110 protein-coding genes (2 of these 110 running past the window's edge) are annotated in these 112,299 nt (G+C 66.0%); 39 read left to right on the top strand and 71 right to left on the bottom strand.

Annotated features, from left to right (window positions below; genetic code table 11):
• Nucleotides 1–723, bottom strand: the 5' portion of a protein-coding gene (locus IB268_RS05740) for an iron-containing alcohol dehydrogenase family protein (protein WP_192353949.1). Its footprint begins 471 nt before the window's first position; 723 of the gene's 1,194 nt are visible here — the first part of the coding sequence; it begins with the start codon at nucleotides 721–723; its stop codon lies off the left edge, out of view.
• A gap of 80 nt (nucleotides 724–803) precedes the next feature.
• On the opposite strand from IB268_RS05740, the gene IB268_RS05735 reads away from it, so the two are divergent.
• The 4 genes from IB268_RS05735 to IB268_RS05720 all read left to right on the top strand — a co-directional run bounded on the left by IB268_RS05735 (nucleotide 804) and on the right by IB268_RS05720 (nucleotide 5,026).
• Complete coding sequence (locus IB268_RS05735) at nucleotides 804–1,625, top strand: IclR family transcriptional regulator (protein ID WP_054451842.1); 822 nt, start codon at nucleotides 804–806, stop codon at nucleotides 1,623–1,625.
• The gene (locus tag IB268_RS05730; RefSeq protein ID WP_082400790.1) at nucleotides 1,622–2,641 is read left to right on the top strand and encodes a nitronate monooxygenase family protein; all 1,020 of its coding nucleotides are present in this window, start codon (nucleotides 1,622–1,624) and stop codon (nucleotides 2,639–2,641) included. The genes IB268_RS05735 and IB268_RS05730 overlap by 4 nt, the downstream gene beginning before the upstream one ends.
• 257 nt (nucleotides 2,642–2,898) lie before the next feature.
• Entirely contained in the window at nucleotides 2,899–3,870 is a 972-nt protein-coding gene (locus IB268_RS05725) for a tripartite tricarboxylate transporter substrate binding protein (RefSeq protein ID WP_054451843.1), read from the top strand.
• A 4-nt stretch (nucleotides 3,871–3,874) separates the two neighbouring features.
• A complete protein-coding gene (locus tag IB268_RS05720; protein WP_054451844.1) occupies nucleotides 3,875–5,026 on the top strand; it encodes an acyl-CoA dehydrogenase family protein in 1,152 nt (383 codons plus the stop codon).
• Between the two features lie 18 nt (nucleotides 5,027–5,044).
• On the opposite strand, the gene IB268_RS05715 is transcribed toward IB268_RS05720, so the two are convergent.
• The 4 genes from IB268_RS05715 to IB268_RS05700 all read right to left on the bottom strand — a co-directional run bounded on the left by IB268_RS05715 (nucleotide 5,045) and on the right by IB268_RS05700 (nucleotide 9,043).
• Nucleotides 5,045–5,983 (bottom strand): VOC family protein, encoded by a 939-nt coding sequence (locus IB268_RS05715; RefSeq protein ID WP_192352736.1) that lies wholly within the window; start codon nucleotides 5,981–5,983, stop codon nucleotides 5,045–5,047.
• 47 nt (nucleotides 5,984–6,030) lie between these two features.
• Nucleotides 6,031–7,017, bottom strand: coding sequence for a tripartite tricarboxylate transporter substrate binding protein (locus IB268_RS05710; protein ID WP_192352737.1), 987 nt, complete (start codon nucleotides 7,015–7,017; stop codon nucleotides 6,031–6,033).
• 69 nt (nucleotides 7,018–7,086) lie between these two features.
• The gene (locus IB268_RS05705) at nucleotides 7,087–8,106 is read right to left on the bottom strand and encodes a tripartite tricarboxylate transporter substrate binding protein (RefSeq protein WP_119451885.1); all 1,020 of its coding nucleotides are present in this window, start codon (nucleotides 8,104–8,106) and stop codon (nucleotides 7,087–7,089) included.
• Nucleotides 8,107–8,188: 82 nt separating this feature from the next.
• A complete protein-coding gene (locus IB268_RS05700) occupies nucleotides 8,189–9,043 on the bottom strand; it encodes a fumarylacetoacetate hydrolase family protein (RefSeq protein ID WP_192353948.1) in 855 nt (284 codons plus the stop codon).
• A 114-nt stretch (nucleotides 9,044–9,157) separates the two neighbouring features.
• Here IB268_RS05700 and IB268_RS05695 point away from each other — a divergent pair, with 114 nt between their 5' ends.
• The 3 genes from IB268_RS05695 (at nucleotide 9,158) to IB268_RS05685 (ending at nucleotide 11,226) form a co-directional block, all read left to right on the top strand.
• Entirely contained in the window at nucleotides 9,158–9,865 is a 708-nt protein-coding gene (locus tag IB268_RS05695; protein ID WP_054451849.1) for a GntR family transcriptional regulator, read from the top strand.
• 129 nt (nucleotides 9,866–9,994) lie between these two features.
• Nucleotides 9,995–10,618, top strand: a complete 624-nt coding sequence (locus IB268_RS05690; protein ID WP_192353947.1) for an NAD(P)H-dependent oxidoreductase — start codon at nucleotides 9,995–9,997, stop codon at nucleotides 10,616–10,618.
• Complete coding sequence (locus tag IB268_RS05685) at nucleotides 10,615–11,226, top strand: TetR/AcrR family transcriptional regulator (RefSeq protein WP_192353946.1); 612 nt, start codon at nucleotides 10,615–10,617, stop codon at nucleotides 11,224–11,226. The genes IB268_RS05690 and IB268_RS05685 overlap by 4 nt, the downstream gene beginning before the upstream one ends.
• Before the next feature lies 1 nt (nucleotide 11,227).
• Here IB268_RS05685 and IB268_RS05680 read toward each other — a convergent pair whose 3' ends face one another.
• The 4 genes from IB268_RS05680 to IB268_RS05665 form a co-directional block, all read right to left on the bottom strand.
• Nucleotides 11,228–12,241 (bottom strand): cyclase family protein, encoded by a 1,014-nt coding sequence (locus IB268_RS05680; protein WP_192353945.1) that lies wholly within the window; start codon nucleotides 12,239–12,241, stop codon nucleotides 11,228–11,230.
• Nucleotides 12,242–12,326: 85 nt separating this feature from the next.
• Nucleotides 12,327–13,007, bottom strand: coding sequence for a DsbA family protein (locus IB268_RS05675; RefSeq protein WP_225588896.1), 681 nt, complete (start codon nucleotides 13,005–13,007; stop codon nucleotides 12,327–12,329).
• Between the two features lie 80 nt (nucleotides 13,008–13,087).
• Complete coding sequence (locus IB268_RS05670) at nucleotides 13,088–13,996, bottom strand: LysR family transcriptional regulator (RefSeq protein ID WP_054451853.1); 909 nt, start codon at nucleotides 13,994–13,996, stop codon at nucleotides 13,088–13,090.
• 6 nt (nucleotides 13,997–14,002) lie between these two features.
• Nucleotides 14,003–14,467 (bottom strand): MarR family winged helix-turn-helix transcriptional regulator, encoded by a 465-nt coding sequence (locus tag IB268_RS05665; protein WP_054451854.1) that lies wholly within the window; start codon nucleotides 14,465–14,467, stop codon nucleotides 14,003–14,005.
• Nucleotides 14,468–14,656: 189 nt separating this feature from the next.
• Here IB268_RS05665 and IB268_RS05660 point away from each other — a divergent pair, with 189 nt between their 5' ends.
• Genes IB268_RS05660 through IB268_RS05655 form a run of 3 tightly spaced genes read left to right on the top strand, consistent with a single transcriptional unit; the run spans nucleotide 14,657 to nucleotide 17,005 of the window.
• Complete coding sequence (locus IB268_RS05660; RefSeq protein ID WP_175212561.1) at nucleotides 14,657–15,109, top strand: Ohr family peroxiredoxin; 453 nt, start codon at nucleotides 14,657–14,659, stop codon at nucleotides 15,107–15,109.
• 12 nt (nucleotides 15,110–15,121) lie between these two features.
• Nucleotides 15,122–15,253, top strand: a complete 132-nt coding sequence (locus IB268_RS31170) for a hypothetical protein (protein ID WP_255423697.1) — start codon at nucleotides 15,122–15,124, stop codon at nucleotides 15,251–15,253.
• A gap of 39 nt (nucleotides 15,254–15,292) precedes the next feature.
• Entirely contained in the window at nucleotides 15,293–17,005 is a 1,713-nt protein-coding gene (locus tag IB268_RS05655) for a redoxin domain-containing protein (RefSeq protein ID WP_192353943.1), read from the top strand.
• Here IB268_RS05655 and IB268_RS05650 read toward each other — a convergent pair.
• Both IB268_RS05650 and IB268_RS05645 read right to left on the bottom strand, forming a co-directional pair.
• Nucleotides 16,992–17,912 carry a LysR family transcriptional regulator gene (locus IB268_RS05650; protein ID WP_175212563.1) on the bottom strand — a complete coding sequence of 307 codons (921 nt, stop codon included), beginning with the start codon at nucleotides 17,910–17,912 and terminating at the stop codon, nucleotides 16,992–16,994. The genes IB268_RS05655 and IB268_RS05650 overlap by 14 nt on opposite strands.
• Before the next feature lie 92 nt (nucleotides 17,913–18,004).
• A complete protein-coding gene (locus IB268_RS05645; protein ID WP_054451858.1) occupies nucleotides 18,005–18,754 on the bottom strand; it encodes an SDR family oxidoreductase in 750 nt (249 codons plus the stop codon).
• Between the two features lie 179 nt (nucleotides 18,755–18,933).
• On the opposite strand from IB268_RS05645, the gene IB268_RS05640 reads away from it, so the two are divergent.
• A complete protein-coding gene (locus tag IB268_RS05640; protein WP_192353942.1) occupies nucleotides 18,934–20,541 on the top strand; it encodes a winged helix-turn-helix domain-containing tetratricopeptide repeat protein in 1,608 nt (535 codons plus the stop codon).
• Between the two features lie 24 nt (nucleotides 20,542–20,565).
• On the opposite strand, the gene IB268_RS05635 is transcribed toward IB268_RS05640, so the two are convergent.
• The 3 genes from IB268_RS05635 to IB268_RS05625 are packed head-to-tail and all read right to left on the bottom strand — an operon-like array spanning nucleotide 20,566 to nucleotide 24,626.
• Nucleotides 20,566–21,600, bottom strand: a complete 1,035-nt coding sequence (locus IB268_RS05635) for an HlyD family secretion protein (protein ID WP_119451879.1) — start codon at nucleotides 21,598–21,600, stop codon at nucleotides 20,566–20,568.
• 6 nt (nucleotides 21,601–21,606) lie between these two features.
• The gene (locus IB268_RS05630) at nucleotides 21,607–23,169 is read right to left on the bottom strand and encodes an MFS transporter (protein WP_225591298.1); all 1,563 of its coding nucleotides are present in this window, start codon (nucleotides 23,167–23,169) and stop codon (nucleotides 21,607–21,609) included.
• Nucleotides 23,166–24,626 (bottom strand): efflux transporter outer membrane subunit, encoded by a 1,461-nt coding sequence (locus IB268_RS05625; RefSeq protein WP_192353941.1) that lies wholly within the window; start codon nucleotides 24,624–24,626, stop codon nucleotides 23,166–23,168. Before IB268_RS05625 ends, IB268_RS05630 begins: the two co-directional genes overlap by 4 nt.
• 368 nt (nucleotides 24,627–24,994) lie before the next feature.
• On the opposite strand from IB268_RS05625, the gene IB268_RS05620 reads away from it, so the two are divergent.
• Genes IB268_RS05620 through IB268_RS05605 form a run of 4 tightly spaced genes read left to right on the top strand, consistent with a single transcriptional unit; the run spans nucleotide 24,995 to nucleotide 29,534 of the window.
• Nucleotides 24,995–25,516 (top strand): spore coat U domain-containing protein, encoded by a 522-nt coding sequence (locus tag IB268_RS05620; RefSeq protein WP_054451863.1) that lies wholly within the window; start codon nucleotides 24,995–24,997, stop codon nucleotides 25,514–25,516.
• Between the two features lie 12 nt (nucleotides 25,517–25,528).
• Complete coding sequence (locus IB268_RS05615) at nucleotides 25,529–26,257, top strand: molecular chaperone (RefSeq protein ID WP_054451864.1); 729 nt, start codon at nucleotides 25,529–25,531, stop codon at nucleotides 26,255–26,257.
• 32 nt (nucleotides 26,258–26,289) lie between these two features.
• Entirely contained in the window at nucleotides 26,290–28,569 is a 2,280-nt protein-coding gene (locus IB268_RS05610) for a fimbria/pilus outer membrane usher protein (protein WP_192354079.1), read from the top strand.
• A complete protein-coding gene (locus tag IB268_RS05605; protein ID WP_192353940.1) occupies nucleotides 28,566–29,534 on the top strand; it encodes a spore coat U domain-containing protein in 969 nt (322 codons plus the stop codon). The genes IB268_RS05610 and IB268_RS05605 overlap by 4 nt, the downstream gene beginning before the upstream one ends.
• A gap of 3 nt (nucleotides 29,535–29,537) precedes the next feature.
• Here IB268_RS05605 and IB268_RS05600 read toward each other — a convergent pair whose 3' ends face one another.
• Nucleotides 29,538–29,771 carry a hypothetical protein gene (locus IB268_RS05600; protein WP_054451866.1) on the bottom strand — a complete coding sequence of 78 codons (234 nt, stop codon included), beginning with the start codon at nucleotides 29,769–29,771 and terminating at the stop codon, nucleotides 29,538–29,540.
• Between the two features lie 230 nt (nucleotides 29,772–30,001).
• Here IB268_RS05600 and IB268_RS05595 point away from each other — a divergent pair, with 230 nt between their 5' ends.
• Nucleotides 30,002–32,365: a mechanosensitive ion channel domain-containing protein gene (locus IB268_RS05595; protein ID WP_192352742.1), complete on the top strand. Its 2,364-nt coding sequence runs from the start codon at nucleotides 30,002–30,004 to the stop codon at nucleotides 32,363–32,365.
• A 209-nt stretch (nucleotides 32,366–32,574) separates the two neighbouring features.
• On the top strand, nucleotides 32,575–33,219 hold the full coding sequence (locus IB268_RS05590) for a response regulator transcription factor (protein WP_175180647.1): 645 nt from the start codon (nucleotides 32,575–32,577) through the stop codon (nucleotides 33,217–33,219).
• Between the two features lie 8 nt (nucleotides 33,220–33,227).
• Here IB268_RS05590 and tssA read toward each other — a convergent pair whose 3' ends face one another.
• The 22 genes from tssA to IB268_RS05480 form a co-directional block, all read right to left on the bottom strand.
• On the bottom strand, nucleotides 33,228–34,382 hold the full coding sequence (tssA, locus tag IB268_RS05585; RefSeq protein WP_225590379.1) for a type VI secretion system protein TssA: 1,155 nt from the start codon (nucleotides 34,380–34,382) through the stop codon (nucleotides 33,228–33,230).
• On the bottom strand, nucleotides 34,379–38,509 hold the full coding sequence (locus IB268_RS05580; protein ID WP_119451872.1) for a type VI secretion system protein: 4,131 nt from the start codon (nucleotides 38,507–38,509) through the stop codon (nucleotides 34,379–34,381). The genes tssA and IB268_RS05580 overlap by 4 nt, the downstream gene beginning before the upstream one ends.
• Before the next feature lie 42 nt (nucleotides 38,510–38,551).
• The gene (locus tag IB268_RS05575; RefSeq protein WP_054452301.1) at nucleotides 38,552–39,295 is read right to left on the bottom strand and encodes a DotU family type IV/VI secretion system protein; all 744 of its coding nucleotides are present in this window, start codon (nucleotides 39,293–39,295) and stop codon (nucleotides 38,552–38,554) included.
• Between the two features lie 22 nt (nucleotides 39,296–39,317).
• Nucleotides 39,318–40,649 (bottom strand): type VI secretion system baseplate subunit TssK, encoded by a 1,332-nt coding sequence (gene tssK, locus IB268_RS05570; RefSeq protein ID WP_192353939.1) that lies wholly within the window; start codon nucleotides 40,647–40,649, stop codon nucleotides 39,318–39,320.
• Between the two features lie 58 nt (nucleotides 40,650–40,707).
• Complete coding sequence (locus IB268_RS05565; RefSeq protein ID WP_125472444.1) at nucleotides 40,708–41,148, bottom strand: hypothetical protein; 441 nt, start codon at nucleotides 41,146–41,148, stop codon at nucleotides 40,708–40,710.
• Between the two features lie 47 nt (nucleotides 41,149–41,195).
• Nucleotides 41,196–42,623: a dicarboxylate/amino acid:cation symporter gene (locus IB268_RS05560; protein ID WP_054451873.1), complete on the bottom strand. Its 1,428-nt coding sequence runs from the start codon at nucleotides 42,621–42,623 to the stop codon at nucleotides 41,196–41,198.
• Complete coding sequence (locus tag IB268_RS05555; protein ID WP_192353938.1) at nucleotides 42,620–43,318, bottom strand: aspartate/glutamate racemase family protein; 699 nt, start codon at nucleotides 43,316–43,318, stop codon at nucleotides 42,620–42,622. The genes IB268_RS05560 and IB268_RS05555 overlap by 4 nt, the downstream gene beginning before the upstream one ends.
• 9 nt (nucleotides 43,319–43,327) lie before the next feature.
• Nucleotides 43,328–44,602 carry a dicarboxylate/amino acid:cation symporter gene (locus IB268_RS05550; protein WP_054451875.1) on the bottom strand — a complete coding sequence of 425 codons (1,275 nt, stop codon included), beginning with the start codon at nucleotides 44,600–44,602 and terminating at the stop codon, nucleotides 43,328–43,330.
• A gap of 22 nt (nucleotides 44,603–44,624) precedes the next feature.
• Nucleotides 44,625–45,497: an ABC transporter substrate-binding protein gene (locus IB268_RS05545; protein WP_225591296.1), complete on the bottom strand. Its 873-nt coding sequence runs from the start codon at nucleotides 45,495–45,497 to the stop codon at nucleotides 44,625–44,627.
• 45 nt (nucleotides 45,498–45,542) lie between these two features.
• On the bottom strand, nucleotides 45,543–45,743 hold the full coding sequence (locus IB268_RS05540) for a hypothetical protein (protein WP_125472446.1): 201 nt from the start codon (nucleotides 45,741–45,743) through the stop codon (nucleotides 45,543–45,545).
• A 12-nt stretch (nucleotides 45,744–45,755) separates the two neighbouring features.
• Nucleotides 45,756–46,142: a DUF4280 domain-containing protein gene (locus IB268_RS05535; RefSeq protein ID WP_054451876.1), complete on the bottom strand. Its 387-nt coding sequence runs from the start codon at nucleotides 46,140–46,142 to the stop codon at nucleotides 45,756–45,758.
• A 2-nt stretch (nucleotides 46,143–46,144) separates the two neighbouring features.
• Nucleotides 46,145–46,834 (bottom strand): toxin-antitoxin system YwqK family antitoxin, encoded by a 690-nt coding sequence (locus tag IB268_RS05530; RefSeq protein ID WP_119451865.1) that lies wholly within the window; start codon nucleotides 46,832–46,834, stop codon nucleotides 46,145–46,147.
• Between the two features lie 8 nt (nucleotides 46,835–46,842).
• Complete coding sequence (locus IB268_RS05525) at nucleotides 46,843–48,717, bottom strand: type VI secretion system Vgr family protein (protein ID WP_192352747.1); 1,875 nt, start codon at nucleotides 48,715–48,717, stop codon at nucleotides 46,843–46,845.
• A 4-nt stretch (nucleotides 48,718–48,721) separates the two neighbouring features.
• Nucleotides 48,722–51,418, bottom strand: coding sequence for a type VI secretion system ATPase TssH (gene tssH, locus IB268_RS05520; RefSeq protein WP_054451879.1), 2,697 nt, complete (start codon nucleotides 51,416–51,418; stop codon nucleotides 48,722–48,724).
• A 12-nt stretch (nucleotides 51,419–51,430) separates the two neighbouring features.
• A complete protein-coding gene (tssG, locus tag IB268_RS05515) occupies nucleotides 51,431–52,456 on the bottom strand; it encodes a type VI secretion system baseplate subunit TssG (RefSeq protein ID WP_225588891.1) in 1,026 nt (341 codons plus the stop codon).
• Nucleotides 52,453–54,216, bottom strand: a complete 1,764-nt coding sequence (gene tssF / locus IB268_RS05510) for a type VI secretion system baseplate subunit TssF (protein WP_225590381.1) — start codon at nucleotides 54,214–54,216, stop codon at nucleotides 52,453–52,455. The genes tssG and tssF overlap by 4 nt, the downstream gene beginning before the upstream one ends.
• Nucleotides 54,213–54,656, bottom strand: a complete 444-nt coding sequence (gene tssE / locus IB268_RS05505; RefSeq protein WP_054451881.1) for a type VI secretion system baseplate subunit TssE — start codon at nucleotides 54,654–54,656, stop codon at nucleotides 54,213–54,215. The genes tssF and tssE overlap by 4 nt, the downstream gene beginning before the upstream one ends.
• A 63-nt stretch (nucleotides 54,657–54,719) precedes the next feature.
• Nucleotides 54,720–55,214, bottom strand: a complete 495-nt coding sequence (locus tag IB268_RS05500) for a type VI secretion system tube protein Hcp (RefSeq protein WP_054451882.1) — start codon at nucleotides 55,212–55,214, stop codon at nucleotides 54,720–54,722.
• Nucleotides 55,215–55,281: 67 nt separating this feature from the next.
• Nucleotides 55,282–56,793: a type VI secretion system contractile sheath large subunit gene (gene tssC, locus IB268_RS05495; protein ID WP_192353937.1), complete on the bottom strand. Its 1,512-nt coding sequence runs from the start codon at nucleotides 56,791–56,793 to the stop codon at nucleotides 55,282–55,284.
• 83 nt (nucleotides 56,794–56,876) lie between these two features.
• Nucleotides 56,877–57,419, bottom strand: coding sequence for a type VI secretion system contractile sheath small subunit (gene tssB, locus IB268_RS05490; protein WP_054451884.1), 543 nt, complete (start codon nucleotides 57,417–57,419; stop codon nucleotides 56,877–56,879).
• Between the two features lie 190 nt (nucleotides 57,420–57,609).
• Complete coding sequence (locus IB268_RS05485) at nucleotides 57,610–58,239, bottom strand: hypothetical protein (RefSeq protein ID WP_192353936.1); 630 nt, start codon at nucleotides 58,237–58,239, stop codon at nucleotides 57,610–57,612.
• A 162-nt stretch (nucleotides 58,240–58,401) separates the two neighbouring features.
• Complete coding sequence (locus IB268_RS05480) at nucleotides 58,402–59,106, bottom strand: glutathione S-transferase family protein (RefSeq protein WP_054451886.1); 705 nt, start codon at nucleotides 59,104–59,106, stop codon at nucleotides 58,402–58,404.
• Nucleotides 59,107–59,210: 104 nt separating this feature from the next.
• Here IB268_RS05480 and IB268_RS05475 point away from each other — a divergent pair, with 104 nt between their 5' ends.
• Nucleotides 59,211–59,540 (top strand): helix-turn-helix domain-containing protein, encoded by a 330-nt coding sequence (locus IB268_RS05475; protein WP_054451887.1) that lies wholly within the window; start codon nucleotides 59,211–59,213, stop codon nucleotides 59,538–59,540.
• 27 nt (nucleotides 59,541–59,567) lie between these two features.
• Here IB268_RS05475 and fes read toward each other — a convergent pair whose 3' ends face one another.
• From fes to IB268_RS05450, 5 genes are all read right to left on the bottom strand, one after another.
• The gene (fes, locus tag IB268_RS05470; protein ID WP_225591295.1) at nucleotides 59,568–61,163 is read right to left on the bottom strand and encodes an enterochelin esterase; all 1,596 of its coding nucleotides are present in this window, start codon (nucleotides 61,161–61,163) and stop codon (nucleotides 59,568–59,570) included.
• Between the two features lie 42 nt (nucleotides 61,164–61,205).
• Nucleotides 61,206–62,834 (bottom strand): PepSY domain-containing protein, encoded by a 1,629-nt coding sequence (locus tag IB268_RS05465; RefSeq protein WP_192353935.1) that lies wholly within the window; start codon nucleotides 62,832–62,834, stop codon nucleotides 61,206–61,208.
• A gap of 15 nt (nucleotides 62,835–62,849) precedes the next feature.
• Nucleotides 62,850–63,140 (bottom strand): hypothetical protein, encoded by a 291-nt coding sequence (locus IB268_RS05460; RefSeq protein WP_054451890.1) that lies wholly within the window; start codon nucleotides 63,138–63,140, stop codon nucleotides 62,850–62,852.
• On the bottom strand, nucleotides 63,127–63,414 hold the full coding sequence (locus IB268_RS05455; protein WP_054451891.1) for a hypothetical protein: 288 nt from the start codon (nucleotides 63,412–63,414) through the stop codon (nucleotides 63,127–63,129). The genes IB268_RS05460 and IB268_RS05455 overlap by 14 nt, the downstream gene beginning before the upstream one ends.
• Before the next feature lie 91 nt (nucleotides 63,415–63,505).
• The gene (locus IB268_RS05450; protein ID WP_192353934.1) at nucleotides 63,506–65,680 is read right to left on the bottom strand and encodes a TonB-dependent receptor; all 2,175 of its coding nucleotides are present in this window, start codon (nucleotides 65,678–65,680) and stop codon (nucleotides 63,506–63,508) included.
• Between the two features lie 333 nt (nucleotides 65,681–66,013).
• Between IB268_RS05450 and IB268_RS05445 the strand changes: the two genes are divergently transcribed.
• On the top strand, nucleotides 66,014–66,685 hold the full coding sequence (locus tag IB268_RS05445) for a lysozyme inhibitor LprI family protein (protein ID WP_119452018.1): 672 nt from the start codon (nucleotides 66,014–66,016) through the stop codon (nucleotides 66,683–66,685).
• A 61-nt stretch (nucleotides 66,686–66,746) separates the two neighbouring features.
• Here the strand turns inward: IB268_RS05445 and IB268_RS05440 are convergent, their stop codons facing one another.
• Together IB268_RS05440 and IB268_RS05435 are read right to left on the bottom strand one after the other, a co-directional pair.
• Complete coding sequence (locus IB268_RS05440) at nucleotides 66,747–67,646, bottom strand: arginase family protein (protein WP_192353933.1); 900 nt, start codon at nucleotides 67,644–67,646, stop codon at nucleotides 66,747–66,749.
• 147 nt (nucleotides 67,647–67,793) lie between these two features.
• Nucleotides 67,794–68,975, bottom strand: coding sequence for an MFS transporter (locus IB268_RS05435; RefSeq protein WP_119452017.1), 1,182 nt, complete (start codon nucleotides 68,973–68,975; stop codon nucleotides 67,794–67,796).
• Nucleotides 68,976–69,306: 331 nt separating this feature from the next.
• Between IB268_RS05435 and IB268_RS05430 the strand changes: the two genes are divergently transcribed.
• A complete protein-coding gene (locus tag IB268_RS05430) occupies nucleotides 69,307–70,515 on the top strand; it encodes a GGDEF domain-containing protein (RefSeq protein ID WP_175212577.1) in 1,209 nt (402 codons plus the stop codon).
• Between the two features lie 71 nt (nucleotides 70,516–70,586).
• Here the strand turns inward: IB268_RS05430 and IB268_RS05425 are convergent, their stop codons facing one another.
• From IB268_RS05425 to IB268_RS05400, 6 genes are all read right to left on the bottom strand, one after another.
• Nucleotides 70,587–71,603 (bottom strand): hypothetical protein, encoded by a 1,017-nt coding sequence (locus IB268_RS05425; protein ID WP_192353932.1) that lies wholly within the window; start codon nucleotides 71,601–71,603, stop codon nucleotides 70,587–70,589.
• Nucleotide 71,604: 1 nt separating this feature from the next.
• Nucleotides 71,605–72,186, bottom strand: a complete 582-nt coding sequence (locus IB268_RS05420; RefSeq protein WP_192353931.1) for an SMI1/KNR4 family protein — start codon at nucleotides 72,184–72,186, stop codon at nucleotides 71,605–71,607.
• A 142-nt stretch (nucleotides 72,187–72,328) separates the two neighbouring features.
• Nucleotides 72,329–72,937, bottom strand: a complete 609-nt coding sequence (locus tag IB268_RS05415) for a hypothetical protein (protein WP_192329320.1) — start codon at nucleotides 72,935–72,937, stop codon at nucleotides 72,329–72,331.
• A 137-nt stretch (nucleotides 72,938–73,074) separates the two neighbouring features.
• Nucleotides 73,075–73,473 (bottom strand): hypothetical protein, encoded by a 399-nt coding sequence (locus IB268_RS05410; protein ID WP_192353930.1) that lies wholly within the window; start codon nucleotides 73,471–73,473, stop codon nucleotides 73,075–73,077.
• Nucleotides 73,474–73,484: 11 nt separating this feature from the next.
• Nucleotides 73,485–74,414: a DMT family transporter gene (locus IB268_RS05405; protein ID WP_054451900.1), complete on the bottom strand. Its 930-nt coding sequence runs from the start codon at nucleotides 74,412–74,414 to the stop codon at nucleotides 73,485–73,487.
• Nucleotides 74,415–74,566: 152 nt separating this feature from the next.
• Nucleotides 74,567–75,544, bottom strand: coding sequence for an alpha/beta fold hydrolase (locus tag IB268_RS05400; RefSeq protein ID WP_192353929.1), 978 nt, complete (start codon nucleotides 75,542–75,544; stop codon nucleotides 74,567–74,569).
• A gap of 71 nt (nucleotides 75,545–75,615) precedes the next feature.
• Between IB268_RS05400 and IB268_RS05395 the strand changes: the two genes are divergently transcribed.
• Nucleotides 75,616–76,041: an Rrf2 family transcriptional regulator gene (locus IB268_RS05395; RefSeq protein ID WP_054451902.1), complete on the top strand. Its 426-nt coding sequence runs from the start codon at nucleotides 75,616–75,618 to the stop codon at nucleotides 76,039–76,041.
• 51 nt (nucleotides 76,042–76,092) lie between these two features.
• Here IB268_RS05395 and IB268_RS05390 read toward each other — a convergent pair whose 3' ends face one another.
• Nucleotides 76,093–77,076: a tripartite tricarboxylate transporter substrate binding protein gene (locus IB268_RS05390; protein WP_175180628.1), complete on the bottom strand. Its 984-nt coding sequence runs from the start codon at nucleotides 77,074–77,076 to the stop codon at nucleotides 76,093–76,095.
• Nucleotides 77,077–77,257: 181 nt separating this feature from the next.
• The gene (locus tag IB268_RS05385) at nucleotides 77,258–77,608 is read right to left on the bottom strand and encodes a hypothetical protein (RefSeq protein WP_119452007.1); all 351 of its coding nucleotides are present in this window, start codon (nucleotides 77,606–77,608) and stop codon (nucleotides 77,258–77,260) included.
• 369 nt (nucleotides 77,609–77,977) lie between these two features.
• Here IB268_RS05385 and groES point away from each other — a divergent pair, with 369 nt between their 5' ends.
• From groES to IB268_RS05370, 3 genes are all read left to right on the top strand, one after another.
• Entirely contained in the window at nucleotides 77,978–78,265 is a 288-nt protein-coding gene (gene groES / locus IB268_RS05380; RefSeq protein WP_006221616.1) for a co-chaperone GroES, read from the top strand.
• A gap of 37 nt (nucleotides 78,266–78,302) precedes the next feature.
• The gene (gene groL, locus IB268_RS05375; RefSeq protein WP_054451905.1) at nucleotides 78,303–79,943 is read left to right on the top strand and encodes a chaperonin GroEL; all 1,641 of its coding nucleotides are present in this window, start codon (nucleotides 78,303–78,305) and stop codon (nucleotides 79,941–79,943) included.
• Nucleotides 79,944–80,142: 199 nt separating this feature from the next.
• Nucleotides 80,143–81,069 carry a YihY/virulence factor BrkB family protein gene (locus IB268_RS05370; protein WP_192353928.1) on the top strand — a complete coding sequence of 309 codons (927 nt, stop codon included), beginning with the start codon at nucleotides 80,143–80,145 and terminating at the stop codon, nucleotides 81,067–81,069.
• Nucleotides 81,070–81,080: 11 nt separating this feature from the next.
• Here IB268_RS05370 and IB268_RS05365 read toward each other — a convergent pair whose 3' ends face one another.
• Nucleotides 81,081–81,578: a MarR family winged helix-turn-helix transcriptional regulator gene (locus IB268_RS05365; RefSeq protein WP_175212583.1), complete on the bottom strand. Its 498-nt coding sequence runs from the start codon at nucleotides 81,576–81,578 to the stop codon at nucleotides 81,081–81,083.
• 82 nt (nucleotides 81,579–81,660) lie between these two features.
• Nucleotides 81,661–82,497, bottom strand: a complete 837-nt coding sequence (locus IB268_RS05360) for an AraC family transcriptional regulator (RefSeq protein WP_175212584.1) — start codon at nucleotides 82,495–82,497, stop codon at nucleotides 81,661–81,663.
• 148 nt (nucleotides 82,498–82,645) lie between these two features.
• Between IB268_RS05360 and IB268_RS05355 the strand changes: the two genes are divergently transcribed.
• From IB268_RS05355 to IB268_RS05330, 6 genes are all read left to right on the top strand, one after another.
• Entirely contained in the window at nucleotides 82,646–83,200 is a 555-nt protein-coding gene (locus IB268_RS05355) for a GNAT family N-acetyltransferase (RefSeq protein WP_225588886.1), read from the top strand.
• 78 nt (nucleotides 83,201–83,278) lie between these two features.
• Nucleotides 83,279–84,736 (top strand): 2-hydroxymuconic semialdehyde dehydrogenase, encoded by a 1,458-nt coding sequence (locus IB268_RS05350; protein WP_192353927.1) that lies wholly within the window; start codon nucleotides 83,279–83,281, stop codon nucleotides 84,734–84,736.
• Nucleotides 84,737–84,760: 24 nt separating this feature from the next.
• Nucleotides 84,761–85,198 carry a RidA family protein gene (locus IB268_RS05345; RefSeq protein WP_054451909.1) on the top strand — a complete coding sequence of 146 codons (438 nt, stop codon included), beginning with the start codon at nucleotides 84,761–84,763 and terminating at the stop codon, nucleotides 85,196–85,198.
• A gap of 6 nt (nucleotides 85,199–85,204) precedes the next feature.
• Nucleotides 85,205–86,173, top strand: a complete 969-nt coding sequence (locus IB268_RS05340; protein ID WP_054451910.1) for a LysR substrate-binding domain-containing protein — start codon at nucleotides 85,205–85,207, stop codon at nucleotides 86,171–86,173.
• Nucleotides 86,174–86,312: 139 nt separating this feature from the next.
• Nucleotides 86,313–86,864 (top strand): 3-hydroxyanthranilate 3,4-dioxygenase, encoded by a 552-nt coding sequence (locus IB268_RS05335; RefSeq protein WP_119452003.1) that lies wholly within the window; start codon nucleotides 86,313–86,315, stop codon nucleotides 86,862–86,864.
• Nucleotides 86,865–86,932: 68 nt separating this feature from the next.
• Nucleotides 86,933–87,934: an amidohydrolase family protein gene (locus tag IB268_RS05330; RefSeq protein ID WP_119452002.1), complete on the top strand. Its 1,002-nt coding sequence runs from the start codon at nucleotides 86,933–86,935 to the stop codon at nucleotides 87,932–87,934.
• A gap of 28 nt (nucleotides 87,935–87,962) precedes the next feature.
• On the opposite strand, the gene IB268_RS05325 is transcribed toward IB268_RS05330, so the two are convergent.
• The 11 genes from IB268_RS05325 to IB268_RS05275 all read right to left on the bottom strand — a co-directional run bounded on the left by IB268_RS05325 (nucleotide 87,963) and on the right by IB268_RS05275 (nucleotide 100,112).
• Complete coding sequence (locus IB268_RS05325; protein WP_192353926.1) at nucleotides 87,963–89,027, bottom strand: Ldh family oxidoreductase; 1,065 nt, start codon at nucleotides 89,025–89,027, stop codon at nucleotides 87,963–87,965.
• Nucleotides 89,028–89,069: 42 nt separating this feature from the next.
• Nucleotides 89,070–90,632, bottom strand: a complete 1,563-nt coding sequence (locus IB268_RS05320; protein ID WP_192329332.1) for a mannitol dehydrogenase family protein — start codon at nucleotides 90,630–90,632, stop codon at nucleotides 89,070–89,072.
• Nucleotides 90,633–90,635: 3 nt separating this feature from the next.
• The gene (manD, locus tag IB268_RS05315; protein ID WP_192353925.1) at nucleotides 90,636–91,847 is read right to left on the bottom strand and encodes a D-mannonate dehydratase ManD; all 1,212 of its coding nucleotides are present in this window, start codon (nucleotides 91,845–91,847) and stop codon (nucleotides 90,636–90,638) included.
• A gap of 46 nt (nucleotides 91,848–91,893) precedes the next feature.
• Nucleotides 91,894–93,429: a UxaA family hydrolase gene (locus IB268_RS05310; RefSeq protein ID WP_119451998.1), complete on the bottom strand. Its 1,536-nt coding sequence runs from the start codon at nucleotides 93,427–93,429 to the stop codon at nucleotides 91,894–91,896.
• Between the two features lie 26 nt (nucleotides 93,430–93,455).
• Nucleotides 93,456–94,322: a fumarylacetoacetate hydrolase family protein gene (locus IB268_RS05305; RefSeq protein WP_192353924.1), complete on the bottom strand. Its 867-nt coding sequence runs from the start codon at nucleotides 94,320–94,322 to the stop codon at nucleotides 93,456–93,458.
• A gap of 29 nt (nucleotides 94,323–94,351) precedes the next feature.
• Nucleotides 94,352–95,098 (bottom strand): SDR family oxidoreductase, encoded by a 747-nt coding sequence (locus tag IB268_RS05300; protein ID WP_192353923.1) that lies wholly within the window; start codon nucleotides 95,096–95,098, stop codon nucleotides 94,352–94,354.
• Nucleotides 95,099–95,111: 13 nt separating this feature from the next.
• A complete protein-coding gene (locus tag IB268_RS05295) occupies nucleotides 95,112–96,518 on the bottom strand; it encodes a TRAP transporter large permease (protein WP_125472474.1) in 1,407 nt (468 codons plus the stop codon).
• A gap of 44 nt (nucleotides 96,519–96,562) precedes the next feature.
• Complete coding sequence (locus tag IB268_RS05290) at nucleotides 96,563–97,189, bottom strand: TRAP transporter small permease (protein ID WP_119451997.1); 627 nt, start codon at nucleotides 97,187–97,189, stop codon at nucleotides 96,563–96,565.
• Nucleotides 97,190–97,253: 64 nt separating this feature from the next.
• Nucleotides 97,254–98,228: a sialic acid TRAP transporter substrate-binding protein SiaP gene (locus IB268_RS05285; protein ID WP_054451920.1), complete on the bottom strand. Its 975-nt coding sequence runs from the start codon at nucleotides 98,226–98,228 to the stop codon at nucleotides 97,254–97,256.
• A 62-nt stretch (nucleotides 98,229–98,290) separates the two neighbouring features.
• The gene (locus tag IB268_RS05280) at nucleotides 98,291–99,361 is read right to left on the bottom strand and encodes an L-idonate 5-dehydrogenase (RefSeq protein WP_342357251.1); all 1,071 of its coding nucleotides are present in this window, start codon (nucleotides 99,359–99,361) and stop codon (nucleotides 98,291–98,293) included.
• A gap of 13 nt (nucleotides 99,362–99,374) precedes the next feature.
• Nucleotides 99,375–100,112 (bottom strand): FadR/GntR family transcriptional regulator, encoded by a 738-nt coding sequence (locus IB268_RS05275; protein ID WP_175160383.1) that lies wholly within the window; start codon nucleotides 100,110–100,112, stop codon nucleotides 99,375–99,377.
• Between the two features lie 182 nt (nucleotides 100,113–100,294).
• Here IB268_RS05275 and IB268_RS05270 point away from each other — a divergent pair, with 182 nt between their 5' ends.
• Genes IB268_RS05270 through pyrF form a run of 3 tightly spaced genes read left to right on the top strand, consistent with a single transcriptional unit; the run spans nucleotide 100,295 to nucleotide 102,887 of the window.
• Complete coding sequence (locus IB268_RS05270; protein ID WP_054451923.1) at nucleotides 100,295–100,693, top strand: diacylglycerol kinase; 399 nt, start codon at nucleotides 100,295–100,297, stop codon at nucleotides 100,691–100,693.
• 49 nt (nucleotides 100,694–100,742) lie between these two features.
• Nucleotides 100,743–102,062, top strand: a complete 1,320-nt coding sequence (locus tag IB268_RS05265) for an NAD(P)/FAD-dependent oxidoreductase (RefSeq protein ID WP_054451924.1) — start codon at nucleotides 100,743–100,745, stop codon at nucleotides 102,060–102,062.
• Nucleotides 102,063–102,068: 6 nt separating this feature from the next.
• Nucleotides 102,069–102,887 (top strand): orotidine-5'-phosphate decarboxylase, encoded by an 819-nt coding sequence (pyrF, locus tag IB268_RS05260; protein WP_054451925.1) that lies wholly within the window; start codon nucleotides 102,069–102,071, stop codon nucleotides 102,885–102,887.
• 45 nt (nucleotides 102,888–102,932) lie between these two features.
• Here pyrF and IB268_RS05255 read toward each other — a convergent pair whose 3' ends face one another.
• From IB268_RS05255 to ribBA, 6 genes are all read right to left on the bottom strand, one after another.
• Nucleotides 102,933–103,499 (bottom strand): CinA family protein, encoded by a 567-nt coding sequence (locus tag IB268_RS05255; RefSeq protein ID WP_054451926.1) that lies wholly within the window; start codon nucleotides 103,497–103,499, stop codon nucleotides 102,933–102,935.
• Nucleotides 103,496–104,002, bottom strand: coding sequence for a phosphatidylglycerophosphatase A (locus IB268_RS05250; RefSeq protein ID WP_054452311.1), 507 nt, complete (start codon nucleotides 104,000–104,002; stop codon nucleotides 103,496–103,498). Before IB268_RS05250 ends, IB268_RS05255 begins: the two co-directional genes overlap by 4 nt.
• Nucleotides 104,003–104,058: 56 nt before the next feature.
• Nucleotides 104,059–105,024 carry a thiamine-phosphate kinase gene (thiL, locus tag IB268_RS05245; protein WP_119451993.1) on the bottom strand — a complete coding sequence of 322 codons (966 nt, stop codon included), beginning with the start codon at nucleotides 105,022–105,024 and terminating at the stop codon, nucleotides 104,059–104,061.
• 231 nt (nucleotides 105,025–105,255) lie between these two features.
• Complete coding sequence (nusB, locus tag IB268_RS05240; protein ID WP_054451928.1) at nucleotides 105,256–105,750, bottom strand: transcription antitermination factor NusB; 495 nt, start codon at nucleotides 105,748–105,750, stop codon at nucleotides 105,256–105,258.
• Complete coding sequence (ribH, locus tag IB268_RS05235) at nucleotides 105,719–106,249, bottom strand: 6,7-dimethyl-8-ribityllumazine synthase (protein ID WP_006391339.1); 531 nt, start codon at nucleotides 106,247–106,249, stop codon at nucleotides 105,719–105,721. Before ribH ends, nusB begins: the two co-directional genes overlap by 32 nt.
• 10 nt (nucleotides 106,250–106,259) lie before the next feature.
• A complete protein-coding gene (ribBA, locus tag IB268_RS05230; RefSeq protein WP_054451929.1) occupies nucleotides 106,260–107,435 on the bottom strand; it encodes a bifunctional 3,4-dihydroxy-2-butanone-4-phosphate synthase/GTP cyclohydrolase II in 1,176 nt (391 codons plus the stop codon).
• Nucleotides 107,436–107,586: 151 nt separating this feature from the next.
• Between ribBA and IB268_RS05225 the strand changes: the two genes are divergently transcribed.
• From IB268_RS05225 to phnE (IB268_RS05200), 6 genes are all read left to right on the top strand, one after another.
• Nucleotides 107,587–108,402 carry an HAD-IIB family hydrolase gene (locus IB268_RS05225; protein WP_054451930.1) on the top strand — a complete coding sequence of 272 codons (816 nt, stop codon included), beginning with the start codon at nucleotides 107,587–107,589 and terminating at the stop codon, nucleotides 108,400–108,402.
• A gap of 12 nt (nucleotides 108,403–108,414) precedes the next feature.
• The gene (locus IB268_RS05220; protein ID WP_054451931.1) at nucleotides 108,415–109,233 is read left to right on the top strand and encodes an IclR family transcriptional regulator; all 819 of its coding nucleotides are present in this window, start codon (nucleotides 108,415–108,417) and stop codon (nucleotides 109,231–109,233) included.
• Between the two features lie 165 nt (nucleotides 109,234–109,398).
• Nucleotides 109,399–110,397 carry a phosphate/phosphite/phosphonate ABC transporter substrate-binding protein gene (phnD, locus tag IB268_RS05215; RefSeq protein WP_054451932.1) on the top strand — a complete coding sequence of 333 codons (999 nt, stop codon included), beginning with the start codon at nucleotides 109,399–109,401 and terminating at the stop codon, nucleotides 110,395–110,397.
• 6 nt (nucleotides 110,398–110,403) lie between these two features.
• On the top strand, nucleotides 110,404–111,174 hold the full coding sequence (gene phnC, locus IB268_RS05210) for a phosphonate ABC transporter ATP-binding protein (RefSeq protein WP_054451933.1): 771 nt from the start codon (nucleotides 110,404–110,406) through the stop codon (nucleotides 111,172–111,174).
• Nucleotides 111,171–112,055, top strand: a complete 885-nt coding sequence (gene phnE, locus IB268_RS05205) for a phosphonate ABC transporter, permease protein PhnE (RefSeq protein WP_054451934.1) — start codon at nucleotides 111,171–111,173, stop codon at nucleotides 112,053–112,055. The genes phnC and phnE (IB268_RS05205) overlap by 4 nt, the downstream gene beginning before the upstream one ends.
• Nucleotides 112,052–112,299: the start of a phosphonate ABC transporter, permease protein PhnE gene (gene phnE / locus IB268_RS05200; RefSeq protein WP_119449618.1), read on the top strand. Its footprint extends 577 nt past the window's final position; 248 of the gene's 825 nt are visible here — the first part of the coding sequence; its start codon is at nucleotides 112,052–112,054; its stop codon lies off the right edge, out of view. The genes phnE (IB268_RS05205) and phnE (IB268_RS05200) overlap by 4 nt, the downstream gene beginning before the upstream one ends.

Here is a 112,299-nt window from a genome sequence, read left to right as displayed (position 1 = left end):
CAGCGCCCGCATGCACAGGCGCAGGGCCTGCAAGGCCATGGCCTTGCCGACAGGGGAAGGATCGGTATTGATCCAGGCGCCCAGCGCATGCAGCACGGCGTCGAAGCCGCCCTGCGCGGTGGGGCGCGGCGGCAGGCTGAGCGTAAGCTCGGGCTGCAGCGCCACCAGCGCCGGACGGGCGCGCAAGGAACGGTACAGGCGCTTGCGCCCGTCGTCGCCCTGGATCAGCGCGGCCGAGCTGCTTTCGCTGCCGGTGCCCGAAGTCGTGGGCACGGCGATGAAGAGCGGATCGGCGGGATCGGCGGCGGCGTTCAGCCAGGCTTGCCCACACGGCGCCTGCAATTCGTCGGCATCGAACCCGCCCGCCAGGCAGGCGTAGACCGCCTTGGCCACGTCGATGGCGCTGCCCCCGCCCACCGCCAGCACGCTGGCGCAGCCCTGCTCGCGCGCCACGTGCAGCGCGGCCCGCACCTGGTCCATGGCGGGATTGGGCACCACGCCGTCATAGACATGCCATTGCAGTCCCGGCATGGCGGCAAGCGCCGCTTCGACCGCGGCGCCCGTTGCGCCCCAGGTGCCGGCATCGGTCACCACCAGCGGCAGGCGCAGGCGCGCGCCCGCGGCCGCCAAGGTTCTGGCCAGGGCCTTCCCGCCCCAATGGCAAACGCCAGGCCAGGACATCACGCCCTGGGCCTGTGGCGCACAATCCTGCTGACCGCTCATTCGTCCTCCTGATCTTGCATAATTTGCTAGGCAAATTTATAATTCATTTAGTGAATTGATCATAAAAAAGGAGCTTGCCCATGTCAAGAGCCTCGCCTCGCGCGCCCAAGAACGACGCCACCGAAGATTCCGCGGAACCCGACCGCCAATTCGTCACCGCGCTGGCCCGCGGGCTGGACATCCTGCGCTGCTTCAGCGCCGAACGGCGCATGCTGGGCACGACGGAACTGGCCCATCTGACCGGCCTGGCCCAGCCCACGGTCTGGCGGCTGTGCCATACCCTGCAAAAGACGGGATTCCTGGCCGCCGTGCCAGGCAAGGACAAGCTGCAACTGGGCATCGCCGCCATCGCGCTGGGCGGCGCGGCGCTGGCGGGGCAGGAAGCGCTGGACATCATCCGGCCCATGTTGCAGGCGCTGGCCGACCGCTATCAGGTCGCGGTGGCGCTGGGACGGCGCGACGGCGACAGCATCGTCTACCTGCTGCGCTGCCAGGGAAATTCGCCGCTGCTGATGAATCTGCGCGTGGGTTCGCGCATACCGCTGTTCCATAGCGCGATCGGCTGGGCCTACCTGGCCTGCTGCTCGCCCGAGGAACGCGAGGCCCTGCTGCAAGAGGCCCGCGCATCCGGCAAGGCCGGCGATGCCACGGAGCAACAGGCCATTGCCGACGCCATCGCCCGGTATCCGGAGCGCGGCTTCGTCTATCACGAGCGCCCCGCCTATCAGATCAACACCGTCGCCGCCGCCATCGAGCTGCCCGCCGGCGAACGCTACGTGGTCAGCTGCGGCGGCCCGGCGGCGCTGCTGCCCCGGCAACTGATGCTCGATGAAGCCGGGCCCACGCTACGGCAGTTGGCGCATGAACTGCAGCCCATCCTGCTGATGGGGAGGCACGTGTGACCCAGCCTCTTGCTCCGGCCATTCCGCAACGCTGGCCCACCCGCATCACCGAACTGATGGGCATACGCTGGCCGTTGCTGCTGGGCGGCATGATGTGGCTGTCGGATGCGCGGCTGGTCGCCGCCATGGTGCGCGCAGGCGGCATGGGTTTCATGACCGCGCGCAGCTCACGCACGGACCAGGACTTCCGGCAGGCGCTGCGCGATTGCGGCGAACTGACGGGCGGCCTGCCGTTCGGCGTCAACCTCACGCTGTCGCGCCGCGCGGCCAATAACGAGTCCATGCTGACGCGGCTGCGCATCGCGCTCGACGCGGGCGTGCGCCTGTTCGAAACGGCGGGCCTGCCGCCCACGCCGCTGCTGCCCGCGCTGCGCGAGGCTGGCGCCATCGTCATCCACAAGTGCGCGCATGTGCGCCATGCCGTCGCGGCGCAGAACATGGGCGTGGACGCAGTCACGCTGGTCGGCATGGAAGAAGGCGGCCACCCCGGCAGCAACCAGCTGCCCACCTTCCTCAACGGCGCCTATGCCCTGGAACAGCTGCGCATTCCGCTGGCGCTGGGCGGCGGCATCGGCCACGGCCGGCAGATCGCCGCGGCGCTGGCCCTGGGCGCCGACGCCGTGGTGATGGGCAGCGTCTTCACGCCAGCGCAGGAGACCCCGGCGCACGCCGCGTACAAGCAGCGCGTGGTCGACACCAGCGAGCACGGCACCCGCGCCGTGCTCGGCAGCCTGGGCGACACCTGGCGCATTCTCGACAACGAAAACGCCCGCAAGGTCGCCGCGCTGGAACAGGCGGGCGCCAGCAGCTACGCGGACTTCGGCGAACTGATCAGCGGCGAACGCACCCAGGCCCTCGCCTATCAGGCGGGCCAGCATGAAGAAGGCATGCTGTCCATGGGCCCGGCGGTGGGCTTTGCCCGCGGCATAGAACCCGTGGAAAGCATCGTCCTGCGGCTGCAGCGGGAATGCGTGCAGGCCAGCGCGCGCTTCATGCGCATGGTCGATTCCGCCTGATTTCCCGCCCGTGCCAACGGGCCGTTCCACACCCCTCGCATCCCTGCCCCGCCCTGCGCGCGGCAGGGATTTTTCATGCGCCTGCGCGAACAGATCTGGCATCGGGCCGCAAGCCCGTTATTGCGGCGCTCCCGAGGCCGCAGTATCATCAATTCATTAAACGAATTATTAATTCGCAATGCGAATAACAAACGGATCACCCAAGAATCCGTCCGCGCAACGCAAGCGCGCTCAACCCAGAAAAACAGGAGACAGGAATGAAGTTCAGCAAGATGGTTGCGGCAGCCCTGCTGGCCGCGGGATTCGCGACGGCGGCCTCGGCCGCGGAATGGCCGGACAAGCCGATACGCGCGGTGATCGGTTTTGCGCCCGGGGGACCTTCCGACATCGCGTTCAAGATGATGCAGGACGAGCTGAGCAAGAAGCTCGGCCAGCCCGTCATCCCGGAATACAAGCCTGGCGCCAACGGCAATCTCTCGCTGCTGGCCGCGGCCAGCGCGCCCGCCGACGGCTACACCATCCTCTGGACCAATGCGGCCACCATCGCCGTCAACCAGTACCTGTACAAGGACCTGAAGATCGACCCGGCCCAGGCCTTCGCGCCCGTCGCGCAACTGACCGATTCGCCGCTGGTGGTGGTGGTGCCCAAGGATTCGCCCTACCAGACCATGGCGGACCTGATCAAGGCGATCAAGGCGGACAAGCAGGCGACGATCACCTACGGATCGCCGGGCTACGGCAGTTCGGCGCACACCGCGGCGTCCTCGCTCGCGCTGGCCTTGAACACCAAGCTCACGCACGTGCCGTACAAGGGCAGCGCGCCCGCGCTGCAGGACCTGGTCGCCGGACGGTTGACCTTCATGATCGACAGCCGCTCCAGTTCCCTGCCCTACATCAAGGACGGCATGCTGCGCCCCCTGGCGGTCAGCGGCGCCACCCGCGTCAAGGATCTGCCGGACCTGCCCACCATCGCCGAGTCCGGCGTCCCGGGCTTCAAGGTCACCACCTGGCAGGCCGTGGTCGTCCCCGCCGGCACGCCCAAGCCCATCATCGACAAGCTGGCCCGGGCGCTGGAAGAAACCGCCGCCATGCCCATCGTGCAGGAACGCTTCGAACGCATCGCCACCCCGCTGGTCAGCAGTTCGCCCGAAGCGTTCGCCAAATTCTGGGCGGAGCACCGCGAGGTCACCCGCGACCTGGTGGAACGCGCCAACCTGAAGCTGGAGTAAACGCATGAGCAACATCGACCTGACGCCCGAACAACAGGAGCTGCAGCACAGCATCCGCCGCTTCATGCTGGCGGAAGTGGCGCCCATCGTCGCGCAGCACGAAAAGGCGCGGACCTTTCCGTTCGAACTCATGCCCAAGCTGGCGGAGCTGGGCTACCTGGGCGGCAACCTGCCCGAAGACCAGGGCGGACACGGCATCGACATGCCCACCTGGGCCATGATGATGGAAGAGCTGGGCTACCACTGGCTGTCGCTGCGCACCATCGTCAACATCACCAACGGCTCCATCAAGCGCCTGGCCGCCCACGGTTCACCGGCGCAGAAAGAGAAGTACCTCAAGCCGCTGATGGCCGGCCGCCTCAAGGCCTGCACAGGCCTGACGGAGCCGAACACCGGCTCCAACATCGCCGGCATCCAGACGCGGGCCGACCTGGTCGGCGACGAGTGGGTGCTGAACGGCCGCAAGCTGTGGATCACCAACGGCTGCGACGCCGACTTCGCCATGGTGGTGGCGCGCACCTACAGCCCCACCTGCGAGGGCAAGCTGTCGACCTTCATCGTCGAACGCGCCCTGGCCAACTATGACGTGCGCAAGCTCGACACCATGGTGCTGCGCTGCACCGGCACGGCCGAACTGGGCTTCGCCGACGTGCGCATCCCCAAGGAAAACCTGGTCGGCGTCGAAGGCGCGGCCCTCGCCGGCACGCTCAAGGGCCTGGATGCCGCGCGCCTGAACATCGCCATGGGCGCCGTCGGCGCCGCGCAGGCGGCCCTGGACATGTCCATCGACTACGCGAAACAGCGCGAACAGTTCGGCCGCCCCATCGGCAGCTTCCAGCTGGTGCAGAAGCACATCGTAGACATGACGGTCCGCGTCGAAGCGGCGCGCGCCCTGGGCATGCGCGCGGCCCATGCGCTGGAAGCGGGCAAGGACGTGCGCCAGGCCTGCTCCATCGCCAAGCTCTACGCCACCGAGGCCGCCCACGAAGTGGCCAACATGGCGCTGCAAGTGCATGGCGGGCTGGGCTACTCGGAGGAATATCCGATCGAGCGCATCTTCCGGGATACGCGCGGCGGCATGATTCCCGAAGGCACGACGGAGATCCAGACGCTGATCGCGGGGCGGGAGATCCTGGGGATGAACGCGATAGCCTGACGGGCGGAGCGCCAGCCCTCAGCCATCCCGCTCATGATTGGTGATGAAGTCCGGCGGCAACGCCGGGCCCCACACATAAAGCGAATCCTCCGGCGGATAATCCCCCGACGGCCACTTCTGTCCTTCGGCGATGAAGTCGATGTCGTACGAATACTCGGCGTAGCTGCCCCAGGGATCGCGCACGTAGCGGAAATAGTTTGAACCCAGCACGTGCCGGCCCACGCCCCAGCCGTCCCCATACCCCGCCGCGCCCATCTGCTCCATGCCTTGCCCCACCGCATCGATGGACGGCACGCACCAGCTGCTGTGATGCAGGCCCAGGCCATGCGACTTGGCCAATGCGATCAGGTGATGGTCGCTGCCGTGCGGACTGTGGATGAAGGCGATGGCATCGCCCGAGGTATCCGACACGCGCAGTCCAAGCGCATCCACGTAGAAGCGCGTGGCCCGAACCACGTCGGCGCTGAACAACAGGATGTGCGACAGATACAGCGGCCGCACCTGCCGCACCTGGCTGCGCGCGGGCGCGCGGCCGGCGCCGCCGCTGGCCTGTGGCGGCTCTTGCGGCGCGGGGGCCGACGGTGAAGACTTGGCTGCAATCCGCAATTGCAGAGCCAGCCCGTCGGGCGCCTCAATCCAGAGCCCTGCGGGGTCGGCGTCCTGCGGCGCGTCGCGGCGGGCGATACCCAGGCGGTCCAGATGCACGGCGAACCGTTCCAGGTCGTCCGCGTGGATCCCCATGCTCACCCACAGCAGACGCTTGCGTACGCCCTTCAAGATGCGCGCCCAGCGGTGCGGATGGCCATGGGTGTACAACGCCAGGCAGCCGTTCTCATCCCGCACGTCCAGGCCGAAACTCGAATAAAAGCGCCTGGCCTCTTCGAGATCGGGAACGCTGAACACGAACTCGTCCACCGAGTGCACGGCGAGCGGCGCTGTCTGCGCATTGGATTGCATGTCTGTCTCCAAGAATCTTGTTCTGGTTGCGGCAGGCTGCCCTGCGCTCATTGCTCGACGGCGACCTTCTGCGCCAGACCCTGGTACAGCGCCGTCTCCGTCTGGTAAAAGTCCCGCATGTCCGCCACCGAGTTCTGCGCCACCAGCTCCATACCCGTGGAAACAACATACTCGCGAAACGCGGCGTCTTCCATGGCCTGGACGATCGCGCGGTTCAGGCTGGCAACGGTCGCGTCCGGCGTATTGGCCGGCACCAGAAAGGCGATCCACGTGCCGTACACGAAATCCCGCAACTTTTCGCTGGATGCGGACAAGGGCGGCACTTGGGGCAGCTTGGGACTAGGTGCGGCGCCGGTCGTCGCGTAGGCCCGTATGCGGCCGGACTCGATCAGGTCCAGCGTCGACCCGCCCAGCGGCAGGAAGCTCAGTTCTATCTGACCGCCCATCAGGTCCTGCGTGACGGGCGGAACGCCCCGGTAGACGACGTGGTTGAGCTTGAACTGGCTTTGCCGCGCCCATTGCTCGCCCAATAGGTGGATCATCGAGCCCGGACCGATATGTCCGAAGTTCAGTCCCTTGTCTCCCTGGGCCTGCGCCAGTTGGGTCAGTTCGCCCAGGTTCTTGGCCGCGACCGCGTTGCCGCCGGTCAGGATGTAGGGCAGCCGCGCCACCACCGCCACCGCGCGCAGGTTCTCCGCCCGGTACTTCACATGCTGCATCGTGGCCGGGGTCAGGATGGGTTCGGTCTGGGACGCGATCAACAGCATGCGTCCGTCCGCTGGCGCATTCAGCACCCGTTGCGTGCCGATGGAACCGCCCGCCCCGGGTTGGTTCTCGACGATGATGGTCCTGCCCAGCGCGGCCTGCAGCAGCGGCTGCAGCTTGCGCGCCACGCCGTCGGTGGGATTGCCCACCGGCTGCGGAACGACGATGGAGACGGGCGGCGCGTCGGCCTGGGCTTGCGCGTTCGCGCACGCCAGGATGCCGATCAGGAACTGCAGACTCGCGGCCACGCCGCTACGCAGTGCTTTCATTGCAGGCCTTTCTGGTTGGACTCGTTGGAAAGCCAAAGCTGCCGGGGATCTGGAATCCCCGCCACGGCATCACTCAAGTTGCAGGCGCGACACCATGGGGCCGAACTGGACGAACTGACTTTTCAGCAAAGCGCTCATCTGCTCGGGACTGGAACCGCTGGCCTCGGCGCCCAGTTCGGCAAGGCGCTGGCGGATGGCGGGCTGCTGAACGGCCTTGGACACCGCCTGGCCGATACGCGCCACGACGGCGTCGGGCGTCTGCGCCGGGGCGAGCAAGCCGTTCCAGCCCTCGGTATCGATGCCGGTAAAACCCAGTTCGCTGACAGTGGGCGTGTCCGGCAGGGACGGCGAGCGTTGCGGCGAGGTGACCGCCAGCGCGGTCAAGGATCCGGCCCGGATGTCGCTCAGCGACGAAGACAATTGGTCGCCGCCCATCTGGATGCGGCCCGCCAGCATTTCGCCCTTCAAGGGCGCAGCACCCTTGAAGGGCACGTGCGTCATCGACGCGCCCGTCTGTTCCTGGAACCACATGCCGAACACGTGAATGTACGAACCGGGTCCCGTGGAACCGTAGGCGTAGTGGGTCGAAGGATTCTTTTTGAGCAGTTCCGCGAATTCCTTCAGGTTGCGGGCCGGCACCGAAGGCGTGGAAGTGATGACCAGCGGCACGTTGGCCACCACGCTCACGCTGCGCAGGTCGGCCAAGGGATCGAAGTTCAGCCGCTTCGCGCCCTGCGCCACCAGGGCGGCCAACGGATAGGAGATGTTGGCCATCAATACGGTATAGCCGTCGGGCGCCGCCTTGGCGACGGCATCGGCGCCCAGCAGCCCGCCCACGCCCGGACGGTTCTCGACCACCACCGGCTGCCCCAGCTCTTGCGACATGGGCGTTGCGATCAGCCGCGCGATCAGGTCGGTGGTTCCTCCGGCGGCAAACGGCACCACGATCTTCACCGGCCGCGCCGGCCAATCCGCCGCGCTGGCCACGCCCAGGCTGGACGCCAGGCCTGCGGCCAGCAACAGCCTGGCCCAACGGCGCCGGGCGGGATTGCTCACGGACGACTTCACAAAAGCAGTTGCGATTCGCATGTCTGGAGTTCCAAGAGTAGATCGTGGCCGTGCGCCCCGGCGCGCGGATGGCGCCGGGGCCGCTGGATGCGTGGTGAGAAACCTAGGCGGACGGCGCCTCGTCGCGGATGCGGTTGCGCAGCGTACCGATGCGCTCGATGTCCACCTCTACCGTGTCGCCGTCCTTCATGTAGAGCTTGGGCGTGCGCCCGAAGCCTACGCCGGCGGGGGTGCCGGAGAAAATGATGTCGCCGGCCTGCAAGGTAATGGCCTCGCTGACGGTCGAGATCACGGTAGCCACATCGAACAGCATGTCGCTGGTGTTGGACGATTGCATGGTTTCGCCATTGAGGCGGGTCTCGATCCGCAACCCGCTACCGCCCGCCGGCAGTTCGTCAGCCGTGACCACGTATGGCCCCCAGGTGCCCGTGCCGTCGAAGTTCTTGCCCACGGTCCACTGCGGCGACTTGAACTGGTATTCGCGCAGCGAGATTTCGTTGCCCACGGCGTAGCCGAACACGTGGTCCAGCGCCTGTTCCTTGGCGATCCGGCGTCCGCCCTTGCCCAGCACCACGACCATTTCGCCCTCGTAGTCCAGCGTATCGCTGATGGCCGGACGCTCCACCACCGCGTCATGCGCGCCCAGGCTGGTCGACACGCGCAGGAACAGCGTCGGGTAATCGGGCTGGTCGTACGGGCTTTCCTTGGTGTGGTCGGCATAGTTCAGGCCGACGCACAGGATCTTGGGAGGTTCGATCGACGGCGACAGAAAGGTCGCGGCAGCCGGATCGATGAACTGCGTGGCCGCGGCTGCCATGCGCTCCAGATCGGCCAGCGTCTTGCCCTGGCGCAGCAGCGTACCCAGATCGACGCCTGGAGCGGACAGCAGCGCCAGGCGGCCCTGCACGAGTGCGGCGGCGCGAGGCGCGCCGTCGATTTGTAGGGTGGCCAGTTTCACGTGATCTCCTGATGGATGAGGGTTGAACGAAGAATATGTAATTCATAAAAATATATATATTCTGGTTTTCCCTGGATAACTTGAGCTTCATAGATAAAAACCTTATCGTTTCGCATGACCTCCGTTTCCACACCTTTCCGGACTGCGGCATCGGCCCTGGCCAATGACATCCGCGCAGACATCATCACGGGCAGCCTGCCCCCGGGGGCACGCCTGCGCATCAAGGATCTCTGCGAACGCTACGACAGCGGCGCGATCCCGCTGCGTGAGGCGCTTTCGCGCCTGGCCACCAGCGGATTCGTGGTCGCGGAAGACCAGCGCGGCTTCCGCGTGGCGGACGTGTCGGCGGAAGAACTGCTGGACATCACCGAAACCCGGATCCACATCGAATGCGAAGCGCTGCGCCGCGCTATCGCGCTCGGCAGTCTGGACTGGGAAGAGCGGCTGGCCGGCGCGCACTACCGTCTGAGCCGCCTGCCCCTGCACGCTACGGACGGCTCCGGCTTGTCGGCTGAATGGGAACAAGCGCATTCCGCTTTCCATTCGGCGCTGATCAGCGGCAGCGATTCAAAGTCGCTCATCGCCATCGCCGAGCTGCTGCGCGACCAGACCGCGCGCTACCGCTACCTGTCGGTGCAGCTGAATTCCGGGACCAAAGCCGCCTCCGGCTCGAAAAAGGGCAAGGAACGCAACGTCGCCGACGAACACCGCAAGCTGCTGGAAGCCGCGCTTGCCCGCGACGCCGATACCGCCGCCAAGTTGCTGGCCCAGCACCTGCGCCAGACCACGCAGCTGGTGCTGGCCCAAATCCCCAGCCATTAGAAAGCTCCCCGCCTTGCGCCGGGCTCTCGGCCTTCCCAGGGAGCCGCCTCGCTACTCACGTCAAAATCACAACCTGCCAAAAGTAAGTTACTATCGGTAGGTTAATTATTTTGATGGAGTGTAGACGCCATGCATGCGCTAATCGTTGTTGCACATCCCGATCCCGCGTCGCTGACCCACGCGGTGGCGCGACAGGTCGCTGAAGGAATTTCCGCTGCCGATGCCGGGCATAAGTTCGAAGTCGCAGACCTGGCCGCCGAAGGTTTTGACCCTAGGTTCACCCAGCCGGACGTCGCGCTGGCCATGGGCAAGGGGGAGCCCCTGCCGGAAGTCGCCGCGGAACATGCGCGGCTTGAACGCGCCGATGCTCTGGTGCTGGTCTACCCCGTGTACTGGTGGTCCTTCCCGGGCTTGCTCAAGGGCTGGATCGACCGGGTGTTCACCCAAGGCTGGGCCTACGAAGATGCGGACGGCAAGCTGGTCAAGAAGCTGCAACGCCTCAACGTGCATCTGGTCGCTCTGGGCGGCGCCAACCAGCGCACCTATGCGCGGCACGGCTACTTCGGCGCCATGAAGACGCAGATCGACCACGGCATCTTCGGCTACTGCGGCGCCAACGTCGCCACCTCGGAATTGCTGCTGCCCTCCGACGCGGGCTTTCCCGCCGCCCATCTCGACGCAGCCCGGACGATAGGCCAGAAGATTTTCTTCTCGCGTGCTGTAATCCACGAGGAGGAAGTCCAACAATCATGACCGCAAAGATGCCAAACCCCGCCAGAGCCAACCCGCAGCGCCGCCTGTCGCGCGACGAGCGCCAACGCCAGTTGCTGGACGTCGCCTGGAAGCTGATCAGCGACGAAGGCACGGACGCCCTGACCCTGGGACGGCTGGCCACGGAAGCCGGCATCACCAAGCCCGTGGCCTATGACCACTTCGGCACGCGCAACGGGCTGCTGGTGGCGCTGTACCAGGACTTCGACGTCCGCCAGACCGCGCTCATCGACGCCGCGATCGCCGCCAGCAAGCCGGCCTTGAAGGAAAAGGCCCGGGTCATCGCAGCGGGCTACATCGAATGCGTCATGACGCAGGGCCGCGAGATTCCCGGCGTGCTGGCCGCGCTGGGCGGCTCCCCGGAACTGACTGCAGTAAAGCACCAATACCAGCAGGCCTTCATCAAGAAATGCCAATCCATACTTGCGCCTTACGCCGGACCCACGGGAATATCGCCGGCCAGCATGTGGGCGATGCTGGGCGCGGCTGACGGCCTGGCGCACGCGGCCGTGGCTCAGGACATCAGCGTGGATCAGGCGCGCGACGAGTTGATGGATACCATCATGGCGATGGTCAAACGCAGCAAGTGAATCAGCGCAGCGGCATCGCCACCGGACGCAGCGGCGCCGCATCGCCGCCGCGGATCTTCAGCGGCCCGCCGATGAAGGCGAATTCATAGACCTGGTCGCGCGACAGCTCGTCCAGCGCCGCCAGCTCGATGATGGGCACGCCCTTCTGCGCCAGCAGATAGGTATGCAACGGCACATAGTCGTCGGACACCTCTGAAGGGAAGGTCTCGAAACTGAGGTTGTCCGCCCCCAGAATCATGGCGCCGCCCTCCTCGACCAGATAACGCGCCGCGTCCAGGCCCATGCCCGGCGGCTTGGCCATGTAGGCCGCCGGATCGTTGTACAGCTTCATGCGGCCAGTGCGGATCAGGACGATGTCGCCTTCGTGCAGCTCGGTCTTCTGGCGCGCCAGCGCGGCTTTCAAGTCCTGCCGGGTAATGCGGTACTGATCGGGAAGCATCTCCACGCCCTTGAGCGCGGCCACGTCGATCAGCACGCCACGCGCCACCAGCGGCGGGAATTTCTCGATGCCCGTGCGCTTCCAGCCGCGGTCGCCCAGATGCTCGTCGGCCCGGAAGCCGTTCCAGATCTTGCCATGGATGCCGAAGTGGTTGAGCGCATCGATATGCGTGCCGGTGTGGCTGTACATCGAGAACGCCGTGCCGGTATAGCTGCGCATGGCGTTCATGTCGCGGCCCACGCCCATGGGATCGTCGACTTCGGTGCCGCGCGGCGTGTGCGTCATCCAGAACTGGTAGTGCGGATCGCCCGCGTCCTGCCAGCTGGGCATGCCCACGTAGTATTCCGTGGCCAGGTCATAGACCTTGCCGCCAGCCACGCGCGACATTACCGCGGCGCGCGATTCGGGCGTGATCAGGTTGAGGCGGCCGATCTCATCGTCCGGTCCCCAGGGGCTGATGCCCACCTCCTGTCCGGAGGCCGGCGCCCGGGCGGGCGCGCCGTGCGCGAGCACGTTGAAGCTGAGGGCGGCGCCCAGCGCCAGGCCGAGCAATTTTTGGGTGTAACGGGTAGTCATGATGCACCTTGTGCGTTTGGCTTCCGTCCCGCGGACGGAAAAATGGAAAGAAGGAAGACGTGGGCGACGCGCCGATACCCGGCGATCAGGCCTCGACCGCGGCGGGCATCAGCGCCCGCAGCCTGTCCCGCAGATCGGCCGTGGACATGGTGTGCAGACGGGCCCGGTGCGGCCCGGCTATCAACGTGGGTATGGAGTCGATGGCCAGCCGCGCGGCGGCGGCGCGATCGGCCTGCACGCGTAGCAGGGCTTCGTCGCCCTGCATGAGGGCGGCGAATTCGGCCCGGTCATGGCCCAGCCCTGCTGCGATGTCCAACAGCACGGCGTGATCGCCGACATTACGATGCTCGCTCAGGTGGGCATGCTGAATCGCGTCGAACATGTCCCAATGGCCCGCGTCGCCGGCCAGCAGATGCGCGGCCTGGCAAGCCAGCGCGCCGGCCATCCCGCTGGGGTAATCGAATGATTCGGCGCGCATGCCCTCGACGTCGATGCGGGGTTGGTCCTCATGGCGGGCGCAGGCTTCCCAATGGCCCAGGATCACCTGCTTGGCGCGCGGCATCGAGCCGAACACCTGGCACATCTGTTCAGGCGATTCCTGCAGCACGAAGCTGCGCTGGCGCACGGCAATGCCCAGTTCGGCCGCGACCTGGCGCAGGCGGGGAGACATGACATAGCACCAGCCGCAAACCACGTCATGGAAGAAGTCCACGGTCAGCGGCGCGGCGGGTGCGTAATTGGAGGTCGAAGTCATGATGGCGTCCATCTCGTTTCAATGGACGCCAGCTTAAGGACGGGCCGGCGCGGGAGTAAGGTGTCCGCCGGCAGGACTTTATTAGCTGCGCGTCAACAATCGCCGCGCATGGCCGCCGGCAGATGGTCCGCCATGAAATCCACAAAGGCCTTGACCTTGGGCTGCAAGTGGCGGCTGGTCGGATAGACCGCGTAGACATGGCGAGGCGCGGCGGGCTGTTGGGGTAAAACGCGCACCAGCCTGCCGCTGGCGATGGCGGGCGCGGCCAGGAACGACGGCAAGGCGCCTATGCCCAGCCCCTCTTCCAGCAGGTCCCGCAGCATCAGGCTGTTGTTGACCTGCACCAGCGCGGGTCCGGCCAACGGATCCGCCTGCTGGCCTGCATCCTCGTCCGCAACCGCGCCAGGGCTTTCGGCCAAGGTATAGCTGAGGATGTCATGCCCGCGCAGCGCGTCCACGCTTTCCGGAGTGCCGCGGCTGTCGAGGTAGGACGGCGCCGCGCACAGCACCTGCGTCAGCGACGCCAGCCGGCGCGCAATCAGCGAAGAATCGTCCAGTTGCGCGCGCAGCCGTATGGACACGTCAAAGCCCTGTCCCACCGCATCGACCAGCCGGTCTTCCATCGCCAGGTCCAGGCGCAGTTCCGGATATTGGCGCAGAAAGCGCGCCAGCAGCGGCGTCAGCACGCTCAAGGCAAACGAGACCGGCGCGTTCACGCGCAGCCGCCCCGACACCAGGCGGGACTCGCGCCTGACGGATTTTTCCAAGGCGTCCAGTTCGTCCAGCAGCCGGCAGCATTCGGCGTAATAGGCCGCGCCCGTGTCGGTCAGGCTCATCTTGCGGGTGGTCCGCTGGATGAGCACGGCCCCCAGGTGGGCTTCCAGCGCCCGCAACTGCTTGCTGAGCCCGGCGGACGACATATCCAGCGCCTCGGCCGCCTTGGCCAGGCTGCCCAGTTCGACGATGCGCCGGAAGGCGCGCATGTAGTTGAAGGTGTCCACCTGCGTTCAACCGCCGTCCGGCCGCGCCGCCTCGACCAGGTTGTCGCGCAGCGCGACAACCTGCTCCCTCAACGCCGCGAACTGATCGCCCGTGAGACCGCAAGCATCGCTCAGGTTGATGCTTGCGGTCTTCTCGCGCAAGCGCCGCCCTTCGTCGGTCACGCGCACCCGGACCAGCCGCTCGTCCACCGAGTCGCGCACGCGTTCCAGATAGCCCATGCCTTCGAGCTTCTTGAGTATCGGCGTGAGGGTGTTGGATTCAAGAAAGAGCTTTTCGCCCAGGCTGCCGACCGTCTGATCGTCCTCTTCGAAGAGGGCAATCATCGTCACGTACTGCGTGTAGGTGAGCCCGAGCGCGTCGAGGATGGGGCGGTACACGCGGCCGAACGCCAGGTTGGTCGAATAAACCGCGAAACAGAGGAATTCCGCCAGCTTTCTCTGGGATGGATCGTTTGGGGTCTTGGGCTTCATGTGCACCTCGGTATCTGGTCTGCCTGATGGCGCCACTTTACATCGCATGCGATGCAGTCGTAAACGATTTGATACGAATTTCCTCGCTTCAGCCTCTTGACGCCGGGACTCGCGCTTCTTACCATGCGTTTCAATCGCATTCGATTTAATCGAATCCGATTTAAATTCCAACTGACAAGGAAGTTCCCCATGCCCGCCCGTATCCAGAAAGTCCTTTTGACCGGCAAGACCCATACGACCCTCTCTCGCAACTATGTCTCGCAGGGCGGCGAGGAACGGCTCGATATCCGTCTTTCGACTCCCAACAACCCGGGCCTGGTCCAGGCTTTCGAAGACATCCAGCCGCATCCGACCGCCGAGCAGCTTTTCGCGGGCGCCTGGTCCGCCTGCTACACCAGTGCGCTGGACGTCATTGCCAAACAGATGAAGGTGCAACTGCCGAACGATCGCGCGGTGGACGTGGAAGTGGATCTGGGCATGGCGGGCAGCGCCTACCTGCTCCAAGCCCGCTTCAACGTGTTCCTGCCCGGATTGGGCCAGGCGCTGGCCGAGCAGATTGCCCACGCGGCCGATGAAATCTGCCCGTACTCGAAAGCCACGCGGGGCAACATCGATGTGACCCTCAACGTCCATGCGGCCTGAAGGGGAACCGACATGCGCAAGCTCCTGCTCGTACTCATCCTGTTTGCCGGCGGACTGGCGCATGAGCTGCGCAACCCGCTGAGCTGCCAGACCATCACGGCGCGCAACGACAGCGGCGCGCGCCGGCAAAAGCGCGAGTCCTGACTCTCGCGCCCCTCTCTCCTTGCGTCGCGGTGCCTACCCATGCTGATCATTCTTGTAGCTTTTCTTGGCGGCGTTCTCACCATCGTGAGCCCCTGCATCCTGCCCATCCTGCCCTTCGTGTTCGCACGCGGATCAGGTTCATTCCGGACCCATGCCTTGCCGCTGCTCGCGAGCATGGCCGTCGCGTTCGCGGCGGTCGCCAGCCTGGCGGCGTTCGGCGGCGCCTGGGTCGTGACGCTCAATGAGGGCGCGCGCTACGCCGCGATGGCACTGTTGGCGCTCTTCGGACTTGCGTTGCTGCTGCCCGCCGTGGGCGACTGGATGAGCCGGCCGCTGGTTGCGCTGGGCAATCGCCTGGCAGGAGCGCCTCCCGGCTCGCCGCGCGCGGCCGGGCTGCTTTCCATCGGGCTGGGCCTGGGCACCGGCCTGCTGTGGGCGCCGTGCGCCGGCCCCATCCTGGGACTGCTGCTTACCAGCGCGGCGCTCAACGGCGCGAACATCCCGACTTCCTTGCTGCTGCTGTCATTCGCCTGCGGCGCGGCGGTGGCGCTGGCCGCGGCGCTCTGGCTCGGACGCGGCATGGCCGCGACGTTGCACCGCTTCCTGCCTGCGGCCCAAGGCCTGCGCAGGGTGGCCGGCGCCGCCGTCATGGCCGCGGTTGCCGTGTCCGCGCTCGGATGGAACCCGGCGCTTCTCTCCAGCGCCTCTGCCTCGGGCGCAGCGCGGCTGGAGCAGCAATTGGTCGAACAGCTACGCCCGAACAATCCGGCCAAAACGTTCGCAGCCGCGAACGGTCCGCTGGCATCCCTGCAGGATGCCAACGGCTGGCTGAATTCCGGACCGTTGGGCGCCGCCGATCTCGATGGCAAGATCGTGCTGGTCGACTTCTGGACCTATTCCTGCATCAACTGCCTGCGCACGCTCCCCTATCTGAAGGCCTGGCACGACAAGTACAAGGATGCCGGGTTGGAAGTGATAGGCGTGCACTCGCCCGAATTCGCATTCGAGAAGAGCGCCTCCAATGTGCGCCGGGCGGTCGCGGACCTGGGCATTCAATACCCCGTCGCCCTGGACAACGGGTTCCGGATTTGGCGAGCGTTCCGCAATCAGTCCTGGCCCGCCTTCTATCTGCTCGATGGCCAGGGCCGCGTGCGGTACACGGTCGCGGGCGAGCACGATTACCAGCAGACGGAACGCATGATCCAGCGCCTGCTTGCGGAAGCGGGCCGGACGCTGCCCGACGCCGATGCCGCCCGGCCCGCGGCGCGCGGCGTGGAAGCGCCGCCGCAGTGGTCGACGCTGAGTTCGGGCGAAAGCTACCTGGGCTATGGCAAGGCCACGAGCTACGCGCCGGGCGGCACGCCGATCAGGCAGCATAAGGACGCGGTCTACCAGCCCGCGGGCGAACTGGGCGCCAACCAATGGACGCTGGCCGGATCATGGCGGCTGGAGCCGGAACTTGCGGTGGCCACAGGCGCCAACGGCCGCGTCATCCAGCGCTTTCATGCCCGCGACCTGCACATGGTGTTGGGCCCTGCGGCGGACGGCCGGCCGGTGCGATTCCGCGTCACGCTGGACGGCCGGCCGCCGCTGGCGGATCACGGGGCCGACATCAATGAGCAGGGAGAGGGCGTCATCGAGGGGCACAAGCTTTATCAGCTGGTGCGGCAACAGACGCCGGACCGCGACCGCGTCTTCCAGATCGAGTTCCTGGAGCCCGGCGTTGAAGCCTACGCCTTTACTTTCGGCTGATGGCGATCTGGGGTTGCTTCGGAACGCCCTGCAGCAACCCCTTGAATGTGTCCAGGAACGCCTGGGCGCGCGCGGAGACCACGCGCGTCTGAGAGAGCGCATACAGGGTCGTGGGAGGTAGTTCCCACTCCGGCAACACACGCTCCAGCGTGCGCCGCGCCCCCCTGTGGTCCAGCAGCAGATCACACGGCATCCATGCGATGCCCGCGCCTGCCATCGCCAGCTGCACATTGAGCAAGGCGCTCTCGGTCACCACCGTCGATGAAACCGGAATGCGGCAACTCTCGCCGTTTCGGCGCAGTTCCCAGTCCGTCTCGGTCGCGACCACAAGCAACTCATGGTTGTGCAAATCCGCCGGGTCCCTGGGGCGCCCCGCGGCGTTCAGGTAGGCGCGCGATGCGATCAGGACGCGCCTGAGCTCCAGCACCGGACGCTGGATAAGCAAAGAATCGCGCTGAGGACCGCCCCGGATCGACAATTCAAAAGGCATCGGATTGTGCCCCGTTTCCCCTCCCCCCACCACGATGTCGAGCCTGACCTTCGGATAATCCCGGCGCATCGCCGCGACCAGGATAGGCAGCAATGCAGTGAGACTGGAAGGAATCGAAACGCGCAGCGTTCCTTCGGGTCGGCCGACATACGATTGAATGACCTCGTGCGCATTGAGCGCGGCCTCGACGTGGCCGACGCATTCCTCGAAGTAGCGGACACCGGCCGTCGTGGTGGACACCTTGCGCGTCGTGCGTACCAATAGCTGAGCGCCCAGCTGGCTCTCCAGTATCGACAGCCGCCTGGACACCGTGGAAACAGGCATGTCCAGCATCGCAGCGGCGGATGTGAATCCGCCGTGCTTGACCACTTCCACGAAGATGAGAATGTCCTGCAGGGATATTCCGCGATTTTCCATGAGCGTCCTCGGCGGCCCTTGATTCGAACAGCCCGACGCGCTTCCCCGGTTCGATCCCGCCCACCTTGCGCCGCAGCTCTTTGCAGCTGCTGTCATGCTGCGGGGCGAGTGAGCCAATTCTGGAAGCGCGTCGGTCCGATGTGCGCATGCGCGCCCGCGACCAGCGAACGGTCGTCCAGCTCGCTGCCGTAGTAGCGCGCGTGCACGTCGGCAACAACGGTGCGGGCATCGCCGCGCGCAGCCAGGAACTTGCGGCCCAGCTCGTCAAGTGGAAAGCGGTCCGGCCCTCCCACTTCGACCGTGCCATTGACCGGAGTCGCGACGGCCAGGTCGGCCAGCACCGCCGATACGTCGTCGGCCGCGATGGGCTGGATCAGGGCGGGAGACAGCCGGATCATGCCATTTTGCGCACCCGCGCTCACGATGCCCTCTACGAACTGGAAGAACTGGGTTGCGCGCAGGATGGTGTAGGGAATCTTCGATTCCCGGATCAGCTTTTCCTGGGCCACCTTGGCGCGCATGTAGCCGCTGTCCGGCAATCGCTCAGCGCCGACCACGGATAGCGCCAGGTAATGTTCCACGCCAGCCCGGGTTGCCGCCGCCAACAGATTGCGCCCAGCGGTTTCGAAGAACGCCATCACTGCCTGATCCTCGAACGACGGAGAATTGGACACGTCCAGCACTGCCTGCGCCCCGGCCAGGGCCTCGGCCAATCCCGCGCCGGTCAAGGTGTCCACGCCCGTCCTGGGCGATGCCGCAACGGTTTCATGACCGTTTGCGCGCAGCCGTTGCACCACATTCGACCCGATCAGGCCGGTACCGCCGATAACCACGATTTTCATGTTCCGCTCCTTGCTTGATTGCCGTCCCGTCGCACATCCCGACCGGGTGCTTGCAGTATGCTTAGCACCCGGGCGGAAGGCTTTGCGGCCGCCTTGTTTTTCCCTTGGATTTGGCTTGCGCATTCGTCCAGCCGACTGACCTGAAGCCAGGCGCACAAGAACGGCACAAGGAGTACGGAATGCAATTCTCTTTTGACAACTGCGTGCTGGACCTGGACCGGCGCGAGCTGCTGCGCGCGTCCAGCGCCGTTGCCACGGCGCCCAAGGTTTTCGACGTACTCGCGTACCTGATGGAGCACCGCGACCGCGTCGTCAGCCGCGACGACCTGGTCAACGCCGTGTGGCAAGGCCGGATCGTGTCGGAGTCGACCTTGGCCACCCACATCAACGCGGTGCGCAAGGCAGTGGGCGACGACGGGCAACAACAGCGCGTGATTCGGACCGTCGCCCGCAAGGGCTTTCGCTTCGTCGCGGCAGTGACAAGCGAACAAGCGCCGCAGGCCGCAAGCCTTCCGACGGCTTCCGCCTCCGCGAGCCAGCCGGTAGTGCACGCCACGCCTGCTGAAGTTTCCGCTTCCGCGCCGGCGGTTCTCGCCAAGCCCTCCATCGCCGTGCTGCCGTTCGTCAATCTCAGCGGCGACCCGGAACAGGACTATCTGTCGGACGGCGTGATCGAGGACATCATCTCGGCCTTGTCCCAATACCGCTGGCTTTTCGTCGTCGCCAGGAACTCGAGCTTCGCGTACAAGGGGCACGGCGTGGACGCCAAACAGGTGGGCCGCGAACTGGGGGTACGCTATGTGCTGGAAGGCAGCTGGCGCAAGTCGGCAAACCGCGTGCGCACCTCGGCGCAACTGATCGACGCGACCACGGGAATACTCCATTGGGCGGGCCGCTTCGAGGGCGTGCTGGGGGACATCTTCGAACTGCAGGACCAGATCACCGAAAGCGTGGTGGGCGCCATCGCGCCGCAGCTGGAGCGGGCCGAGATCGACCGCGCCCAGCGCAAGCCTACCGGCAACCTGGACGCCTACGACTACTATCTGCGCGGCATGACCAAACTGCACCAGGGCACCCGCGAATCCGTCGACCAGGCGCTGCAACTCTTCCATACCGCCATCGCGACCGATCCGGATTACGCGTCGGCGTATGCAATGGCGGCGTGGTGCCACTGCTGGCGCAGGGTCAACAACTGGATGACGGATGTCGGGAAGGAGACCGCGGAGGGTATACGCCTGGGTCGCAAGGCCGTCGACCTGGGGCCGGACGACGCGGTTGCGCTGACTCGGGGCGGCCACGCGCTGGGCCAGCTGGGCGGGGACACCTCGGGCGCCATCGCGCTGCTCGACAAGGCGCTCAGCCTCAATCCGAACCTGGCCGCGGCGTGGTTCCTGGGTGCGTTCCTCAGGCTTTGGCGGGGAGAAGTCGAGGACGCCGTGGAGTTCTTGAAGCATGCGATGCGGCTCAGTCCCCGTGACCCGGAGCTCTACCGCATGCAGGCAGGCATGGCCACCGCGCATCTCTTCCTGAAGGATTTTGACGCGGCGGCGTCATGGGCGGAGAAGGCCTACCAGAACCTGCCGAGCTTCCAGATGGCGGTCGCGATAGGCGCGGCCAGCCACGCGTTGGCCGGACGGACGACGGACGCGCAACGCGGGCTGCAGAACCTGCGGCAGCTCAATCCCAGCCTGCGTCTGTCCACGCTTGCGGAATGGGTGCCCATCTGCGCGCCGCAGCATCTCGCAACGTTGACGGAAGGCCTGCGCGCGGCGGGCCTGCCGCAATAGCGGCGGCCGTCCCCCTCGATTCCATCAGTCATCGACCAGGATTTCTGGCGTGACCGACATGCCCACCTTCAGATTGGCGGCTGCAGGCTGATCCGCATTGATGCGAATCCGCACCGGCAGCCGCTGGACGATCTTGGTGAAGTTGCCGGTGGCATTGTGCGGCGCGACTGCGGAATAGCTCACGCCGCTGGCGGGCCCCAGGCTTTCCACCGTTCCCGCCAGCACCTCGCCCGCCAGCGCATCGACCTCGATAGCCACCGCCTGGCCCGGCCGCACGCGCGCCAGCTGCGTTTCCCGGAAGTTTGCCGACACATAGACAGCGTCCAGCGGGACTATCGCGAGCAAAGGCTTGCCGACAGTGACGAAGGCGCCGACACGCACCGATTTCTGCCCCACGGTGCCGTCCACGGGCGCGGTGATGCGGGTGTACGACAACTTGAGTTCCTCCGCGGCCTGCACCGCCTGCGCCTGGGCGAAGGCGGCGCGGGCCTTTTCCAGGTCCGCCTGCAGGACATCCACCTGCTGGCGGGCAGCCAGCAGGCTGGCCTGGGCCTTTTCCAGGCTGGCCTGTTGAACGCTGGCCTGCATTTCGGCTTGCTGGCGCGCCTGGACGGTTCCCGAGCCGTCCGTCGCCAGGTTCCGATAGCGCGTCTGGTTGGCACGGGCCAGCTTCAGCGCGGCCTCGTCCACCGCCACCGCCGCCTGCGCCTGGCGGATGGAGGACTCCTGCTGGACCAGCCGGGCTTGCAGGCCGGCGACGCTGGCCTGGGCGCTGGCCGCCTGGGCCCGGGCGGCATTGGCGGCGGCGACGAAATCACGGTCGTCCACGGTGGCGAGCAGTTGCCCCTGCCTGACGGGCTGGTTGTCCTCGACCAGCACCTTGTCGATCCGGCCCGCGACCTGCGGCGCCACCATCGTGAAATCCGCGTGCACGTAGGCGTCGTCGGTGGACTGGGTGGATGCCCGGGATTCGGAACGGTTGAGATACAGGCCGCCGCCGATCAGCAGCATGAGCAGCAGCGCCGTGGTCGTGATCTTTACTTTCTTCGGTAATGCCATGATGGACTATCCCTGAATGGAAGATGGAACTGTGGAAGGACGCGAGACCGGGCGCAGATCGGGAGGGGGGATGTAGTTCAGCCTCAACACGATGGGAATCAGCAGCAACGCCAGGACGCCCAATACGCGGTAGGCATCGGCGATCGACAGCACCAGCGACTGCTGGCTGACGATGCGCATGAGCTGCCCGGGCTCCAGGCTGTCCGGGACGTAGTTGCCGACCAGCGCCGCCTGGCCCAGCAACATTTCCGCATGGAAGCGGCCGCGCACGGTCAACAGCTGCCCGACCACGGCGGCGCCCAGCACCGAGCCCAGCGCGCGCAGCGTATTGATTGCCCCCGAGACATAAGGCCCTTCGTGCGGTTGCACCACGCTGGTGATCAGGAACAGCATGGACACCACGGCCATGGGCTGCCCCACGGCTTGCAATGCCTGTGCCAGCACGAACTGCTCGCGGTTCCACGTGACCGTCAACTGCGCGCCTGCCAGGCAGGCGAGCGCGATCAGGACCAGCCCCGCCGAAAACACCATCCGCGCATCCACCCATTTCCGATACAGCAGCAACGCCACCGCAAAGCCCAGGACCAACTGCGGCAGCGCCACGATCAGCCCGATGGATGCCATTTGCGCGGGTCTGTAGTCCTGGATCGGCGCCAGATAGCCGGCCGGCAGCAATGAGCCGGACAACAGCACCACCAGCAGGAAAACGAACAGCGTGAAACCCAACACCAGATTCCGGCGACCCAGAACCTGCAGCTTGATGAACGGCATGGGGTGATACCACTCCGTCAGCAGATAGACGACCAAAAGAATCACGCCCGCTGCCAGCGCAAATGTGACCAGGGGCGAGTTGAACCAGTCCAGCCGGACGCCCTGGTCCAGCGCGACGGCGATCAATCCGAAAGCCGGCACGCCGCAAGCCATGCCGAACCAATTGGCCTGACGAAAGCGCCCTGCGTCCACAGGCTCGCGGTGCAGCCCCCAGCCGACCAGCGCCGCGGCGATCACGGCCAGAGGGATGATCTGCCAATACACCCAACGCCAGTCGAACAGCGCGTCGGTCCACAGGCCAGCCAGCCAGATGGAGAGATTGGGGGCAAAAGTGGCGGTCATCGCATACAACGCCAGGCCGTACAGCCTGATGGGCGGCGGCAGGAACTTCAGCGCCGCCATCATCAACAGGGGAATCGTGGTGCCGCTGGCGAGACCCTGCAGGAACCGCAGGGCCAGCAGCAGATGCAGGTCCTGGACAGCAGGCAGGACCAAGGCCAGCGTCGTGCACGTGCCCAGCATCCAGAGTTCGAAGCGGCGCACCGACAGCGTGATGGCGAACCACGCCGCGAACGGCATGGCAATCAGTTCTCCCGCACTGTATGCCGTCGTGAGCCAGGAACCCCCGTCAAAGCCGGCGCCCAGCGCGCCGCGCAAGTCCGCCAGCGCCAATGCGCCGACACGGTTGTTCAAGCCAGCCATCATGGCCGCGAGAAAGATGCCCAGAAGTCCGGCCATGGCGCGCATCGAAGGCTTGGGCTGGCCGTGCGCCGCTTGAGCGGATGGCGTGGCGCTCATGGCGTGGCCTGCGCTTGCGAATTCCAGCCGCCGCCCAGCGACTTGTACAGATTGACCACCGTAAGCGTGCCGTCGGTGGCGCTGGCGTTCAGACGGGTCTGGCTGGCAAGCAGGTTGCGCTGCGCGGTGAGCACGGTGAGATAGTCGGACGCCCCCTGTTCATAGCCGCGCTCGGCGGCCCGCAGCGCCTGCAGGTTCTGCTCATACGACACCAGCAGTTCATCGTGTTCGCGTTGCTGCTCGGCCCAGGCATCCAGTGCATTGTCCACCTCATGCCAGGCCTGCAGGACCGTCTGCCTGTAGGCCAGCGCCGCCGCCTTCTGCCGCGCTTCGTTGAGCGCCAGGCGCTGCACCAGCCTGCCGCCCTGGAAAATGGGCAGGTAGACCGTCGGGCCGATCGAGAAAAATCGTGAGTCCCAGCTGGCCAGGTCGCTGCCATCGAACGCTTCCACTCCAAGTTGGCCGACCAGGGCGATGCGCGGATAGAAGTCGGCCTTGGCCACTCCTATCGCCGCCGTGGCGGCATGGAGCCGGGCCTCGGCGCGCTGGATGTCGGGTCGCCTGTGCGCCAACTGCGAAGACACGCCGACTGGCACGCTGGCGGGCAAGGAGGGCAGCGGCATCGTGCCGCGCAACGTTTCGTCCAATGCGCGCGGCCGCTCACCCAGTAGCAGCGCCAACGCATTCAGCAGCGCGTTGCGGCGCTTGTTCAGCTCAGGCAACAAGGCCCGCACCGTCGCCAGCTGCGCGCGGGCCGTGGCGGTTTCGAAACGGGTGGCCACGCCATTGCGTTCCCGGCTCTGCGTCAAGCCCAGAACCCGCCCGGCGACCGCCAGGTTCTGCCGGGCGATGTCGAGCTGGGCTTGGGTGCCGCGCAGTTGCAGGTATGCGCGGGCCACCTCGGCCGCCAACGCCACCTTTGCGGCCTCGCGGTCGTACACGGTGGCTTCCAGGGAAGCCTCGGCGCCTTCGCGCAGGCGCCGGGCGCGGCCCCACAGGTCTATCTCCCACCTGGCGTTGAACCCCAGCCGCCAGAAGTCGTCGGGGGTGCTGGACGCGCCCAACGCGACGAACTTGCCGTTTTCGCTGAGCTCTTCGCGCGCATAACTGGCGCCCGCGTCCAAGCTGGGCAAAAGTTCCGACGAGGCGATCCCCAACTGCGCCCGGCTTTGTTCGATGCGCGCGGCGGCCATCTGCAGATCGAGGTTGCCGGCGGCGGCCTGGGCCTGAAGCCGGGCAAGCACGGGATCTTCGAACAGCAGCCACCATTGCACCGGCACCTCGGCGTCGGACAGCCGCGCGTGGCCGGCAGGCTCCTGCCTCGGCGCGAGATCCACCTCGGCCAGTCCATCGGCCGGCCGGACGAAGTCGGGCCCGACCGCGCAGCCCGCCAGCATCGCGGCGCACAACGCCGCGCTGGCGCAACGCCATAGCGGCGAACGGATCGGTGTCAACATCACGGCAGTTCCTTGTAGGTGAGCAATGCATTCGTCGGGACAAGCGACGAGGCCAGTATGCTCAGCCCCTTACGGGAACGCTTCGCGTACACCTTGGATTTCCATTGAGTTTGGCTTGGGGATTCGTCCAATCCACCCGTAATCCTGGACAACCGCTGTCAGCACGAAGTTGTGTCTTTTCATTTCGGTTTTGGCTAAAGAACGGGACAAAGATCCGCTATGTCTCAGCAACGGCCCAAACCGGCTTGAGCAGGCCCGGAAAATTCGCGCCTGGGACAGCAACCGAAGAAGTTAGAAATAATGCGAAATAAATTGCACTGCCCCCTCCGCTAAGGTCGAGCTAGCCATTGACTTGGAGGAGAGCGAGCATGAAGGCCATCGGTTCTGCTGCGATTCTGTCCGCGACTATCGGCTTATCCCTGCCCGCCGCGGCCCCCGCTCAGGTCTACCAGAACGGGACCGCGACGGCGACTTTCAATGTTTCCCTGACGGTGCAGGCAAACTGCACGATTGCGGCCGATCCGCTGGTCTTTCCCTCTACCGGCCTCTTGAGCGCCGCGGTGAATCAGGAAACTACAGTCAGGGTCACCTGCACCAACACCACGCCCTACAACGTAGGCCTGGACGCCGGCACGGCGGCGGGCTCGACGATCGCGAATCGCCTGCTCGTGGGCACCGCGCCAGGCAACACCACCACCAGCGTGGGTTATCAGCTCTACCAGAATGCAGGCCGCACGACGATCTGGGGCAACACGCAAGGCACGGACACGGTGGGCGGCACCGGCACGGGCGCGGCCCAGACGCTGACCGTCTACGGCAGGGTGCCGCCCCAGGCCGCCCCCAAGCCGGATACGTACCAGTCGACGGTCACGGCCACCGTCTACTTCTGACCGCGGATCGACATGACGACGCTTGGGATCGTACGCCAGGCGGCGGGGGCCTGTTTGTTCGGCATGGCGCTGCAAGCGCATGCCGCCAGCCTGCAGATCTCGCCGGTAATCCTGAACCTGGACGGCGCGGAACGCGCCGCCAGCATGACCTTGCGCAACGAAGGCGCCGAACCGATCTATGGCCAGGTCCGCGTGTACGCATGGAGCCAGACCACGACCGAAGACGTGCTGCAGGAGACCTCGGACCTGGTGGCCAGCCCCCCGATGATCCAGATCGCGCCGGGCGGCACGCAAGTCGTGCGCCTCTTGCAGCCCGAGGCCGCCAAGCGGCCCGGCGAAGCGTCGTACCGCCTGATCATCGACGAAATCGCGCCACCCGATCCTTTGCGCGCAACGGGCGTGCAAGTGCGGCTGCGCTATTCGGTGCCTGTGTTCGTGGGCGCGGCCCCGCAAACTCCCGCGCAGCGGCACCTGACCTGGACCCTGGTGCGCAACGGTCCCGACTGGGCCCTGCGCGTCGACAACAGCGGCACGCACCGCGCGCAGCTCAGCGACGTGGCACTGATCTTCAACGGCCAGCGCCGCAGCCTGCGGGATGGCCTGCTCGGCTACGTCCTGGGCGGCAGCGCGCGCCAGTGGCCCCTGCCCTTCCAGCCCGCCATGCACGGGGCGGTCACGGTCAACGCGCGGGTGAACAGCGTTCCCGTCCAGGCCGACGTGCAAGCCGATACAGGGAAGTGAAACATTGCACGCGCGCCATGCAGCTGACTCTGATGCTCGCCGCCGCAGCGGTTCATGGCGGCGTGCGTGCACAGGCCGCGCCTGAGACGGCCGTGGGACTGGCGGCCATCGACGTCTATCTGAACGTCAGCATCGGCGGCCAGCCCAGCCATCGGATCGCGCGATTCGAAGACGAGCATGGCCGCCTGTCGGCTCGCGGCGCGGACTTGCGCAGCCTGGGAATCGATACCCATGCATTGGGAATAGCAGACGATGCACGGATTCCCCTGGAAGAGATCCCCGGCCTGAAGTACCGCTACGACGCGGCCGCGCAAGACGTCGATCTCGACCTGCCGGACCGGTACCGCATCGCGAACCGTATCGATGCGCGGGGCTTGAATCCCGTCGCAGCGGCCACGGCGGATCGCGGCCTGCTCATCAATTACGATCTTTATGCACGCACCGACCGCGACAATCCGCTGGCGATCTGGAGCGAACAACGCTATTTCGACCAATATGGGGTCTTCAGCAATACAGGCACGGCTTACCTGTATCGCGACCTGCGGCGCTATGTCCGCTTCGACTCCAGCTGGACCCACTCCGACCCCGCCACATTGACGGCCACCCAGGTGGGCGACACGATTTCCGGATCGCTGGCCTGGTCGCGCTCCATACGCATGGGCGGCCTGCAATGGCGGCGCAATTTCTCATTGCGGCCCGACCTGGTCACGTTCCCCATGCCGGACTTCGCCGGCAGCGCCGTGGTGCCGTCCTCCGTCGATGTCTATATCAACAACATCCGCCGCTATTCGGGTGACGTCCCCAGCGGCCCCTTCGTGGTCGACAACGTCGCGGGCATCACGGGTTTCGGGCAGGCAAACGTCATCACGCGCGACGCCCTGGGCCGGCCCGTATCGCAGTCGGTGCCCATCTACATCGATACGCGGCTGCTGGCGCAAGGCATGTCCAGCTATTCGGTCGAAGCGGGCTTTCTGCGCCGCGCGTATGGCTGGCGCTCGTTCGACTACAAGGACGATCCCGCCCTCAGCGGCACCTGGCAATACGGCGTCTCGAACGCACTGACCGTTGAAGCGCATGGCGAAGCCAGCGCCGGCCTGTACAACGCGGGGGCCGGCATGCTGGCCAAGCTGGGCATGGCGGGCGTCGTCAACGCGTCGCTGGCCGGCAGCCTGGGCAGGAACAGCGGCCTGCAGGTGGGCCTGGGCTATCAGTACGTGGACGAGCGCTACTCCATCGACATACAGAGCCTGCGCGCGATTTCCGACTACGCCGATCTGGCGGCCAACGACGGCATCCCCGTATCGCGCGCCAGCGACAGGGCGACGCTGGCCGTGCCCCTGGGCGGCGGGCAGACCGTATCGCTGAGCTATATCGGCCAACGCTATCCGGGCGTCGACGCCGCCCACATCGGTTCAGTGGCCTACACCACGCGGCTGGGCAACCGCGCCACGTTGAGCGTGAGCGCCTACCAGGACTTCAACGACAGCGACAGCCGCGGCGCGTTCCTCAGCCTGGGCATCACCCTGGGCGAAACCTCGTTCAATGCCATGGCCGGACGCCAGGACGGCGGCTCATACACCAACGCCAGCGCAATCCGCAGCCCCGATTACGGCGGCGGATTCGGCTGGGGCGTGCAGGCCGGCACCTACGAGGCGGGCCGCTACGAGCAAGGCTGGGGCCGCTACCTGGGACGCTACGGCGAGATCACGCTGGGCGCGCAGCGCTACGACGGACGCACCACGGGAGAGCTCGACGTGAATGGCGCCTTCGTGTTCATGGATGGCGCGGCGCAAGCGTCCCGGCGCATCGACGACGGCTTCGCGCTGGTCTCCACCGGCGAACCCGGCCTGCCCATCCTGCATCAGAACCGGGTCATCGGCCATACGGGCTCGAACGGCCGCCTGGTGGTGCCGGACCTGAACAGCTACCAGACCAACACGCTGGAACTCGACGGCATGGACCTGCCACCCAACGCGCAGGTGTCGGCCTATGCGCTCGACGTCGTGCCCCAGTCCCGATCCGGCGTGCTGGCGGAGTTCGGCATCACCCACGAGGCCGCGGCCACCGTCGATCTCGTGGACGGCAACGGCAAGCCGCTGCCGGTGGGCGCGCGGGTCGTGCACAGGGAGAGCGGGTCCGAGGGCGTGGTGGGCTACGGCAGCCAGACCTTCGTGCGCAACCTGGGCAAGCGCAATCATCTGGACGTCCAAGGTCCGGATCTTGCCTGCACGGCGCGGTTCGACTTCCAGGCCCCCGCCGACGGCAGCCTGCCGCGCCTGGGGCCGGTGGCATGCGTGGAGGCCCGGCCATGAAAACACTGATGGCCGCATTGCTGCTGGCGGCCCTGTGGCTGGGCGAGAACGGCGCGCATGCGCAAACTTGCACCGTGTCCATGACACCCATCACGTTTCCGAACTTCAATCCGGTGCTCGGCGCATCGGTAACGCAGACCGGCACGCTGACGGCGACCTGCACCTGGGGCCTGCTTACCCCGGGATATGCCCGCGTGTGCGTGAATCTGGGCATCGGCGGCGGATCGACCGTGCAAGACCCGCGGCAGATGGCCAATGGCGTCAATCGCCTGCAATACCGGCTATCGCCGAACTCCTCCATGAGCCCGCTGTGGGGCTCGGCCGCCAACGGATCCACGCCCGTCATCATCGACCTCACCCAGCCCCTGCTAGGCAGCCAGGCCACCGTCAACCAGCCCATTACCGGGCAGATCCTGTCAGGCCAATACACGGTACCCACAGCCAACAACGCCACGACCGCGTACTCGGAAACTTTCACCGGCGTGGCAACCTTCGACTACGGATTCTCCATCCTGGTCCGGCCCGCCTGCTCGTCGCTGACCACTCGCGGCAGCTATAACTTCACGGTACGCGCCAACGTGACCAACAACTGCACCATTTCCGCCTCCCCGTTGAACTTCGGGTCGATGGCTGACTTTCGCTCGGCGCGCCTGGCGAATACGACGCTGGCGGTGCGCTGCACGAACAACGACGCCTACCGGATACGCCTGAATGGCGGCCAGAACGGCACCGTAAGCCAGCGCTACCTGCGAGACGCCACCGGCACGCGGCTGGTAAGGTATGACCTGCACACGTCGGCGGACCGCACGATCCCCTGGGGCGACGGCACCGCGGGCACCGCCTTCGTCACCGGCACGGGAACCGGCAACATCCAGCAGGTGCAAGTCTATGGACGGGTGCCCGCGCAGACGGCGCCACCCCCCGGGCAATACAGCGACGTGGTGACCGCGACCATCGAATTCTGAGGGTCAGAACACCACTGTCCAGTATTGGTCGCCCCCCGCGCGCTGCGCATGCCAGGGAGTTCCCTGGGAACATCGCACCGCGGGACGAGCCGGTCCCTGGCTGACCGTGCAGAGACTGGGAACCGTGAAGCGCACGAGCATCGGCGCAAGCGGCGCGGACTTTGCCTGCTGGGCCGCCAGCCCGATGCTGCCTGCAAGCAAGAGTCCCAACGCAGGGAGGACAAATTTGGAGGTCATGAAAAAGCTCCAGACCAGAGTTGAGCCATCTGCACTAACGGCGACGCGCCGGATTTCTTAAGCGCGGCACGACTTCGCCCCCAATTTTTTGCCCAGATCGCACAGGAGATTCACTAGTGGTTAGATCCGCAACGACAGCATCGGTTCATTTCCCGCCTGCCGTCCTGGCAGCCCCATTGCGGCGGCGCCGACGGCCCAGGCCCTGGCTGGCGGCCCTGCTGCTGGCGACAATGCTGTGTTGCCTTGCCCTTTCCTGGCAAGCCCAGGCCGCGGGGCTGCTACAGCCGCAAGCCGCGGCGGCGTCTTCCTCGGCGCTGACTCCGGCGGCCCTGGCGGACTTGCTGGAGAATCCCGAAGCGCGCAAGGCGCTGGTGGATGAGTTGCGCGCGCAGGCCACCGGCGCAAAGCCTGCCGCTTCCCGTCCCGCAGGCGCGGCCCCTGCGTCCGCGCAGCCCGCCGAACCCGGGTTGCAGGAACGCATGGCCGACAACGTCCAGCGCTTCCTGACCGGCCTTGCGACCGACATGGGGCAGGGCGTGGAAGACATGCGCGCACTGGCCTCGGGCAGCAGCCTGCGCATGGACGGCGACGCCGCGGGCCATGCCCTGAAGCCTCTCGCCCTGGCCGCGGCCGCCACCATCCTCGCCTTCATCCTGCTGCGGATGATCGCCATGTACGTCTACGGACGCATCGACCGCTGGGTCGCCGAACAGCGCCACGCTCCCGAAGCGCCGCCCAAACGCGGCGCGCCTGCCTCCATGCGGGTGCTGTACCGGCGCGCCGGAGCCATCGTGGGCGCGCTGGCCATCGATGCCGGCGTGGTGGTGCTTGCCGCCATGGCAGGCGGCGCCGCAGCCCTGTGGAGCACGCCTGGCCGCGGCACGCTGGACACGCTGGCCGCGGTATTCCTGCGCGCCTTCGTCTCGGTGGAAATCGTCAAGGTGCTGGTCCGCACGGTGTTCGCCGTCAAGCATCCGCACCTGCGCCTCTTGCCCATGACGGATGACAACGCCAGGTACTGGAATGCGTGGCTGCTGCGCATCGCCACCGCGGCCGGCTACGGCACGCTGCTGATCGATCCCGTGGTCTCGGCCTCGCTGTCGCCCGCGCTGGGGCGGCTGGCCAACCTGCTGATCATGCTGGCCGTGTACGTGTATGCGGTGCGCGTCATCTGGCGCAACCGCCAGACCGTGCGCGGGCACCTCGACCGGCGCGCTGCCAGCGCGACGACGTTCATGGGCTCGCGGCTGCACATTCTGGCGCGCGTGTGGCATGTGCTGGGCATAGGGTACTTCACCATCCTGCTGGTCGTCAGCCAGGTAGACCCGACCAACGCCCTGCCCTTCATGGCCCGCGCCACCGCGCAGACCCTGCTGGTCATCGGCGTGGGCAGCCTGCTGATCCTGCTGCTGAACACCGTGCTGGCCAAGCCCATCAGGCTGCCGGACGACCTGCGCAAGCGCCTGCCGCTGCTGGAGGCGCGCGTCAACGCCTATGTGCCCGCCACCTTGAAGCTGGTCGGCCTGATCATTCGCATCGTGCTGGTGCTGCTGGTCCTGGACGCGTGGCGCGCTTTCGACCTGTCCCGCTGGCTGGCCTCGGATGCCGGCGGCGCCGCCATCCGGATGACGGTGAACATCGTCATCGTGCTGCTGATCGCGGCGCTGGCCTGGACCGTGATCGCCAGCATCATCGAGCATCGCCTCAGCCAGAGCGAAGGTCGCGGCATGCCCAGCGCGCGCGAGCGCACCCTGCTGGCGCTGTTCCGCAACGCGGCGCTGATCGTCATCGTGACGATGACGTTGATGGTGCTGCTGTCGCAGATCGGCATCGACGTCGGACCGCTGATCGCCGGCGCCGGCGTGGTCGGCCTGGCCATCGGTTTCGGCGCGCAGAAGCTGGTCCAGGACATCATCACGGGCGTCTTCATCCAGCTTGAAAACGGCATGAACGAGAACGACGTGGTGCAGGTCGCGGGCGTATTCGGCACGGTGGAGAAGATGACGATACGCTCGGTGGGCATCCGCACGCTGGACGGGGGCTACCATCTGGTGCCGTTCTCGTCCGTGGACGTCGTCGCCAACCACATGCGGGACTTCTCGTACCACCTGGGCGAATACACCATCGCGCATCGCGAGAGCGTGGACGACGCCATCGTGCATCTGCGCGCGGCCTTCGCCGAGCTGATGACCGACACGGTGCTTGGGCCCGAGATCCTGGAAGACATCACGGTCGCCGGGGTCACCGCGGTCAACGAGAAGGGCGTGACCATCCGGATCCTGATCAAGACCACGCCGGGCATGCAGTGGGCCGTGCAGCGCGGCTACAACCGCCTGCTGAAGAAGCACTTCGACGCCGCCGGCATCGAACTGCCCTACCCGCACACCGTGGTGTACTTCGGCCAGGACAAGCGGGGCTATGCGCCGCCGGCGAATGTCTTCGTGCAAGCCGAGCGGCCCGACGAAGGCGAGGACGCCCGCGCCGCCGGCCACACCCGGCGCCCGCTGGAACCCGCGCCGCGTGGCGAGGACTCGGCCGAGGTGCTGGGCAACGAGCTGGAGGCGCGCGAGGAAGGCGAAGCGCCGCGCACGTAGCCATACGCCAAGAGCATCCATGGGCCCGGCCAGGCAAGGAGCGTCCGCCCCTTGTCGCGGGCGCGCTTACGCATTGACCGCGACGTCATATTTTGATAATTTCTTAACAAATTATGTCATCGCCGAATTGCCCTGCGCAGGGTGCTCCGCGGCGCTCCGGAGCCAGCACCGCCCCCGCCGGCAGCTGGCCACCCTACCCGGAGATTCCCATGACGGCTGTGCTGATGGTCGACGACCACGCAATGTTTCGCGAGGGTCTGCAACTGACCATTGCACGGCTGGCGCCCTCCCTTGAAATCTGCCTGGCATCGAACGGCAACGAGGCCATCTCGATGCTTGCAGCCCGTGCGGATATCAGTTGCGTGATCATGGATTACTACCTGCCGGACATCGGCGGCAGCGCGCTGCTCAAGCGCCTGCGCCAATTGCGCCCCGGCATACGCATCCTGGTGATGTCCGCCTCCGAAGACCAGAACGACCGCGACCGCGCGCTGATGGCAGGCGCGCGCGGCTTCCTGCACAAGTCCGCAAGCAGCCAGATGCTGCTCGCAGCGCTGGAGGAAGTGCAATCGCCGCAAGGAACAGGCGCGCAGCCGCCCACCGCCGCGGCCATACCGTGCGCGGCCATGACCGATGAAATTGCCTTGCTCAGCGAATTGACTCCCAGGCAAAGCGACGTGCTGCGCCTGATATGCGCCGGCATAGGCAACCGCGAGATTGCGCTGCAACTGGACGTGGCCGAGAAAACGGTCAAAACTCACATCACCGCCATCCTGTCTGCGCTCGGCGTGCAAAACCGCACGCAGGCCACACTATTGGCGCGCCGGGGCGGCTTGCTGGGCAAACCCAAGTAACCGTTCCGCTATTCGTTCAACAGCGACAGGTACCGCGCCATTCCCCCCTCTTCCTGCGCGACTTCCTGCATCAGGTCCGCCAATGACATGCCGCCCCAGGCCACTGCCTTTCGCAACAGGTAGGGCGTGGGGCTGTGCGGTTCGATCGCCGCCAGGTAATCGGCGATGCGCGATAGCTGGCGGTAGGCTTGCGCGCGATTGGTCAGCGGACCCAACGACGCCACGACACCGGCGTCCACAGGATCATGAATGGCCGCGGCCTCCTGATCCGCATGCGCCCGGCCGGGCATTGTCAGCGCCGGCGCTTTCCTGGCATCGCCGGCGATGGTTTCGCCCTTTCCCCCTGACCGGATGCTGTGTTCGGCCAGCAGGCCGCCGGCCACGCGCGCCAGCCGGGCCAATACATCGGGAGTACGCCGCAGCCCCGGCGCGTCGCGCCCCAGCCGTTCGTCCAATCTGCGTTCCAGCCCTTCCCATGCGGCTGCGGCCGCGTCGACGAACCTCACCATGGACTGAAGTCCCGCACGGTTGGCCGGTAGCGCCGCATACGGCATCAAGGCATCCCGGCTGAGCGCAGGCTCGGCAGGTTCAGATTCAGATTCCGCATCCGTTTCGATGCCGGAAATCGCACGGGACGTATTGCAGGCGCGCTCCCAATCGTAGAGATTGATCTCGGGCGGCTCCCTGTCTTCGGCGCGCAGCAACGGCAGATGCAGCGTGCAGGCCAGCGACAGGGTGGTGTCCAGCCAGATGAACGGCGCACAACGCGCGTCGGCCGCGTCTTCGTCTTCCATCCGCGGCCAGGCGGTTTCCCAATAACGCTGCAGCAGGCCGTCCAGCACACGAATCCCCGCCGCCAGGCCTTCCAGGCCATGCAAGCGCGTCCAGGCTTCGCATAACCATGCCGCCACCTGCAGGTCCTTGCCCTGCGTTGCCAGAGCCTCCTGGCACAACGCGGCAACCAGCGGCCAATCCGCTTTTTGCAACGGACGGTCCCAGTCGCCCATCGGCAGACTGGCGTCGTCATGCCGGCGCGCATCCTGGATCTGCTGGTACACGGGTGCATAGCGCAGCGCGGCACCCGCGCCGCCTTCCAGCGGCAACGGCGCCAGCAGGGCTTCCAGTACCGCCCCCTCCAGCGGCATTGCTTCGTGCTTGCTCATTGCGCGCTCCATTCCGGCGCGCGCGCCGGAAAACTGTTCGGCCATTGCAGCGGCGTCTTCCTGCCTGCCGGCATCAGGGCGATGCGCAGGAACACCCGCCCCTCTTCCAGGTCCGGCACCCGCGCCATTCCAGCCGCGTTGGCCATTCCCAATGGAAAATCGAAGCGCAGCAGCGGGCCTGCTCCGCGTGGCCCGGCGTCGGCGGCCTGGTGGCGCTGCATCATGGAGATCAAGGCCCAAGGATCGCTGAATTGCCACGTCAGGATTCGCCCGTCGGTCGTCAGGGCGGGCTGCCGCGGGTCCGCCATCGCGATCAGCGGCGAATCCTTGGCGAACCGCAGCGTCAGCGTGACCGGCGTGCCGTAATTCCAGTGCAGGGTCCTGGACGCGTCGCCCAGAGCCAGGCTCTGCCCCCCTATGTTCAGCGTCCAGTCGATCAATTGGTTGGCGGCCAATTCATCGCTGCGGTTGGCCCGGAACTCCACATTCAGGTCATAGCCGGCCACCCCGGCATCCTCGGACGGGTACAAGGGCGCGAACAGGGCGCGGACCTGCGCGAAATTGTCGATGAACCTCATGACCGATCCGGATGGAGTCGCGCCCCTGGCTTCGCCGTCCGCATCCCGGTATGTTCCGGCCACTCCGTCATAACGCTTCAAGGTCTGGCCAAGTTGCCCGTAATCCGCCGACGCCAGCCCCGCGGAGCCTTGTGCGGCAATGGCTCCCACGCTGGCATACCGCGCAACCGCACCCACCGCACCCGGATTGAACGGCGCGCGGCCCGCCACCAGCACGTTGAAGGTCGCGGAGAAATCCTCCCACTGCTGGCGCAGGTCGGACACATACCGTTGATTGCAACGTCCCTGCAGCGCGCTGTACAGACGTGCATACACCGCGCCGAAGTAATCGTCGCCGCCGGCCGGCGGCGGACCCGCGGGGCGCGCCCTGCAGCCGCCCGAAGCCGGGTCCGCCACTGCCTGCACGAACTGTTCCAGGCGCAGCAAGCTGCTGTTTGGATTGCGCAACCGATACCGCTCCAGATCCTGATTGATGGCGCGCCACCGTTGAGCCAGCGGCGAGGCCGCGCTGATGGGATCCAGCGCCGCCAGGTACACCCCGGCCTCGGCGCCCAAGGTCAGGGCGCGCGCCGACTGATGGTCCAGATAGGGTCCGAGGCCGGCGGCGTCAGCGACGCCGAACATCGCCAGCACGGAAGTGCGCACGGCCGGCGCGGCGGCTTCCGCATCGAACCGGGTCGCGTACAGCTCCGAACGCTGCAGGCGCCGATCCACCTGGCGCAAATGCTCCATCGCGTCGCGGGACACCAGGGCATCCAGCGTGTCCGACTGCCGCGTCGCGCCCAACTCGGCCAACAAGGCGCGGATCCGCAGCAAGCGATTGCGCGCCGCCGTGAAAGCAGCGCTGTCTTCTCCCGCATCGGCCTGCGCCGGCGTGGCCGCTGCCATGGTCTGGTCGAACACCAGCCTGCCGAACTGCACGTCCAGCGTCCGTTCCACCACCGGTGACAAGGTGGGCGGCACGCTCTTCATCCCGTCCGCGAGAAAGCGCTTGCGCACCTCGCCCAACGCCAGGGCCTGATCCAGCTGCACGCGGTTCCAGACGATGACCGCGCCGCCGTCCAGAACGGGCGGCTGCAGGTCGCGTGGCGGGGCCATGAAAGGCTGCGCCAGCAGACCCGCGAACGCGTCGCGCAACGCCAACCGGGAAGGAGACAACACATAGCGCGCCTCCTTGTCCTGCCACAGCAGGCCGCTGTCCGGCCCGTCCAGACGCAGTGCTCTTTCGCTCTTGAATCCCTCGAAGTCCGCGCGGTCGCGCTCGCGCGCCGCCGCTGCGGCCTCCGGCCCCAGCAGACGGTTCTGGGCAGCGCGAGCCATCGCGCGGTCATAGGCGGCGCCTGGCGTGAACGCGGCCTGACGCATCCATCCTCCCTTGCCGGCCGCCAGCAGATCCTGTTGAGCGGTGATCGCGGTAACCAGCCTGCGATAGCTGCCGCTCACCTGCGCCGCGTCTTCCGCGTTCATGGCGGCGTCCGTGATCTGGCGCGTGGACTGCGCCACGGCGCGCTCCGTGAGCAGCAGCGGATTATTCGCAAACAGGCGCCGGTTCAGCTGCGCCGACGCCTTCTCGAACGCGCAGCCGAATGCCTGCTGCAAGCTGGCCAAGCCCTGCTCTGCCGTCGGCGTCATGCCGTAGAGCACGTTTCGATCGTGGCCGCGGCTGAAATACGGAAGCACGTTACCCAGATCGCCTTGCAGATCGGCGCCTAGCGCGTAGCGGACCACCTGCCGCAGCGCGTCGGCGTTGCCGCCGCCCGGCTGGCGCAGATGCTGAAAAGCCCGCAGCGCCGCATCGAACTGGTCGGCGCCCGCCACGTACCGTTGCAATGCTCGCAGTTCGGGCTGTTCATCGATGCTCAGACTGCCGGCGCTGCTTTCATCGCCCTCCAGACTGGCGGACGGAGCGCATATGCCGTCCGACGCCAGCAAGCCGCTCACCGGGTCCAGTCCTACCCCCGTCAGCTGCGACGCGCGCGCGGCCAGCTCACGCTGGATAGCCGTCACGGCAATTTCGCCGAACTCTCGGGCAAAGCGTGCACGCACGCGGGGAGTCAGATCGTCGATGCGCGACCAGGATCCCGGCATGAAGACGGTCCACCCGGAATCCACCTGCAGCCCCTGATCCAGCGTCAGCAAGGCCAGGGCGCGCCGCCGGTACCATTCCGCCGGCAGCTCCTGGCCCTGTTGCAACGCCACGGCGCGCTCGCGCGCATCGCGCCGGGTATCTTCCAGCGCTGCGACCAGAGGCGCGTTGTGCCGTCCCAGTTCTACCGTGGCGATGATCAATCCCCCGCCCCACACCCCGAGCAAGGCGATGCCGCCCCAACGTACCGCCCGGTGCAGCACGGGCCGGGTCAGATGTTGCGAGCGCGAAGGCCGGGTCAGTCCGTACTCCTGGAAGATCTTGCGTTCGAAAAGGTCCCGCAGGAAGGCCGGTTGGCGCAACAGGTCCGCCAGCGCCGGATTCGCGGCCTCACGGCCGTCGCCCAGGTACGGTTCGGCGTCACCGGCATCCACTCGCGGCCCCGACTCGGCTTGCCGCCCGATCGTGCGCGCCGCCAGCTCTCCGCTGTCTCCGGTCAGATAAATGCCGCGAAAGAAAAAAGGCTCGTGATAAGCGCTGGGCCGCAACAGCTCGTCCACGTATAGCTGCAGCTGCGCCTGCATAGCCTGGATGCGCGCCGGCAGCAGCAGGAAGCCGCGCGCGTCCGCGACGCCCGCGTCGACCGCGAACAGTTCCGCGCTGGCGTCCGACACGGCGCCAGTGATGGAGCGCATCGCCGTCTCCACCCAATCCGATTGATATGTGGTGGACAGGTCGTAGGGGGAAGACCAGCCCAGCATGCTGGCCCGCAGCGGTTCCGGCAAAGCTCCCGCGAACTCGCTGAAGCCCTCCAGGGCTTCGCAGTCCGTCACCACCACATAAACGGCAAACCGCATGGCGAACCGGTTCTGCGCCAACCACAGCCGCCGATGCGCCAGCTTGGCCCGCCGGGCAAGTTCCAGCTGGGAGTCCGTGTCGGCGGTCAGCAGCATGCCAGCAGGCACCGTGATCACCACCGAGTCAAAGGGCCGCTGCGGACGATAATTCCGGCACAAACCCAGGAATTCGTCCCAGGGCTTTTCGTTGCTGTCCTGCCCCGGCGCGTCCAGATAGGCCGCCTTGATATCGATGACAATGCCGCGGTCGAAGAAATTCCATGAAATCCCCTGCGTCGACGTCGGCCCCGCGGCTTCCGAGCCCAGCACGCTGGGTACGCCCGCCTGGGCTATCGGCAGTCCGCCGCTGCCGTCGCCCTCGTTGAGCACCATGATCCACGGTATGCGGTAGCGTTCGCCGCGCGCGGCGATGTTGGCCTCGATCAGCTCGACCGCCTGGCGGAAGGCATTGCGCAAGGAATCGGAGCGCAGCCGCACGACCTTGCGGTCCTGCTCGGGTTTCTTATGGGCGCCATGCCTGGCGAAGTACAGGACTATGCCCAGCACGGCAAACACAACCAGGGTCAGCACGACGACCGACAACAGGAACAGATTGCTCGTCAGCATGGCAAGGCTCCCTGGATCACGTCACGGATGATCTGCATGGCGTCAGTCCCGGGCAACATCGGCGTGCAGCGCCTGACGCACCGGCCATGACTGCCATAGCCAGGCGATCTCCGACACGGCCAGCAGCGACGCCATGCCCAGCAGAAAGATGAAGGTCCATCGGCTGACCGTCGGCAGCTTGCGCGGCGCGACGTGCGACAGGATGTTGGAGTACGCCGCCGGCGCCAGGACCCGGTCCCGGCCTCCCAGGTCCGCCCGCCGCTGATAGACGAATTCGTACAATTCCTCGCGATAGCCGCGCAGCCGTTGCGCCGCATCCGCACCGCGATAGCGGCCCTGAAACCCCACCGCCAGCGCAAACAGGTACAGGCGGGCGATGCTGCGGCGCGATGGCTCGCGCCCCGACAACAATTGCTCGATGCGCTGGAAAACCAGATCGCCCGCCACGTTGGTGCGAAACAAGTTGGATTCGAGCAGATAGGCGGTCCAGCGGTCACGGCCCGCCCACTCGGCATTCAACAGGATCTCATCGGCCAGGACCGCCTTCAGGTAGCGCGCGTCGGCCAGGTTCTCGGCGTCGAACCGGGTGCTGTCACGGCGTGCCTGCAATGTCTGGATCTCAAGCAGGCTCAGCATGTGCCGGCTGAGCTCCTGCGCCGCAGCCTCGGCCGATGGCGCCTCGCCTGCCGACACCCGCATCCGCACTCTCTCCAGTTCGTCCAGAAACCCGCGGAACTGGCTGGTCACCAGGTCGTCTTCGTCCCCATCGGGCCGATTGCGTGTCAGATTCGCCATGATCTCCCTTCCCTCAGCCCTTCACGAACAACAGCATTTCCTGGGGCCGCTGCGCACTTTCGCCCTCGTTGGAATTGGCGATCAGCAATGGCTCATCGCCCTGCACCAGGCCCGAGGCGGCCTGGATCTCGAACAACAGGTATCCCGAGCCCGAACGCAGGCCCAGTTCTTCGGCGTACTCGACATTGCGCCGTACAGCCCCCAGCACGCGACGGCTGCGCAACGATGGATAGACAGGCTGGGACCCGATGACCGCCCCTGCCATCCACGCCAGCAGGTCGCGGTCCGATTGGCCCCGCACGCCGATCACGAGCCGCTCCCCTATCCATTCCGGGCGCAGCTTCAGTGCGAAGGCGCCGTGGTCGAAGTCGAACTTGTACTGGCGGAAATCCTCGTTGATCTCGGAGCTTGCTTCCCGCAGAAAGCGCAGCATGGGCGTAAAGACGGAAAGCGGATCCGCATGGTCGTAGTCGGGTGGCGGCGGCGATATCGCGCCAGGCTTGAGCAGGCATAGCGATCCCGCCAGGGACGCCAGCGCCAGATACAAGGTCCAGGGGTGCAGATGCGGCGTGCGCAGGACGGCCTCGGCCATGGGCAAGCCTGCGAGCAGGCTGCGCAGCCTGTCCCTGAGCTCCAATTGGGTCAGCCGGTCATCCACCCGGGACGATGGATTGGCCGTCTGCCGGGCGATGAAGGCAGCCTTGCCGCGCAACTGGCCCAGCAACGCCGAGGCCGCGACCCAGAGCGGGTTGTCGTGTTGCACTTCCAGCAGCGGCGGCAGGCGTTCGCCAACCCTGACGACCTCATTGTCCTTGTAGAGCGATCCCAGGCGCAGCGCCACGAACTGCGCGGCAGGCACGTCCCCGGCCGACAACGCCAGGTTGGGCAGCAGGCGCGAGATATCCGCCGCAGGGGCGTCGGACACCTGGTCCTCTACCGGCGCCCCGGCCACGGAACGGAATCGGCGGACTTGCCCTTCGCGTCGGGCCAGGGTCGCGACGGGCAAGGTCACGTAAAAGTCGATCGGACCGTCGGCCAATTGCGCCGCATGGGAATCCAGCGCCAGTTCCAGTCTTTCCGACGTGTCCGTTCGCGCGGCATAGGCAATGGCAGTGCCGTCCGGCATGATCGCTTCCAGCTCCAGAACCCGCACGATGCCGGCGGGCAACAGTCCGCTGTCCAGCACCAGCCGGCGCACGCCCCAGCTGAAGGGCGCCGCCGCCAGCGTCTGCCACGCCACCAGCGTGTCGACGCGCGAGGCCAGCAACTGGAAGTGCTGGGGCGCCAGCAGCATGCCTTCATGCCATTCCACGGCATCCGTCACCACAGTTTGAAGGCGGGTCATGCGGCGGCCCTCCTGGCATGCGCACCGGGCGCGCCGGGCAAGAATCGAAACCTATTCATCATTGGCCCGCCGTCACGGTAAATCCCTTGTTCTCCAGGCGGATCAGCAGCCGGCCGCTGAACGCGTCCACCCGCGCCCGATGAGCACCCGGCGCCGCATAGCGCGCAAACACGAATGCCCCCGCCACGCGCGGGCCTTCGAGTTTGTCTCCGGGTACGCTCAGATGCTGGCCCGGAACCACCTCCCAACCTTCATATCGCAATCCCTGCGGATAGGTGTTGAGCAGGTCGTCCTTCCCGGCGAACCACTTGGCTGCCGTCAGTTCGGCAAAGCGCGCCAAGAGGGTTTCGTCCCTGACCAGCACCAGATCGACCGCCACCGGACTATCGCCATTCGCGTCCGTGGCCGCGGATACCACCACCTGCTTCCACGCCGGCTTTTCGCCCTTGAAATAGTCCAACCCCAACGCGGAACATCCCGTCAGGGCCGCCATCAGCATCAATACCCCGCCTCGCGCAGCGCGCCATGCCCACCCCGTCGCTCTCATCACCTGGCTCCCAACCCGATACCCAACAATACGATCAGCAATCCCGCCAGCACCATGCAACTTCCCATCAGCATCAGCTGCATGCCGGAAAAGGCCAGTTGCAAAGGAGCGCGCCCCGCCGTCCCGTCGCGCCCGGCCGCCCGTTCGGACGAAAGGCCGTCCGACACCCAGGCCACGACCACGCACACGCATAGCAGGCTGAGCACCGTCCGCAATCCGTCGCACAACAGGTCAATGGCCACGAACAACACGCCTGCAGCTTCCACCGGTAGCTCGAGCAGCCCCAGCGTCAAGCCCGCGAACGCCACGTTCGCCGCTCCGCCATGACCTGCCGACACGAAGGCCGCCGCCATCGACCCGGCCGCCACCAGCACAAGCTCCGCGCCGCCCAAAGGCCTGCCGTAAAGATTCGCGACGAATAGCGTCACCAGCGCGAAATACAGCGCCGCCCCGCCCCTCAGGAATACCGCACCGAAGGGCAAGGCAAGCTCAGCCACGCCGCGGCTGAATCCCAGGCGCGCGCTCATGACTTCGATGGCGTGCGGAACTGGCGCTGTCGCGCTGCCGGAGGCCAGCCCGACCAACAGCGGTCCTTTCATCTCCGCCAACACGGACAGGAACGGCAGGCCTGCACGGGCCGATATGACGGCCATCGCCGCGATCGACAGCACGATCGCCGACAACATGAAGCACAACAGGAAGCCGCCCATGGCGCCCAGCGTGGCCGCCTGCGCGTTCGACGTCAGATACGCGCTGGCGCCAAACGCCAGGACCGGAATCAGCAGATTTGCCCGGTCGATGATGATCCCCAACGCCCGGTACGAGCTTTCAAAGATTCCATCGAGCAACGCGGTACGCTCGCGCGACAACGAAGCGAAGGCCAACCCGAACAGCAGCGTCGCCACGAGAATTCCCAGCGTGTTCCCCTGCGCCAGCACGCGAAAGAAGTTGTCGGGCAGCAGCCCACGCATCACGCTCTCCCGCCGCGATGCGCCATCGCCCATTGCCGCGCCGGCATCCGGCGATTCCATCAGGCTGACGCTGTTCTCGGACAGCGCATTGCCCTCGCTCCAGACCAGCTCGCCCAACTGGGCATGTTCCTGCGGGCTCAGGTGCTTGCCCGGCATGACGGCCGCGCCCAGCAGGGTGCCGCTCACGGCGCACGCGCCCACCAGCGCCACCGCCAGGGCCGCGGTCAGCGCAATCCGCCTGCCCGGGCGCGGCATATCCAGCACCTGGCGCAAACCGAAGAAGATCGCCACCACCAGCAAGGGCATGGCGGCCATGTTCACCACCACCAGGTAAAGCTTGCCGACCAGGTAGGCGGCGTGCCCCAACGGCTGCGCCATGACGCCCGCCAACGCCCCGGTCGCCATGCAGAAGGCCAGCAATACGGTGCTGCCGGAGAGGCGGTTCAAGGCGCTCATGTGGACACGTTCCAACCGCGCGTCAACGCATAGCGGACGGTTGCCGCCGCCAGCTCCTGCGTGCTGTCGATCAGCGGCATGGGCGCGTGCGCGATCGCCCGCGCAGCCAGCGGAATCTCGGTGCACCCCATCACTGCCGCCGTCGCCCCGCCGGCTTCGAGCTGCCGCAACGCCAGTTCCAGCTGGCTCGCAGCCGCCGTCAGGTCTCCCGCCTTGACCTGCGCGATGCAGGCGGTGATCCGCGCCTGCTCCACGGCGCCCGGCACCAGGAAATCTATACCTCGTTCGCGCAGGCTCGCCTGGTAGAAGCCCGACACCAGCGTGCCGCGCGTGGCCAGCACCGCGACCTTGCCGCCTTGCGGCACGGCGTCGGCGCAAACCTCGCCGATATGCAGCATGGGCGCCGCGCTGCGCCGCTGCATTTGCTGGTACCAGTGGTGTGCCGAGTTGCACGGCACCACCAGCAATCCGACGCCGCTGCGATTGAGCAGGTCCACGCCCGCGTACAACGCCGGCAACGGATCCAGGCCATCCCCCAGGATCGCGGAAGAACGGTCTGGCGTATGCGGCAGGTTCGCCACCACCATGGGCAGATGATCCTGGTCGCGCGCGCCCTGTGTCAGGCGAACAATGCGTCCCATGAAGTCCACCGTCGCCAACGGCCCCATGCCCCCAAGCACTCCGATCATCGTCATCGCGGCCTCCTATACCCGCAGCGGCCGCGGGCAAATGACCGACACCGCCGCCGAGTTGCCGATCACCAGGATCAGGGTGCGCAACATGTCGCATAGCGGATCGATGGCCAGGAAGAGAATGAAGGCGGCCTCGAACGGCAACCCCAGATAGGCGCAGGTGATCCCGATGAGCGACACGGTCACCAAGCCCGTCATGCCGGCCGACGCAAAGCCGGCCAGCACCGACACCAGCAACACCGTGGCCACCTCGCCCACGCCCAGCGGGCGTCCATACAGCTGCGCAATGAACAGCGTGGCGCATACGTAATAGACCATCGGCCCGACCCGCAGCAACGACACGGCCAGAGGCACAAGCAGTTCCACCCGAGCCCGGGCGAATCCGAGCTTGTCGGCCAGGCTTTCGATCATGCTCGGCATGCAGGCCGCGCTGTTGCGCGTCGCCAGCGCCAGCGCGAACGGCGCGCGCAGGGCTTCCAGCGTCACGGACAGCGGCTGGTTCGAACGCTTCCAGATGACCACCACCGCCAGCGACAACAGCAGCACGGCCACCGCAAAAAAGGCCAGAACGAACTGTGTCATCGCCTGCAGCGGCTCGATGCCAGACTTGGCCATCTGCGAGGCGCTCATGCAGAACAGGATCAGAGGCAAGGGCAGGCTGAGCCAGTGCATCAGCTTCTGGCAAGCGCAATACACGGTCTCGAGCACCTGGCTCAAGCCTACCGAAATGCGCTCAGGCACATAGCCCACCGCGATCCCGAACAGCAACGCGAACACCAGCGACTTCAAGGCGTCGCCGCTGGCCAGCGCGGCGAAGATATTGGTCGGCACCAGGCTGCCGAGCAGGTCGGCCAGGGTCAACGTCTTGGCGGGCACATCGGCGCCGTACAGATTCATCACAGTGACGCTGGAGGCGGAATCGCTGCCGACGATGAGGCCGAATGCCTGCAATGTCGCGCTGGACAGGTCGGCGCCGGGGTTCAGGATGAGCAGCACGGCCGCCCCGACCAAGGCCACCAGCGCGGCGGTGCCGGCGAAGACCGCCAGCACGCGCAGAAAAAGACGCGATGCGCCGCCGTCGCGAAACAGGCGCTGCAGGCTGAATATCACCGCCGAGATCATGAACGGCAAGGTCGTCATCTTCAGGAAATCGACGTACACCTCGCCGATCAGCGACAGGCTGCGGGAAAATGCCGGCAGGTAAAGCCCGGCAAGGCCGCCCAGCACCAGGCTCCCCAGCACCAGCCAGGGATTGAGGACGATCGCGTAGAGTCGTTTCAGAGTCATGATGGTCCAGCTTGCGCCTGCCTCAGTGATTGGTGGCCTGCAAGACCACGTTGACGTCGAACCGCTCGCTGCGGTCCGCCAGGTACAGGTTGATAAAGCCCAGCAGCGCCTGATCCGACGCATTGACGGCCATGCCGAGCGTGTCCTCCAGATCCTGCAGCGTCACGACCCGCAACCGCAGCGAAGCCGTGGGATCGATCTTCAGCACGCGCTTGACCTCGAATTCGTCACGGTAGGCGGCGGTGACCTCTCCGCTGTCCAGCGCGGCCAGCACGGCCTGCCAGGTGGGGTATTGCCGCACATCGGCCTGCGGAAAGTTGGCCGTCACGTAATCCGCATAAGAGGATTTGGCCACCACGCCGATCGTGCCGGTATAGGCGCGTATCACCTCCGGCACCGAGCGGCCCCGCGCCAGTTGCGCGAACTTGACGCGGTTGAGCAGCAGGGCGCGCTTGAGCGACAGGTATGGCGCGCTGAAGCTGACGACCCGCGCCCGCGATAGCGTGCGCGACAGCTTGCTGATGGCAAGGTCCGCCTGGCCTTCGGCCAGCAGGGTCACCACGCCGTCGAAGGTCTGGGCCTGGCGGTTGAAGCGCACCCGCACTCCCAGCTTCTGCGCGATCTCCCGCGCGAAATCCACGTCAAAGCCACTCAGCTTTCCATTCCGTTCTTCGAAGAACGGCGGCTGGTCCACGCCCAGCAATGCGACCACCAGTTCCCCCCGGTTGATGATCCGGGCAAACTCAGGCGCCAGCAGGGCGCCGTTGTCCATCCGCACCACGCCGGTCTGCGCCTGAGCGGCCGCGCCCCAGGACATGGTCGATGCCGCGCAGAAGAACGTCGCCAGCACGGCGAGACGAACGGACCGGAACAGGGTTTTCAATAGGTGCAACATGCAAGGCTCCGGCCTGTCAGTAGCCAAAAGGAAGAAGCGGGGAACTCAGTCATGGCGGTCCGCCTTGGGCGCCGCGGCCTCTACCATGGCGGGCGCGGCGGCGGCGATACCCGGCGGCGCGGCTGGCGGTTCCGACAGGCGGGCTCCGATCTGGAAGCCCAGCAGGAACAGCAGCACGCAGAGCAGGACGGCGCAGGCCAGCGTGACGGTCAACATGCGGGGAGTCAGGGAGAATACGTAAGACATGCGTTCACATCCTCAGGGAACCAAAGTCGTGACCTGCGCGGGCGCCGTGATCCGAATCAGTCCGCCCCAGGTGCAGAGCAGCATCGACGCGTCCTGCAAGGCGGGCTTGCCGCCGATCAGCACGGTGGGTGAACCGGGCAGCCAGGGGCCGGGCGTAGCGGGCATGCAGGGCATGGGCGTCAAGGCGCCCAAGGCCGCGGCGGTGGCCGCGGCAACCGCCGGATTGCCCAGGCAACTGCACATGCCGAAAGGCGCCACATTGGCGACTGGCGCATGGTCCATGATGGTGGCAGCTGGCAATGCCCCCGCCAGCACGCCCGCAGGCATTACATTCAGCACGGACGGCGCCGCGCCAAAGCTGCACATCAGGGCCGAACCCGTGGTCACTTGCAGGGCCATGGCTATCCTCTGATCCACTTTTCCAGGCGCGCGCCGAAAGTGGGAGATGACGGTTCGGAGTCTGCCGGCTCCAAGCGGCGCCAAGGCTGCTCCGGCGCACCATTCACGTAACGGCGCTCGGCCAGCGCAGCGCCATCAGGCGCGTAACGGCGGGCGATGCCGTGCAATACCCCCGCGCGGTACGGAGACGCTGCCAACAGCGTGCCGTCCGCAGCGTAGTCACGCGTTTCGCCATCCAGGAGGCCCAGGCGATAGCTTTCGCGGCGGACCACGACACCATCTTGCAGGTATTCGGCCATGCCATCGAGCCTGCCCATCAGGTAGGTCTGCCGCAACGTCTCCAGGCCCGACTGCGCATATGCCACGCAAGGTCCGTGCAATAGCCCGAGCTCATACTGCTGGCGCGACGCCAGCTTGCCATCGCGATAGGACAGCGCTTCGCCATGCAACCTGCCCTCGGCGTAAGACGCTACACGCAGCAACGCGCCAAATTCGTCGTGTATCCGCAGCGAGCCGGACAGGCGGCCCTGCCGGAACTCCGCCTGCAGCAACACTTCTCCGTCAGCGCCATATCGCGTCATCGGGCCTTGCGCCACGCCGGCCTGCCAGGAACTGCGCGCCGAGAGGCGGCCGGCCTCGTCCAGCTCTTCCATGATCTGGATCTCGGGCAAGGAGGTATCGGAGCTATGCATGGCGCGCCTCAGTTGATCTTGACCAGGCCGCCCTTGAGCGCCAGCAGGCCGCCGCCATCGACGGTCTGCGTCGCCGTCGCCTTGTGTTCGATCGTCAGCGCCTTGTTGCTCAGCGTCGTTGCGGCTTGCGCGGTCAGCGTCGACGCGCTTTTGATGCTGATGGAGCCTGTGACGTCGATGACAAGATTGCCGCTGACTTTCAGCGTGTAATTGCCGGCCACGTCCTGGGTAAATGCCGCCCCGTTGGCGTGCGTTTCCTCGCCATGGACCTCGACGCTGCGCGCACCCTGCACCACATGCGATTCCTTACCCTTCTGTACCTCGATGCGGCGGTCTCCCCGCTTGACGATGCGGCTTTCATTACCGCCAACCTCCGTCTCAAGCGCGTCTTCGATGACGACCCGCATGTCCTTCTGCGCATGCAAGTACAGTTCTTCCGCATCGAGTTTGTCCTCCATGCGGATCTCATTGCCCGCCACGCCCCGCTTGGACGAGCGCGACCGCATGACGCTCTGCGTTTGCTCCGCCGGCAGCTGCACGGGCAAGGTCTGCTGCTTGTTGTAGACCGTACCCGTCACCAGCGGCCGGTCGGGGTCGCCGTCGACGTAACTCACCACCACCTCCTGGCCGACTCGGGGCAGGAACCAATGCCCCCACCCCTGCCCCGCCACACTCTGCGATACCCGTACCCAGCAGGAGCTGTCCTGGTCGCGCGCGGGGCCGTCATCCCAATGGAACTTCAGCTTCACCCGCCCATGCGCGTCGGTCCATATCTCTTCACCCGCCAGCCCCACCACCTGGGCGGTATGCGTCCCGGTGACCATGGGCCGGGGCGTCACAGGCCTGGGACGGAACGGCACGGCCTCCGGCAGCACGTCAAAGCGGTTCCGGTATCCCTCCTGGGTCGCGTCGTGCGTGACGGCCCGCAGAACGTAGGACACATTCAGAGCGCTGTCCGGGTGACCGGCCAGTTCAAAGCGGGAACCGGCCGACAGGCCATGGCATCCGCTGACGCCGCTGCCCACCTGCCCGTCGGCCTGTTGCGCGGCCAGCCTGATGGCGGCCTTGCGGTCGCCGTCCGCGGCGTCGGCGTACTTGCCGGGATAGACATAGTGCCGGGCGTCGGGCAACAGCGCCGGCTTGCGCGATGCGGCAAGGGAAGTGCTCGCCGTGAGATAGTCATAGTCCGCCAGCACATGCCCCGGCGCCACGATGCCGTGCGCCATCTCGAACGCATGCACGCGGTCCGGGTCCGCCCCATCGTCCTTGTCCAGCGCGCACTGCAGGCGGGCGGCATGCGCATTCACGGAATGCGCGGCGGGGCTGTCGGCCAGCACCAGCGTATGCCTGCCATCGGCGCCGTCGAAGAAATAGAAGATTCCCTCTTCTTCCATCAGGCGGGAAATAAAGTCGAATGGGCTTTCGTCGTACTGCACGCAATAGGGACGCCGCGGATAGGCGCCCGCTCCCAGCCGGGTCTCGAATGCCACCTCGTAGCGTCCCAGCGTTTCCTTGACGATGTCCAACGCGGTCTTGTTCTGGTGTATGGCACGGTCCCGCCCCAGCGTCAGCAGCCACAGGCGCGGCTGCAGTTCTGCCAGGTAGTAGGCATGCCCGCGGTCCGCGCCTAGGTGCACGAAGCGCGTGACGATTCCGTTGAAGTGCCGAGGCCGCTGACGCGGGCGCTGCAATGTCACCGTGACGGCCTTGCCGACGATCGCTCTCGCATCCAGCGCCTTGTTGGCCGACCTCATCCTGAGATCGAACCGGAACAGCTCCGACATCGCCTCGCGCCCGCTGAAGGATTCCAGCAACAGGACGTCCTTGCCGAACGGCGTGGATACCGAGGCAAACCAGTGGGCTTGGGTCTGATCGGCGGCCATGGGCTTATCCGGTCTCCGCGTCGCGGAATCGGAAATCGATCGCACCCGCGGGCGTCAGGCCCAGATGGACGCCGCCGAACGGCGCGGCCACGGAAATGCGTTCCAGCACCTGGCGCGCCAGCTCCGGCAACACCGCCTGCGTCAGGATATGGTCCACATTGCGCGCCCCGCTGTCCACTTCCTTGCAACGCGCCGCGATCGACTGCGCCACGGCGTCGTCCCAGCTCAGGTTCGCGTGGTGGTTGCGCGCGAAACGCCGGGCCAGGCGTTCCAGCTTCAGATTGACAATGGCATTGATCTGGCTATCCCCCAACGGGTAGTAGGGAACCATCACCAGGCGGCCCAGGAACGCCGGGCTGAACTGCCGCAACAACGGGGCGCGCAAACGCTCGGTCAGGACCTCTGGGGAGGGCCGCGCCCCGCCCCGGCAGGCATCGGTGATGACGTCCTGCGACGCATTCGACGTCAACAGGATCAGGGTGTTCTTGAAGTCGATGGAAACGCCCTCGCCGTCCTCCATGGTCCCTTTGTCGAACACCTGGAAAAAGAGCTCGAGCACGTCGGGATGCGCCTTCTCCATTTCGTCCAACAGCACGACGCTGTAGGGACGGCGCCGCACCGCTTCGGTCAGCACGCCCCCGCGGCCGTATCCCACATATCCTGGCGGCGCGCCTTTCAGGCCCGACACGCTATGCGCTTCCTGGAACTCCGACATATTGATGGTGATCATGTTGCGCTCGCCGCCGTACAAGGTATCGGCCAGCGCGCACGCAGTCTCGGTCTTGCCGACGCCGCTGGGACCCAGCAGCAGGAACACGCCCACCGGTTTGCCAGGATCGTCCAGGTCCGCGCGGAAAGTACGGATGCGCCGGGCGATGGCGTCCAGGGCTTCGTCCTGTCCCACGATGCGTCCGGACAGTTTCTCCTGCAGATACAGCACGGTGTGCAGCTCATCGGCCAGCATCCGGCCCACCGGAATGCCGGTCCAGCCGGAAATCACTTTCGCCACGACCGAAGAGTCCACGCACACCGGCACGATGGGCTCGTCGTTCTGCACTGCCTCAAGGCCTTTTTCCAGGCGGGTCAGATTGGCGGTCAGCGCGTCCAGGTCCTCTTCGTCCGCCGCCTTGTCGCTGCCGGCCACGACGCGGTCGGCGATACGGCGGCGCCAAGTCAGGATTTCAGCCACCGCGCTGCGTTCGGCTGCCAACTTCTCTCCCAGTCGGCGGTGCTGTTCGCGTTGATCCTCTATCTGACGCTGCGTCGCCGCGATCGCGTCATGACGGTCCGTGCCCGTGGCGGCCTCGTGGCGCAGTATGCGCAGCTGGTTCTCGGCCGCCTCTATAGCGCGCCCAAGGGCCTCGATTTCTTCCGGCTCCGCGCTCTGGCCGATCGCCACCCTGGCGCAAGCCGTATCCAGCACGCTGATCGCCTTGTCCGGCAACTGCCGGCCGGAGATATAGCGGTGCGACAGCTTCACGGCGTCCCTGACCGCGGCATCCAGGATCTCGACGCCATGATGGGCCTCCAGCCGTTGCACCATGCCGCGCAGCATTTCGACGGCCGCCGCCTCGGTGGGTTCTTCCACCTTGACGACCTGAAAGCGCCTTGCCAACGCCGGATCCCGCTCGACGTAACGCTTGTATTCGGCCCAGGTCGTGGCGGCGATGGTGCGCAATTCGCCGCGCGCCAAGGCCGGCTTGAGCAGATTGGCGGCGTCGCCCTGCCCTTCGCTGCCGCCCGCGCCTATCAACTGGTGGGCCTCGTCGATGAACAGGATGACCGGCGTCGCCGACGCCTTCACTTCACTGATCACCGATTTCAGCCGGTTCTCGAATTCGCCGCGCACGCCCGCCCCGGCCTGCAGCAGCGCCAGGTCCAGGGAGCGGACCGATACATTGCACAAGGCCGGAGGCACGTCGCCTTGCACGATGCGCTGCGCAAAGCCCTCGACCACGGCGGTCTTGCCCACGCCGGCCTCGCCCGTAAGAATGGGATTGTTCTGCCGGCGGCGCAGCAGCACGTCGACCAACTGCCGGATTTCCGCATCCCTGCCACGCACCGGGTCGATCGCCCCTTCGCGCGCCAGGGCCGTCAGGTCGATCGTATACAGCTCCAGCGCCGATTGGCGCGTCCCGCCCTCGCCCGGCGTCGGCATGACAGGCGCGCCGCCGGCGGGCAAGCCCGCGGCTCCCGGCCCGGACGTCGGAGACGAGGTTCCCGCGTCTTCCGCGCTGCCCGCCAGGATGGACGGCAATGCCGCTCGCAAGTCGGCCCGGGAGATGTTCAGCAATCCCGGCGCCGACTCCAGCAGCAATCCGCGCAGGCTGTCGACCTCCAGCAACGCCAGCAGCAGGGTGCCGGACCGGATCTGCTGCTGCCCCAGCAGCATCGAGCTGAGCAGCCATGCCTCCTGGAACATGGGAGGGAAATTCGGCGACAAGGACGGAGTGCGGCCGTTGCCCCGCTTGAATTGCTCCTGCGCGCGCTGCAATTGCGCCGACACGTCTTCCGCCCGGATCTGGTAATGATCCAGCACCGCTTTCAGATCGGGAGCGGCGGTTTCCAGCAGCGTCAGCAGCAGGTGCTCGACATCCACGTTGTAATGCGTCTGGCGCACGCACTGCTGCGCCGCCAGTTCCATCGCGTGCTTGCAGACCGGGTTGAGCCGGGCCAGCAGCGTGCGGATGTCGATATCCATGCCGGATTTGCCTTATGTACGGTTGGCCAATGGGGAAGCGGACGCCATGCGCGCCGTCAGGCGCACCGGCGCCGGAGCGAGGGTCTGCCGCTTAGCGGTGGCCCAGCTGGTCCACCCCAGCCGGGCTGCTGCCGCGCCGCCCAGCACGCACGCACCGGCGCGCGGCTGCGCGTGCAGCACGAAATCCACATTCAGGTCTCTCCGGAGGTGACTGCGGATCAGCCACAGCGCCAGTTCGTGGTCCGCGCCCCCGGGTAACAGGCGCTCGAACCGGGCGGGACTCAGGTCCAGGAATTCAATACGGATCCCGGCCCCCTGGTCCCATACCCGGCGGCCCAGCGCCCGCGACGCATTCAACGCCAACCCCTTTCCGCCCAGGCGCGAATGATCCTTCGCGTCCAGCGTCCGCCATTGCCCGATGAATTGCCGGCCCAGCACCTTCAAGCCCAGACGGTCCGCCAGCAACGCCAGCAGCCCGGTCATCGATCGCGTCGCCACGCCCAGCAGACCGGCGTGCCTGACCCACAGGCGCTGGCCTTGCGGACCGGCCTCGTCGCGGGCATAGCCCAGGTCGCTCAGCGCATCCAGGCAGCCCACCAGCGCCGACGCATGCGGCGCGGACGCGTTAAGGCCCAGCGCGTGCTTCTTGCGGCTTCGGTAGAAGAAGGACAGGAAGCGGTGGTTGAAGATATCCAGGAAATCTGCGGTGGCGTGATCCCGCGACGCCCGCCGCTGCAGCACCAGTTCGGTGTACGCCAAGGGCAACGGACTGCTGGCGCCGGCAAGTGTCATCACCGGCGTAGTCAAGGCGTAGCGTGTCTGCATGGCCTGGCCCCAACGCCCCGCGTCCTGCTTCCGGGCGATGGCACGCACGTCGCTGGCCTCGAACGCGACCGACACATGCCCATGCAGGCGCACAGCCTCGCCGTCGCCATTTCCGCGGCCCAGCGGCGCGGCCGCTGGCGTCGCGCGCTCCAGCAGGGCGATCGCCTGGAACAGGTTGTAGCGTTGCGGGCGGGAGAGCAGCCGGGCGATCATAGCGATTGCTGGTAGCCCGTCATGGGCTGCCACTGCTTCCATATTTCGTCGCCCCGGCGCACCGCCAGCCGCACGAACGAATTGACCGATGTATACATCGCAAAGAATCGCGCCAGCACTGCGCCCAGCAGCAGCGGCGATCCTCCCACGAACGCATCGGCGTCGAACTCCACCGTGACTTCCATGCCGTGGCAGAAGCCGCGCCAGGCCTCCTTGCCCACATGCGCCGTGACTGGGCGCGCACTGACGCCCTTGAGGCCGCGGATCAGATCCTGCTCACGCGTGCTGCCGGACGCGAACAACTGCAGGATCTGCTGCAGGCGTTTGTGTCCGGTCGATGACTCCACCAGCGACTGCTGATTCAACGTCAGCAGCGATACCAGGCGCCACAGCGCGTCGCCGCCCAAGGGCGGGTTGCGCTGCGCGGTGGGCTCGTACAGGCATTGCACCGATACGTTCTGCGCCACGCGCTCGAACACCATGCGGGCGCCCACTGGCACCTGCTCGGCAAGGCGCCGGTTGGTGCAAAGCAGATTGGCGTAGACCACGGGTTCAACGGGCCGGCGAATCTCGTTGCGGGCATCCACGAAGCTCAGGAACATGTCGGTGCCGCTTACGCGGTCACGCAGGCTGTGTTCCCTTCGGGCAGACCAGAACAACGTACCGCGAGCGGCGTCCGCGTGCTCGACCTCCGCATAGCTGGGCACGGGAATCGAGCGCTCGGCCGCCGGATCGGACAGGATCACGGACAGCACCGAATGCACTTCCGTCGTCTCGTCACGGCGCTTGTCGGCCACCAGGCGATATTCGTAATGGCTATCGTCGATCGTGACCGGTTCGCTGGTCTGCGCGTACAGGTTGATCACCGGCGTGCAACCCAGGCGGAAATGCTGGGCGCCTATCGCGCCCAGGCCGCGAGCCTGCCTGTCCAGGTGCAGCGCGATCTGGCAACGGCGCCCCTTGAACGGCAGCCCCCGCGGCAAATCCAGGTCAAAGAAATGGAACTTGCGCGGAAATGCGAAGTACTCCTGCATCAGGCCGTGCGCCGGCAGTCCATTCGGCGGCTGCGGCAATACGCTCTCTTCCGGCGCATATCCCACTTCCCGCCAGGCCGTCAACGGCAGCGGCACAACGCCGCCCCCTTCGGCATAGAGCGATATGCCGGCCACGCCCGCCGCCAGCAACTCGTACAGCGGCATCGTCACCATCCAGTCGCCCTGCAGGTGGATGCGCAGTGTGCGGATTTCCAGCTCCGACAGTTCCACGCCGGAATCGCTTTCCAGCTCCAGGCGCAAAGCCTGGTCTTCAGAGAAGCCGGCGCTTCCTATCCTCAAGGGCCACAGCGTGGCATCCCAGGCGGTGCGGAACCGGCAAAGTTCGCCGGCCTCGGTCCGCGCCGCCAGGCCGCTATGCCGCGGCACGGGCAGTCCGGCCGTCACTTTTCCCTGGCTGCCGTCCAGAGCCAGCTGCACCACGGTCATCGACGGGATGGGCTGCACCAGCGTCGGACAGACGTTGTCCAGCATCGCGGCGGCGATCTGGGGAAACTCCTGATCCAGGTCGCGGTGCACCCGGGCCGCCAGGAACGCAGTGGCTTCTATCAGGCGTTCGGTATGCGGATCTGGCGATTCCGTGCCATGCAGCGCCAGCCGGGATGCCACCTTGGGATAGCGCAGCGCGAAGTCCGCCCCCTGATTGCGCAGATAGGACAGCTCGCGCTTGTAGTACTGCAGGATGCCATCGGACGCCAGATCGGTCATGACCCGCCCCCCGTCCCGCTCTGCGCGCCTGCCAGCAGTTCGAATGCCACGTGGTTCACCGCGCCGCCGATCCGCATGTCGGCCCGGATCTCCAGCCGGCATGGGCCTATCCCGTTCGCGGCGGGCGCCATGTCCACCGACACATTGGACAGGCGGGGTTCATAAAGGGCGATGGCCTGCTTGACTACAGCAGCGACGGCCTCGCGATCCGACGCCGACACCGGCGACCGCGCCGAGTAGTCGGGCACGCCGTAGTCGACCACCGTTGCCGCCGAGCGTGAAAAGGCCTCGAAATCCAGGCGCGAACGCGTGTTCAGCAGGCGCTCCAGGTCCCTGGCCACCGCCAGTCTCTGCGCGTCGGCCCCCGCCAGTTGCGACTCCGCATCAGCCGCCAGGCGGTCAAACAAGGGCACGGGCGAATAAAGGGTATCGGTCGGCATGTTGCGGGCGTTCCTGTACGTGCACCGGCGCCGCTCCCGCCCATGCGGGAGCGGCGTCCGGCATTACTTCTTGGGCGCGGCGGTGGACTTGTTCGTCGCCAGGTCCCAGCCGAACGATGCCGTGCCAGCCTTGTTGCCGGCGGTGGCCTGCTGGGTGTATTCGATGGAGAGCTTGCTGAAGCACAACGTGAAGCTGTCGCTGCCGCCGCCCTCGCCCAGCGCGGAGTTGATGGACGAGACCATCGCATTGCCCAGTACGTACTTCACGTGCAACAGGAACGACCCGCTCTCGTTGCGGCCGATGAGTATGGTCGCGTCGTTCAGCTTGGCGCCGGACGCGCACGCGTTGTATAGCGCGGGCGTGGACTGGTCCATTACCTTGGTAAACGCCATTTCCGAGAAGCTGGGCCGGCCCAGGGCGCGCTCGGTGTTGGCCATGTCCATCGACATCGGCAACATCACGCCATGCGAGGCGCCCAAGAGGATGATCGCGTCGGCATGGCCGTCCAGAGTGGAGTTGCCTTTGATGTTGTTGATCTTGAGCAGGATGGTATCCATGGAATTCCGTGTTCGAAGAGGATTCGGTTGGCGTGCGCCGCCGGCTGGCGGCGCGCGGTTCGAAAGTTCAGGCAGCCGCGGCCGGCAGGTCTGCCACCAGGCGGATGGACGCGGTCAGCTCTTCCATCTGGAAATGAGGCTTGATGAAGCAGGTGGCGCGGTACGCGCCGGGCCTTCCGGGCACCTCCGTGACGTCGACGCGCGCCTCGCCCAGCGGATAGCTGGCCTTCTGTTCCTGCGAGGCCGAGGGGTTGATCAGCACGTAGTCCGCAATCCAGTTGTTCAGATAGTTCTCGACTTCCGTACGCGACTGGAAGCTGCCCACCTTGTCGCGCATCATCACCTTGATGTAATGCGCAAACCGCGACGCGGCCAGCACGAACGGCAGGCGTGATGACAGCTGCGCATTGGCATTGGCGGCATCCTTGTTGTAGACCTTGGGCTTGTTTGCCGTCTGGCTGCCGAAGAACGTGGCCTGGTTCGAGCCCTTGGCGTTCACGAACGCAATGAACCCCAGGTCGCTGAGTTCCTTTTCGCGGCGGTCCGTGATCGTCACTTCCGTCGGGCACTTGAGCGCGATGTCGCCTTCATCGGTCTTGTAGGCATGCGCGGCTATGCTCTCCACCTTGCCACCGCCTTCCACCCCGCGGATCGCGGTCGACCAGCTGTACTTGGCGAACGCGTCGGTGATGCGCAGACCCAGCTGGTAGGCGGAATTCGCCCACAGATACTTGCTGTGATCCGAGCCGTCGACATCCTCTTCGAAGTTGAACGTATCGACCGGCTTGGTCTTGGCGCCGTAGGGCAGGCGCGCCGCATAGGACGGCAGCACCAGCGCCACGTAGCGGGAATCTTCCGACTCGCGGAAGCTGCGCCACATGGCGAGCTCGGCGCTTTCGAAGACCTTGGAGAGATCGCGCGTGACGCCGAGGTCCGTGTACGATTTCAGGTCGAAGAGGCTGGGCGCGGCAGAGGCGATGAACGGCGCGTGCGCGGCGGCCGCGACCTTGGAGATGCGTTCCAGTAGCGCCAGATCCTGCGGATGCCGGCCAAATGCGTAATCGCCTATCAGCACGGAATACGGACTGCCGCCGAACGTGCCGTACTCGTCTTCATAGACCTTTTTGAAGAGCAGGCTCATGTCGTGATCGACGGCCGACTCCAGGTCTTTCAGCAATTCCTTCTTCTTGACGTTCAACAGCCGCAGCTTCAGCCGCGAGCTCGTCTCGGTGCCATGGACCATATCGTGCAAGCCGGTCCACGATGCTTCGAGCGCCTGGAAGTCCGGCGCATGCATGATGGCGTTCAGCTGATCCGTCAGCAGACGGTCGATTTCCGCCACGCGCTCATTGATCATCGCCACCACCGACTTGTCCGGGCTGGTGCGCATGCCTTCGTCCAGGATCTGGGACGCCAGCTGCCCGAGCAGTTTCTTCGCGTAGGAATTCTGCGACGGCTCCACCGCCATATTGCCTTCCTGCACGATGCGGTCCAGCAGGCTGAGTTCGCCCGCCTGCGCCGCTTCCTGCGTTGCGTTGCCTCCAACCGCCGTCGTATCGGCCGTCTGTTTGCTTGCCATGTTCGTCACCCTGAGAATTGAAATTGCCCGCGCGCGGCTTCGGCGCAAGGCCTGCCCTGCGCGCGCTGACGTTGCTGTCCGCGTTAGGCCGACGGCGCCGTTGCGGCCGGTTCGGCCACATCGCCGGCCGTCCCGCCAGCCTGCGCTTCGCTCTTGACGGCCTTGAGCTCCTCGGTGCTGCGCACGATGCGCTCAAGGATGGAGTCCAGCTCGTCATTGCCATCCAGCTTGGCCAGCAGGTCGCGCAGTTGATGCCGCGCCTCCAGCAGCTTGGACAGCCGCGGCACCTGCTCGACCAGGGATTCGGGATGGAAGTCGGCGAACTTCTCGAAGTTCAGCTCAATGCGCAGATTGCCTTCGCCCTTGGCGGTGTCGGGCACGGACAGGTCCAGGCGCGGGCGGATCTTGCCCAGGATTTCGTCGAAATTGTCGCGGTCGATCTCGACGAAGCGGCGCTCTTTCAGCTTGGGCAGCGGCGTGGCCGGCTGGCCCGAAAGATCCGCCAGCACGCCCACCACCATCGGCAATTCACGCTTCTCGATCGCGTCGCCGGTTTCAACGTCATACGTAATCTGAACCCGCGGCGGGCGGTTGCGGCCCACCCATTTCTGCAAGCTATTGGACATGACCCTCTCCGAAGAAACCACTCGTACCGCACAGCGAGCGCTGCGCTTTGCTGGTGCGAACAATAGCGCCGGCCTTCGGGGGCTACATCGGACTTTAGTCGTAGTATTTTGAAATTATCAGAAATTTCCATCCTGCTTTTGGATGAGAAATGACTTAGGCGCAACCTTGAAACTGCGGGCCCGACCCGCGTCAGCCCGGCTTCGCGGGGGAGCGTGTCCTTGCCAGAAAATTTCCCGAGGGCTGTGCTGACATCCACTGGATTTTCTCGACAATTTCTTTCGGGTTGCCCGTGGTGGAAACGAATTCATTGGCCTCTGGAGCGACGGCTGCGGCATTGGCAACAGGTTCCCGCTTCGTCACGAGCAGGCAGGAGCGCGCCATGCCCATGTCCCTCGCAGGTCGTGCCTCGCGCAGAGCTCTCAAGTGGCTGGCCGGCAGAAACTCCCCACGGTGCACCAACTGGCGGCATTCGGCCACAAGCAGCCCGACGCTGGCGGCATAGCAGACTTTCGCCACGTTCTTCGCGCCATGCAGGGTCGCGTTCTCGGGCGCGCGCCGGTACTCGAAAAAGGTCGAAACGTAACGCTCTGTGCCCGGAACGGACCCCAGGCTGCCGGGACCGGCACTATCCATCCAGACCATCAAGCCCTGGAGGTTGTACGACCAAAGCAAGAGAGACTGGCCTGGCCTCAGCTTGCCTATGCGCCAACCTACCGGCGGGGCGGGTTTGGAAAAGAACTGCCCCAGCGTCTCCGGCTTGCTCCGCACCCGATTTGTCTCCACCTTGTCCAGTATTGTCCTACCCAGAATCAGACTCATGAGCCACCCCTTCCTGTGCTCTGCCCTTGGCAGCAAGCCCGCAGGATAGCTACCGTCCGCGGGCCGCGCATGGGACTTTGGTCTTACTGGGGCAAAGACCCGAGGACGGCGCACGGACAGCGGCGGGGCATTGCCGCCCGTGCGCCGGATGGGGCCGGCCGTCTACTTTCCATACGTCGCGATCAGCGTTTCCAGCGGCACATGGCCCTGGCACAGTCCCGGATAACCGGGGCTTGCTCCCTCTTCCAACGAGATCGCATATTTGACCGCCGGGTCGCTTTCCAGCCGCTGCCGCAGCGCCGCCAGCCTGGGCCAGCGGGACTGGGCAGCGACCTCATGGAAATCCAGCCAGCGCGCAACGCCCACCAGCACGGCGTCCGCCAGAGTCGGACGATCGCCCATCAGGAACGGCGTCTCGCCCAGCATCGCTTCGAGCTTGTCATGGCGTTCTATGACGCGTTGCGCCCCCCACTCCCGCAGCGTTTTCTGCAAGGCCGGATCAGGCGGATCCATTTCCAGGGCGACCCAATGCGGGGTGAAGGCGGCGGTGAAACCAGTGTTCAGAAAAGCCATGAACTGGTGCATGCGGTCGGATTCCGGCGACAGCGGGTCAAAGCTGATCCTGCGCTCGTCATCACGGTTTTCGATCCAGCGCGCAATCGCCATGGTTTCCGTGAAAACCGCGCCCTGTTCGCTGACGAATGCAGGCGTCTCGTGGCGCGCGTTGATCCGCGCATAGGAGGGCAGACGCATTTCGCTCAGCATGTCCACGCGGCACAGGCGATAGGGTTTGCCCAGCCACTCCAGCGCAGCGACGAGCCCCATGGAACTTCCCAGCGGAAAGCCATAAACAAGAATGGGTTCCAAGATTTCTTTCTCCGTAGATGAGGGTCACGCTGCGCAGCGGATTGAATTCTACGGATCTGCTAGGCTAAGTAAATTACGCACATTTTTGTCACCATGACCCGCCCATGAAAGACCTGGTTTCGCGTTGCCCCATCGAGGAAGTCATGCAGATACTGAGCGGCAGATGGCCGACGCTGCTGGTCTATTACCTCAAGGAAGGCACCAAGCGTTTCAGCGATCTGCGCCGCGACAATCCGACCATCTCGCATCGGATGCTGACGCTGGAGCTGCGCAAGCTGGAGTTGGCCGGGATCGTCCAGCGCACTGATTTCGATGGCTATCCGCGGCGCGTGGAGTACGCGCTCACGCCATCGGGAAAGACGCTGGTGCCGCTGCTGGATGCGCTGGGCGACTGGTGGGATGAGCACGGCGAGGCGTCCGAAGACGCCTCCTGAGCAGGCCTGCCAGCTTTCAAGCCGGGCTTATCCGCCCCCCTGCTTGCCAGTGCCGATCAGATCCAGCAGGCCATCCGACAAGGTCCCGCGCCAGACCAGGTAATCATGTCCGCCCGCCACCTCGCGGTGCGTCACCAGATAGCCCTTGGCACGCAGCACATCCCGCAGATGCCGGTTGGTCTCCAGGATGCCCGGCTGGCCGCCGCGTCCGGACTCGAACAGGCCGGCGCCAAGGAAGAAGCGCACCGGCAGCTTGCGCACCGCGACGAATTGCCGCGTCAGCCACTGGTCCTCCTCGCCCGCCGGCGACCACCAATAGGAACCTGATTGGCTGAGCACGTTGCCGAACACTTCGGGGTGGCGCAACGCCGCATAGGCCGATGCCAATCCGCCGTAGCTGGAACCGCCGATGACGGTGCGCGCGGCAGGCGCGCTGATGCCTTGCTTGCGCGCCCACGGCATCAGCTCTTTCGCCAGGAAGTCCGCAAAGTCCGGGTTGGGCGGCAATTCCTGGCTGCGGGATTCCGCCGTAGGGTTGTCGATGAGCAGCGCCGCCGTCGGAGGAATGACGCCTGCGGCGATCATGTTGTCCAGAATGGTGGGCGTGGGCACGCGGCCCAGATAGGCGCCGGCGTCGAACAGCACCAGCACGTGATTGTCCGCTGCGCCAGACTGCCAGCCAGCAGGACGGTACAGGTGGATCTTGCGCGTGTTGCGCATGAGATCGCTGCGCAGCTCCATGGTCTCCACCGTTCCCTGCCGCACGCCCGCGCGGGGCTCGACCCAGGGCTGCTGCGGCGCGTCCGCCAGTTCCAGCATGGAATAGGTCTGGTACGCGTCGACGCCGCGCGCCGGGTATGCCTTGGGATTGTGCGGATCGGCCTGCGCCGTGGCCAGGATCGCGCGGCGCCGCGCCATGCCGGAGCCCGGAAGCTCGGGCACATCGGGCGCCAGGCGATATGACAGGCGCGTGGACCTGGGGACGACGAAGCTGGCATGCCAGACATCGGAGTTGCCCAGCCGCGCCAACTGAGCATGGTCCGACGACGGCCCGCCGAACAGGCGCACATTGCGTTCGGCGCCGCGCCACAGGAATGTGACGCGGTCATGTCCGGCGTCCACGGCCTCGACCAGCGGCGTGCCTTGCTGCGCCACCTCATCCCAAAAGGCATCCGTCGTGCCGCCCGCGGCCAGCGTCGCCGCCAGCGCGGTCAGGCGCGGGCTGTCGATCGCCGCCGCGGGCGCACGTTGTTCCGCAAGGGGCAGGCGTTCCGTCACGGCCCAGCGGAACAGGCCCTGGCCCTGCGCGCGAACGGTGTAGAGGCCATCCTCCGGCGCCACCAGCATCAGGGCTCCGGCCGGCTTTTCGCCGTCGCTCAGCCGGCGTACGTGCTGCCCGGCGCTGTCCAGAAGATCCAGGGTCACGCCGGATTCGGCGGCCCAGGTGCCCGCGAGGAACTCTCCCTTCTGTAGCGAAATTCGTTCGTCCACATGGGCCTCGGGTGTGACGGCGCCCTGCCTGGACTGCGCCGCGGCCATGCCCGGCGCCACGCCTATCATCGACACCGCCAGCGCAGCCGACGACATCCAATCCCGCCATTCCAATCTGTTCTTTTTACGCATGTTCATCCATTCGTTTGTTCACGGCCCGTTCGCGGCGGTCCGCTATCCCTCGCGCGCGGCGAGCCTTCTGGGCGCCCATACGCTGTCCGCGTCGCCCCGTCCGATCCTGCGCGCGCTGGCCTTTGCCATCCAGGCAAATCCCAGCCCTGCCGCCAGGGCCGTCGCGTCCACTGCCAGCGCCGCGGCCGACGTGTGCACCCAAAGCCCGGAGGCAGGAAACAGCCCACCCACGAGCGAGGCCGCGGGTATCGCCAGCGTCAATGCTGCCGCGACCCATAGCAGATGCACCCCTGCCGCCGCGCCTCCGCGCAGGAAGGCCCAGGCCAGGCTGGCGAAGAACGCCATGTAGTACAGCGCCCGCAGCCAGGCATTCAGATCGCCGACGCGCCCGCTCAACCCTTTGGACGCGACCATCATCAACGAAATGCCACACACGCATCCCAGGCAGACGCCCACTGTCGCCGACGCCATCAGCCGCGTGTCCAAGCGCTGCACGGGAATCTCGCCCGTCTGCCGGTTGGCGCGCTTGCGGCGGGTTTCTATCCACAGCAGGTTGCCGCTATAGAACAGCCATGCGCCCGCCAGTCCAAGCAGGAAATAAAGCCACTGCACTGCCGCGCCGCCGAAGGAAGCCATGTGCAGCGCGAAGAAACTGCTGACCCAGAGGTTGGGCGCGTCCTGTCCGCCCGGCAGATAGTCGCGGTTGAGCACCTTCCCGCTGTAGGGATCGAGCGCCACGAAGCCGCCTCGCGCCCGCGGCGATACCGCACTGTCGTCCTTGCCCCAGACGCGTACGATGGCGCGCGGGCTGGTGACCTGTTGATACTGCAACCCATAAGGCTCGAAGCCCGGGGCGAGGGCGCGCGCCTGGGCCAGCAGTTCCGCCGGCGTCAGCATGTCTGCAGGATTCCGGACCTCTCCAGCCGGCGCGCCGCCGCCGGACCGCTGGAAGACGGATTCCAGCTTGCCTTCGTACATGAGCTTGTCCTGCAGATCGTAGATTCCGTCGTGGAACGCGAACACGACGGAACTCAGCGCCATGACGATGTGAAATGGCAGCGAAACAATGCCCACCACGTTATGCGCATCCAGCCACATGCGCTTCAGGTTCCTCCCGACCCGCAACGCGAAAAAGTCCTTGACCAGCGACGGCAGCAGCACGATCACTCCCGACACCAGGGCAATTGCATAGAGCGATGCGACGATGCCCATGAACCAGCGGTTGGGATCACTGTCGACAGGCAGGCCCACCACGCGGTGAAGCACATCGATGAACGGCATCAGCCCGCTGGGCGCGGCCTCCTCCAACCGCAGCTCGCCGCGCGCATCCAGATAGGCGACATGGTGGCGGATCGACGATTCATCGTGATCGTCGGCCTGCCCGTCACGGACTTCCCAGGACATACGGGCCGGCACGTGCTCGGCGTCCTGCAGATGGATGCTGAACCCCTTGGCCACATCCGGCCGCGCTTGCAGGGTTCTGGCGATAAGGTCGGGCGCTTCTTCCAGCGCCACGGGCGCGACGGCCGCGGGCGGCGTAGCCCAACGGGTCAGCGGCTCTTTGAATACGGTCAGCGCACCGGCGTAGAAGGCGATGAACAGCGCCATGCCGGTCAGGATGCCCGTCCAGGTATGGACGGATTTGTAGATGCGTATGTAGTCGGCTCTCATGATCGCGGACTCCCTTCAGATCGCCTTGACGACAAGCAGTCCGCCATAGAGCAGCACGCAGGCTCCGCCCAGCCAGATCCACGCGCGCAGGCCGCTGGCGAAAAAGTAGACGGTACTCGCGACGCCGAGCCAGACGGGCGGCACCAGCCACATGGCCAACTGCGAACGCGTCGCCAACGGAATGCCGGCAGTCAATGCGGCCAGCGTTGCGCTGGCGCCCATGGCCAGCGCGAAGCCGAGCAATGCGCCCGCCAGGCTCTTCGATATCCAGTCGCGCCGGATCGGCGCGGGCTTAACGGGCTTCATGCGTATCGCTACCGCGCAGGCCCGCCAGTACGCCCAGGTACGGCATGAGACTGAAGAACAACATCAAGGCGGTGCAGAAAACGAACACGGCCGCGACGGCAGAGAATGCGCGCAGGCAACCCCAGCCGCCCAGCGCGAGCAGCAGAATGCCAGCGACGCGGGCGGGCAGGACCGGCCAGGACGTGGCGCCCCATCGCTGGTTGGGCGAAGCGCGATAGATACAGAAGCTGCCCAGGAACAGGCTCGCCAGGCTGAAAAGAATCAGGACTTCCATGGTCACCCCAGGATGAATTGCCCGAGACCTGCCTGCCAATCCCTGCTCCGAATCGACTGTCCGGAACAGGGACCGGCAAAACATCCCGCATTCAGAAACTGATGCTGGCGGATGCGGTTACGGTGCGCGCCGGCCCCAGCGTCACGATAGGCGTCGTGTCGCTGAAACTGCCGGCGTAATAGTGCTTGTCGAACACATTGTTGACATTCAGCCGGTACACGACGTCCCGGCCGTTGATCTGCGTGGCGTAGCGGGCGCCCAGGTCCAGTTGGCCCCAGCCCGGGATCTGCAGTTTGTTGGCCGCATCCGCGTACTGGCTCGAAGTCGCCTGCACGCGCGCGCTCAGCGTCACGCCGGGCATCCACGGCGTGTCCCATTCCAGCCCGGCATTGGCCTGCCAGCGCGGCGCGCCCACCGCGGTATTGCCGTCATAGCGGCCATACGAGGTCTTGACCTGCGTGCCTTGCGTGTAAGTGACGCCGCCCAGCACGCGCACGCCCGCAGCCAACTCGCCGAAGGTATTCCACTCCACGCCACGGACACGCTTCTCGCCGCCGTCCGCATACGTAGGCTTGGCCGTGGAGCCCTCCGTCACCAGCATGGGTTTGTCTATCTGGAAGAATGCCAGGGTATTGGTGAAAGTGCCGGCATTCCACTTGACGCCCAGCTCCTGCTGCTTGGTCTTGTAGGGCGCGAACACCTGGCCATAGTTGCTGGCGCTGGTGTCCGTGACGCTATCGCCCTTGCTCAGGCCCTGCACGTAGTTGGCATACAGCGAGACGTCCGGTCCCCAAGGTTTGACGACGATGGCGACAGCCGGTGTCACGGCGTCCTCGTCATAGCGGGCCGTCGTCTTGCCGGTCTTGTCGAAGTTCGTCGTCTTCACGCGCTGGTTGCGCAGGCCGCCGGTCAGGAGCAGCTTGTCGTCGAAGAAGGACATGGTATCCACCAGCGCCAGGCTGGACAGCGTGTTCTCCGCCGTCTTGGGCGCGCTGCCCGGCACCGCAGGCATGACCGGCGTGATCGGGTCGTAGATATTCGACTTGAAAGTCGATGCCGGCCCGGTGGCCGACCCGTCCTCCAGCTTCAGCAAGGAAGCCTGGAGCACCAGCTCGTGCCGTACGCTGCCCGTGTTGAACCGCGTGCGCAGCCCGCCCTCGGCCGAGGTGGCATCCGTGTAGGCGCGCTGGCCGATGATGGAGCCGGTGAAATTGCCATTGGCGTCGATCTGCCGCGCGTGGGTGCCATTGATCAGGCCCGATTGATGGCTGTCGCGCCTGCCCACACCGGCAAAGGCCGATACGCTGTCATTGAAGCGGTATTCAGCCCGCGCCATGACGGCGTTGCTCTGGATGCTGCCATAGCCGGTGCTGAACTGGTTGATGCGAGGATCGGGCGCTTCGGGCACGACCGAACCGCCGAACCAGAACATGGCCGGCGTGCCGCCCGAAAACGACTCCTGGCTATGGTAGGCGTCTATCGACGCGCTCAGGGCGCTGCCGCGATAGTCCAGGCCGGCGGACAGGAACTCGCGTTTTCTGGATTGGCCGTCCAGCGTGGTGGCGCCGTCGCTGAAGGAACCGTTGACGCGCGCGCCCCATTCATTGGCCGAGCCGAAACGGCGGCCGGCATCGATGGTCGTGCCCAGCTGGCCGTCGGCCTGCCAGTTCACGCCGAAGGTGGCATTGGGCGTGTCTTCCGCCCGCTTGGGAACCAGGTTGATCGTGCCGCCCACCGCGCCGCTGGGCGCCATGCCGCTGAACAAGGCGTTCGGGCCTTTCAGCACCTCCACCCGCTCGACGAACTCCAGCGGCGTGCGCCCCATGGGCGCCAGGCCATACATGCCGTTGATCGCCACGTCGTTCTGGTTGACGTCGAAACCGCGGATGCGGAAATTCTCGTAGGCGTGTCCGCTCGACGTCGTGAACCGCACGGAAGGATCGTTGGCCATCACGTCCGCCAACGTGCGCGCCTGCTGGTTCTGGATCAGCTCGGAGGTATAGCTGGTGACGTTGAATGGCGTGTCCATCACATCCTGATTGCCCATCAGGCCCAGGCGTGCGCCCTGCGCCACCTGCCCGCCGGCATAGGGCGCGGGCAAGTCTTCCTCCGAAACCGAACCCGCGGTCACGGTGACGGGCTGCAGCGTCGTGGTTTGCGCCGCGTTCTGGGCGGCGGCGCTGGCGGGAAGAATCAAGGACAGCGCGACTGCCGGGCTAAAGCACTGGACGCACAGCGAGATAGTCAACTGAGTTTTCTTGGCCACAATTCATCGTTCCAGTATCTAAATGCGAATGCTTATCAGATGAATTATATATTTAAGAAAGCACCGTTCGCCAAGAAATCAGGAGTCCGCAGCCAGAATCCGCTCGAATTGGCACGCAATTCAATAAGAATCAAAGGCTTATATTTTTTTGATTGACATCCCAACGCAAAATTCTGCGGCCTCGGTTTGGAAGTCGCCAGCGCGGGCGCGCTTGGCAGAAGCGACAAGGCCATCCCGGCATCCCCAAGCACAGTCCCCGCCGGTAAACTGCGCAGTCCTCTCGGCGCCGACAGGCCCATCGAACGCTTATATAACCCTGGAGAGCTACACAAGATGATCCGTCATCTGGTCCTTGCAGCATCGTTGGCCGTGGCAGGCAGCGCCGTGGCAGCCCCCTCTTTCAACTGCGCCAAGGCCGCGACTCCGGTCGAAAAAGCCATTTGCGCCCACCCGGCGCTGGCCGACCAGGACGCGGCCATCGCGCAGCAGTACAAGGCGGTACGCGGCAAGCTCGACGCCGAGGCAGTCAAATCACTGACCGCCGACCAACGTTATTTCCTGGGCGTGCGGGACAATATCTATGCCGAGCCCTTTTCGGGCAGCACGCCGGTCAAGGAGATCGGCACCAGCATGCGCTACCGCCTGAATTTTCTGAAGTCCATCGATCCGCAGCCGCCTGCCGGCTTTGTCGGCAAGTGGAAGAACGTCGAAGGTGAAATTGAAATCACCCGCGGCGCCGACGGCCAACTGCTCGTGGCCGCCAATTCGGCCCAGCCCTACAACGGCCGCTGGGTCTGCGATCTGAGCGGCAAGGCTGTCGCCGTAGGCGACAGCATCATCGTCACCTATCAGGACGGGCCGCCGTGGACGCTGGACCTGACGCGCCGCGGCGCTGTGCTGGTGGTGCGAGAAACGCCGCCCGCCGGGGGCGAGAAAGATGGCTTCGGTCCGCCGTTCTGCGGCATGAACGGCAGCCTGGAGGGAGACTGGTTCGCGGTGCGCTGATCAAAGGCATTCCGCAGCCGCACGCAAACTCGATGCGACTGCGTGCCGCCGGACACCACGATTACACCGATGACGCAGCCGTTCCGAGGGCTGCGGCCAGCAAATCGGCCAGGCCACGCCCGGCGCCGCCATCTTCATCAAGACGCGGATTGTAGATAGTGATCTCAAGGCCAACGGCCTTGCCGCTCGACAGGGCAATCCGCAGCGCGGCCGTCAGCTCTTCCCACGACAAGCCGCCAGGCACGCGGAAATCGACGGCCGGCATGATGGCGTCGTCAAGACAGTCTGCGTCGAGGTGGATAAAGAAACCATCCAGCTCTGCTCGCGTCAGATGATCGACTGCCTGCCGCGCAGCAGCCTCGATGCCCATCGAACGCACTGCCGGGAGATCAAGCGTCTTGAGCGCTTCAGGGAGCGGCTGGCTGCCGTACTCTTCCTGGTCCTCATGATCGCGATACGCGAACGCAACGGCGTCTTCAGGGCGGACCAACGGCCCGCGCCCTTCGATGTCGGCCAATAACGGCGGACCATGGCCGGTGACGAAGGCAAGATCCATCGAAGCGCCTTCGCCGTTGGGTTCCGCCTCCGGTTGGAAAAAGTCCGCGTTGCCGTCGATGAAGAGCAGACCGTAACGGCCGCGCCTGCGCAACGCGAGCATGGAACCCAGCAGGATTGTGCAATCGCCGCCTAGCAGCACCGGAAACTCGCCCGCATCAAGCAGCGCGCCCACCGCGTCGGCAAGCTTGGGCGACCACGCCGCAATGGCCTTGGCGTTCAGGGTGCCGGTCTCGGGATCCGGCGTCGGATTCTTGGGAGGCACGGCAAGTCGCCCGGCGCGGCGTGCACGGATGCGCTCAGCAAGGCCGTGGGCCAGCAGCTGATCAGGCAGGCATTCCACACCGTCGGTCGCCAAGCCTAGCGTGGAAGGGGCTTCGAGGATTGCATAGGAGAGAGTCGGCATCAGCGCCTCCGGGGCGGCCATTCCGCAAAAAATATGATGCCAGACTACAAATTGCGGCGCGAAAGCTCAATCCGACACCGTATCTTCCGTTTCCCTACGGAGACGCGGGCGGCTCCCATGACCCGTGCGAGCCCTGGAGCAAGACCCTCAAGCCTGCGCGCGGCGCGGCAGCCAGCGCCAGAACACGCCGGCCGCCACCAGCCCCAGCGTGCCGACACCGAACGATGCGCCGCCGAGCGACACCAGGGCGGTCAGCACCGACAGCGCCACGGGTCCGCCGCTTGAGCCAAGGTCGGCCATGAAACGCCAGATGCCGAGGAACTGCGTGCGCGCGCCCGCTGGGGCGGCGTCGGCGCCCAACGTCATGACGATGCCCGATCCGATGCCGTTGCCGAAGCCCAGCAGCGCCGACACCAGGATGAAGCTCGCCACCCCGTCGGTAAGCGGGATCGCCATCAGGCTCAGCCCCATCAGCAGCGTGCAAGGCAATGCCACCCACAAGCGGCCGCGCTGGTCCATCACTTTGCCCGCCGGATAGAACACCGACATATCGACTGCGGCGACCAGCCCGTAGATGAGCGAAGTGGTGGCGGCGTCGAGGCCCAGGTGGTCTGCCCACAGGGGAATCACCACCTGGCGCGACGCGCGCAGCGCGCTGATCAGCATCACGCCCACGCCGAGCGTGGCGTACACGCCGCGATGGTCGCGCGCAACCTCGCCCATGCGTGCGCGCGGCGCGCCCGCGCCCGCGCCCGCCGAAGGCTCGATATCAGGCGCCTTGATGGCGATGAGTCCTGCGCCGAGCATGGCGCAGATGGCAATCCAATAGGCGCCATCCAGCCCCACGAAATGAATCAGGGCCGCACCCGCGAACGGGCCGAAGAAAGTACCGATCCGCGTCGTACCGCCGAGCGTGGACAGGGCGCGCGCCCTGTACGCCAGCGGCACGACCTCGATCATGTAGCTCTGGCGCGCCAGCTGAAACACCGACTGCGCGCATCCTTGCATCAGCATGGCCAACGCCAGCACCCAGAGGTTGGGCACGCCAATCACGAGCAGCAGGCCGACCACGCTCAACACCGCCGCGCCAGCCATGGCGCGCTTCTCGCCGAAGCGATGGGTGATCAGCGCGGACGGAATATTGGAAAGCAGCGAGCCAACCCCGATGAGGGCGGCTATCAGGCCGGCGGTGGCTATCGACGCTCCTTGATCGCGGGCGGTGAGCGCGATCACGGGAAGAATGGCGCCGTTGCTGATGCCATAGAGCAGCGACGGGCCGAACGCCGGCACGGCGATCTGCTTCAGATTGAACGAATCGGGTTGCGACATGGCGGGAGAATGGGAGACCGGCCGCCTGTCCGCCGCCTTGCCACAGGGCACGGGACCGGTCCGGCGGACATTGGCGCGGGATGCCGGAAGTGTAGCTGGCGCCCCTCGCGCCCGCCTGTCGGCTAGCTGACAGCCGCCGCGTCTCTGGCCAGCTGTTCAACGTCCGGCAGATACCGGCTTTCCCTTCCCGGCGAAGCTGGCCGCATCGCTTGACAATCCTTGACTGTTGAGTCCTGGCGATACATTGCAACACACTGTAATCTTTTTCCATACAAATTGTGTCGGCCGAGCATGCGCTCGACTGTGTACCGTTCCACGCATTCGCCTGTCCATGCCCGCAACCCTTCTTGAATGGTCCGTGCCTGCAGCGATCCTGATGTGCGCCATCGGACTCTGCGCTGCACGCTTCATCGGCTTCAATACGCTCCGGTGGGGCTGCGCCCTGGCCAGCCTGGGCGCAGGCTACGCCATCATGCTGGTGCAGGCCAGCGCACTTTCCCCATATAAACAGGTTGTCGAGGATGCTTTCATTCTGGGCGGCGTCATCCTCGCCTGTCGCGCCCTCCAGAGCCGCAGGCGCAGCCAGGTTCCCCCCTACTTCGATGCTGCGGTCCTGCTTGCCTCGACGGCGATGGTAGTTGTCTCGGTAGTGCTGTTTGCCAGTGCGAAGCTGGAAACGTTCTTCGTGCAAGCCTGTTGCGCGCTCGTGACCTGGCGGGCCACGCTGTCCTTCGCCAGGCATGCCGTGACCACGTCGGACAGGGTGCTCACCGCCGCGTTCCTCTTCATCTCCCTCGTGTTGACGGGCCAGTGCATCCTGTACATTGCCGCCCCGATTCCGCCGCTCTCAACGGGCGAATGGAGAACGTCGGTCTGGGGCATCCTGATCCAATACACCGGACTGCTCGGAAGCATAGTCCTGACCTTCGCGGTCTTCATAGCGACGAGCTACGACGCCATAGAGAAGTACCGTCGCCACGCCCATACCGACGCCTTGACGGGCCTGCTGAACCGCCAAGGACTCGATAGTCTGCTTGCCTCCGGGCGCGCATTCTCGGATGCGGCAACGCCGACCGCGCTGATCATGGCCGACATCGACAACTTCAAGCGCATCAACGATGTCTTCGGCCACGCGTTTGGCGACATGGTGCTTGCCCGATTCGGCGCCCTGCTCAGGCCGCTAACGGACACCCGCATCCATGCGGCCCGGCTGGGAGGAGAAGAATTCCTGCTGCTGCTGCCCACGGCAAGCCTGGAAAGCGCCACCGCAATCGCCGAAGAGATCCGTGCCAGTTTCGTGGCGCAGCGCTGGACGCCACAGGTTCCAGATTCCTGTTTCACCGCAAGCATGGGAGTGACCGTCGTGCAGGCAGGAGAACCTTTCGCCAGCGCGTTGAAACGGGCAGACGACCTGCTTTACGAGGCGAAGCGACGAGGACGGAACTGCACGGTTGCGGGCATGGCGCCGGCCGAGGCCGGGCATGGCCGCCACGCGCCTGGCGACAACGCAAGCACTCAAGCGTGTTGCGCACAGGCATGAAGTCGCCGGCTCGGCCCGCGCCGCCCGCAGAGATCCCGGCAGGGTTCAATGCGGCGGGCAGCGCGCCGCGCTCATAGCGTCATGACCGGCTCGTCTTCAATCCGAAAGAACAAGGCGCTCGGCCCCATGATGCCCGTTCCGTCGAGATACTCGAAGGCAACGCGCTGGCCCGGCGCGGCAGCTTGCCCTAAATGCTCGACCCGGTACATCACGCCCCCGATGCGATAGTTGTGAACCAGCGTGGAAATGTTCGAGTTGGACGCGCGCACGCGATAGGTCACGACTTCCTCGACCAAGCCGCGTACCCCGTGCTTGTAGCGGGCCCGCTTCAGCCTGGGGCTGCGCATGCCCAGCACGAATCCCGTGAGAACGAAGAATGCGGCCAGCAGGATCAAGGGCCCCAGGAACAGGCTGCCGACCAGCGGGGCCAGGGCGAGCACGTAGAAGAACTTGCGCAGGCTCAATTCTTCCTTGCGCACGGCGTCGCGGTCGGCATTGCTGACTTCCTCGACCGAATTCCAGGCCTGCGCGCTCATCGGGTACTCGGCCAGCAACAGCACGGGTGGCGCATCGGGGTCCAGCGTCAGCAAGTGCAGGCGCACGGGTAGGTCCGTCAGCGCCACGGCCGTCACAGGCCGGAAACCTTCTCGAGTGTCCCTGGCGATCTCGTTCCAAAACGGCAGAGCTACGTCCACGCGCTGTTCGCCGAAGACGTAGCAGATGCCGGGACTCCCGGCCGGACCAAAACCGGTCAGGTGCCCGGAAACGATCTGCTTGGGTACACGCCCCTTCAACACCCGATTGAAGCGGCGCCAGGCTTGCGGCAGGCGCAGCAACCTGCGTCCAAGAAAGACCGCGAAGCAAGTCATCGCCACTGTGCACAACAGGATCACCACGCCGTCAGCGCCGCGGCGCAGGCTGCGATCGGACGCGCCAAGCACGACGAACATGATCGCGCTGCTCGCCAGCAGCAGGAACATCAGCCCCGCGAACACGGCCGTCAGGAATCTGCCGCGACGGCCACGGCGCAGCAGCACGATGTCCTCATCGGCCAGGGGTTCTTCGGTGACTTGCAGCATTGCGCTCATGCTACCCCGGCAGCTTGCGATGCTTGCGCGCCGCGCGTTCGGCCAGCCGCTGCGCCATATCCTGCTGGCGCTGCAGCAGATCGGCTATCTGCTCGGCGTAGAGGTCGGTGAGGTCGCCGGCCAGCGGCTCCACATCGGTCAGGTCATCGATCGCCACGACCGTCCCCGCCTGATCCACGCCCCAGATCCGGCTGCCGTCACCCACGACCTTCAGCACGGGCAGGATGCCGGGCAAACCGGCCTCGGCAAGCTGGCGCTGCTGCGCCGAGATGCTGGCCCATTCGGGCAACTCCGGCGCATCGATGCCCAACAGCACCAGGCCGCGCCAGAAAGTCCAGGCGGGGCCGACTTCGAATTCCTTCGCATGCGGCCAGACTTCCTCGCGCGCCATCACGCACAGGCCGTTGGTACGCTGGCAGAAGGCCGCAAACGCCGAAGGCAGCGGGAAGCCTACAGCGGCTTCCAGCCCGGCGATCGCCTCCGCATCGGGCGCGGGCGCGGCCACGACCTCGAAATGCTCGGTGTCCACGGGATCCAGGATTTCCCACATGCGTTGATGAAACTGTTCGGCGGTCATGGTCATGCAAGCATCCTGAAGCTAAGAAAAGTCCTGGTTCGCCGCGAAAGCGGGAGCCTTGAAAGCGCACCACTATATCTTTGATTGCGGCGGCAAGCGCTTCCACGACCTGCGCACACACCTCGACCTGCCTGGCCGCCATGACCGTTCAGCCCCGCCGGCCAAACAGCATCGCCAATCCGAACAGCGCTCCCAGCCCGCCAACGATAGCCAGCGACATCGACGGTTCGCGCAAGCTCAGCGCCATGACAGCCACACCCGCCCCCAGCACGATGATCAACAGGCCCACCAGGCGTCCTGCCGTGGAACCATAGAAATGTGTGCGGCGCGCCGCCTGCGTACCGGCGGGCTGGCGCGTATGCCACGCCGCCAAGGCCTGCTCAAACTCGCGCAACAGACGTTCACGTGTGGGCCGGTCCACTGCACTGACCAGCAACGTCGGCAGGCCGGGACGGACCAGCTTGAGATAATCGTCGGTGCCCCAGCGGGACAATTGGGCGAAGGCGACGGCGGAGCGGCGCGAAAACTCCAGCCCTTCGGACGTCACCTTGACGGTATTGCGTGTGGGAAAGCCCTTGAACGCCACCAGCGGCGGCGCCAGCAACCCCAGCACCGCCAGCACAACCGCCAGAACAATCGGCCCACGGTTGAACACCACCAGCATGAAGCTGCCCGCCGCCAGGGCGAAGGCCAACGGCACCGACAACTGGTGCCATCGGGTATAGACCGAGACCTGAATCCCGTCGTTGCTAGTCATGTTTGAGCCAATTCCATGTCGACTTCTCCGTGAATGACGCACGTGTCACGATCAGAGTGTAATCATGCGCCTGTGCGGAACCTGACGCGGCATTGCCTCCAAGCGCCAAGAGGCCGCTTTGGATACGGTGGCTCGGATCAGGATTCGCAGATCCAGTCCGCAGGCCGGTCATCCGCCGCGAAGCGTACGGCCGGCCAATAGCCATCCATGAACCAGGTCGCGTCGCGCGGCGCCAGGTGCAGCACGTAGCCCCCGTCGGCCGCGACGATCAGGTCGGATGGCGTGAAGTGTTCCAGGAACGTCACAGGGGGATCTTCGGGGTCGCCTGTGTCGCGTCCCGCCTGCCAGAGGAATTGCAACGCGGCGTCGCGGTGCGTCGCCAGCGCTTGAGCGATCGAGCGGGCCCGCGCCAGCAGCGGCGCCGCCGCCTGCTGATCAGCTGCGAGCAGCACCACGCGCAGCCGGCCTCCGTCGGCGGTCGCGCAGTCCAGCCAAGTCTCCTGGGCCGGCATGTGGTCGTGGGTATAGGGCCGCATGTAAGGTCCGCCTATCGGCGCTGTCGCGCCTCGGCACGACGCCGGCCGACGTGCATGATGGCCATGCCCGAGATCGCAAGGGCGGCGCCGATGAACAGATTCGCGGGCGTGGCTTCGCCCAGCCAAAGGCTGGAGAACAGCACTCCGAAGACGGGCACCAGCGTGATGTAGCCCGAGGCCGCGCCGGCGCCCAGCGCCTTCACGCCTTCGAAGTACCAGGCGTAGGCGATCGCGGTCGCCCCGAACGCCAAAGCCAGCAGGCTGCCCCAGGCGCTGGCCGGCGCCTGCCCCAGCTTCTGCCAGGCGGGAACGCCTTCCACGATCAGACTGGTGAGCAGCAGCATCAGCGCGCCAATCACGGTGGTCACCGTGGTGGTGGTCAGGGCGTCCACGCCTTTGAGCACCAGCCGGCCGATCAGGGTGTAGGCCACCCAGCAGGCCACGCAACCGAGCAGCAGCAGTTCGCCGATGCCTACGCCGGAGCCGGCGGCTGCTTGTGAAACCCCGCCGCCGATGGCGATATACGCACCGATGGCCGAAAGAACCATGCCGGCCAGGATGGCTGGATTGAGATGTTCGCGGAACAGGATCGCCGCCAGCAACAGCGTCGCGCCTGGATTCAGCGTCACCACGATCGCGGCCTTGCCGGCCGGCACCAGCTGCAGGCTCAACATGAAGAAGCTGGAGTAGCCAAAGACGCCCGCCAACGCGGCGGCGGCCAGGCCAAGCCATTGGTTGCGCGTCAGGGACTTCAGGCCACGCAGCGCCGAGGCGCGATGCATCCACAGAACCAGCACCACGCTGGCGAACAGGAACCGCAGGCTGGCCGCGGCCAATGGAGCCATGGCCTGGGCGACGACCTTGCCCCAGGACCACGACGCGCCCCAGAGCGCGGCCATGCCGACCAGGCGCAGGTGCGTGGCCATCAGCGTATTTTTCATCTGTGCTTCGAAGGTGAGCTGCGGTGGTCGCGCGGGGCGACGGTGAAAAGCAATGCGTCGAGGTTGTCTATCCGTGACAGCCGTCAGCGCGCATGCGGGATTTTAGCTGGCGCAGTTTCAACGCGATATTGCAGTATGGCTTCTTCACACGGTCAAAGGCTCCTCAGGAAATCGACGAGCGCCTTGTTGACTGCCTCGGGGGCTTCCTGTTGCAACCAATGCCCCGCGCCGGGAATGACTTCAGCAGCGCGCAGTTGGGGAACGAGGGCCGGCATGGCCGCGATGATCTGGTCCATGCCGGGAATCGCCAGGCCCGTCTCCCTTTCCCCTACGAGATAAAGCGCAGGCACATCCACCGTCTTTCCCTCAAAGGCCCCCTGCAGCGCCCAATTGCGGTCCAGATTCCGGTAATAGTTGAGGCCGCCACGAAAACCGCTGGCGGTGTAGCTTTGGACAAAGGTCGCCAGATCCGATGGAGTAAGCCAGGCCGGCAACGTCTGGGGGACAGGCAGCGAATCGAGCAGGCCACGGCCAGCGGCTACCATGCCAAACGGATTGGGCGTGGCGGGGTCGTCACGCGGCCCGGCGTCGCCCGATGCCGCGAAGTAGATGGCGCGCAGGGTCGCGCTGATGTCGCGCTCGAACTCCTCTTCAGCAACTCCCGGCTCGTTGAAGTAATGCGTGTAAAACGCAGCGGACTCGGTTCTGGGGAAGAGGCGGCTGGGTGCAACCGGCGCTCTGCGCATCATGGGAACGCCCAGGGCGACGACGGCCCGAAAGCGGTCCGGACGCAGTTGGGCTGCCTGCCATGCGATGCTGGCGCCCCAATCGCCCCCCACGATCACCGCATCATCGGCCCCCTCGCTTTCGATAAGCGCGACCAGGTCGCCGATGACATCCAATGTTGTGAACGCCGCCACATCCGCCGGACTGTCGCTGGCGCCATAACCGCGCAAATCCGGGGCCACGGCGCGGAATCCCGCACGGGCCAGGGCGGGCAGCTGATGGCGCCAGGCATAAGCGGTCTCGGGAAAGCCGTGGCACAGCACGACGAGTGGACCTTCGCCCTGGGCCGTGACATTGAGCGTGATGCCGTTGACGGTCACATCGCGTGTTTCAAGGTCGATCATCGGGCAAGCTCTCAAGAAGTATCCGGTGCAGCTATAATACCGTAACACCTGTGGTTACGGTAACTGATCCCATGGCCAATGACACCCGCCTTGCCCGTCTGCTGCACGTCTTGATTCACATGCATTTGCGCGGCGGCACGACCACTTCTGGAACGCTGGCCCAGATGCTGCATACGAATGAGGTGGTGGTGCGCCGATCCATGGCGGCGCTGCGTACCGCCGGCATGGTGACCTCCACGGGCGGGCGCAACGGCGGCTGGGTACTGGCCAGGGGACTGGAAACCATCACCGCGCGCGATGTCCATGAAGCCATCGCCCATGGCACGGTCTTTACCATCGGGCCAGCCGACGACAATCCTGCCTGCCCCGTGGAACGAGCCGCGAACCAATTGGTGGCGGATTCCCTGCGCGAAGGCGAGCATGCCTTGCTGCAACGCTTGGGCGCGGTATCGCTTTCCGAGCTTGCCGCGGAGATTGCCTCGCGCGAGGAAGGATGAAGCCGTAGAGTCGAATGAGCTGCGCAGGCAGAGCGTTTATCGTTGTTCTATCTACTGTTCCTTCAGCCCCAACGACTTCATCAACGGGGCGAACAATTTCTTTTCGTCCTGCACGCGCGCGGCATAGTCCGCCACACGCAGCGGTAGCGCCTCGGCGCCCGCATCGAGAAAGCGCGCCTGGATCTCCGGCCTCGCAAGCACTTTATTGATTTCGGCGTTCATGCGATCGACCACGTCATCGCGGGTGCCAGCGGCGGCATACACGCCAAACAGGCTGTCTGCGAAAACACCGTCGATGCCGACCTCGGAAAAGGTTCGTATGTCGGGCGCCACGGCAGCGCGTTGCCGGCTTGCCACCGCAAGTACCTTCAGTTTGCCCGCTTGCACCATGGGAAAGACCGTGGCGGGTCCAAACGCGAAGTCGATCTGGCCCGCTGCCAGGTCTTGTATCGCCGGCGCCACGCCGCGATAAGGCGCATGGGTAGCCTGCATGCCAGTAGCCTGCTTGAGCAGCTCGCCGGCCAGATGCGGCGTCGTGCCGTTTCCGGCCGAACCGTAATTGAGAGGAGCGGGCTGCTTGCGCGCATATTCCACGAATTCTTCGAGCGTATCGACGCCAAGCGAGGACCGGACAAACAGGAACAACTGGCTGTTGGCCAGCAAGGCAACCGGCCGCAGGTCCCGCTGCGGATCGAACGGCATGCTGGCGAACATCAGTGGATTGACCGATTCGGTCGTCGATGGATTGAGCAGGAAGGTATGGTTGTCTCCACCGTTGCGCACAACCTCGGCGCCCGCCAAGTTGCCGCCCGCACCGCCCCGATTCTCCACGATAACGGTCTGCTTCAATGCTTCGGCCAAGTGCGGCTGCACCGTGCGTGCCAGCACGTCGACCAGCCCTCCGGGCGCCAGGCCCACGACCAGGCGCACGGGCTTGACGGGCCAGGCCTGAGACGGCGTTTGCGCATGGCTGCCCGTCACCCAGCCAGTCAGCGCCAGCATCATCATTGCCAGGCAACGTCTACGCAACAGCATGCGATTCTCCCTATGGGGGCTCACCCCGCGATCCCGCGTACGGTGCGTCACATGCCGCACCACGGAGAACCGCCTCGATGCCTCATACGGCGGCGGTCCTGCGTCTGCCGCTCATTCTTCATAAAAGTTTAGGCTTAAAGAATCCCGGATTACCCTAATTTTCCAGCGGCACGGCGGCGTATCACGCTACCTCCCACAACGCCGCTGTCACACCCAGCAACAGCAGCATCGCCGACGTAATGAACCACCGCACGGTTTTCCGGTATTCATTCTCGGCTTCATCTTCCAGACGCAAGGCGCGGTAGAGAGCAATTATCTGCAGCAGGCTGGCCAGCAACAGGGACACGCCGGGCAGCACGGACAGCGCGCTCCAATCGCCCGGCGCGTCGAAGCCCCAGTAGCGCAGGAAACCCAGCGAAAACCCCAGCAATACCGTGATGGCCGTAATCAATCCAGCCCGAAAGCCCTGGGGCAGTGGCCCCTGGCTGCGGGTCCGTACCGCGTCGTCGCCTGGCGTTTCCGGTGTCATCATTGAGATATTCCGCACTGAGTACGCTACGGCCCACCCGCTACCGGTTTATGTGGGAGCCAAACCTGAACTCCTGCCTTCACTCGAGGTCAGGTTGAATTGATTATGGCTGCTATCACAGCGTACTGGGGCTGTTTCCCTCCCCGTGTTTGCACGCCTGTCCCTTGTCGCCGTGCTTGCCGGCTGCTCGTCTAACTTCCGCCTCAGTGAAGTTAGACGCCATCCAGCTCCCCAATATGTAACAACCACCCCCCTCCCCCTTGAACCCTAGAACATCATCCCTATAATTAGCACTCGACACCGGTGAGTGCTAACAAGCGTTCCCGGGCCTAACCGATCATTTCCTTCTCTTTTTTGCAACAGGAGTTCCTCATGGCCTTGCGTCCCCTGGGCGATCGCGTGATCGTCAAACGCCTCGAAAACGAGCGCAAGACTGCATCGGGCATCGTTATCCCCGACAGCGCCGCTGAAAAGCCCGACCAGGGTGAAGTCGTGGCCGTCGGCCCCGGCAAGAAGACCGAAGACGGCAAGATCCTGCCGGTCGACCTGAAGGCTGGCGACAAGGTGCTGTTCGGCAAGTACGCCGGCCAGTCCGTGAAGGTTGACGGCGAAGAGCTGCTCGTCATCCGCGAGGACGAAATCCTCGCCGTGGTCCAGTAAACCCCGCCTCAAACGAATTTTCGAAGGAAGCTAAGAAATGGCTGCCAAGCAAGTACTGTTCGGTGACGACGCCCGCGTGCGCATCGTCCGCGGCGTGAATGTTCTCGCCAACGCTGTCAAGACCACCCTGGGCCCCAAGGGTCGCAACGTCGTGCTGGAGCGCTCGTTCGGCGCCCCGACCGTGACCAAGGACGGCGTGTCCGTCGCCAAGGAAATCGAACTGAAGGACAAGTTCGAAAACATCGGCGCCCAGCTGGTCAAGGACGTTGCCTCCAAGACCTCCGACAACGCCGGTGACGGCACCACCACCGCCACCGTGCTGGCCCAGGCCATCGTCATGGAAGGCCTGAAGTACGTTGCCGCCGGTTTCAACCCGATCGACCTGAAGCGCGGCATCGACAAGGCTGTCGCCGCCGCCGTCGCTGAACTGAAGAAGCAATCCAAGCCGGTCACGACCAGCAAGGAAATCGCCCAGGTCGGCTCGATCTCCGCCAACAGCGACACCTCCATCGGCCAGATCATCGCTGACGCGATGGACAAGGTCGGCAAGGAAGGCGTCATCACCGTCGAAGACGGCAAGTCGCTGGAAAACGAGCTGGACGTCGTCGAAGGCATGCAATTCGACCGCGGCTACCTGTCGCCCTACTTCATCAACAACCCGGACAAGCAAGTTGCCGCTCTGGAAGATCCGTTTGTCCTGATTTTCGACAAGAAGATCAGCAACATCCGCGACCTGCTGCCCGTGCTGGAACAAGTTGCCAAGTCGAGCCGTCCGCTGCTGATCATCGCTGAAGACGTCGAAGGCGAAGCCCTGGCTACCCTGGTTGTGAACAACATCCGCGGCATCCTGAAGACGACCGCCGTCAAGGCTCCTGGCTTCGGCGACCGCCGCAAGGCCATGCTGGAAGACATCGCCATCCTGACGGGCGGCACGGTGATCTCCGAAGAAACCGGCATGTCGCTGGAAAAGGCCGGCCTGGCTGAACTGGGCCAAGCCAAGCGCATCGAAGTGGGCAAGGAAAACACGACCATCATCGACGGCGCTGGCGACAGCAAGTCGATCGAAGCTCGCGTCAAGCAAATCCGCGTCCAGATCGAAGAAGCCACGTCCGACTACGACCGTGAAAAGCTGCAAGAACGCGTGGCCAAGCTGGCCGGCGGCGTTGCCGTGATTCGCGTTGGCGCTGCCACCGAAGTCGAAATGAAGGAAAAGAAGGCTCGCGTCGAAGACGCCCTGCACGCCACCCGCGCTGCAGTGGAAGAAGGCGTTGTGGCTGGCGGCGGCGTTGCTCTGCTGCGCGCCAAGCAAGCCATCGCTGACTTGAAGGGCGACACGCCTGACCAGAACGCCGGCATCAAGCTGATCCTGCGTGCTGTGGAAGAGCCGCTGCGCACCATCGTCACCAACGCCGGCGAAGAAGCCAGCGTGGTCGTCAACACCGTGCTGAACGGCAAGGGCAACTACGGCTACAACGCCGCGACCGGCGAGTACACCGACCTGGTCGAGCAAGGCGTGCTGGATCCCACCAAGGTGACCCGCACCGCCCTGCAGAACGCCGCTTCCGTCGCCAGCCTGCTGCTGACCGCCGAAGCTGCCGTGGTCGAACTCGCCGAAGACAAGCCCGCTGCTCCGGCCATGCCCGGCGGCATGGGCGGCATGGGCGGCATGGACTTCTAAGTCCCGCCATCCTTGCAAGGCCTCCCCGGCTCCGGCCGGGGAATGCAGTATCCCGAAAAACCCCCGGTCCTTCGCCCCGGGGGTTTTCTTTTTTCCGCAACGCGGCCTCGCCAAAGAACACGTTTGCGCACAATCTGCGGGTTTCGCCGCAGCGCATGCGTCCCTACAATGAAGGCTCCCCCAGAACGAGCCGAGTCCCATGCGTTTGCCCCCGACCCTGTTGCGCGCCCTGCGTCCGTCCGAAATCGGCGGGCTGTTGATGGACTCGGCCAAACAGTGGTCCACCCATCGCGCCTCCAGCAAGGGCGCGGCGCTGGCGCTGTACATGGTGTTTTCGCTTGCGCCCATGCTGATCCTGGTGATCGCGGTGGCGGGCGCGTTCTTCGGCGAAGACGCGGTGCGCTCGGAGTTGTTCTCACAACTGCGCGAGCTGACCGGCGAGCGCGGCGCTGAAGTCATCCAGACGGTGCTGGCCAGCGCCCATGAATCAGGCAAGGGCTGGATCGCGGCGCTGATATCGATCTTCGTGCTGATCTTCAGCGCCACCACGGCCTTCGCGGAACTGAAGGCCAGCCTGGACGAACTGTGGGAAGTCTCCGCCAACCAGAAAGGCGGGCTGCACGGCATGGTCCGCAGCCGCATGCTGTCGTTCGGCCTGGTGCTGGTGCTGGCGCTATTCCTCTTGATATCGCTGACGGTGAACGCCGCGCTCGGAGCCGCACGGGGTTATTACGGCGATCTCTGGACGGCTTCGTCCTTCGCCCTGGTGGCGGAGTGGATATCCAGCCTGTTTTCCTTCTCCATCGTGGTGGCGCTGTTCGCGGTCATCTACAAGCTGCTGCCAAGCGCGAAGATCTCGTGGCCGGACGTGATCCCGGGCGCCATCGTGACCGCGGCGCTGTTCCTGGTGGGCAAGTGGGGCATCGGCGTCTATCTCAGCCGGGGCGCGGCGGTGTCGGCCTACGGCGCGGCGGGGTCGCTGATCGCGCTGCTGCTGTGGATCTACTATTCGGCGCAGATCTTCTTCTTCGGTGCGGTGTTCACGCGCCAGTTCGCGCTGCGCTTCGGCAGGAAGAGCGCGCCCGCGTCGGACTCGGCGGACTCCACGCCCGCAGCAGACGCCTAAGCCTGGCGCCATCAGCCCCGAGCGTCGTCCTGCTGCTCCAGACCCGCCATCAAGCGCAGACATTTCAGGAACACCGGCCGCAGATCCTCGGGGATGGGGGCCAGCACCTCCGCCTCCACGGCAGCATCCTGCGGCAGAATGCGCGCCAACAGAGCAATGCCCTCTTCCGTGATCTCCAGCGCATAGGCGCGCCCATCCTGGGCTGAGCGCTTGCGGCGCACGTAGCCCTTTTTGGTCATGCGCGCGATCATTTCAGCGAAGGAATTGCGGTCCAGCGCGATCAGCTCGGCGATGCGGTTCTGGGTCGCGCCCGGATTCTGGTAGACGGTGATCAGCAGCGCCTTCTGCCGCGGGGTCAGGTCTTCGTCGGGAAAGGCCTGGGCGAACAGGGCTTCGGCCCGGAAATGGGCCCGGCGCAGCAGATGGGACGCGACCTGGGTCAGGTCGAACGCCTGCAAGGCCTGGGGAGCGGCCGGGTCGGGAGGGATACGTCGGGATCTAGCGGTCATCGGGCTTCCAAGGGATGGATGTCGGCGATCATGGCATTGCTGCGCGGGTCCATAAGATAGCTCACGCCCCTTTCAGACTTCATCATGCCCTGCCTTTCCGGTAGTCGGTCAAGCCCACGCCGGTATGGCGCTTGAAGAACTTGCCCAAATAGGAGGCGTCGGCGAAATGCAGTTCCTCGGCAATCTGCTGCACGGATTTCCTGGGCTGGGTAAGGCGCTTTTTTATCTCCAACACGACCTGCCTGTCGATCAGCGTTTTGGGCGCGTCGTTGAAGAACCTCCTGCTCAACTGCGACAGATAGTATGGAGTGATATGCAGCAGCCCAGCATAGAACGCCACCCCGCGCTGTTGTACGCAGTGCATCGAGATCAGCTCCCAGAATTTCCAGCAGACCGCTTCCGATCTGCTGAAGTCATTCCTCATGCCGGCCCCAAGGCCGTCTGTCTTTTCACAGATCCACAAGAACAGGTTCTGGACGTGGTTGACGATCATGGTCCGCTGGTAGGTGACGCACTGCTCATGGATCAGCGCCGCCTGGCCTTCCCAGGCCTTTGAATACCGCGGCGACAGCTTTTCGGCAGCGAAGAACGGCGAACGGCTCAAGAAGGAAAACAGGCTGTTGGGCAGCGCGTGCGCAATCTCCGCAGCGATGGACCGGTTCATCAAATAGCAGGCACATGAATAGTCATCCGACTTGCGTTTGATGAGCGCGATGGAATCTTCCGCCAGGACCAGGAGATCATTTTTCTTCATCCGGTGCGGCTTGAAGTTCACTTCCCACTCGGCGCTGCCCTCGCGGCAGATCAACACCACCACATACGCCAACGCCAAGGGGTGCCCCACCTGTTCGTCAAAGCTGTTGAGGCCGATGGCCAGGTCTTCGATGCCTGTATCCGAGAGCTGAGAGAGCGTTTTCATTTACGCTGAAATTTTAAATCATCACCCATGAATTCCCGCAATCTTGTTTTCAAAATTACCTAATCTGCTCAACCCTGTCTATTATCAGTTGCGCCCTCGGATCCTAGAATTGCGGCTGCTGTTTTCATTGCTGAAAGGAAGGGAAATCATGCTGCGCACCGAACGCCTCATTTTGCGGCCCTGGCACACCGACGACGCGCCGAGCCTGTTTGCGTATGCAAGCGACGAACGGATCGGCCTCGCCGCGGGCTGGCCTGCTCATACAAGCGTCGAACATAGCCGGGAGATCATCCAGACGGTTTTTTCGCGGCCACTGGCCTATGCCTTGACACAGAAGGGAGACAACACCGCCATAGGCCTGGTGGCGTTGCTCATGGGGAAGGACAGCAATTTCGACATTGCCGACGACGAAGCCGAAATCGCGTATTGGATCGGCGTACCGTTCTGGGGCCAGGGGTTGATTCCTGAAGCCGTCAGGGAACTGATGCGCCATGCGTTTGAAACGTTGAACTTCAACGCGCTATGGTGCGGCTATTTCGCCGACAACGAGAAATCGCGCAGAGCCCAGGAAAAGTGCGGCTTCAAGCACCATCACACCGAGGAGAACAAGTTCAATCAGTTCATGAACGACTACCGGACGGAGCATGTCAGCCGCATCGGCAAGGAAGAATGGCAGACGCTGACGGCTTCGGAATCGCATTGACTTGAGGCGGGGCGCTGTCTATGATCCAAAATATAGTACGTATACGTATTTATTTTGCATCCAGACCGAGCCCTGCACATGACGATCCGACAATTGCGCAACTACATCGACGGCCGCTTCGAAGACGGCGCGTCCACCTTCGACAAGCACAGCCCGGTGGACGGGCGCCTGGTCGCCCAGGTCCACGAAGCCAACCGCGACCAGATCGACCGCGCGGTGGCGGCGGCGCACCGAGCCCTGCCCGCCTGGGCGGGGCTGTCGGTGGCCGAGCGCACCGATCATCTGCTGGCCCTGGCCGACGGCATCACGCGGCGCTTCGACGACTTCCTGCAGGCCGAGATCGGCGACACCGGCAAGCCGGTGGGCTGGGCAGGCAAGATCGACATTCCGCGCGGGGCCGCCAATTTCCGCGCCTTCGCGGAACTGGCGCGCACGCTGGACATGGAAAGCTACATGACGGATACGCCCGATGGCCGCCAGGCGCTGAACTACGCCTACCGCAAGCCGCTGGGCGTGGTGGGCGTGATTTCGCCCTGGAACCTGCCGCTCCTGTTGCTGACCTGGAAGGTGGCGCCGGCGCTGGCATTCGGCAATACGGTGATCATGAAGCCGTCCGAAGTCACGCCCTCCACGGCCACGCTGCTGGCCGAGGTCGCGCATGAAGCCGGGCTGCCGGCCGGCGTGCTGAACCTGGCGCATGGCTTCGGACCTGGCTCGGCGGGCGAATTCATGACCACCCATCCGGACATCGACGGCATCACCTTCACGGGCGAGTCGGCCACGGGCGCGGCCATCATGCGGGCCGTGGCGCCGGGCGTGAAGCCGGTGTCGTTCGAGCTGGGCGGCAAGAACGCGGCGCTGGTGTTCGCCGATGCGGATTTCGATGCCGCGGTGGACGGCGTGACGCAATCGGTGTTCGCCAACTGCGGGCAGGTCTGCCTGTGCACCGAGCGCGTCTACGTCGAACGCCCGATCTATGAGCGCTTCGTCACCGCGCTGGCGGCGCGCGCGGAAGCCCTGCGCATAGGCTGGCCCATGGATCCCGCCACCGAGATGGGACCGCTGGTGTCGCGCGAGCATCGCGAGAAGGTGCTGTCGTACTTCGCCCTGGCGCGCGAGGAAGGCGCGACGGTGGTGGCAGGCGGCGGCGTGCCGGTATTCGGCGATGCGCGCGACGAAGGCGCCTACGTGCAGCCCACGATCTGGACCGGCCTGCCCGAGACCGCCCGCTGCATCAAGGAGGAAGTCTTCGGCCCGGTCTGCCACGTGACGCCCTTCGACACCGAAGAAGAAGCCATCCGACTGGCCAACGACACGCGCTACGGCCTGGCTGCGGCCGTCTGGACGCAGAACCTCACGCGCGGCCACCGCGTGGCGCAGGCCATGAAGGTCGGCCTGGCCTGGGTCAACTGCTGGTTCCTGCGCGACCTGCGCACACCGTTCGGCGGCAGCGGCCTTTCGGGCATCGGCCGTGAAGGCGGACGCCATTCGCTGCATTTCTATACCGAACCCACCAATGTCTGCATTAAGCTCTGACCACCCCACGCAAAGGAAGACGCGATGAACCAACCCCAGCCCGGCGTCAGCGCCACCGTCGTCGCCGGCAAGGCCACGCCCCGCGGCAAGTATCCGCACATCAAGCGCGCCGGCGATTTCCTGTATGTCTCCGGCACCAGCTCCCGCTTGCCCGACAACCGCATCGCGGGCGCCGAGGTCGACGCCATGGGCACCGCCATGCTGGACATCCGGGTGCAGACGCGCGCCGTCATCGAGAACATCCGCGACATCCTGGCCACGGCCGATGCGACGCTGGCCGACGTGGTCGAGATCAGCACCTTCCTCGTCAACATGAATGATTTCGGCGGCTACAACCAGGTGTACGGCGAGTACTTCGACTCCGACGGTCCGGCCCGTACCACCGTCGCCGTGCATCAGCTGCCGCACCCGCAGCTGCTGATCGAGATCAAGGCGGTCGCCTACAAGCCGCAAGTGCGCTAGCGGCGCATGTCGGACTTCCGCATCACGCCCAACGCGCTCAGCCGCAAGCTGAAGCTGCACCAATTGCAGGTGTTCGAGCGCGTGCTGGCATGCCGTTCGCTGTCGCGCGCCGCCAGCGAGCTGCATCTGACCCAGCCCACCGTCACCAAGGCCATCCACGAACTGGAGTCCTTCTTCGGCGCGTCGTTGTTCGACCGTTCCAACCGCGGCGTGACGCCGACGGAGCTGGCCGTGGTGCTGGGCCGCCGGGTCCAGGCCATGATGGCCGAGATCCGCTACATGGCCGACGACATCGACGCGGTGCTGGGCGGGGCCAGCGGCCATGTGGTGGTGGGTACGCTCATCGCTGCGTCGGCCAAGCTGCTGCCCGAGGCGATTGCGCGCCTGATGACCGCGCACCCCGGCATCCAGGTCAGCGTGCGCGAAGGGCCGACCTCCCAGTTGCTGCCGGCGCTGGCCACGGGCGACCTGGACATCGTGGTGGGCCGCCTGCCCGGCGCCGACATGGCATCGATCTCCGGCGTGGCGGTGGACCATCACAAGCTGTACCGCGAGGAGCTGTGCCTGGTGGCGCGCGCCGCCCATCCCCTGGCCGGCGCGCCGTCCGCACCGCTGGCCGCGCTGACCGATCACATCTGGATCCTGCCCGCCGCCAGCTCGCCGCTGCGCGCTTCGATCGAGCGCAGCTTCCTGGACGCCGGCCTGCGCCTGCCGGCCCGGCATGTCGAATCTCTATCGCTCCTGACCAATATCGGCGTGCTCATGCACAGCGACGCGCTGGCGCTGCTGCCTTACGACGCAGCAGCGCCATTCCTGGCCACGGGCATGCTCGCGCGCCTGCCCACCGACGCCTTCGGCGCATTCGGCGACGTGGGCTACTCGGTGCGCGCGGACCGCCCGCTGACGCCGGCCTGCCAGCGCCTGGTGGACCATCTGAAGCAGATCGCGGCGCAGCGCGCTGAAGCCGTCGGTTGACAGACAGGTCAGGGTTATCCCGCCATAGACAAGCCGCATACCCGGCGGCGTAATTTCTATTGTGCAGGCCCGCAAGGTCCCGCCTAGACTGCGGGCTATGGGGCAGCCCCGGTCCGCCCCCAGACTTCCGGAGATCCGCATGCCTGCCTATGGCCCGCCGTTGAACTTCCAGCGCTGGATAGACGACCACGCGCACCTGCTCAAGCCACCGGTCGGCAACCAGCAGATCTGGCAGGACGCCGACTTCATCGTCACCGTGGTCGGCGGCCCGAACCACCGCACCGACTACCACGACGACCCGCTGGAAGAGTTCTTCTACCAATTGCGCGGCAACGCCTGGCTGTCGCTGTGGGTGGACGGCAAGCCCGAGCGCGTGGATCTGAAGGAAGGCGATATTTTCCTTCTGCCGCCGCACGTGCGGCATTCGCCGCAACGACCCGAGACCGACAGCGCCTGCCTGGTCATCGAACGCCAGCGCCCTGAAGGCCTGCTGGACGGCTTCGAATGGTATTGCCCGCAATGCCGCAGCCTGGTGCACCGCGTGGAGGTACAGCTCAAGAGCATCGTGACCGACCTGCCGCCGCTGTTCCAGGCCTTTTATTCCAGCACCGAGAAACGCACCTGTCCCAGCTGCGGCGAGATCCATCCGGGCAAGGGGCATGCGCCCTCCGCGCAGGCGGCCCCGGCCTAGGGGCGTTTCCTTTTGCCCAATCTTGCGCCACACCGCCACGCGCCCGACCGACTTCTTTTCCTTTGCACATGACCCAGAAAATCGACATGCACGCGCACTTCTTCCCGCCGATCACCCGGCAGGAAGCGGCGGCGCTGGACCCCGTCAACGCGCCCTGGCTGCGGCTGGACGGCGACGGTTCGAGCGGCCAGATCATGGCGGGTGACCGCCCGTTCCGCCCGGTGGACGCCACCTTGTGGGCCCCGGCCCTGCGCCTGGAACAGATGGACCGCAACGGCGTAGACCTGCAGATCCTCTGCGCGACGCCCATCATGTTCGGCTACTCCTATCCGGCCCGGGCCGCCGCCGACTGGGCGGCGCGCATGAACGACCTGGCGCTGGAACACTGCGCCCATGCGCCAGCGCGCCTGAAGGCGCTGGCGCAGGTGCCGCTGCAGGATCTGGAGCTGGCCTGCAAGGAAGCGTCGCGCGCCCGCGCCGCCGGCCACCTGGGTGTGCAGATCGGCAACCACGTCGGCCCGCGCGACCTGGACGACGAGACCCTGGTGCAGTTCCTGATCCACTGCGCCAACGATCACATCCCGGTGCTGGTGCATCCCTGGGACATGATGACCGACGGCCGCATGAAGAAATGGATGTTGCCGTGGCTGGTCTCCATGCCCGCTGAAACCCAGCTGGGCATCCTGTCGCTGATCCTGTCCGGCGCGTTCGAGCGCATCCCGCGCAGCCTGAAGCTCTGTTTCGCGCACGGCGGCGGCAGCTTCGCCTTCCTGCTGGGCCGCGTGGACAATGCCTGGCGCCATCGCGACATCATCCGCCAGGACTGTCCGCAGCTGCCCTCTTCGTACACCGACCGCTTCTACACCGACAGCGCGGTGTTCGACCCGCGCGCGCTGCGCCTGCTGATCGACGTAATGGGCGAAGACCGGGTGCTGCTGGGTTCCGACTACCCCTATCCCCTGGGCGAACAGGAAGTGGGCAAGCTGGTGACCCACGCTGGCCTGCTGCCGGACGTGCAGCAGAAGATTCTGAGCCGCAACACGATGGAGTTCTTCGGCCTGGTCCGCTGACGCTTCCTGCGTAGCGGGACGGCTGCGCTCAGGCCTGGCCGTCCAGCGGTGTGAACGGCGGCAGCGCAAGCCCCAACCTGGCGCTCCATTCGGCCATTTCGGCCTTCAAGGCCGGCGGCACCGGAATCCCCGCGGCCTGGCGCTGCGCCTGCGAGGCCAGTTCGGGATCGCCCGGCATGCATGGCGAACCGGGCTGCGCCACCAGTTCGGCCGCCATGCCCGCCACCACGGCGGCCAACGTCGCGCCGCCCGCGAACCGGGCGGGATCGATGACGATGAAGAACGCCCCGAGTTCGCGTGGACGATCCAGCTGCTCGTACATGGGACCGATGTGCGGTCCATGGGGATTGCCGTTGAGCGGCCCGCACAAGAGTTCGACCATCATCGCCAGGCCGTAGCCCTTGTGGCCGTAGTCGCCGCCCAAGGGCGTCAAGGCGCGGACACGCCGCGCGTCGGTCACGCTACGTCCCTCGGCGTCCAGCGCCACGCCTCCGGGCAGTTCTGCGCCGTCGCGGCGCGCGTTCATGACGCGATTCCATGGGATTGAGGTCGTCGCCATGTCCAGGCACAGCGGCTCGCCATCCTGTCTGGGGAAAGCGAAGGAAATGGGGTTGGTGCCGAAATACGGTTGCCGGCCGCCGAACGGCGCGGCAATGGAATCGGAATGCGTGTAGGCCATGCCAATCAGCCCTTGCCGAGCGGCCGCGCGCGTGTACAGGCCGATGGCTCCGCAATGCGAAGAGTCGCTGACGCCGACGGCGCCCACGCCCGCCTCGCGCGCCAGCGCCATGGCCGTCTCGTTGGCCCGGTGCGCCACCACGATGCCATGGCCCCTGCCGCCATGCACCTGCGCACAAGCCGCCCCGCTCTGCTCGATACGGATTTGTGGCCGCGCCAGGATGGAGCCATGGACGACCCGGTTCAGGTAGTGCGGCAGCCGCGCGATGCCATGCGAGTCAATGCCCCACAGGCTGGTCTGCGCCAGGCTGGATGCCAGGCAGTGGCCGTCGTCTTCATTGAAATCCAGGACCCGCAAGCACGCTTCGCCCCATTCCAGCCAATGCGCCGCGCCCACGCCTTCCGACCTTGCCATGCTGCGCTCCTCTTATGGATGCTGGCGGCGCGCCGCCAGCGGTCAAGCGGCCGGCACGGGCTGCGCCGAGTCTTCCCTGGCCGCGTCCTGCTCCAGGGCCTCCAGCGCGCCCAGCACGCCCAGCGTGCGCAGGCGTTCCAGCTGCAGGGCCAGCGCCTCGACAAAAGCGGGCTTGCTGCCCAGATCGCCGAACACAGGCCGGAATCCCGCCATCACAGTGGCTCGCCGATGCGCTGCCTGGGAGGGGGCCGAAGCCGTTGCGGCCACCTCGGCGCGCGCCAGCAGTTTGGCAAGCGCGCCGGCCAGCGGATCCTGGATGGCATAAGTGTTGCCCTGCTCGTCGTATCCGCGCAGGTAATGCAGCCAGGCGGCTACGGACATGGCCAGTCGGCTGAAATCGTCGCCCCGTTGCTTGCGGTCGCGGATGGCGGCCAGCAGGCGCTGCGGCACCTTCTGCGAACCATCCATCGCGACCTGCCGGGTGAGGTGAGGCAGCGCCGGATTGGACACGCGCGCCAGGAAGCGCTGGCGATACTCATCCAGCCCTGATCCCGGAACGCCGCGCAGCGTGGGCGCAAGCTCCAGCCGCATCATGTCGTCGACATAGCGGCGCAGCGCCGGCGTCGCGGCGGCTTCGCTATTGGTGCGCAGACCCAGCATCGAGCCCAGGTACGCGAACGCGGAATGCGGCGCGTTGACCATGCGCAGCTTCAGGCGTTCGTATGGCGCCGCGTTGCGCACGAAGTTCGCGCCGGCCGCGTCCCAGGCAGGCCTGCCGGCCGCGAACTTGTCCTCGATGACCCAGTTGAGGAAGGGTTCACCCACCACCGGCCAGGCGTCCTCGAATCCCAGGCGCTCTGCCACGCGCGCGCGGTCTTCGTCCTGCGTGCCCGGCACGATGCGGTCCACCATGGAATTCGGAAAAGTGCAGTTGTTGTCGATCCATGCGGTCAGGCCCACGTCGACCCGCAAGGCGAAGGCCAGCACCAGGCTGCGCAGCGTGTCACCGTTGGCGTGCAGGTTGTCGCAGGACAGCAGCGTGACGGGGGGCAAGCTGCGTTCGCGCCGCAGCGCCAGGCCGTACACCAGGATGCCGATGGTGCTGCGCGGCCTGACCGGATGCGCAAGGTCGTGCACGATGTCCGGGTCATCCCAGCGCAGGTGGCCGGTGGACGGTTCGTGGCTGTAGCCCTTCTCGGTGACGGTCAGGCTGACGATGCGCGTCTGGGCGGACGCGATGCGCTCCAGCACCGCCTGGGGATCTTCCTCGGCCACCACGACCCGCAACACCGACCCGACCACCCGCAACTGTTCCCGCAACTGCCCATCCGGGCCGGCGTCGCGCAGCGCCAGGGTGTACAGGCCGTCTTGCGGCGTCAGCGCGTCGCGCGTGGCGGGGCTGCGCAGCGAAACGCCCACGATGCCCCAACTCAGGTCCCCGCTGGCGGCCATGGCCAAGTCCGTCACCACCGCCTGGTGGGCGCGGTGGAAAGCGCCTATGCCCAGATGCACGATGCCGGGCGTGACCCGGCTGCGGTCATAGGCGGGAGATTCCACGTCCTCGGGCAGATGCGCCAGGGACTCCGAATTCAAACGTTCGAGCATGGATTACCAGTGCCATAGTGCGCCATCATGCGCCTGCCGGTTGACCGGCAGGTAGGCGCGTTGGTAGGGATATCTGGCGGCGAGCTTTTCGTCGATGTCGACACCATGGCCCGGCGCGTCGCCAGGGTATAGCATGCCCTGATTGAAGCTGTAAGCATGGGGAAACACTGCGTCCGTTTCGTCCGTGTGCCGCATGTACTCCTGGATGCCGAAATTCGGCACCCACAGGTCGAAATGCAGAGCGGCTCCCATGCAGGCTGGCGACAGGTCGGTGGCGCCATGGCAGCCGGTCCGCACCTGATAGAGCGCGGCCAGGTCGGCAATGCGGCGCAGATGCGTGATGCCGCCCGCATGCACCACCGTGGCGCGGATGTAGTCGATCAGCTGGTTTTCGATCAGGTCCTTGCAGTCCCAGATAGTGTTGAAAACTTCGCCCACGGCCAGCGGCGTGACCGTGTGCTGGCGGATCAGCCGGAAGGCTTCCTGGTTTTCCGCGGGCGTGGCGTCCTCCATCCAGAACAGGCGGTAGGGCTCCAGCGACTTGCCCAGGCGGCCGGCCTCGATGGGCGTGAGCCGGTGATGCACATCGTGCAGCAGATGGGTGTCCCAGCCCACTGCGTCGCGCACCCGCTGGAACAGGCGCGGCGCGTGGTCCAGATACTTTTCCGTGGACCAATCGTGCTCGGACGGCAGGGAGCCGTCGGCGGGTTCGTAGAACATGCGGCCGCGCCCCACGCCATAGACCGAGTTCAGGCCCGGCACCCCGCTTTGCGCGCGGATGGCCAGATAGCCCATCTCGCGGTAACGCAGCACCTCGTCCACGGTTTCGTCGATGTCGCGGCCATTGGCGTGGCCGTAGACCATGACGCCCGAACGGCCCTTGCCGCCCAGCAACTGGTACAGCGGCATGCCTGCGGCCTTGGCCTTGATGTCCCACAAGGCCGTGTCCACGGCGGCGATCGCGGACATGGTGACCGGACCGCGCCGCCAATATGCGCCGCGGTACAGGTACTGCCAGATATCCTCGATCTGCTGCGGATCGCGGCCGATGAGGCAGGGAATCACGTGCTCGGTCAGGTAGGCCGCCACGGCCAGCTCACGGCCATTGAGCGTGGCATCGCCGATACCGTACAGGCCTTCATCGGTTTCGATCTTCAAGGTAACGAAATTGCGGCCGGGACTGCAGACGATGACGCGCGCTTGGGTAATCTTCATGGATGGTCCTGTGGAATGCTGGAAACCCCTGGCCGACGCCGGGCGCCTACATCACCGCGCCCAACTGCCAAGGCACGAACTCGTTCTGGCCGTAGCCATGTTCCTCGCTGCGCGTGCGCCGGCCCGAGGCTGTTTCCAGCATCAGACGGAATATGCGCTCGCCCATGCCGGCCACGCTTTGCGCGCCGTCAACCACTTCGCCGCAATTGATGTCGATGTCGTCGGACTGCCGTTGCCACAGCGCCGTGTTGGTCGACAGCTTCAAGGACGGCGCGGGCGCACAGCCGTAGGCCGAGCCGCGGCCGGTGGTGAAGCAGATCAGGTTGGCGCCGCCCGCGACCTGGCCGGTGGCGGACACCGGGTCGTAGCCCGGCGTATCCATGAACACCAACCCGCGCGCCCTCACCGTTTCGGCATATTCGTACACGTCGGCCAGGCGGGTCGTGCCGCTCTTGGCGATGGCGCCCAGGGATTTCTCCAGGATGGTGGTCAGCCCGCCCGCCTTGTTCCCGGCCGAGGGGTTGTTGTCCATTTCCGCATCGTTGCGGGCGCAGTAGTCCTCCCACCAGCGCAGCCGGGCCAACAGCTTGGCCGCGACTTCGGGCGTGGCGGCGCGCCGGGTCAGCAGGTGCTCGCCGCCATAGATCTCCGGCGTCTCCGACAGGATGGCGCTGCCGCCATGGCGTACCAGCAGGTCCACTGCGGCGCCCAGCGCCGGATTGGCGCTGATGCCCGAATAGCCGTCGGACCCGCCGCATTGCAGGCCCACGGTCAACATGCTTGCAGGCACGGGCTGGCGCTGGACGCGGTCGGCCTGGGCCAGCATGGCGCGCACCAGTTCAATGCCATGCTCCACGGTCTTGCGCGTGCCGCCGGTCTCCTGGATGTTGAAGGTATGCAGCAAGCCGCTCTCGCGCAGCCCCTCCTGCTCCATCAGGCCGCCGATCTGGTTGGTTTCGCAGCCCAGGCCCAGCACCAGCAGGCCCGCGAAATTGGGATGGCGGGCGTAGCCGCCCAGCGTGCGGCGCAAGAGGCGCAGCGGTTCGCCCTCGCTGCCCGTGGCGCAGCCGGCGCCATGCGTCAGCGCCACCACTCCGTCCACGTTGGGATAGGCCGCCAGCGCGTCCGGATGGATATCGCGACGGAAATGGTCGGCGATCGCGCGCGCGGCGGTGGCCGAACAGTTCACGCTGGTGAGGATGCCGATGTAGTTGCGCGTGGCGACGCGGCCGTCGGCGCGCACGATGCCGTCGAACTGCGCGGGCGCGTCGACGTAATCGGTGGCGCGCGCGTCGACGCCCACGGCGTAATCGCGCTCGAAGTCGGAGAACTCCAGGTTGTGCGTGTGGACATGCGCGCCGGGCGCGATGTCGCAGCGCGCGACACCGATGATCTGGTTGTAGCGGCGCACCGGCTCGCCCGCGGCGATGGCGCGCGTTGCCACCTTGTGCCCTGGCGGCACCAGGCCGCGCACGACGACGTCTTCGCCAGCCAGGCGCGTGCCGCCGGCCAGCTGGCGCCTGGCGATCACCACATTGTCCGCCGGGTGGATGCGTATGACGGCGGTATCGGTTTCAGACATGAATGCCTCCTGGCGTTCTCGCGCCGCTAACCGTCGATCAGCGCAGGATCCCAGGCGTGGACGCGCTGCTGCTGTTCGCCCAGGCCGGCAATGCCCAGCCGCATCTCGTCGCCGGCCTTCAGGTACACGGGCGCCGGCTTCTGGCCCATGCCCACGCCCGGCGGCGTGCCGGTGCTGATCAGGTCTCCCGGGTACAGGGTCATGAAGCGGCTGACGTAGGACACCAGTTGCGCCACGCCGAACACCATGGTGCGGGTGCTGCCGTTCTGATAGCGCTTGCCATTGACGTCCAGCCACATGTCCAGCGCCTGCGGGTCGGCGATCTCGTCGGCGGTGACCAGCCACGGGCCGACCGGGCCGAAGGTATCGCAGCCCTTGCCCTTGTCCCAGGTACCGCCGCGCTCGATCTGGTATTCACGCTCGGACACGTCGTTGACCACGCAATAACCGGCCACGTGCTTCATGGCGTCCGCCTCGCTGACGTAGCGGGCCCGCTCGCCGATCACCACGCCCAGCTCGACTTCCCAGTCGGTCTTGACGGATTCCTGCGGCAGCACCACAGGATCGTTGCAGCCGACCACGGCCGAGGTGGGCTTCATGAAGACCACAGGCTCGGCCGGCACCGGCAGGCCCGACTCCGCTGCGTGGTCGGCGTAGTTCAGACCGATGCAGATGAACTTGCCCATGCCGCTCCAGGGTGGAGCCAGGCGGCCCGGGCGATCCACCAGCGGCAGGCTGGCCGGGTCCAGCGCGCGCAGCGGCGCAAGGCCGGCGCGCGTGAGCGTGGCGGCGCCTATGTCCGGCAGGACCGCCGACAGGTCCCGCACCTGCCCGCGGGCGTCCAGCATTCCGGGCTTCTCCGCGCCTTTCGCACCATAGCGCAACAGTTTCATCGCATGTTCCTCATGTGTGTAGTAAATGTTCAGTTCGACCAGCCGCCGTCGATGACCTGGGCGGTGCCGGTGGTGAAGGCGGACTCGTCGCTGGCAAGGTACACCGCCAGCAGGGCGATTTCCTCGGCGCTGCCGATGCGGCCCATGGGCTGGCGGGCGACGAAGGCGGCCTCCACCGCAGCCAGCGTCTGCCCGCCGGCGCTGGCCTGCGCCTCGATGCGCTGGCGCAGCGAAGGCGATTCCACCGTGCCCGGGCAGATGGCGTTGCAGCGTATGCCCTGCCCCACGTAGTCCGCGGCCACGGACTTGGTCAGCCCGATCACCGCTGCCTTGGTGGCGCCGTAGACGCAGCGGTTGGGCGCGCCCTTGATGCTGGACGCCACCGAGGCCATGTTGACGATGGAGCCGCCGCCCCGCGCCAGCATGCCGGGCAGGCAGGCGCGGATCATGCGGTACATGGATTTCACGTTCAGTTCGAACGAGAAGTCCCAGGCCTTTTCGTCGCATTCCAGGATGGTTCCGGCATGCACGAAACCGGCGCCGTTCAACAGCACGTCCACCGGCCCCGCCTCGGCGACCAGCGCGCCGATGGCGGCTGCGTCGGTCACGTCCAGCGTGCGGCGCCGGCATCCCGCCAGCGTCTCCAGCGCCCCGCCGTTGATGTCCAGCGCCAGCACGTCGGCGCCTTCGCGGACGTAGGCCTCGGCCACGGCGCGGCCTATGCCTTGACCAGCAGCGGTGACGATGGCGGTCTTGCCTTGCAGCCTTCCAGTCATGACGTCTTCCTTTTTACTTGGCCATGCCCATGGCGGTGGGCAGCCAGAGTGTGATCTGGGGGATATAGGTAATGGCGATCAACGCCAGGAACAGCGGCACCAGCCACGGCAGGATCGCGACCGTGGTCCGTTCCACCGACAGCTTGGACACGCGCGCCAGCACGAACAGCACCATGCCCATGGGCGGATGCAGCAGGCCGATCATCAGGTTCAGCGTCATGATCAGGCCGAAATGGATCGGGTCGATGCCGAGCTTGAGCACGATGGGCAGCAGGATAGGCACCAGGATGGTGATGGCGGCGATAGTGTCGATGAAGCAGCCCACGATCAGGATCAGGACGTTGGCCATCAGCAGGAACACCCATTTGTTCTGGGTCACACTGAGTATGCCGTCGGTCAGCGCCTGGGCCGCCTGGGTGGTGGTCAGCAACCAGGCGAACACCGAGGCTGCGGTGACGATGAACAGCACCGACGCCGTGGTCTCGATGGTGTCGAAAGTCGCCTTGGCCAAGGTCCGCAAGGTCATGGAGCGATAGCGCACCAGTCCCAGGAACAACGCCCATATCACCGCGGCCACCGCGGCCTCCGTGGGCGTGAACCAGCCCAGCGTCATGCCGCCGATCAGGATGACGGGCGCCATCAGCGCCATCACCGCCGAAAAGTTGTAGCGCCAGTCCAGCGCCAGCAACACGGCAAAGGCGATGCCTGCGGCCAGGTTCGCCGACATGCCGGCCTCGGTCATGAGCCAGATCGCCAGCGGGAACGCCAGCACGATGCCGACTTCCAGCCCGGCGGCGCCCAGGCGCTTCCAGTCGAAGGACACGTCGCCGCCCCAGTTGTTGCGGCGCGCGTAATAGGCCACGGTCAGCATCATCAGCACGGTCAGGACCGCGCCGGGAATCAGGCCGGCCAGGAACAGCGAGCCGATCGACACGTTGGCCATCATGCCGTAGATGACGAAGGGCAGCGACGGCGGAATGATGGGACCCAGCGTGGCCGAGGCGGCCGTCACCCCCACCGCGAACTCGGTCTCGTAGCCGTGGTCCTTCATGGCCTTGATTTCGATGGTGCCCAGGCCCGCGGCGTCGGCAATGGCCGTACCCGACATGCCCGCAAACACCACCGAGCCGATGATGTTCACCTGCCCCAGGCCGCCGCGCATCCAGCCCACCAGCGCCACGGCGAAGTTGTAGATGCGGCCGGTAATGCCGGCGATGTTCATCAGGTTGCCGGCCAGGATGAAGAACGGCACGGCCAGCAGAGGGAAGGACTCCACCCCCGCGATCATGCGCTGTGCAACCACCACGTCGGGCACGCTGCCCGAAATCAGCACGAACAGCAGCGATGCGCCTGCCATGGCCACCGCCACCGGCAGGCCGAAGATCATCAACAGCAGAAAGGTTCCGATCAGTATGCCCATGTCTCGCTTCCGGTTGTCGTTGTCGGATTCCGGGGCCGCCCCGGCTAGTCCTGCGACTCGTAGGCCGCGGGGTTTTCCAGGATGGAGTAGCCCTGGCGCCAATTGCAGATCGACACCTGCACCGAGCGCAGGAACATCAGGACGAATCCCGCCAGCGCCATCCAGTAGACATAGGCCTTGTTCCAGAACAGCGTGGTCATGGGCTCGTCGCCCACCAGCGCGATGTAGCGGTAGGTGAGCCACACCGCATAACCGAAGAACGCCGTGCGCAGCAGGTCGATGATGGTGGCCAGCGTGCGGCCGACGGGGCGCGGCAGGTAGCGGTACAGGAAATCCACCTGGATGTGGCGGCAGGCGCGCACGCACATGGCCGAGCCGATGAACACCACGCCGATCAGGCAATAGACGGCCAGTTCCTCGGTCCAGGCGTAGGAGTCGTTAAGCACATAGCGCGAAAAAAACTGCAGGAAGACCAGCAGCGCCATGGTCCAGAAAATACCCAGGCAGATCCAGTCCTCGGGCTGGTAGCCTGCCAGGCTGACCTCGTGATGATCGGCTTCCTCGAAACTCTGGACGATCTCCTGCGCCGTGGCGGGCGGTTGATGCCCCGCGGGATGGACAGGGTTGTTGCTGGCGGCCGCCATGACGGCGGCCTTGGCATCGGAATGCATGGCGTTCCCCTTGTACGGAATCGGACGGGTCGATGCGGGGCCGCGCAGGCGGCCCCCGGCGCGCTTACTTCACGGCCTGGATCCGTTCCCAATCCGATTTTTCGTAGCCGTACTGCTTGAACGGCACTTTCTCCAGCACGGTGTCGCGGAAATCCTGAACGTTCACCTCCGCCACGTTCAGGCCGCGCTTGCGGAACACCTCGACCATCTTCTTCTCGCTTTCGGCGACCTCGGCGGAAGCCTTCTCGGCCGCCTGCTGCGCCACTTCCGCGAAGATCTTCTTGTCCTCGTCGGACAGGCTCTTCCACAGCTTGCCCGAGATCACCGTGTTCAGGTGATCGACGATATGGCCGGTGAGGATGATGTTCTTCTGCACTTCGTAGAACTTCTTGGCCTCGATGGTGGTGAGCGGGTTCTCCTGCGCCTCCACGGTGCCGTTCTGCAACGCCAGGTAGACCTCGGCGAAGGCGATCGGCGCGGTGTTGGCGCCGCAGGCGCGCGGCATGGCCAGATAGGCGGCCACGTCAGGCACACGGATCTTCAGGCCCTTCATTTCGGAACACTTGGTGAAGGGTCGGTTGGACGTGGTCTGGCGCGTGCCGTAGTAGGTGGTGGCGACGATGTGGTTGCCGCTTTTCTCGTCGTAGCCGCGCGTGAGTTCCTTGTAGATATCGCTCTTCGTGTAGGCGATCAGGTGCTCGGGATTGCGAAAGATGTAGGGGTAGTAGGTGACGCCGATACGGGGAAAGCTCTTGGCCGCGAAGCTGGAGCCGGAGATGATCATGTCCACCGTACCGAGGGTCAGGCCCTGGTTGATGTCGTTTTCCTTGCCCAGCTGCGAGGCCGGGTATACGTCGATCTGGTAACGGCCGTTGGTGCGCTTGCCGATTTCCTGCGCCGCCCAGACGGAGGCGGTATGGAAGGGTTCGGATGTTTCGTACACGTGGGCCCACTTGAGCTTGGTTTGCGCCACTACGCTGCCGCTGGCGGCGAGCGCCAGGGCGGCAACCAGCGCCTTGACGGCGTTGCCTAGGTTCATGTCGTCTCCTCGTTGTTTTTTGAATGCCCGGCGTGGCGGCCCATGGTGAGCCGCCAGCGGGGTCACGCTTCAACTACAAGTTGCACCTTGGTACTGCGACTGCGATCCGCCGCCAGCTCGAAGGCCTCGAACGCCTGCGACAACGGCAACTGCGCGCTCATCAGGGGCCGCACGTCCACCTTGCGCGTACGCAGGTAGGACACGGCCCAATCGAACTCCACGCCCGCGCGGAACGCGCCGACGTAGTCGAGCTCCCGCGCCATGATGTTGTTGGCCGGAAACGCAATGCCCTCGGCGGGCAACGTTCCCACTTGCACGATGCGGCCGCCGCGCCGCGTCGCCGTCAGGCAGGTCGCCAGCGCCGCCGGGCTGCCGGCGGCCTCGATGCTGATGTCGGCGATATCGGTCAGATCGGCGGGCGCGAGCTGGTCGCTGCGCACGGCCAGGTCGGCGCCGACCTGGCGCGCCATGTCCAGCGGCCGGTCGGCCACGTCCGCCACGGTCACGTGGGCCGCGCCCGCCAGCCTGGCGGCGAGCACGGTCATGCAACCTATGGTGCCGCCGCCCGTCACCAGCACGCGCTTGCCCATCATGGGACCCGCCCGGTTGACGCCATGCAGGCCGATGGACAGCGGCTCGGCACAGGCGATCTCGCCCAGCGTAACGTCTGCTTCCGGCACCGGCGTGAGTTGGCGTTCGCCCATGACGAAGCGCTCGCGGAACATGCCTTGCACGTGCGGATAGATGCTGGCGCTGCCGAGAAAGCGCATGTTGCGGCAAAGATTGTCGCGGCCGGCGCGGCAGTAATCGCAGCCGCCGCAAGGATGGGAAGGATTGATGGCGACCTTCATGCCCGGCGCCACCGACCGCACGGCATCGCCCGTGCGCAGCACGACGCCCGACGCCTCATGACCGGGGATGAGGGGTTCGCGGATGACGAAGGCCCCCACGCGGCCATGCAGGAAATAGTGCAGGTCGGATCCGCAGATGCCCGCGGCGCCCAGCCTCAGCTCCACCTCGTGCGGCGCCAGCGGCGCGACTTCGTCCGGTTCCAGGCGCAAGTCGCGCGCCCCGTGGATGCGACAGGCCAGCGTCATGGCGACTTGCTCCTTGGCGTTCCGAACATCGGGCATCTGCGTGCGATGCTCATGATTCCGTCTGCTCCCGGCTATCCAAGAGCTGACCGGACGCGTCCGCGCCGGGCCAGCTTGCGGTAAGACGGTCGTGCGAGCAGGCCAGATGGTGGTGCATGGCGGCGCGCGCGCCGCGGTCGTCGCCAGCGCGGATGGCGTCGATCACCTTGCGGTGTTCAGCGATGGCGGCAGCCCAGCTGGACGGATTCTCGAAGTAGTCGCCCAGCTTCACGGACAGCGGATTGTGGCGCTCGTCGAACAGTTCGCTCACCACGCGCACCAGCACGGCGTTGTTCGCCATCTCGGCCACGCGCAGATGGAACAGGCGGTCTCCGCGGATCGGCACGTTGCCGGCCAGCGCCTCGTCTTCCATGGTACCGACGGCTTCGGCCAGCCCATCCACCAGCGCGGGCGTATTGCGCAACGCGGCCTGCGCGGCCAGCTCGCCCTCGATCACCTGGCGGGCCCGTATGGTTTCCAGAGGGCTCTCTGCCGTCAAGCTGGCGCGCGGTCCGCCGGCCAGGCTTTGCACATACACGCCCGAACCCATGCGGACTTCCACCCAGCCTTCGACCTCCAGCGCGATCAGCGCCTCGCGCACCGAAGGGCGGGACACGCCGAGCTTGAGCGCCAGATCGCGCTCGGGCGGCAGACGCGCGCCGACGGGGAACTCGCCCGACTCGATCAGCAGGCGCAGCTGGTCGGCGATCTGGCGATACAGGCGGCGGGGTTCGATGGTCTGAATGGGCATGGACTACGGTGGCGCCAGTCGGAAATTCAGGCCAAAAGGTAAAGTGGCCTTACCAATTCACCAAATCTTGCGCCCGCGCCGGATACGTCACAATTAGGGTTTGCCCAAAGATGCGTGCGATGGCTTCGCGGGCAATGCATATCTGTTAAAAAGCCGCCACACCCAGCCCATTTTCCGCACCCATGTCACAGAATCCGCATCATTCGCCCTACAAAAGCACCGGGGGCCTGCGCCGCATCCTGAATGCGCTGCGCTACTCCCTGCAGGGTCTGCAGGCCGCGATCAAATACGAGGCGGCTTTCCGCCAGGAGCTGGCGCTGGCCGTCCTGATGATCCCGGCCGCATTCTTCCTTGGCCGCACGACGGTTGAAGTGTTTTTCCTGGTGGGCACGGTCATCATGGTGCTGGCGGCGGAGCTGCTGAATTCCGCCATCGAGGCGCTGGCCGACGCGCTTTCCGTCGAATCGCACCCGCTCCTGGGGCGGGCCAAGGACCTGGGCAGCGCCGCCGTGATGCTGCTGCTGATCTTCGCCGGGACAGTCTGGGTAGGCGTGGCCATCAGCCGTTTCGTCATGCATTGACACCGCTAGTCATCTCCCGGGAGATGCGCCGCTATTTATACTGGAAGCCATGATGCCTAGATCGACGCCCGACTCCTCTGAGCGCATTGTCATCGTCGGCGGCGGCGCCGGCGGCCTGGAATTGGCGGCCAAGCTGGGCCGCGTGCATGGCCGGCAGCACATCACGCTGGTCGACAGCCGCCCCTTCCATATCTGGAAGCCCTCGCTGCACGAAGCGGCCGCCGGCACGCTGGACATCCACCAGGAAGGCCTGTCCTACCTGATGCTGGCCCACATGAACGGGTTTTCGTTCGCGCAGGGCCGCCTGGAACACATCGACCGCGAGCAGCGCCGCATCACCGTGGACGCGGTGAACGACGCGCAAGGCCAGGAAGTCCTGCCACGCCGCGAGCTCGCCTACGACACGCTGGTCCTGGCTCTGGGCAGCACGTCCAACTTCTTCAATACGCCCGGCGCGGCCGAACATGCGGTCACGCTGGATTCCACCGAAAACGCGGAGCAGTTCCGCCTGACCATGCTCAAGGCCATGGCCCTGGTGGATCAGGCCAAGGTGCGCAATCCCTCGGCCCGCCTGGATCTGGTGATCGTGGGCGGCGGGGCCACCGGCGTCGAGCTGGCCGTGGAGCTGGTCGAGGCCAGCCACGTGGTCAGCGCCTACGGCCTGCCGAATTTCCGCGCCGAACGCGATCTGGCCATCACCCTGGTGGAAGGCGCCCCGCGCATCCTGTCGGCCCTGCCCGAGAAGATCTCGGTCGCGGCCACCAACCGCCTGACGGAACTGGGCATCCGGGTGGAAGCGTCCTGCCGGGTCTCGGAAGTCACCGCCGACAGCGTCAAGACGGCCGACGGCCGCGAGTTCCCGGCCCAGCTCTGCATGTGGGCGGCAGGCATCCAGGGCCCGGCCCTGCTGGCCGGCCTGGACCTGCCGCTGAACAGGGTGGGCCAGGTGGAGGTGAACGAACGGCTGGAAACCGCCGATCCGCACATCCTGGCGCTGGGCGACTGCTGCGCCGCGCCGTGGCGTGACGGCCGCAGCGTGCCGGCCCGCGCGCAAGCCGCGCACCAGCAGGCCGACTATCTGGCCAAGAAACTCACCGCGCGCCTGCGCCATACGCCCGAGCCCACCACGCCCTATGTCTACGAGGACCATGGCTCGCTGGTGTCGCTGGGCCAGGACGCTGGCGTCGGCAGCCTGATGGGCAAGCTGGCCGGACGAGGACTGTTCGTAAGCGGTACACTGGCACGCCTGATGTACATGAGCCTGCACCTGATGCACCACAAAGCGGTGCTCGGCATCTCGCGTACCGCCTCCCTTGCCCTGGCCCGCCTGCTCATGCGGCGCACGCGCCCGCGGGTCAAACTGCACTGAACTCCCATGAATTTCCTGCAAAAACTCGAACACGCCTGGACCACCAGCAACTCGCTCCTGCAAGTCGGGCTGGATCCCGACCCGCAGCGCTTCCCCCGCGAACTGCAGGACAAGCCCGACGCCATCTTCCAGTTCTGCCGCGACATCGTGGACGCCACCGCGCCCTATGCCTGCAGCTTCAAGCCGCAGATCGCCTACTTCGCCGCCCATCGCGCCGAAGACCAGCTGGAAGCGCTGTGCCAGCACATCCGCGAAAAACACCCTGATCTGCCCATCGTGCTGGACGCCAAGCGCGGCGACATCGGCTCCACCGCCGAGAACTACGCCCGCGAAGCCTACGAACGCTACCAGGCGCACGCGCTGACGGTCAGCCCCTACATGGGCCTGGACTCGGTCGAGCCCTATCTGGCGTGGCGCGACCGCGGCGTGATCGTGCTGTGCCGCACCTCCAACCCCGGCGGTTCGGACCTGCAATTCCTGAAGATGGACAATGGCGAGCCGCTGTACCTGCACGTCGCGGGCCTGGTCGCCGACAAGTGGAACGCCAATGGCCAGTGCGGCCTGGTGGTGGGCGCGACCTTCCCGAATGAGCTGGCCGCGGTGCGCGCACGCATCGGCGACGCGGTGCCCCTGCTGGTGCCAGGTATCGGCGCCCAGGGCGGCGACATCACCGCCACCGTGAACGCCGGCGCCAACGCGGCCCGCAGCGGCATGATGATCAACTCGTCCCGCGCCATCATCTACGCCAGCGGCGGCGACGACTGGCGCGAGGCCGCCGGCACGGCGGCCAAGGGCCTGCGCGACGCGATCAACGCAGTGCGCTGATCCGGGGCATGGGGGCCGGCAGCCCCCTGCCGCGCAATCCGTTTCTCAGCGCCGGTTGACCGGCGCGCCCAACAATTCCAGCAACCCGCGCAGCGCGTAGTCCACCGCCGCCTGGCGCACCTGCGCACGGTCGCCGGGGAACACGTGCGTGACGGCGCGACTGCTGATGCCTTCGCCCGAACGCTGCGCAAAGCCGAAGCACACCATGCCCACCGGCTTGCCCGGCGTCGCGCCGCCCGGCCCGGCGATGCCGGTCGTGGACACCGCCACATGCGCGGCGGGAGACGCCAGCAGCACGCCGTTGGCCATCTCCAGCGCCACCGGTTCGCTGACGGCGCCGAAGTGGTGCAAGGCGTCGGGCGATACGTCCAGTTCAGCAACCTTAGCCTCGTTGCTGTAGGTCACGAAGCCGCGCTCGAACCAGTCGCTGGAACCGGCCACCGCCGTCATCGCGCCGGCCAGGAGGCCTCCGGTGCAGGATTCGGCCGTGCCCAGCATCCAGCCCTTGCGCCGCAGCGTTTCGCCCAGCCGTTCAACCAGCGCCAGCGAAGTGGCTTGCGCCAGTTGTTCGGCCGACAGATTGGGCCGGGTGCTTTCTTGTTGTCCGCTCATCCCAAGACTCCTGTGCGCACGACCAGCGCCATGACCAGCAGGGCGTATCCGGCCGCCACGATATCGTCCCACATCACGCCGAAACCGCCTTTGATATGGGCGTCAAAGAACTTGATGGGAGGCGGCTTGACGATGTCGAACGTGCGGAACAGCACGAACGCCAGCGCCTGCGGCAACCAGCCCGCGGGCGTCAGCCAGAGCACCAGCCAGAACGCCACCATCTCGTCCCAGACCATTCCGACATGATCCGACTGCTGGAGTTCACGCCCGACGCGATGGCAGGCCCAGCAGCCATACAAAAAAGCCAGCGCCAGGAATGCACCGATCGCCCAATCCGAGGCTGCGGGCGCGGCGGCGACCCAGATCGCCCAGGCCAGCAGCGTGCCCCAGGTACCGGAGGCCGGCCGGATCAGGCCGCTGCCAAAGCCAAAGGCGATGAGCCGGCCCGGATCGCGGCAGACCCAGGACAGCGGCGGGTATGCGGTCCGGGCTCGGTCGCGCATGGAGGTGGGACGGTTGTCGGTCGACGGCATGGGTATGCGGGTTGGGACGCGGCGGATCAGGCCGCGGGAAAGTGATCGAAACCGGCCGGCAGCTCGGCGAGAGGCTGGCCCTGGCCGTCCAGCACGGACAGGCCCGGCTGCGCCTGGATCTGCCCCACGCGGGTCACGCGCGCGCCGGCCGCAGCCGCCGCCGCAAGCACGGCCTCGCGCCGGGAGGCGGGCGCGGTGAAGCATAGCTGGTAGACGTCGCCGCCGCCCAGCACCGCGCGGCGCAGCGGCGCTTCTTGCAAGCCAGCCAGGGCGGGCGACACAGGCATCGCGGCGTAATGCAACATGGCGCCCACGCTGCTGGCAGCCAGGATATGGCCCAGGTCCTGCAGCAGTCCGTCGGAAATATCGATGGCGGCATGGGCGATGCCGCGCAAGGCCAGGCCCAGCGCGACCTGAGGCTCAGGCCATTCCAGCGCGCCGCGCGTCGCCGCCAGCAGCGCCGCGTCAGAGGGGTATTGCCCGTCCAGCAGGCGGTAGGCCACGTCGGCCGCCCCCAGCTCGCCGGACACCCAGATGTCGTCGCCAGCCCGGGCGCCATCGCGGCGCAAGGCCTGCCCGGCCGGCACGGCGCCGAACACAGTGACGCTGATGGCAAGGTCATGCGCGCTGCGCGTCGTGTCGCCGCCGATCAGCGGGCAACCGTGAGCCGCAGCCAGCGCATGGAAGCCTGCGGCAAAAGCCGCAAGCCAGGGCTCGTCCAGCCGCGGCAAGGCCAGGCCCAGCACGCAGCCGATGGGGCGTGCGCCCATTGCAGCAAGGTCGGAAAGGTTCACCGCCAGGGCCTTATGCCCCAGCGCTTGCGGATCCACATCGGGAAAGAAATGGCGGCCTTCCAGCAGCAGGTCCGTGCTGGTGGCCACCTGTTCGCCGGGCGGGACCGGGAACAGGGCGCAATCATCGCCCACGCCCAGCAGGCCAGCAGGGGCCGCGCGGGTGAAATAGCGCGCGATCAGATCAAATTCGGACGCCAAGGCAACTCCGCAGTCCGGCACGGCAGGCCGGCATTGAAACCTACGGGGGCTTGCCGCCCCCACAAATCATGCGGCGCCCCGCACAACCAGGAAGAAACCCCAACCCACTCCTCGCGCGGCAAGAAACAGGTGCCCCCCAAATCCGGGCCGCGCGGATCCGGCTCTGCCGGTCCGCAGCGGCGCCCCCCCTGGGGGGGGAAGCGCGCAGCGCTTCGGGGGGGGGAGAGGAAGCTACCTCTTGTTGACTTCGTGGGCGCGGACGTCGGCCGCCAGCTTGTCGAGCACGCCGTTGACGAACTTGAAGCCGTCGGTGCCGCCGAACGACTTGGCCAGTTCGACGGCTTCATTGATGGCGACCTTGTACGGCACTTCGACGTGATGAATCAGTTCGAAGCTGCCGATCAGCAGGATGCCATGCTCGACAGGCGACAGTTCGGCCAGCGGACGGTCGACGTAGGGCGTGAAACGCTCACGCAGCGCGGGCGCTTCGCGCAGCACGCCATGCAGCAAGGTCTTGAACCACTGCGCGTCGGCCTCGGAAAAATCCTCGGTGTCGCGCAGATGGGCGTCGATCTCGCCGGCGTCCTGCGTGCCTTCGCCGCCGCGCAGCAGCCACGCGTACACGCCCTGCAGGGCGAATTCGCGTGCGCGGCGGCGCGCACTGCGCGCGTTGGCGCGGGCCTGCGCCGCGCTATCAGCGCTGGTCGTCGTCTTCTTCGTCGTCAAAATCTTCGTCCTCGTCTTCGTCGTCTTCGTCTTCTTCCTCGGGTTCCAGGGCCGCCACCAGGTTGGCCATTTCAACGGCCACCTGGGCGCAATCGCGGCCCTTGCCGGCCGCGCGCGCCTGCGCCTGCTCGTCGGTGTCGACGGTCAGCACGCCGTTGGCGACGGGGATGCCGGTTTCCAGGGAAATACGGGTGATTGCAGTGGCCATTTCATTGCTGACCACTTCAAAGTGATAGGTCTCGCCGCGGATGACCGCGCCCAGCGCGATCAGGGCGTCGAATTCAAACGTTTCGGCCATATGGGACAGGGCCACGCCCAGTTCCAGGGCGCCGGGAACGGTGGCGACCATCACGTCGCGCTCGTCCACGCCCAGTTCGGCCAGTTCCTTCAGGCACGCTTCGAGTTCGGCCTGGCCGATTTCTTCATTGAAGCGGGCGCGTACGATGCCGATGTGCAGCCCTTCGCCGTTCAGGTCGGGGGTAAGGATGTAAGGGTTCATAGGTCGGCCTTCAGTGTGTTGCGGGAGTATTCGGAGGGTCGCAATCGTAACCCGTAATGGTGAGCGAGAAGCCCGCCATGCTGGGCATCTTGCGCGGCCGGGCCAGCAGCTTCATCTGGCCTACGTTCAGGTCACGCAGAATCTGGGCGCCAATCCCGTAGGTACGCAGGCCGTAGCGGTCCGCGTTGCCGGGGTTGGCCTGGGCCTTGGAGTCGTTCCAGCCGGCGATCTGGCCAAACAGGTGTTCCGTGGACGACTGGCAGTTCATCAGCACCAGCACGCCAGCGGGCGAGGCCGCGATGGCCTGCAAGGCCTGCGCCACGCCCCAGCTGTGCGGGCTGGCGCCGGTGTCCAGCACGTCCAGCACGGAGGCCGGCTCGTGCACACGCACCAGCGTCTCGGCGTCGGGAGTCACGTTACCATGCACCAGCGCCAAATGGGCGGAGCCGGTGGCGGCGTCTTCATAGGCCACGGCCTCGAATTCGCCCCAGGCGGTCTGCATGGTGCGCTTGCCCACGCGCTTGACGATGGATTCGTGTTCGCTACGGTACTGGATCAGGTCGGCGATGGTGCCGATCTTCAGGCCGTGTTCGCGGGCGAACTGCACCAGGTCCGGCAGGCGGGCCATGGTGCCGTCCGGCTTGAGGATTTCACAGATCACGGCGGCGGGCGTCAGGCCGGCCATGGCGGTCAGGTCGCAGCCCGCCTCGGTGTGGCCGGCACGGACCAGCACGCCACCGGGCACGGCGCGCACCGGGAAGATGTGGCCGGGCTGGACCAGGTCCGCGGGCTTGGCGTCGCGCGCCACCGCCACCTGGATGGTGCGGGCGCGGTCGGCGGCCGAGATGCCGGTCTCGACGCCTTCGGCGGCCTCGATCGACTGGGTGAAGTTGGTGCCGTAGCGCGTGCCGTTGCGGGCCGCCATCAGGGGCAGGTCCAGTTGGCGGCAGCGCTCTTCGGTCAAGGTCAGGCACACCAGGCCGCGGCCGTGCGTCACCATGAAGTTGATGGCTTCGGGCGTGACGAATTCGGCGGCCATGACCAGGTCGCCCTCGTTTTCACGGTCTTCTTCGTCAACCAGGATGACGATGCGGCCGGCGCGCAGCTCGGCGATGATTTCGGCAACAGAGGCGATGCCGAAGGATTCCGGCTCGGAGCCGGGCAAAGGGGACAACTGGACGGACATGGCGGGCACGTAAACCAGGCGGGAAAGCCCGGATTTTACCGCCCCTGGAGGCGGAACCCCTATCCGGCCCTGCCAGCCCCGCCGGCCGGGGGTGTCCGGTAAACTTTCGCCCGGAGACCACCCCTAAAAAACCGAGCCAAGGAAACCCCACATGCAAGCCCTTGCGGCCATGCCTTTGACCGTCGCGGCGGCCGTCCGCGTCGTGCTGACCGACATCGACGACACGCTGACCACCGAGGGCCGCCTGCCGGCGGACGCCTATGCGGCGCTGGAGCGCCTGGAACAGGCCGGCATCCAGGTCGTGCCCATTACCGGCCGCCCCGCCGGCTGGTGCGACCACATCGCCCGCATGTGGCCGGTGCGCGCCGTGGTCGGCGAAAACGGCGCCTTCTATTACGCCTATGACCGCCAGGCCCGCCGCATGACCACCCACTACTGGACCGACGCCGCCTCGCGCCAGGCCAGCCGCCGGAAGCTGGACGCCATCCGCGACCGCGTCCTGGCCGAAGTGCCCGGCGCCGCCGTGGCCAGCGACCAGGACTACCGCGTGGCCGACCTGGCCATCGATTTCTGCGAGGACGTGCCCGCCCTGCCCGATACGGCGATCACCCGGATTGTCCAGATCTTCGAGGAAGCCGGCGCCCAGGCCAAGGTCAGCTCCATCCACGTCAACGGCTGGTTCGGCGACTACGACAAACTCACCATGACGCGCACCATGTTCCAGCGCGAGTTCGGCGCGGACGTGGCCGGCGCCCTGGACAGCACCCTGTTCATCGGCGACTCGCCCAACGACGAACCCATGTTCGCCTACTTCCCGATTTCGGTCGGCGTGGCCAACATCCAGGCCCAGCTGCACCGCCTGACGCACCGCCCCGCCTTCGTCGCCGCCTACCATGGCGGCGCGGGCTTCGTGGAAATGGCCGACCGGCTGCTGGCCGCGCGGTCCCCCCAAGCACAGCCGGCCTGAGGTCCGCATACCGTGGCGACATCCCCTTCCGCTTCCTCTCCGGCCGCCAACGACGGCCGCCGCAGCATCCAGTCGATCGAGGTGGGCGTGCCGCTGCTGGCCGCCCTGGTCGACGCCGGCAAGCCCCTGACCCTGCGCGACCTAGCCGCGGGCGCCGGCATGACCTCGGCCAAGGCGCACCCCTACCTGGTCAGCTTCATCCGCGTCGGCCTGGTGCAGCAGGACGCCATCACCGGCCAGTACGAACTGGGCCCCTTCGCTCTGCAGATGGGCTTGGTCAGCCTGCAGCGCCTGGACCCCGTGCGCGTCGCCATGCCGGAAATCGCCAAGCTGCAATCGGAAATCGGCCACACGCTGGGCATTGCCGTGCTCGGTTCGCACGGCCCCACCATGATCCACATGACCGAAGCCAGCTACCCGGTCCACGTGAACATGCGCAAGGGCACGGTGATGTCCATGCTGCACACGGCCACTGGCCTGGTGTTCGCGGCCTGGCTGCCGCCCAAGGTCAGCGAGCACTACATCGCGCGCGAGGAAGGCGACACGGCCGTCATCGCCAGCATGCCGCCGCCGCGCAAGGCGTCCCGCGCCAACATCGAGGCGCAACTGGCCGACATCCGCGTGCACGGCATGGCGCGCGCCCTGGGCAACCCGCTGCCAGGCGTGGACGCGCTGTCGGTGCCGGTCTTCGACAACACCGGCAATATCGCCCTGGCCCTGACCAGCCTGGGCCCCACGGGACTGTTCGATGTGGCCTGGGACGGCGCCATCGCCCGGCCGCTGCTGGCCTGCGCGCAGGAAATCTCGCGCAAGCTCGGTTACCGGAGCTGAGCCAAACGGCGAATTTCGCGCAAAAACGAACATAAATCGAACAAAGCGAACAAAAGCCGAAAAGAAACACAGGGACTTTCCCGAGTGCGTCCCCTCCTCTTCCATGTTTGAATTCAGGTTGAATTAAGTGACACGTCACACAAACAAAGAAAGAGGAGACACAAGATGCAAGCTCTGCGCCTGCTTCAAGCGGCCACGCTGGCCGCCTTCGCCCTGGGCACGTCCGCCGCGCAAGCCGCCGACGCCTGCACCAACCGCGGCGACCTGGACCAGATGTACTGCGACGCCAACAAGGACCTGGTGGCCGACACGCCCACCGATCCGGCCAAGCTGAAGACCCCGTCCACCCTGGTATTCACCTACACCCCGGTGGAAGACCCGGCGGTCTACGAAGACATCTTCAAGCCCTTCACCAAGCACCTGTCCGAATGCACGGGCAAGCGCGTGGTGTTCTATCAGGTGCAGAGCAATGCCGCGGAAATCGAGGCCATGCGCTCGGGCCGCCTGCACGTGGGCGGCTTCTCGACCGGCCCCACTGCCTTCGCCGTGAACATCGCGGGCGCCGTGCCGTTCGCGGTCAAGGGCTATGCCGACGGCTTCCAGGGCTACAACCTGATCGTCATCGTCAAGAAGGACAGCCCCTACCAGAAGCTGACCGACCTGAAGGGCAAGAAGCTCGCGCACACCGCCCCCTCGTCGAACTCGGGCCACATGGCGCCGGTCGCGCTGTTCCCCAAGGAAGGCCTGACTCCCGACAAGGACTACAAGGTCATCTTCTCCGGCAAGCACGACCAGTCCGTCATGGGCGTGAACTCCGGCGACTACGACGCCGCTGCCGTGGCCTCGGACGTGTTCAAGCGCATGGTCGAGCGCGGCCAGGTCAAGGAAGCCGACTTCCGCGTGATCTACAAGAGCGAGAAATTCCCGACCTCGTCGTTCGCCTACGCGCATGACCTGGAGCCCAAGTTCCGCGACCAGATGCTCAAGTGCTTCTACGACTACCGCTTCCCCGCGGAAATGTCCAAGGCCTTCGACGGCGCCGACCGCTTCTACCCGGTGACCTACGAGAAGGACTGGGCCATCGTGCGCCAGGTCGCCGAATCCGGCGGCGAGAGTTTCAACCGCGCTGCCTACGACCGCGAATCCGCCAAGAGCAAGAAGTAATTCCGTATGACGACGTCGCTACGCATTTCCGGCCTGGTGAAGGAATACCGGGCCGGCCGGCCGGTACTCAACGGCATCGACCTGCAGATCGCGGGACAGGGGCTTACAGCCATCATCGGCCCCTCGGGCACCGGTAAAAGCACGCTACTGCGTTGCATCAACCGGCTGATCGAACCCACCAAGGGCGAGATCGTGCTGCAGTCGAAGGACGGGTCCGTGGACCTGGCCCGCGTGCGCGGCGCGTCGCTGCGCCGCGCGCGCCGCCGCATCGGCATGGTGTTCCAGGAATACAACCTGGTCGAACGCCTGACGGTCATGGAAAACCTCCTGACCGGACGGCTGGGCTACACCTCCGCCGTGAAGGCCTGGATGCGCCGCTTCGAGCCCGAGGACATCCAGCACGCCTACAAGCTGCTGGACACCGTGGGCCTGGCGGGTTTCGCCGACCAGCGCGCCGATGCGCTGTCGGGCGGCCAGCGCCAGCGCGTGGGCATTGCCCGCGCGCTGATGCAGCGCCCGCAGCTGCTGCTGGCCGACGAGCCCACGTCCTCGCTCGACCCCAAGACCTCCGTCGAGATCATGGAACTGCTGTCCGAACAGGGCAGCGCCACGGGCATTCCCGTTATCGTCAACATCCACGACGTCGAACTCGCCCGCCGCTACGCCACCCGCATCGTCGGCATGTCCGGCGGCCACGTGGTCTATGACGGCGACGGCCAGGGGCTGGACGCCGCCATGCTCAAGACCATCTACGGAGGCGAGTCTTGGCTGGAATGATCCCACCCAAGGGCGCCCGCCCCTTCGCCATGTCCGGGCGCGCCAAGGCCGGCGTGCTGCTGCTGCTGGCCTACACGCTGTATGCCGGCGCGCAGCTGGACTTCAGCTGGGCGCGTTTCGAAACCGGCATGGGGCACGCGTCCACGTTCCTGGCGCGCATGTTTCCGCCCAACTTCGAAAAGCCCGCCACCTTGTGGAAGGGCATCGCGGAAAGCCTGGAGATCGCGGTGCTGGCCTCGGTGCTTGGCATCATCATCGCGCTGCCCATCGGTTTGCTGGGCGCGCGCAACATGATGCCCACCTGGGTATCGTGGCCCGCCCGCGCCATCGTGGCCCTGTGCCGCGCGCTGCATCCCGTCATCGTCGCCATCCTGTTCGTCAAGGCCGTGGGCTTTGGCGCGCTGGCCGGCATCCTGGCGCTGACGGTCGCCTCGGTCGGCTTCATCGGCAAGCTGTTCACCGAGGCCATCGAAGAGATTTCGTTAAAGCAGGTGGAAGCCGTGCGCGCCACGGGCGCCTCGTTCGCCAACGTCATCATCTTCGGCGTGCTGCCGCAGGTATTCGCCCGCTTCATCGGCTTTGCCACCTACCAGTTCGACTCCAACCTGCGCAACTCCACCATGGTGGGGATCGTGGGCGCGGGCGGCGTGGGCGGCACGCTGTTCTCGGCGTTCCAGCGCTTTGACTACGATTTCGTCAGCGCCATCCTGCTGACCCTGATCGCCATCATCATGCTGGGTGAAATCCTGGCCGGCTTCGTGCGCGCCGTGTTCCTGGACAACCTGGGATTCGAACGCATCCTGCAAGGCCGCTTCGCGGGAGCGCGCGGCATCGGCAGCGGCGCAACTCCGGTCAAGCGCCGTGCGGAGGTGGACGAATGAACGCCCACGCATCCACCTTCAATCCACCGGGTTCGCCGCGCGTCTGGCAACGCTACAGCATGGGCCAGCGCCTGCTGCGCTTCGCGCTCTACCTGCTGGTGGTCGCGGCCATCGTGCAGGCGATCCGCGGCGTCGAGATCATTCCGGAGTTCCTGTACGACGCGCCCGAGCAGATGGCCGATCTGTTCCAGCGCATGTGGCCGATAGACTGGGCCTACTACCCGGAAGGCGTGCACGGCGCGCT

This window comes from Achromobacter sp. ACM01 (genome assembly GCF_014851745.1).
Taxonomy (GTDB): Bacteria; Pseudomonadota; Gammaproteobacteria; order Burkholderiales; family Burkholderiaceae_B; genus Achromobacter; species Achromobacter aegrifaciens.
The sequence above is the reverse complement of the archived record's forward strand: the minus strand, read 5'-3'. Positions and strand labels throughout refer to the sequence as shown.

Coding starts and splice junctions, on each gene's coding strand:
- IB268_RS05735 (WP_054451842.1), top strand. CDS start 804: ATGTCAAGAGCCTCGCCTCGCGCGCCCAAGAACGACGCCACCGAAGAT.
- IB268_RS05725 (WP_054451843.1), top strand. CDS start 2,899: ATGAAGTTCAGCAAGATGGTTGCGGCAGCCCTGCTGGCCGCGGGATTC.
- IB268_RS05720 (WP_054451844.1), top strand. CDS start 3,875: ATGAGCAACATCGACCTGACGCCCGAACAACAGGAGCTGCAGCACAGC.
- IB268_RS05715 (WP_192352736.1), bottom strand. CDS start 5,983: ATGCAATCCAATGCGCAGACAGCGCCGCTCGCCGTGCACTCGGTGGAC.
- IB268_RS05710 (WP_192352737.1), bottom strand. CDS start 7,017: ATGAAAGCACTGCGTAGCGGCGTGGCCGCGAGTCTGCAGTTCCTGATC.
- IB268_RS05705 (WP_119451885.1), bottom strand. CDS start 8,106: ATGCGAATCGCAACTGCTTTTGTGAAGTCGTCCGTGAGCAATCCCGCC.
- IB268_RS05695 (WP_054451849.1), top strand. CDS start 9,158: ATGACCTCCGTTTCCACACCTTTCCGGACTGCGGCATCGGCCCTGGCC.
- IB268_RS05690 (WP_192353947.1), top strand. CDS start 9,995: ATGCATGCGCTAATCGTTGTTGCACATCCCGATCCCGCGTCGCTGACC.
- IB268_RS05685 (WP_192353946.1), top strand. CDS start 10,615: ATGACCGCAAAGATGCCAAACCCCGCCAGAGCCAACCCGCAGCGCCGC.
- IB268_RS05680 (WP_192353945.1), bottom strand. CDS start 12,241: ATGACTACCCGTTACACCCAAAAATTGCTCGGCCTGGCGCTGGGCGCC.
- IB268_RS05675 (WP_225588896.1), bottom strand. CDS start 13,007: ATGGACGCCATCATGACTTCGACCTCCAATTACGCACCCGCCGCGCCG.
- IB268_RS05665 (WP_054451854.1), bottom strand. CDS start 14,467: ATGAAGCCCAAGACCCCAAACGATCCATCCCAGAGAAAGCTGGCGGAA.
- IB268_RS05660 (WP_175212561.1), top strand. CDS start 14,657: ATGCCCGCCCGTATCCAGAAAGTCCTTTTGACCGGCAAGACCCATACG.
- IB268_RS31170 (WP_255423697.1), top strand. CDS start 15,122: ATGCGCAAGCTCCTGCTCGTACTCATCCTGTTTGCCGGCGGACTGGCG.
- IB268_RS05655 (WP_192353943.1), top strand. CDS start 15,293: ATGCTGATCATTCTTGTAGCTTTTCTTGGCGGCGTTCTCACCATCGTG.
- IB268_RS05650 (WP_175212563.1), bottom strand. CDS start 17,912: ATGGAAAATCGCGGAATATCCCTGCAGGACATTCTCATCTTCGTGGAA.
- IB268_RS05645 (WP_054451858.1), bottom strand. CDS start 18,754: ATGAAAATCGTGGTTATCGGCGGTACCGGCCTGATCGGGTCGAATGTG.
- IB268_RS05640 (WP_192353942.1), top strand. CDS start 18,934: ATGCAATTCTCTTTTGACAACTGCGTGCTGGACCTGGACCGGCGCGAG.
- IB268_RS05635 (WP_119451879.1), bottom strand. CDS start 21,600: ATGGCATTACCGAAGAAAGTAAAGATCACGACCACGGCGCTGCTGCTC.
- IB268_RS05630 (WP_225591298.1), bottom strand. CDS start 23,169: ATGAGCGCCACGCCATCCGCTCAAGCGGCGCACGGCCAGCCCAAGCCT.
- IB268_RS05625 (WP_192353941.1), bottom strand. CDS start 24,626: ATGTTGACACCGATCCGTTCGCCGCTATGGCGTTGCGCCAGCGCGGCG.
- IB268_RS05620 (WP_054451863.1), top strand. CDS start 24,995: ATGAAGGCCATCGGTTCTGCTGCGATTCTGTCCGCGACTATCGGCTTA.
- IB268_RS05615 (WP_054451864.1), top strand. CDS start 25,529: ATGACGACGCTTGGGATCGTACGCCAGGCGGCGGGGGCCTGTTTGTTC.
- IB268_RS05610 (WP_192354079.1), top strand. CDS start 26,290: ATGCTCGCCGCCGCAGCGGTTCATGGCGGCGTGCGTGCACAGGCCGCG.
- IB268_RS05605 (WP_192353940.1), top strand. CDS start 28,566: ATGAAAACACTGATGGCCGCATTGCTGCTGGCGGCCCTGTGGCTGGGC.
- IB268_RS05600 (WP_054451866.1), bottom strand. CDS start 29,771: ATGACCTCCAAATTTGTCCTCCCTGCGTTGGGACTCTTGCTTGCAGGC.
- IB268_RS05595 (WP_192352742.1), top strand. CDS start 30,002: ATGCTGTGTTGCCTTGCCCTTTCCTGGCAAGCCCAGGCCGCGGGGCTG.
- IB268_RS05590 (WP_175180647.1), top strand. CDS start 32,575: ATGACGGCTGTGCTGATGGTCGACGACCACGCAATGTTTCGCGAGGGT.
- tssA (WP_225590379.1), bottom strand. CDS start 34,382: ATGAGCAAGCACGAAGCAATGCCGCTGGAGGGGGCGGTACTGGAAGCC.
- IB268_RS05580 (WP_119451872.1), bottom strand. CDS start 38,509: ATGCTGACGAGCAATCTGTTCCTGTTGTCGGTCGTCGTGCTGACCCTG.
- tssK (WP_192353939.1), bottom strand. CDS start 40,649: ATGACCCGCCTTCAAACTGTGGTGACGGATGCCGTGGAATGGCATGAA.
- IB268_RS05565 (WP_125472444.1), bottom strand. CDS start 41,148: ATGCTGATGGCGGCCCTGACGGGATGTTCCGCGTTGGGGTTGGACTAT.
- IB268_RS05560 (WP_054451873.1), bottom strand. CDS start 42,623: ATGAGCGCCTTGAACCGCCTCTCCGGCAGCACCGTATTGCTGGCCTTC.
- IB268_RS05555 (WP_192353938.1), bottom strand. CDS start 43,318: ATGACGATGATCGGAGTGCTTGGGGGCATGGGGCCGTTGGCGACGGTG.
- IB268_RS05550 (WP_054451875.1), bottom strand. CDS start 44,602: ATGACTCTGAAACGACTCTACGCGATCGTCCTCAATCCCTGGCTGGTG.
- IB268_RS05545 (WP_225591296.1), bottom strand. CDS start 45,497: ATGTTGCACCTATTGAAAACCCTGTTCCGGTCCGTTCGTCTCGCCGTG.
- IB268_RS05540 (WP_125472446.1), bottom strand. CDS start 45,743: ATGTCTTACGTATTCTCCCTGACTCCCCGCATGTTGACCGTCACGCTG.
- IB268_RS05535 (WP_054451876.1), bottom strand. CDS start 46,142: ATGGCCCTGCAAGTGACCACGGGTTCGGCCCTGATGTGCAGCTTTGGC.
- IB268_RS05530 (WP_119451865.1), bottom strand. CDS start 46,834: ATGCATAGCTCCGATACCTCCTTGCCCGAGATCCAGATCATGGAAGAG.
- IB268_RS05525 (WP_192352747.1), bottom strand. CDS start 48,717: ATGGCCGCCGATCAGACCCAAGCCCACTGGTTTGCCTCGGTATCCACG.
- tssH (WP_054451879.1), bottom strand. CDS start 51,418: ATGGATATCGACATCCGCACGCTGCTGGCCCGGCTCAACCCGGTCTGC.
- tssG (WP_225588891.1), bottom strand. CDS start 52,456: ATGATCGCCCGGCTGCTCTCCCGCCCGCAACGCTACAACCTGTTCCAG.
- tssF (WP_225590381.1), bottom strand. CDS start 54,216: ATGACCGATCTGGCGTCCGATGGCATCCTGCAGTACTACAAGCGCGAG.
- tssE (WP_054451881.1), bottom strand. CDS start 54,656: ATGCCGACCGATACCCTTTATTCGCCCGTGCCCTTGTTTGACCGCCTG.
- IB268_RS05500 (WP_054451882.1), bottom strand. CDS start 55,214: ATGGATACCATCCTGCTCAAGATCAACAACATCAAAGGCAACTCCACT.
- tssC (WP_192353937.1), bottom strand. CDS start 56,793: ATGGCAAGCAAACAGACGGCCGATACGACGGCGGTTGGAGGCAACGCA.
- tssB (WP_054451884.1), bottom strand. CDS start 57,419: ATGTCCAATAGCTTGCAGAAATGGGTGGGCCGCAACCGCCCGCCGCGG.
- IB268_RS05485 (WP_192353936.1), bottom strand. CDS start 58,239: ATGAGTCTGATTCTGGGTAGGACAATACTGGACAAGGTGGAGACAAAT.
- IB268_RS05475 (WP_054451887.1), top strand. CDS start 59,211: ATGAAAGACCTGGTTTCGCGTTGCCCCATCGAGGAAGTCATGCAGATA.
- fes (WP_225591295.1), bottom strand. CDS start 61,163: ATGCGTAAAAAGAACAGATTGGAATGGCGGGATTGGATGTCGTCGGCT.
- IB268_RS05465 (WP_192353935.1), bottom strand. CDS start 62,834: ATGAGAGCCGACTACATACGCATCTACAAATCCGTCCATACCTGGACG.
- IB268_RS05460 (WP_054451890.1), bottom strand. CDS start 63,140: ATGAAGCCCGTTAAGCCCGCGCCGATCCGGCGCGACTGGATATCGAAG.
- IB268_RS05455 (WP_054451891.1), bottom strand. CDS start 63,414: ATGGAAGTCCTGATTCTTTTCAGCCTGGCGAGCCTGTTCCTGGGCAGC.
- IB268_RS05445 (WP_119452018.1), top strand. CDS start 66,014: ATGATCCGTCATCTGGTCCTTGCAGCATCGTTGGCCGTGGCAGGCAGC.
- IB268_RS05440 (WP_192353933.1), bottom strand. CDS start 67,646: ATGCCGACTCTCTCCTATGCAATCCTCGAAGCCCCTTCCACGCTAGGC.
- IB268_RS05435 (WP_119452017.1), bottom strand. CDS start 68,975: ATGTCGCAACCCGATTCGTTCAATCTGAAGCAGATCGCCGTGCCGGCG.
- IB268_RS05430 (WP_175212577.1), top strand. CDS start 69,307: ATGCCCGCAACCCTTCTTGAATGGTCCGTGCCTGCAGCGATCCTGATG.
- IB268_RS05425 (WP_192353932.1), bottom strand. CDS start 71,603: ATGAGCGCAATGCTGCAAGTCACCGAAGAACCCCTGGCCGATGAGGAC.
- IB268_RS05420 (WP_192353931.1), bottom strand. CDS start 72,186: ATGACCATGACCGCCGAACAGTTTCATCAACGCATGTGGGAAATCCTG.
- IB268_RS05415 (WP_192329320.1), bottom strand. CDS start 72,937: ATGACTAGCAACGACGGGATTCAGGTCTCGGTCTATACCCGATGGCAC.
- IB268_RS05410 (WP_192353930.1), bottom strand. CDS start 73,473: ATGCGGCCCTATACCCACGACCACATGCCGGCCCAGGAGACTTGGCTG.
- IB268_RS05405 (WP_054451900.1), bottom strand. CDS start 74,414: ATGAAAAATACGCTGATGGCCACGCACCTGCGCCTGGTCGGCATGGCC.
- IB268_RS05400 (WP_192353929.1), bottom strand. CDS start 75,544: ATGATCGACCTTGAAACACGCGATGTGACCGTCAACGGCATCACGCTC.
- IB268_RS05395 (WP_054451902.1), top strand. CDS start 75,616: ATGGCCAATGACACCCGCCTTGCCCGTCTGCTGCACGTCTTGATTCAC.
- IB268_RS05390 (WP_175180628.1), bottom strand. CDS start 77,076: ATGCTGTTGCGTAGACGTTGCCTGGCAATGATGATGCTGGCGCTGACT.
- IB268_RS05385 (WP_119452007.1), bottom strand. CDS start 77,608: ATGATGACACCGGAAACGCCAGGCGACGACGCGGTACGGACCCGCAGC.
- groES (WP_006221616.1), top strand. CDS start 77,978: ATGGCCTTGCGTCCCCTGGGCGATCGCGTGATCGTCAAACGCCTCGAA.
- groL (WP_054451905.1), top strand. CDS start 78,303: ATGGCTGCCAAGCAAGTACTGTTCGGTGACGACGCCCGCGTGCGCATC.
- IB268_RS05370 (WP_192353928.1), top strand. CDS start 80,143: ATGCGTTTGCCCCCGACCCTGTTGCGCGCCCTGCGTCCGTCCGAAATC.
- IB268_RS05365 (WP_175212583.1), bottom strand. CDS start 81,578: ATGACCGCTAGATCCCGACGTATCCCTCCCGACCCGGCCGCTCCCCAG.
- IB268_RS05360 (WP_175212584.1), bottom strand. CDS start 82,497: ATGAAAACGCTCTCTCAGCTCTCGGATACAGGCATCGAAGACCTGGCC.
- IB268_RS05355 (WP_225588886.1), top strand. CDS start 82,646: ATGCTGCGCACCGAACGCCTCATTTTGCGGCCCTGGCACACCGACGAC.
- IB268_RS05350 (WP_192353927.1), top strand. CDS start 83,279: ATGACGATCCGACAATTGCGCAACTACATCGACGGCCGCTTCGAAGAC.
- IB268_RS05345 (WP_054451909.1), top strand. CDS start 84,761: ATGAACCAACCCCAGCCCGGCGTCAGCGCCACCGTCGTCGCCGGCAAG.
- IB268_RS05340 (WP_054451910.1), top strand. CDS start 85,205: ATGTCGGACTTCCGCATCACGCCCAACGCGCTCAGCCGCAAGCTGAAG.
- IB268_RS05335 (WP_119452003.1), top strand. CDS start 86,313: ATGCCTGCCTATGGCCCGCCGTTGAACTTCCAGCGCTGGATAGACGAC.
- IB268_RS05330 (WP_119452002.1), top strand. CDS start 86,933: ATGACCCAGAAAATCGACATGCACGCGCACTTCTTCCCGCCGATCACC.
- IB268_RS05325 (WP_192353926.1), bottom strand. CDS start 89,027: ATGGCAAGGTCGGAAGGCGTGGGCGCGGCGCATTGGCTGGAATGGGGC.
- IB268_RS05320 (WP_192329332.1), bottom strand. CDS start 90,632: ATGCTCGAACGTTTGAATTCGGAGTCCCTGGCGCATCTGCCCGAGGAC.
- manD (WP_192353925.1), bottom strand. CDS start 91,847: ATGAAGATTACCCAAGCGCGCGTCATCGTCTGCAGTCCCGGCCGCAAT.
- IB268_RS05310 (WP_119451998.1), bottom strand. CDS start 93,429: ATGTCTGAAACCGATACCGCCGTCATACGCATCCACCCGGCGGACAAT.
- IB268_RS05305 (WP_192353924.1), bottom strand. CDS start 94,322: ATGAAACTGTTGCGCTATGGTGCGAAAGGCGCGGAGAAGCCCGGAATG.
- IB268_RS05300 (WP_192353923.1), bottom strand. CDS start 95,098: ATGACTGGAAGGCTGCAAGGCAAGACCGCCATCGTCACCGCTGCTGGT.
- IB268_RS05295 (WP_125472474.1), bottom strand. CDS start 96,518: ATGGGCATACTGATCGGAACCTTTCTGCTGTTGATGATCTTCGGCCTG.
- IB268_RS05290 (WP_119451997.1), bottom strand. CDS start 97,189: ATGCATTCCGATGCCAAGGCCGCCGTCATGGCGGCCGCCAGCAACAAC.
- IB268_RS05285 (WP_054451920.1), bottom strand. CDS start 98,228: ATGAACCTAGGCAACGCCGTCAAGGCGCTGGTTGCCGCCCTGGCGCTC.
- IB268_RS05280 (WP_342357251.1), bottom strand. CDS start 99,361: ATGCCCGATGTTCGGAACGCCAAGGAGCAAGTCGCCATGACGCTGGCC.
- IB268_RS05275 (WP_175160383.1), bottom strand. CDS start 100,112: ATGCCCATTCAGACCATCGAACCCCGCCGCCTGTATCGCCAGATCGCC.
- IB268_RS05270 (WP_054451923.1), top strand. CDS start 100,295: ATGTCACAGAATCCGCATCATTCGCCCTACAAAAGCACCGGGGGCCTG.
- IB268_RS05265 (WP_054451924.1), top strand. CDS start 100,743: ATGATGCCTAGATCGACGCCCGACTCCTCTGAGCGCATTGTCATCGTC.
- pyrF (WP_054451925.1), top strand. CDS start 102,069: ATGAATTTCCTGCAAAAACTCGAACACGCCTGGACCACCAGCAACTCG.
- IB268_RS05255 (WP_054451926.1), bottom strand. CDS start 103,499: ATGAGCGGACAACAAGAAAGCACCCGGCCCAATCTGTCGGCCGAACAA.
- IB268_RS05250 (WP_054452311.1), bottom strand. CDS start 104,002: ATGCGCGACCGAGCCCGGACCGCATACCCGCCGCTGTCCTGGGTCTGC.
- ribH (WP_006391339.1), bottom strand. CDS start 106,249: ATGAACCCTTACATCCTTACCCCCGACCTGAACGGCGAAGGGCTGCAC.
- ribBA (WP_054451929.1), bottom strand. CDS start 107,435: ATGTCCGTCCAGTTGTCCCCTTTGCCCGGCTCCGAGCCGGAATCCTTC.
- IB268_RS05225 (WP_054451930.1), top strand. CDS start 107,587: ATGCAAGCCCTTGCGGCCATGCCTTTGACCGTCGCGGCGGCCGTCCGC.
- phnD (WP_054451932.1), top strand. CDS start 109,399: ATGCAAGCTCTGCGCCTGCTTCAAGCGGCCACGCTGGCCGCCTTCGCC.
- phnC (WP_054451933.1), top strand. CDS start 110,404: ATGACGACGTCGCTACGCATTTCCGGCCTGGTGAAGGAATACCGGGCC.
- phnE (WP_054451934.1), top strand. CDS start 111,171: ATGATCCCACCCAAGGGCGCCCGCCCCTTCGCCATGTCCGGGCGCGCC.